Genomic DNA, 112,367 nt, shown 5'->3' with positions numbered 1-112,367 from the left:
TGCAGCACAGCGGAGGCGGTCTCGCGCACGGCGTCCTCGCGCCGCTGCCCTGCACGGCCGGCGAACGCGGTGTGCACGACCACGCCGCTCGGGTCGACGGCCTCGCGGACGCACGGCGATCCCGAGTCGTCGATCGCGGCCTCCACGGAGCCGCCGGCCAGCTCGCGGGCGCGCGCCGGCCAGTCGGGGTCGCGGGAGTCGGCGAGCGGCACGTCCAGGCCGTGTGGGGCGAGCGCCGGCGGGAGGGCGGATCCGGTCCCCACGACGACACGGTCGTCGCGCAGGGCGAGCTGTGCCACGAGCGACCCGACGGCTCCGCTGACACCCTGCACCAGGATGCTGCGGGCCGGCCCCGCGTACCGCAGAGCGACCGCCGCGGTCACGGCGGTCAGCGGAAGAGTCGCCGCGCGCTCCGAGGTCAGGGCGTCGGGAACCGCGACGAGGAACGTGGGTGACAGCACCAGGCGCGTCGCGTGCGCGCCCATCCGCGGCAGCACGCCGGCGACCCGGGCGCCGGCGCGCAGGCCGAGCGCCGCCGACACCGCGGACTCGGTCTCCAACACCCCGACGAAGTCGTAGCCCGGAACGAAACCCGGCACCGGCTGGAGCACGTAGCCGCCTCGCCGGGCCAGCACGTCCGTCGAGCTGAGCGCGGCGTGGGTGATCCGAACGGCCACTTCGTTGCCGCGCGGCGGCCGGAGCGTCTCGTGCGTGATCGCCATGGCGGAGGCGTCACCGAAGCGAACCACCCGCGCGGCGGAACGCTGCACGGATGCGGACCCCCGGCTCGCCATCGGTCAGCCGGCGCGGCGTTGCAGGAGGCCGGCCCGCTCGGGGTGGGCCTCGAACCAGTCGGCGACGTACCAGCACATCGGCACGATCCGGCGGTCGGAGGTGCGTTCGATGTCGTCGACGGCGTAGGCGACCAGGTCGGCGGCGTATCCCTTGCCGCGCTGCGCGGGCACCGTGAACGCCCGGGTCAGCGAGATCGTGCCGCCCAGGATGCTGTAGTCGAGGATGCCGACCAGTTCGCCGCCGATCCGCATCGCGTAGCGGTTCGCGTCGGTCTCGTTGCTGAACTCGGTGGACATGCGCCCATCGTACGACCGTCGCGGGCGGAACGGAGGGGAGGTATCGTGAACGCGTGGGCACCCGACCCGCACCATCCGGGCGCCCGCCCGCATTCCGCGATCGAGCTGCAGCAGGCCAGGCCGCGTGCGTCACCCGTCGCGCGCGCCGCGAGACACGCTGGAGCCTCACCCGTGACGATCGAGAACCCGTCGCCCGCACTGTCCCCCGCCCACCAGGCCCTGCTCGAGCAGGTGCCGATCGGCGAGCACTCCGTGATCGATGCGGAGGTCGTCGACTACGAGCACGAGGGCGTCCCGCTCGAGGGCTACCTCGCCAGGGACGTGCAGGCCGACGACCGGCGTCCGGCCGTGCTGATCCTGCACGACTGGAACGGCGTGGGCGACAACGTTCGGATGCGCGCGCAGATGCTGGCCCGGCGCGGCTACGTCGCGTTCGCGGCCGACCTGTACGGCGCCGGCGTGCGGCCGAGCGGCGAGGAGGCGCCGAAGGTCGCCGGCCGGTACTACCGCGACCTGGACCTGCTGCGCTCGCGCGTCGCCGCCGGCTTCAGCCGGCTGCAGCAGCACCCGGCCGTCGACCCGGCGCGACTGGCCGTGATCGGCTACTGCTTCGGCGGCACCGCGGCGCTCGAGTTCGCCCGCACCGGCGCCCCGGCCCGCGGCGTGGTCTCCTTCCACGGCGGGCTGATCGCCCACGACCCCTCCGATGCGGCCGCGATCGCAGCCTCCCTGCTGGTCCTGACGGGCGGCTCCGACCCCGCCGTGCCCGACGACGCGGTGGCCGCGTTCGAGAACGAGCTGCGCGCGGCACCGCACGTCGACTGGCAGTTGACCACCTACTCGGGAGCCCCGCACGCGTTCACGATCCCGGGAACCGACCGCTACCGCCCCCTCGCCGACGCCCGCAGCTGGCGCGCGCTGGTGTGCTTCCTCGACGAGATCTTCGCCTGATCCCGGAGGAGCCCGACTCAATTGGCGGTCTGCGAAACGGTCATGTAAGCTCTAACAGGCCCGCGCGACGAACGCTGGGGTCATGCGCCACTAGCTCAACGGATAGAGCATCTGACTACGGATCAGAAGGTTGGGGGTTCGAATCCCTCGTGGCGCACAGGATCACCACAGAACTGGTTGAGACAGTACAAGAAGCCCTCGCGTGAGCGGGGGCTTCTTCGTTACTTGGTGGCATTCGGGTCGTGTGTGTGCACCTGCTCGAGGTAGACGGTCTGCTGGTCCACATAGAACCAGATGCGGGGATCGCCCTTCATCGTCGGCTTGTGCTGCCAACGTTGATAGTTCTTTCCCGCTCGAGAAATGGTCCCCAGCTCGCCTCTGCCGATTCGGCCGTGAGCGAGAATACCTGCGCCGCCCGCGGTGCGGGCGATACCTTCCACGCCATGAGGACGAAATGGGCGATGCACAGTGGAAGCGGTTCTTTCGCCATCCGATCCGTCGTCCTGACTGACGGTGGATTCAGGATCGAGGGCGATGCGTGCCCTCATTCTGAGGTCGATCCGCCCGCACGAATTCGGGTCGGAAGCGCGCCAGCCAACGTCAAGCGACTGGAGTGGCAGGCTCCTGGCACCGGTTTCTTGATCGAGATTGAGGGAGAGCTGGTGTACGGAAGTCAGTCGATCGGAATCTGGTTCGGCGACGAGCTCTGGTGCATCTACGACCTGTTCGAAGTCTGACCCCTTTAGCAAGTGAGCGGCGCCGCACAGAAGCATCATCCCTCGACCGAGCTCAGCGCGCCAAGGGAAGAGCTTGCACCGGGTCACCGCCAGGTGACGCACCGCGAGAGCGGCGAACAGGAAACCTGAAGCTACGGACCCGCAGGTCGCTGCAGGATGCTGACCAGAACGCGGTTGGTTCGATTCCACCGCCTCCATGCAATGCACCCCCTCCTCCCCGCCTCCCCCACAATGGACACGTGAGCCAACGCGCAGCAGTGGGAGAACAGGCCCACCCCTCGCTCCTCTCCGGCCCACGGGCCGACCTCTGGCTCGCCGCCGCCGTTCTCCTCGCCAGCGCCGCGCTCGTCCTCTGGGGCGGCGAGTCGACCGCGTCGCTCAGGTCGGTGTGGTGGCTGCCGGTCGCGGTGTTGCAGTGCGCGGCCGTGGCGGTGCGTCGCCTTCTTCCCGCGGTGGCGCTGTTGATCGCCTGGGCCGGCGCGCTGCTGCAGGTGGCGCTCGTGCAGGAGGTCGGGCCGCAGGACGTCGCCATCCTGATCGTGCTCTACTCCGCCGCGGCCCACGGCGGGCGGGTGACGCGGGCGCTCGGGCTGGTCTCTGCCCTCGCCGGGGGAGTCCTCGCCGGTTGGTTCCTCGCGGTCGCCGTGCCACGCGCGGCGGGGACGCAGCCGGGGTCGGTTCCCTTCCTCATCGGACTGTGCACGGCCATCCTGCTGCTGGCGTGGGGAGCCGGTCTGCTGCGCGCGGTGACCCGGCAGGCGATGGCCGATCGGCTGGCGGCGGGGGCGGCGGCCGAGCGGGCGCGGCAGGCGATCGCGGTCGAGGAGGAGCGCGCACGGATCGCGCGCGACATGCACGATGTGGTGGCGCATTCGCTGACCGTGATGATCGCGCAGGCCGAGGGTGCGCGCCTGGTCGCCGAGACCCGGGGCGGGGCGTCGCCGGAGGCGTTGAGCGCGATCGCTGACACCGGGCGGTCCGCCCTCACGGAGGTCCGTGGGGTCCTCGCAGACCTCAGAAGCGGGGACCGCGACAGCGCCCAGCCTTCGCTGGCGCGGCTCGAGGCGCTCGTCGCTCGGCTGCGGGCGAGCGGCGTCGCCGTCGCCGTCTCGTCGTCGGGGGAGGAGCGGCCCCTGCCGGCCGCCGTGGACGTGGCGGGTTTCCGGATCGTCCAGGAGGCTCTGACCAATGCCGTGCGTCACGGCGGAGGGAGCGGCGGCCCCACCCTCCACCTCGAGTGGGCGGACGGGGCGTTGCTCCTGACCGTGCGCAACGCGCTCGTTCCGGGAGGCGAGCCGCCCGGGCACCCTCCCGCGCGCGGCCACGGGCTGATCGGCATGCGCGAGCGGGCGCACGTCGTGGGTGGAACGGTCGTCACCGCCGTGGAGGACGGCGCCTTCGTGGTCACCGCGGTTCTGCCGTACGAGACGGGGGAGCGCGCATGAGCATCCGCGTCGCGGTCGTGGACGATCAGGCGCTGTTCCGTGCCGGGATCGCCCTGATCATCGGTACGCAGCCCGACCTGGAGCTCGTGGCCGAGTGCGCCTCGGGCGAGGACGCCGTCCGACTGGTACAGGAGAGCAGCGGTATCGACGTGATCCTGATGGATGTGCTCATGCCGGGTCTCGGTGGCATCGAAGCGACCTCGGCGATCACTGCGCTCCCCGACGCGCCCCGCGTGCTCATGCTGACCACGTTCGAGGACGACGCCACCGTCGCACAGGCGATCGCGGCCGGAGCGAGCGGCTTCGTCCTCAAGGATGCCAGGGCCGAGCTGCTGCTCTCGGCCGTCCGCTCCGTGGCCGACGGCACCGCTGTCCTCGCCCGCTCGGCGCCGCTCGGGCCGTTCGCGCGGGGCGTCGCGGCGAGCGCACCGGTACCGCCGGAGTTCGAGACGCTCACCGCGAGCGAGCGCACAGTGTTCCGGCACGTCGTGGCCGGGCTGAGCAACCGGGAGATCGCGGACGTCGCGTTCCTCAGCGAAGCGACGGTGAAGTCGTACGTGTCGCGGATCCTCGCCAAGGTGGGCGCGCGCGACAGGGTGCAGCTGGTGCTCTTCGCGGTCAGGCACGGCCTCACCGACTGAGCGGCCCGGAGTCCACGAAAGTCGATCGGATGTCGCAACCTTCGTGGATCAGGTCGACGCTGCAGACGGACGCGCCGGATTGCCCCGCGTTTCTAGCGTGGAATTCCGCCCACGTCATGAAAGCGAGCCCATGTTCCCCTCCCTCTCCGGCGCCGCCAAATCCGGGATCTTCATCGCCGGCGTCCTGCTCATCTCACTCACGACCGCCGGTGTCTTCGGTGGCCTGATCCTGGCCGTCTCGCCCCTGCTGATGACCCTGCTGATGATGTTCGTCGTCACGCGCGACGGGTACTCCCGGGCCGGCTGGCGCACGATCGGAGTCACCCGCCTCGGCCTGAAGTGGTGGCCCGTCACGCTGCTGGCGACCGCGGGCGTCAGCGCCCTGACCTACACAGCCGTCGTCGCGCTCGGCGCGGCCTCGTTCTCGGTGGCGCCCGGCGCAGGCGCCGACCTGCTCAGCCTGTGCATCTCCGGGCCGATCCTGGCGTTCGCCGAGGAGATCGGCTGGCGCGGCTACCTGCAGTCGCACCTCGCTCCGCGCATCGGACACCCGTGGTCATGGATCGTGGTCGGAGCCGTCTGGGTGTGCTGGCACCTGCCGTACATCCTCTTCACGCCGTACTACCACACCGACGGCAACCGGGTCCTGGTGCTGCTGCTCTTCACCGGAAGCGTCTTCGCGTTCTCGATCCTGTTCGGCGTCCTGCGTGAACGTTCGGGGAGCGTGTGGGTGGCCGTGCTCGCCCACTTCGGCCACAACGCCGCGTTCGCGTGGATCGGCTCCGACCTGATCACGACCAACCGCCCCGTCCTGGTCGAGGAGTACCTGGCCGGCGACACCGGCCTGTTCGTCCTCCTCGGCACCGCCCTCAGCGCGGCGCTGCTGCTGGTGCAGCGCGGTCGTGCGGCGCGGCGGCAGCCGGTGGCGGCCGTCACCGGCGGCTAACGGTCGGCCGCCGGTCCGGTCGCCACCGCCGTCCCCTGCCCGCTGGCGACGAGCACCGGCCCGTCGTCGGTCTCGGCGAACACCTCGCAGCGCACCACCGCCTGACGCCGTGTCGTTCCGACGACCGTCGCGATCGCCGTGAGGTCGCCACGGGCGGGACGGAGGTAGGAGACCGTGATGCCGGAGGTCAGGAGCTCGGGCCCGAGGCGCGTGCCGGCGGCGAAGGTCACCGCGTTGTCGACGGCGTAAGCGATCACCCCGCCGTGCACGAACCCGAACTGCTGACGCAGCGCACTGCGGAACGGGACGCGCACCTCCACCACCCCCGGCTCGAACCGCGTCAGTTCGGCGCCGACCAGCACGGTGAAGTCCTGCGCGGCGAACGCCGCGTGCGCGGTCGCCACCGCTTCGTCCCAGCCGGCGTGCTCATCGCTCATGGGGACATCCCACACCATCGGCGGGCTGGGTGGCGAGAGCCGTGGGCGGACGCCCCCGAAACGGGTCGCTGACGCCGGTCGTCCGCGATGTCAGGATGTGATCCGTGATACCGAGTCGATGGCCGCGCGCGCTGTGGTGGCTCCTCCTGATCCCGTTGTTCGCCCTCCCGGTCACCGGGTTGGAGATGCTCGGGCGCGGAGGCGAGCTGGGACTGGGCATCACGACTCTGATCGCCCTCGCCGTGGTCGTGCCCGTGGTGGCCGTCCTGCTCTGTCTGCGGTGGAGGGCCGACGCCCGGTCCGACGCGGTGAAGGCGCTGTGGCCGCACGGCTATATTGTCGAGGGCCTCGCGTGCGACCCGACGACTGCCGGGCTCTTCGCTGTCGGAGGTCGGGAGGCCGCGGACCGCGCCAAGGGCGGTTATGCGGTGGCGTTCGACGCGGAGGGCGCGCGGTTCTACGCCGGGGGACGGAGAACGGTCGAGTTCCTGCGGATCCGCTGGTCGCAGGTCGCGGACCTCGCTGCGACGACCGTGACGGTACCGGGACGCCAGGCCTCGGCACTGACTCTGTCGATACTCCACGACGGGACATCCACGACCCTCCCGCTCGTGATCAAGGCGACCCAGGCATCACGGGGTTCCGCTACAACTCGCCGGTCGAGGTGCGGGACCACCTGAAGGTGGTCGAATCGCTGCGCGGGTCCAGCAGACCCGTCCTGCCTCCCCCCGTCTCGGCGGTGGAGTCAGAAACGCCGGATCGACCGCTCCGTCGCACGCTCGCGCGCGGCATGACCTCCACCACGATGAACCTCGTCGGCCTCTTCGGCGTCACTGCTGGGCGGATGGTGTGGATCTTCGTCCCGGCGCGCGAGCGGGCGGAACTCCGTGCTGGTTACACCTTCTCGAACGACGGCGATCTCTCCGTCGACCAGCTCGATCCCCGCACCGGCTACGTCATCCGCCGGGCCGGCAGTCCGGGCGCTCGATCGACGGACCGCCAAGAGCGAGCGGCTGAGGGTGCGAGAGCTGGCGGCCCGCGACACCTGATCGCTCCCGGTCGTATGGGAGCGGAACCCCACTCCCATACGACATCGGGTAAGACGCCGGTGCGTTCGAGACGCCCCCTAACTGCGTGCGCGCGCACCGGTGACCCTTCCAGAGTAACCGCGGAATAGACCGTACAGTCGACCCTGTTTCGGCGCGGCGTCCCCAGCGGGATTCCGGGCCTGCCCGAAGACGGAGTCCGCTGGTTATGCTGTGCGCCATGAGCACGAAGAGCAGACAGGGGCCACACCAGGAGGAGACGCTGCACCTGGGCGCTCATCGAGGGATGTGGGGGGCGTTCGCCGGGCTGATCACGGCCGTGCTCATCGCCTACCCGCTGTCGGCGAGCATCGCGTTCGCGACGCATCCGGCGACGCAGAAGCTGTTCGGGGAGCGGCTGGCTTCCGCGTCGCAGACCGGCTTCCAGGCGTTCTGGTGGATCATCGCGCTCGGCTGCCTCGCTCTGCCGTTCATCGTCGGCTTCGGCATCGCGAAGATGTCGGCCCGCACCCTCACCATCATCGGCGGTGTCGTCGTGGTCTTCCTGATCCTGGTGATCGTCCTGGGGCAGATGTTCCTGTTCTGAGCCTGCCCGTGCGGACGCCTCAGAGCTCGGCGTCGCCCAGGTCTTCGGCGTTCAGGTCGTCCGGCGAGCCCATCACGGCGGGAACGCACTCGGCGAAGGCGTAGCGCAGGAGGACCGGCCACTCGCTGGAGTCGACCAGATCGAAGACGTCCACGACCGCCGCCCCGCCGATGTGGGAGGGCACGCGCAGCTCGAAGGGCGGTTCGCTCGTCCGCTCGAACTCGATCTCGTACGCGACGTCGCCGCGCTCGAGGACGGCTAGCACGATGTCCATGTCTTCCGTCCTACCCGATCTGCACCGTCCCGAAAACCCCTTCTCCGCCATCGAAGGGCACGTCGTTGTCGCTTTCGGGCGCTGAAAGTGACAACGACGTGCCCCTCGGCGGAGAGGGTGGAGGGTGGAGGGTGGAGCCGAAGGAGGGTGGCTGTGGCTACAGGGTGAGGAGGCCGCGGCGGAAGCCCTCGGCGACGGCGGCTGCCCGATCGCCCACGCCGAGCTTGGCGTAGATGCTGAGCAGGTGCGTCTTGACGGTGGCTTCGCTGAGGTGCAGGTGCTCCCCGGCAACCCGGTTGGTGGCGCCGTCGGCGACGAGGGCCAGCACCTCCAGCTCGCGCGGGGTCAGCAGGCTCGACTCCGGTGTGCGCACACGACCCACCAGCCGGGAGGCGACGGAGGGCGCCAGCACCGCGTCGCCGACCGCCGCCGCGCGGATCGCGCGCAACAGGTCGTCGCGCGGCACGTCCTTGAGCAGGTAGCCCGTGGCACCCGCCTCGATGGCGGGCAGCACGTCCGAGTCGCCGTCGAACGTGGTGAGCACGACGACGCGGCACGGGAGACCGAGCCGGGTGAGCTCGCGGATGGCGGCGACGCCGTCCATGCCGCGCATCCGCAGGTCCATGAGCACGACGTCGGGCGTCAGCACCCGCGCGAGCTGAACGGCCTCCGCGCCGTCCGACGCCTCGCCCACGACCTCCACCCCGGGGTCGGAGGCCACCATGCCGACGATGCCGTCCCGCACGACGGGATGGTCGTCGACCACCAGCAGGCGGATGGGGGCGTCGGCGCTCGCCGCGGTCACGCCGGGACCTCCGCCCGGATCGCGGTGCCGTGGCCGGGACGCGACTCCACGACGAGGCCGCCCGCGACCGACTCGATACGCTCGCGCATCGCGATCAGGCCGTAACCGCCCTGGTCGGACGGTTCCCGCGCGACCGGTCCGGGGCGCGGATCGAACCCGCGGCCGTCGTCGCGCACCTCGAGGCGCGTGCCGGTAGCGTCCGCGCGCAGGGTCAGTCGAACCCGGCGCGCGCCCGCGTGGCGCTCGACGTTCGCGAGGGCTTCCTGCGCGGTCCGCAGGAGGGCGACCTCCACGTCGGTCGGCAGAGCGGTGGCGTCCCCGCTCGCGCTGACGTCGCACGGGATGCCGGTGCGCTCCGTCCAGGTGCGCGCGAGCTGCCCGACCGCCTCCGGCAGCCGCATCGCGTCGAGGGCGGCCGGCCGCAGCGCCTTCACCGAGCGGCGCGCCTCCGCGAGCCCGTCCCTGGCGAGGGCGATGGCCGCCTGGGTGTGCCGCGCGCGGGAGGCGTCGTCCGGCGCCTGCTCCGCCGCCTGCAGCTGCGTGACGATACCGGCGAAGCCCTGCGCCAGCGTGTCGTGGATCTCGCGCGCGAGCCGCGACCGCTCCTGCTCGGTGGCCCGGAGGTTCACCTGGCGTTCCGCCAGGCGCAGCGACCACGACAGGCCGCACATCGCGACGACGTTCAGCAGGAGGATGCCGATGGCGCCGACGATCCCCGCCGTGTCCCAGCCCAGCGGCGACGCCTGGGCGAGCCCGGCGACGACCGCGGTCGCACCGACGGCCAGCAGCTCCCACGGCCACGGGACGATCGAGTAGGCGAACGCGAACACCGCGATGGTGAGGAAGCCGAACCAGCTGTCCCGGAGCACCAGTGCCAGGCTGAGCGCGATGAGCCCGGTCATGAAGACGGCGATCGCGACCGGGTGCTCGCGCAGCCTCTGCGGGAGCCTGTGCCAGACGATGATCCACGCCGTGGTCACCGCGCAGAGGAGCAGGGTGGGCACGAGCTGGGCCCACTCGCCCCACTGCACGCCGAGGGTGAAGGCGACCAGCACCGCCAGCACGACGTACGGTGTGACCGTGAGCACGGTCCTCCAGCGCGGATCGATCACGTTCAGACCCTACGCTTTCGCGGGCACCAGCGCGCGCGTGCGCGGGAGGTTCGCGATGATCGCGACCGGCAGGACGAGGAGGCCGCACACCGCCTGCTCGATGCGCACCCAGCCGGGCAGGAAGCCGGGGATGGCCACGATGACGATGACGGCGGCGACGATGATCGGTGCGACGATCCGCAGCCGCAGCAGGGCGTTGCGCGAGCCGCGGGCCGCACCGATCCCGAAGACCAGGAGCAGGACGGAGCTGGCGAGGACGATCGAGCAGCGGATCCAGATGGCGATGTCCACGCCGACGCCGACGGCGGTCAGCACGGCGAGGAAGGCGACCATGGCTGCGCTGAGCGCGACGAACGACCAGAGCAGGGCGAGAACCGGGCGGAAGGCCGCGCGGCGGGCCGTGGCGTGCACGGCGGCGGTGTTGGGAAAGGGTGTCTCGGTCATGACCCCAGCCTCCCGGGAGGCGCCCGCGCCCGGATCGACCGAACGGTCAGACCCCGTCACCGATCGGTTGACACTGTTGCGGGCCTGCCCGACCGGGTGTAGACGGGGTGGGGAACCGCAACCGACAAGGGAGGTCGCGTCATGTCTTCGATCGTGGTGCAGTCGTTCGTCACCCTGGACGGCGTCGTGCAAGGGCCGGGCGGCCCGGAGGAGGACGTCAGCGGGGGGTTCCCGTACGGCGGCTGGCAGTTCGACTACGACGACGACGGCACCGTCGAGGCCTGGGAGGAGAACACCGAGGCCCTGCTGCTCGGCAGGCGCACCTATGAGCTCTTCGCCGCCTCCTGGGGTGTCTGGAGCGAGGAGGCGGAGGGCTTCCAAGGCGAGCTGACCCGCAGGTACAACCGCATCCCCAAGTACGTCGCGTCGCGCACGCTGGGCGAGGTCGGCTGGAAGAATTCGTATCTGCTCGGACCGGACGTGCCTGCGGCGGTGGATCGTCTCCGCTCGGAGCCGGGAGGCGAGATCCGGGTGTGGGGCAGCACGGAGCTCATCCGCACCCTGGCCGAGCACGACCAGGTCGACGAGTACCGCCTCCTGGTGCACCCGCTCGTGCTGGGCACCGGCAAGAAGCTCTTCGGCGACGGCTTCCCGCACACCCGGCTCGCGCTGGCCGAGTCGCGGTCGACCCCCTCGGGGGTGGTGGTGAACGTGTACAGGCGGGCGGCCGGGTGAGCCCCGGTTCACACCCGCTCCAGCACTCGGCACCGCGCGGTCACACGGTCTCCGGGTCGGTGGGTGCGGGTGCCTCGCCGGCCGGCAGGGCGTCGAGCGTCGCGTGGAGGCGCCGACTCCGTTCGCGCCTGAAGCGTTCGTGCGGCGCCATCCCGTCGCGGAGTTCCCTCCAGGGCTCAGGGGCGAGCGAGTAGCGCACGTTGCGCCCGGCCGTGCGTTCGACGACCAGTCCGGCGTGCGGCAGACAGGCGGTCGGCCGCCGTGTTCTTCGCGCGGACGGGCACGTCAGCCCTGCTGCAGCAGCACGAAGCCGTTGCCGTCGGGGTCGGCGAACTGCGCCTGCACACCCCAGCCGACCTTCTCGGGGCCGGTGACCGGCACGCCCGCGGCACCGAGTGCGGCCACCACACCCTCGATGTCGTCGGTGTGGAGCACGATGCCCTGCTGCCAGCCGGGGGCGGCCTGGCCGGGGAACGGCGGGTGCAGTGTGAAGTCGACGGCACTGCCCTCGGGCGCGACCGACAGCCAGCGCGCGTCTCCGTACGCGGTGTCCGCGCGCACTTCGAATCCGAGCACGTCTCTGTAGAAGGTGAGCGCGCGATCCTGATCGGCGACGGGGATGGTGACGGTCTGGATGCGGACGCGGGGCGTTGCCGTGGTCATGGCAGGAGTATATGCAGGAGAAAACCTACCGACCACGCCGGGGAGGTCGCCCTGCGTCGGGACGTCGCTCGCGGCGGTCGTAGGCTGACCGCATGGCCGGTGGAGCTCAGGACGACCGCAGTGTCGCGGAGCGGGTGTTCGCGATCGCGGACGCCTTCGAACGCGGCGACGAGTTGACGCTCAGCGAGGTCGCCAGGCGGGCCGACCTCCCGGTGTCGACCGCGCACCGGCTGCTCGGCGAGTGGGTCGCCTGGGGTGGACTGCTGCGCGGGGACGACGGCCGTTACCGGGTCGGCATGAAGCTGTGGCGGCTCGGTGTGCGCCAGCCGACGGCGCGCAAGCTGCGGGAGGCTGCGCGCCCGTACCTCGACGACCTCCTGGAGGCGACGGGGGAGCACGTGCACCTCGCCGTGCGCGACGGGCTCGGCGCGGTCTATCTCGAGCGGCTCTCCGGTCCCGGTGCCGTCCGGGTCATCAGCGACGTGGGGACGCGCCTCCCGCTGCACGCCACCGGCGTCGGTCTGGTGCTGCTGGCGTACGCGCCGTCCGGGACGCTCGAGGAGCTGCTCGCGCAGAAACCGCGCAAGTTCCTCCCGAACACGCTGACCAGCGAGAAGGAGCTGCGCGCCCGGCTCGCGAGCATCCGCGCCACGGGGGTGTCGCGGTCGGTCGAGGAGTTGACCCGCGGCGCGTTCTCGGTCGCGGCGCCGGTGCGCGACACCGCCGGGGACATCGTCGCGGCCGTGTCGATCATCGCGCATGCCGAACGGGCCGGCGAGCCGCAGTTCGTGCTCGGCGTGCGGATGGCCGCGCGCGGCATAACCGCGGCGCTCGTCTCGGGTCGCTGAGGCTGGCTGGGCGGTCCGGCTACCGATACCTTCGAGCCATGCTCACGCACAGAACGCTCAGATCAGCTCTCGCGGCGGCCGTCGTGCTCGCCGCCCTGTCCGGATGTGCCGCGTCCGGATCCTCGTCGCCGGCCGGAGACTGGGGAGTCGTCAAGGCGGGCCAGCCGTCGCTCACGGTCGAGTCCAACGGCTCGTGGCACGGCAACGACGGCTGCAACGCCATGAAGGGCGACGGGAAGATCTCCGGGCAGGAGTTCACGTTCGGGCCGTTCGCCTCGACCTTGGTCGCGTGCGAGGGCGTCACGCCGTGGCTCAACCTCGCGGTCACGGCCAAGGTCGACGGCGACTCGCTGGTCGTCTTCCGAGGTGACGGCAGCAAGATCGGCACGTTGTCACGGCGCTGACGGGGTGATCCGCAGGGGGAGTCCATCTCGCTGAGTGGAAGGTCATCCAGGATCGCCGCCGGAGTGGATTTCTTTCCATCCAGTGGAAAGACGCTCCGGTGTCGCGCCGCCGTGTCGAAAACTGGGACGACCTTCCCACAGAAGCGAAAGGCGGAACATGCGAACCCAGGTCGCCATCATCGGGGCCGGGCCCGCAGGACTCCTGCTCGGCCACATCCTGCGACGTGCCGGAGTCGACTTCGTCCTCCTCGAGCAGAAGAGCCGCGAGTACGTACTGGGCCGCGTGCGCGCCGGCGTCCTCGAACAGGGCTCCGTCGACATCCTGCGCGAGCTGGGCCTCGACGCCGACCTCGCCGAGCGCGGGCTGACCCACCACGGCATCCACCTGCAGTTCGCGGGGCAGCGCCACCACCTCGACTTCGTCGATCTCGTCGGCCGCACGGTCACCGTCTACGGCCAGCAGGCGCTCGTCCGACACCTGCTCGCCGAGCACGACCGGGCGGGATCCGACATCCGCTTCGAGACGGCGGGGGTGGACCCGCACGGTCTCGACACCGACACCCCCTTCGTGACGACCGACGCCGGCGAGCGGATCGACTGCGAGATCGTCGTCGGCGCCGACGGCTACCACGGTGTCTGCCGCCCGGCGATCCCAGGCATCCAGGCCCTCGAGCGCAGCTACCCCTACGCCTGGCTCGGCATCATGGCCGAGGTCGCACCCTCCACCGACGACCTCATCTACGCCCTGCACCCCGAGGGCTTCGCCATGCACTCCATGCGCTCCCCGGAGGTGTCGCGGCTCTACCTGCAGGTCGATCCGGACGAGTCGGTCGACGACTGGTCCGACGCCCGCATCTGGGAGGCGCTGCAGACGCGTCTCGGCGTGCCGGGCTGGACACTCCACGAAGGCGAGATCACCGAGAAGTCGATCACGCCGATGCGCAGCTTCGTCGCCTCCACCCTCGAATACGGCCGGCTGTTCCTCGCCGGCGACGCCGGACACATCGTCCCGCCGACGGGAGCGAAGGGCCTCAACTCGGCGATCGCCGACGTCGCGCTGCTCGGTCGGGCTCTGGCCGCGCACTTCGGCGGAGATGATGCGCCGCTGAAGGGCTACAGCAACTCCGCGCTCGCGCGCCAGTGGAAGGTGCAGCAGTTCTCGCAGTGGATGACGGAGATGCTCCACGTGCACAGGGAGGTCTCCGATCCGTCGGCCAGGGCCTTCCGCTACCGCAGCCAGCTCGGACAGCTGGAATACACCACAGGATCGCGCAACGCGCAGGCGGCTCTCGCCGAGCAATACGCGGGCCTTCCCTTCTGAGGCATGCCGATGACCGACAACACAGAGCAGAACCAGATCGACGCCGAGATCGGCCGGGTGCACGCGGCGACGGCCGCGGGCGGACCGCTCCCCGTGCACGCGCTGCGCGACTTCGGCCCGTATCGCAGCTCGGCGCTGCGGCATCCGACGCACGAGCTCGTGCGCGCCGACCCCGAGGAGATCGAGCTCGTGTCACCGGCGTTCGGCCACTCGGACGTCGCGGCCGAGGAGAGCGACCTCACCATCCAGCACGCCGGCGAGCCGCTCGGCGAGCGCATCATCGTGACGGGACGGGTGCTCGACGGCGAGGGACGCCCGGTCCGCAACCAGCTCGTCGAGATCTGGCAGGCGAACTCCGCCGGCCGCTACGTGCACAAGCGCGACCAGCATCCCGCGCCGCTCGACCCGAACTTCACCGGCGTCGGGCGCACGATCACGGGGGACGACGGGTCGTACCGGTTCGTGACCATCAAGCCGGGCCCGTACCCGTGGAAGAACCACCGCAACGCCTGGCGTCCGGCGCACATCCACTTCTCGCTGTTCGGCTCCGCGTTCACGCAGCGGCTGGTGACCCAGATGTACTTCCCGAGCGACCCGCTGTTCGCGCTCGACCCGATCTACCAGTCGATCGTCGACCCCGACGCGCGGCAGAGGCTCATCGCGGCCTACGATCACGACGTCAGCGAGCCGGAGTGGGCCCTGGGCTACCGGTGGGACATCGTGCTCACCGGCAGCAGGGCCACCTGGATGGAGCCGGAGGAGGGCGAGCATGTCTGACCTGGACGAGAGCGGCGCGACGGAGCACGCGCGCCACCTGCAGACGCCGTCGCAGACCGTCGGGCCGTTCTTCGGCTACGCGTTGCCCTACGAGGGCGGACCGGAGGTCGCGGCGCCGTGGAACCCCGAGGCGATCCGATTCCACGGCACCGTCTGCGACGGGGCGGGCGAGCCCGTCCCCGACGCCCTCCTCGAGATCTGGGGAGCCGACGCCCGGGGCCGCCCGATCGGCGAACGCGGGAGCCTGCACCGCGACGGCCACACCGTGACAGGGTTCGGTCGCGCTGCCGTCGACCGTGCGGGCCACTACTCGTTCACGACGGTCCGGCCCGGTGCCCCGGCGCCCGGCCGCGCCCCGTACCTCCTGGTCACCGTCTTCGCGCGCGGGCTGCTGCACCACCTGTTCACGCGCGCCTATTTCGACGACGACCCGTTCCTTGCGACCGTACCCGAAGGCCGGCGTGACACGCTCCGCGCCGTGCGTGACGGCGAGCGCAGCTACCGGTTCGACATCCGCCTCCAGGGCGACGGCGAGACCGTCTTCCTCGACTTCATCGGCGACGGCCGTGGCTGACGCCTTCGACTGGGGTCTGCTCGAGCCGGCCGGCGCACTCGGTGCGTCGGTCGGCGACGATCGTGTCCTGGCGGCCATGGTCGCCGTGGAGGCCGCGCTGGCCGGTGCCTGGAGGGAGATCGAGGGCACGGGCTCCGCGTCGGATGCTCCCGCCTTCGACGTCGATGCGATCGACCGCGGCCGGCTCGTGGACGGTGCGCGCGACGCCGGCGTGCCGATCATCGCGCTGGTCGCGCAGCTGCGCGAGCAGGCGGGCGAAGCGGCCGACGCCGTCCACCGCGGCGCGACCAGCCAGGACATCGTGGACACGGCGCTCGTGCTGGTGTCGCGCGACGGCCTCGCGCGCGCGGCCGAAGCGCTCGCCACCGCGGCCGACGCGCTCGCCGAGCTGGCGGTGCGGTATCGAGCGACGCCGGTCGTGGCGCGCACACTGTCGCAGCCGGCCGAGCCGACCACCGTCGGCGCACAGTTCGCCACCTGGCTCGACGGCGTCTCGTCCGCTCGGGAGGCGCTGGATGCTCTGTCGGCGGCCGGCTTCCCCGTGCAGCTCGGGGGCGCTGTCGGCACCGGAGCCGCCTTCGTGCGGGCATCCGGTCGCGACGACGCGCCCGCCATCCTGCGCGCCGCCGTCGCCCGCCGGCTGGGTCTCTCGGACCCCGGCCGAGCGTGGCACACCGATCGCACCCCGGCGGTCGCCATCGCCGACGCCGCCGCGCGCGTCTGCGTCGCGACCGGCCGCATCGGCCGCGACCTCGCACTGGCCGCGCGCGACGGCGCGTTCCGCCCGGCCGGCGGCGGCGGCTCGTCCGCCATGCCGCACAAGCGGAACCCCGTCGACGCGGTGATCCTCAGCGCGAACGGGCTCCGGGCGCCCGGCCTCCTCGCCACGGTTCACGCGGCGACCCTGAGCTCGGACGCGCGCCCTGCGGGCGAGTGGCACGCCGAATGGCAGGCGTGGCGTGGCCTGTTGCGACTGGCCCTCGAGAGTGCGGAGGTGCTGGCGAACGCCATCGCCGACCTGGTCGTCGAGGCGTCCCCCAACGCCGACGGCGTGGCCGCTGACGACGTGGACCTGGCAGCGGCCGGTGCCGTCGTCGACGCAGCGATCGCCCGGCACGGACGAACGGACCGATCCCGATGACGGGCCCGAGCTCGACGAAAGGCGCCGGCGTGACCCCACCCCGACTGCGTGGTTCGATGACCGCGGCCTCCCCGCGTGCCGTGGCGCCGCGCCTTCTCGTCCTGCTGCCCTCGCTCGGCACGACGACGGAACTGTGGGACGGCGTGGTCGCGCGCCTCGCGACCGCGCCCGACGCGCCCCGCATCCTCCGCGTCGACCTCCCGGGCCACGGCGCGTCGCCCGCCGCGCGCGAGCCGTTCGGCATCGCCGAGCTCGCCGCGTCCGTGCTCGCGCTGGTCGACGAGGTCGGCGGCGGCGCTTTCGACGTCGCCGGCGACTCGCTCGGCGGCGCGATCGCGCTGGAGCTCGCTCTCGCGGCTCCCGAGCGCGTCCGCAGCCTGGCGATGTTCTGCTCGGGCGCGATGATCGGCACGCCGGAGGGCTGGGCCGACCGCGCTGCACAGGTCAGGGCCTCCGGAACCGCCTCGGTCGTCGCGGGCAGCGCTCAACGCTGGTTCGCCCCCGGCTACCTGGACGCGCATCCCGACGGTCCGGGCGGTCACGCGCTGAAGACCCTGATCGACATCGACGACGAGTCGTACGCACTGTGCTGCGAGGCCCTGGCGGGCTTCGACCGACGCGGCTCCGTCGCAGCGGTGCACGAACCCGCCCTGATCGTCGCGGGCACGCACGACCGGGTCACGACCCCCGCCCTGATGGCCGAGCTCGCCGGCGGCCTCCCCGACGCGCGCTTCGTCGAGCTCGCCCACGCAGCCCATCTCGCGCCGCTGGAGGACCCGGCCGAGGTCGCCGCACTCCTGGCGGCCCTGCTCGACCGTGTCGACGGCGCATCGGCCTACGACCGTGGAATGGCGGTACGGCGTGCGGTGCTCGGCGACGCGCATGTCGATCGCGCGACCGCGGCCATCACGCCCGAGACGGCCGATTTCCAGGACTTCATCACCCGCTACGCGTGGGGCGAGGTCTGGTCGCGACCCCAGCTCACCCGCCGGCAGCGGTCGATCGCGACGCTCGCGAGCCTGGTCACCGGCGGCCACGACAGCGAGCTCCGCATGCACGTCCGCGCGGCTCTGCGCAACGGGCTGACCCGCGGCGAGATCGCGGAGGTCATCCAGCACACGGCGATCTACGCAGGGCTGCCCGCCGCGAACGGCGCCCTCGCGATCATGCGCGAGGTCTTCGCCGAGACGGATCAGGCGGAGCAGACGGAGGAGACGAATGGATAAGACGTATGCGTCTGCGGCCGATGCGGTCGCCGACATCCCGCAGGGCGCATCGCTCGCGGTCGGAGGCTTCGGGCTGTCCGGTGTGCCGATCGTGACGATCCGGGCACTGCTGGCGCGCGGGGTCGGCGATCTCGAGGTGGTCTCCAACAACTGCGGCGTGGACGGCTGGGGCCTCGGCGAGCTGCTGGCCGCGGGCCGCATCCGCCGGGTGATCGCCTCCTACATCGGCGAGAACAAGGAGTTCGCGCGCCAGTACCTCGGCGGCGAGGTGGAGGTCGAGCTCACTCCGCAGGGCACCCTCGCCGAGCGCCTGCGCGCCGGCGGCGTCGGCATCCCCGCCTTCTACACGGCGACGGGCGCGGGCACCGCGGTCTCCGACGGGGGCATGCCGATCCGCTACGCGGCCGACGGGTCGGTGGCCGAGGCGAGCGCACCCAAGGAGCTGCGGCCGTTCGACGTGCTCGGCCGAGAGCGCGAGTACGTGCTCGAGACGGCGATCCGCACCGACTTCGGCCTGGTGCGCGCGGCGGTCGGCGACCGGCACGGCAACCTGCGATTCGAGAAGTCGACCCGCAACTTCAACCCCCTCGCGGGCATGGCGGGCCGGGTCACCATCGCAGAGGTCGACGAGCTGGTCGAACCCGGCGTGCTCGGCCCCGACGACATCCACCTGCCTGGCATCTACGTCGACCGCGTGATCGTGCTGACCCCCGAGCAGTCGGGGGATCTGCCGATCGAGAAGGTCACCGTCCGGCCCCGTCCGATCTCCCACACCGAAGGAGCCTGACCATGCCGCGCACCCGCGACGAGCTGGCCGCCCGCGCCGCCCTGGAACTGGAGGACGGCTCGTACGTCAACCTCGGCATCGGCCTGCCCACCCTCATCCCCAACCACCTGCCGGCCGACGTGCACGTGGTGCTGCACTCCGAGAACGGGATCCTCGGCGTCGGCCCGTACCCCTGGGCGGGCGAGGAGGACCCCAAGCTCATCAACGCGGGCAAGGAGACCGTCACCGTGCTGCCCGGCGCGAGCTACTTCGACTCCGCCGCCAGCTTCGGGATGATCCGCGGTGGCCGGATCGCCACCGCGGTCCTCGGCGCCATGCAGGTCTCGGCCTCCGGCGACATCGCGAACTGGGCGGTGCCGGGCAAGATGGTCAAGGGCATGGGCGGCGCGATGGATCTCGTCAACGGCGCCGAGCGCGTCATCGTGGTGATGGAGCATGTCGCCAAGGACGGCTCGGCCAAGCTCGTCGAGCAGTGCACCCTCCCGCTGACCGGGCGCGGCTGCGTCGACCGCATCGTGACCGACCTCGCCGTCGTCGACGTCACCGATGACGGACTGGTGCTGCGCGAACTCGCGCCGGGCGTGTCCGTCGACGACGTCGTCGCCGCGACGGGCGCGCCGCTGACGATCCCCGCCGACGTGACCGTCGGGTCGGGAGGGGCACGTGCCTGAGTTGCGCGAGGTCGTCATCTGCTCGGCGTTGCGCACGCCGGTCGGCCGGCTGGGCGGCGCGCTCGCTCCCGCCTCCGCGCTGAGCCTGGCCGAGACGGTGCTGCGGGCACTCCTCGACCGCACGGGCCTCGACCCGGCCGCGGTGGAGGGCGTGATCGGCTCCCAGGGCTATCCGACGATGGAGGCGCCCGCGTTCGGCCGGGTCGCCGCGCTGAACGCCGGCTTCCCGGTCACGACGACCGGGTACCAGCTCGACCGGCGGTGCGGCTCCGGCCTCCAGGCAGTGATCAATGCGGCGATGGAGGTGCAGACCGGCGCGAGCGACGTGCTCATCGCACTCGGCGCCGAGTCGATGTCCAACGCTCCGCTCTACACCGAGCAGGGCCGCAGGGGACTCCCACCCGGCGGCCTGATGCTGCACGACGCCCTGGCGCGCGGGCGCGAGACGGTCGGCGGACGCGACTTCCCCACCCCGGAGGGCAACGTCGGATCGGCCGAGACGTTGCGCCGCGAGTACGGCATCCCGCGCGAGGCGCAGGACCGCCTCGCCTTGCGGTCGCACCGGCGGGCGGTCGCGGCGCAGGAGTCCGGAGCGTTCGACGCGGAGCTGGTGCCGGTGACCGTCCCCGGCCGCCGCGGCGATGTGGTCGTCGACCGCGACGAGCACCCCAGGGCCGACACGACTCTGGAGGCGCTGGCCGGCCTCCGCGCCATCCTCGGCAGGAGCGATGCCGATGCCACGGTGACGGCGGGCAACTCCAGCGGACAGAACGACGCAGCCGCCGCCGCGATCGTGACGACTCCTGAGCGTGCGGCCGATCTCGGCCTGACCCCGCAGTTGCGGCTGCGGTCGTGGGCGGTCGCCGGCAACGATCCGCGCGTCTTCGGCGTCGCTCCGGTGCCGGCCGCGAATCGCGCCCTCGAACGCGCGGGCGTCGTCTGGAGCGACATCGACGTGATCGAGCTGAACGAGGCGTTCGCGGTCCAGGTGCTCGCCTGCCTCGCCGACTGGGGCATCGACGAGGAGGACCCGCGGCTCAACCCGCGTGGCAGCGGCATCTCGATCGGTCACCCGATCGGCGCGACGGGCCTGCGGATGCTGGCGACCCTCGCGAGCGAGCTGCCCGCCCTCGATGGCACGCTGGCCGTCGAGACGATGTGCATCGGCGGCGGCCAGGGCCTCGCCGCGGTCTTCGAGCGCGTGTGACCCGCACGCCCAAGGGCACCCAAGTGCCCTGACCCGCGCGTTTTGGGGGCGTTTGCGTGCCCTTCGATCGGGGTGGGGCGCGTAGGGTGAGGGAGGCGAAAGGCAGGGGAATCGGTGGTCGGTCAGGATGACGTCGCGGTCGCGGTCCGCGGCCTCCACAAGCGGTTCGGTGAGAAGGCGGCGGTCGACGGCATCGACCTCGACGTGCCCTCCGGGAGTTTCTACGGGCTGGTCGGGCCCAACGGAGCGGGCAAGACGACGACGCTGAGCATGGTCACCGGTCTGCTCCGGCCCGACGCCGGCCAGGTGCTCATCCACGGCGTCGACATGTGGCGTGACCCGCTGGCCGCCAAGGCGCTCGTCGGCGTGCTTTCCGACGGCGCACGTCTGTTCGACCGGCTGACCGGCGAGCAGCTCGTCGAGTACGCCGGCCTCCTGAGCGGGATGGACCGCCCGACCGCGATCGAGCGCACCCACGACCTCCTGAACCTCCTCGATCTGCAGTCGGCGGGCGGAACGCTCGTCGTCGACTACTCGGCCGGCATGACCAAGAAGATCGCGCTGGCGGCCGCGATGGTGCACGCGCCGCGCGTGCTCGTGCTCGACGAGCCGTTCGAGTCGGTCGACCCGGTGTCTGCCGCGAACATCCGCGACATCCTGCACGGGTTCGTGCAGAGCGGCGGCACGGTCATCGTCTCGTCGCACGTCATGGACCTCGTCGAGCGCATGTGCGACCACGTCGCGGTCATCAACGCGGGCCGGGTCATCGCCGCGGGGACCGTCGACGAGGTGCGCGCGGGCTCGACGCTCGAGGACCGTTTCGTCGAGCTCGTCGGCGGACGCCGCGTGGGGGAGGGCCCGGAGTGGTTGCGACACTCGTAAGGCTCCGTCTCCTCGTCCTCCGCAACTCGTTCCGCCGCAGCACCTCCCAACTCGTCGCGGTGATCATCGGCGGCGTCTACGCGCTGATCGCGCTCGTGGTCGTGCTGGGCGGCCTGGTGCTGCTCGGCTTCGCGCCGGTGGAGGTCACCCGCGTGATCACCGTGATCGGCGGCTCCGCAGCTGTGCTGGGCTGGGCGATCTTCCCGCTGCTGCTGTCGGGAATCGAGCAGACCCTCGATCCCGCGCGGCTCGCGGTCTACCCCATCCCGCTGCGTCCGCTGATGCTCGGGATGCTGCTGAGCGCGGTGGTCGGGGTCGCCGGGGCGGCGACGACGCTCGCGTCCCTCGCCACGTCGCTGGCCTGGCTCCGCCTCCCGGGCGTCGCCCTCGTGGCGCTGATCACCGGAGCCCTGGGCGCCGCCACCTGCATCGTGGTCTCCCGCGCTGTCACCTCCGTGTCGAGCGGCCTGTCCGGCGGCCGGCGGTTCCGGGAGGCCAGCGGCCTGCTGGTGCTCATCCCGCTGATCCTGGCCGGCCCGATCGTCATCGGCATCACGCGCGGCCTGCGATCGTCGTCCGACGCCCTGCCGGCCGTCGCCGACGGATTGTCCTGGTCGCCGCTCGGCGCGGCGTGGGCGGTGCCGTCGCAGCTCGCGCTCGGCGACCCCCTGGGCGCTCTGGCGCGGTTCCTGATCGCCGTGGCCACCTTCGCCGTGCTGTGGCTGGTGTGGCGCTGGGGGCTCGCGCGCTCGCTGGTGACACCGGCGCGCGCCTCCTCGCGGGTGCGGGCGCAGGGCAAGCTGGGCTGGTTCGGCATCTTCCCCGGCAACGCGTGGGGAGCGATCGCCGCCCGCTGCCTGACCTACTGGTTCCGCGATCCGCGCTACCTTCGTCAGCTTCTGGTGATCCCGCTCATGCCGGTGCTGTTCTGGTTCTACTCGAGCCTCAACCACTCGAGCGGCCTCCTCGTCATCGGTGCGCCCGTCGTCGCGTTCTCGCTGGGCATCGGGATGATCGCCGACGTCTCGTACGACTCGACCGCCTTCACGCTGCACGTCGCCAAGGCCGTGCCCGGCCGCGCCGACCGCTGGGGCCGGGCCGCCGCGATGCTCTCGTTCGCGGTGCCCGCTGTGGTGCTCATCGCGCTGTTCGCCGCGGCGATCGGCGACGACTGGCACATCCTCCCCGGCCTGCTCGGGCTCTCCCTCGGCATCCTGCTGACCGGCTCGGCCGTGTGCGCCGTGACCTCGGCGCGGCTGGTCTTCCCCGTGCCGGAGCCCGGTGACAACCCGTTCCGTTCGCGGCCGGGAGCCAACATCTCGCTGGTCGGGCCGACCTTCGTCGCATGGGGCGTCATCGCCGTGCTCTGCCTGCCGGAGATCGCGCTCTTCGTCATCGCGCTCGTCACCGGCGACGCCCTCTGGGGCTGGGCGGCGCTTCTCGTCGGTGTCGTGCTGGGCGGCGTGCTCGTCGGCGTCGGCGTGCGCGTCGGCGGCCGCATCCTCGACGCCCGCTCTCCCGAGCTGCTGCTGCAACTGCGCAAGGACGCCTGATCGGCCCTGGACGTTCCAGGCGATCGGTCGCGCGATGAGGCATGGCCGGCCTCACCGGCACCCGCGTCGTCGTCCGTCAGGACGGATTCCCCGACGAGCACGGCTGCCGACCATGTGACCGGGTGGAACGACTGCCTCGACCGGCTGGCGGCGACCGCATAGGCTGACCGCATGGGCAGCATCGCAGTGCACGAGTTCGTCTCCCTCGACGGCGTCTTCGAAGATCCGAGCTGGACGATGGACTACGGGTTCGATCCCGAGATGGGCGAGGACATCGGCCGCATCGCGAACCCGACGGATGCGATCCTGCTCGGCAGGCGAACCTTCGAGATGTTCGCGCCGGTCTGGTCGAAGCGCACGGTGCACGACGACCCGGGCGCGCCGTTCTTCAACGACAGCCAGAAGCTGGTGGTCTCCTCGACACTCGACGACGCGGCGGTGGAGGCGGCCTGGGCGAACTCGCGATCGTTGGGCGGCTACGACGCGGAGCGGATCCGCGAGGTGAAGCAGAGCAGCCGCGGACTGTACATCAGCGGCAGCGGTTCGCTCGTGCGGGCGCTGCTGGCCGACGGACTGGTCGACGCCCTCCATCTCTTCGTCTATCCCGTCGTCCGCGGAACCGGTGCCCGCCTGTTCCCGGAGGGCACCGCGGAGTCCCGGTTGCGGCTGCGTCAGCACGACGCGTACGCGAACGGAGTCCTCCATCTGCTCTACTCGCCGGCCTGATCTCCACAGATCTCGAATTGCGGTCACCCTGTGACCGCTGCCCTGCCTAGCGTTGTCGTATCGGGTGGGAGTCGCCTCGACAGAGGCGAATGTCCGTCGTCCGCGCTACCGTAAGGTGCTGTACGGGGGTTTCGCGCAGCGCCGAGTCGGTCGGGTCGATGACGGCGCGCTCACCCGTCCCACAATTCCACCGGAAACGAACCAGGGATCATCGTGACTCTTCTTCGATTGGCGCTGCGGTACATCCGCCCCTACTGGGGTGGGGTCGCCGCGGTCGTCGTCCTGCAGCTCATCGCCACCATCGCGGCGCTCTACCTGCCGACGCTGAACGCCAGCATCATCGACAAGGGTGTCGTCACGGGCGACACCGACTTCATCTGGCGTACCGGCGGCATGATGCTGATCGTCTGCTTCGTGCAGGTCGTGGCGGCCATCACGGCGACCTACTTCGGCGCGCGCGCCTCCATGTCGCTGGGCCGCGACGTCCGCCGCTCGTTCTACCGCAAGGTCGACTCCCTCCCGGCGCTCGACCTCGCTCGCTGGGGCATGCCGACGCTCATCACGCGCAACACCAACGACGTGCAGCAGGTGCAGATGCTCGTGCTCATGACGCTCAACTTCATGGTGTCGACGCCGATCATGTGCATCGCCGGCATCATCCTGGCGGTTCAGGTCGACGCTGCGCTGTCGTGGCTGATTTGGGTCTCCGTCGCCGTGCTGTTCGTGGTCGTCGGCATCCTGGTCTGGCTGCTGCTGCCCATGTTCCGCGTGATGCAAGACCGCATCGACGGCGTGAACGGCGTCATCCGCGAACAGATCGTCGGCATCCGCGTCATCCGTGCCTTCGTCCGCGAGCGTTTCGAGACGGCGCGCTACGACGATGCGAACGCGGCGCTCACGCGCATCTCGGTCAAGGTCGGCAACGTCTTCGTGCTGATGTTCCCTCTGATCATGCTCATCCTGAACGCCGCCACCGTCGCCGTTCTCTGGTTCGGCGGGCAGCGGGTCGGCGCGGGCGACATCCAGATCGGCGCCCTCACCGCCTTCCTGCAGTACCTGCTGCAGATCCTGGTCGCGGTCATGATGGGCGTCTTCATGGCCATGATGATCCCGCGCGCGATGGTCTGCGCCGAGCGCATCGACGAGGTGCTCAGCGCGACCCCGTCGACGGGTGCCGCCGACGTACCGGGAGCGGTGCCGTCCGACGGGCGCGTCGAGGTCGCGGGTGTGACCTTCGGGTACCCCGGGGCAGAGAAGCCGGTGCTGAACGACGTGAGCTTCACGGCGGAGCCCGGGCGCGTGACCGCGATCGTCGGCTCGACCGGTTCGGGCAAGTCGACGCTCGTCTCGGTCATCGCCGACCTCTTCACCCCGCAGAGCGGGCACGTCCGTGTCGGTGGCGTGCCGGTCGACTCCCTGAGCCGGGAGCAGCTCTCCGGGGTCCTCGGACTGGTGCCGCAGAAGCCCTACCTCTTCTCGGGCACGGTGGCGAGCAACCTCCGGTTCGGCCGGCCGTCGGCCACGGACGAGGAGCTGTGGCACGCCCTGCGCGTGGCGCAGGCGGAAGACTTCGTCCGCGCCAAGGAGCACGGCCTCGACGAGCGCATCGCTCAGGGCGGCACCAACGTCTCCGGAGGCCAACGCCAGCGTCTCTGCATCGCCCGGGCGCTCGTCGCGCAGCCCAAGGTCCTGCTGTTCGACGACTCGTTCTCGGCGCTCGACGTCGCGACCGACGCCCGGCTGCGGGAGGCCCTGGCAGAGTCCACCGGCGACACGACGGTGATCGTGGTGGCGCAGCGCGTGTCGACGATCCGCGAGGCCGACCAGATCATCGTGCTCGATGACGGACGGGTGGTCGGGCGCGGCACCCACGACGAACTGCTGGAGACGAGTGAGACGTATCGCGAGATCGTCGAGTCGCAGCTGAGCCTGGAGGTGGCCTGAGATGGCCCGCGCGAAGAACGACAAGACGGTGAAGAACCGCGCGGCGAAGAACCGCGCGGGCGGCGCGCCCGAAGCACGCGAGGGCGTGCTCACCGAGGCCGGAGTCGAGACCGCGATCGAGGAGCTCGAGCTCGAGTACGAGTACGAGCCCACGGAGTCCGACGGCGACATGTTCGGAGGGACCCCGGCCAAGAAGGCGGAGCACTTCTGGCCGTCCTTCAAGCGTCTCCTCTGCCTCCTGCGGCCCGAGTGGCTGGGCATGACGTTCGTGACCCTGCTCGTGGTCGTCTCGGTGGCGCTCATCGTGATCGCGCCGAAAGTGCTCGGTAGCGCCACGGACGTCATCTTCAAGGGCGCTGTCGGAACGATCACGCCGAACGGGCTGGTTCCCGGCCACGGTATCGACTTCATCGAGCTCGGCCGCCTGCTCACGATCGTGCTCGCGATGTACATCGCGGCCTCGCTGCTCCAGTGGTGGCAGGGCTACATCCTGAACGCGCTCGTGATGCGCGTGGTCTACCGACTGCGCGCCGACGTCGAGACGAAGCTCAACCGGCTGCCGCTCAGCTACTTCGACACCCGCCAGCGCGGTGACCTGATGTCGCGAGTGACCAACGACGTCGACAACATCCAGACGGCGCTGCAGCAGGCCTTCTCGCAGCTCATCCAGTCGGTGCTGACGGTCATCGGCATCGGCATCATGATGTTCATCGTGTCGTGGCAGCTCGCGCTCATCGCGCTGATCTCGATCCCGCTCTCCGGCGTCATCGCCGGCGTGATCGGCACGCGGTCGCAGAAGCTGTTCAAGCAGCAGTGGAGCTCGACGGGTGCGCTCAACGGGCACATCGAGGAGTCGTACTCGGGGCTCGACCTGGTGCGCGCCTTCGGCCGCGACGCCGTCATGCTCGAGGAGTTCGACGCCCGCAACGACAAGCTGTGGAAGTCGACGGTCGGCGCGCAGTTCGTCTCCGGCATGATCATGCCCGCGATGAACTTTGTCTCCTACCTGTCGTACGTCCTGATCGCCGTCGTGGGCGGCCTCCGCGTGGCCTCCGGTCAGATGACGATCGGCGACGCGACGGCGTTCATCCAGTACTCGCGCGAGTTCTCGCAGCCGATCGGCCAGATCGCGGGCATGGCCAACATGCTCCAGTCGGGCGTCGCCTCGGCCGAGCGCACGTTCGAGTTCCTCGACGCCGAGGAGCAGTCTCCCGACGTCGAGACGCAGCACCTGCCCGCGCGGGCCGACGGCCGCGTCGAGCTCGACGGCGTCGACTTCTCGTACGACCCCGAGACGGAACTGATCCGGGACCTCTCGCTCTCGGTCGAGCCCGGTCACACCGTCGCCATCGTCGGGCCGACCGGCGCCGGCAAGACCACGCTGGTGAACCTCATCATGCGGTTCTACGAGCTGAACGGCGGCACGATCCGTCTCGACGGAATCGACACCACCGAGCTGTCGCGCGCGGAGCTCCGCGGTCAGGTGGGGATGGTCCTGCAGGACGCCTGGCTGTTCTCGGGGACCATCCGCGAGAACATCCGCTACGGCCGGCTCGATGCGACCGACGAGGAAGTGATCGAGGCCGCGAAGGCGACCATGGTCGACCGGTTCGTGCGGCAGCTTCCCGACGGCTACGACACCATGATCGATGCCGACGGCGGCAACGTCTCCGCCGGTGAGCGTCAGCTGCTGACGATCGCGCGGGCGTTCATCGCCAACCCGTCGCTGCTCATCCTCGACGAGGCGACGTCGTCGGTCGACACCCGCACTGAGCTGCTGGTGCAGCACGCGATGGCGGCTCTACGCAGCGACCGCACGTCGTTCGTGATCGCGCACCGGTTGTCGACCATCCGTGACGCGCACACCATCCTCGTGATGGAGCACGGCCGCATCGTCGAGCAGGGCGACCACGCGACCCTCCTCGCCAAGAAGGGTGCGTACTACGACCTCTACATGACGCAGTTCCGCGGCGCGGCGGCGGAGGCGGATGAGGCCGAGCACGACGCTGCGGGCGCGGCATCGGCCGCTGAGGATGCCGGGGAGTCCGAGGTCGCGAACGCCTGAGCGACCCGATACACCGTTTGCCTCGATAAGTGAACGAGTTGTGTGGCGCGGGGACCGGTCGTAGAACGTCAGTGTGACGATCGATCCCCGCGCTTCGCTTCCTCCCGCACCCGACTACGAGTACGGCGGCCACGCCGTCCGGATCGTGCCGGAGCCCGGGTCGGAGACGCGCTGGCGCGTGCTGGAAGACGACGGCTACTTCGGGATCGTGGCCGCAGCCGACCCGGTGAAGGGCGAGCCGGAGGTTCACTTCGCCGTGCACTTCGCCGGCGAGGAGGACATCCCGCCCACCAAGGTGGTGCCGCTGTGGACCACCGCCGTCGAGTTCCTGCTGGACGCGGGGAAACCGCAGCGGCCGCCGGTCACCTGAGTCGCCGGCGGTCTCTCGCGTGGAGTGCGGGCGGTCGATCGATTCGGGGTTGAGGACCGCCCGCACGCCACCCATCAGAGCATCGGACGGCGGGCCCGTCGACGCGATTGACAGGGGTGGGTGACGGTGCGGATGGACCGGGTCTTCCACCCTGCGTCGTCCACCGCGAGCGCGAAACGGCCCCGGTGCCGGGGCACCGGGGCCGTGTCGTCTCGTGCGTCGCGTTAGGCGAGCGCGCCGATGGCGAAGCTCACGGCGCCCTGTTCGTCCACCTGGGCGTCGAGCACCTTGTCGTCGAGGGCGACCGCCGCGCCCGGCTCGAGGAACAGCCGCGCCCCACCGGACTCGACCACCTGATCGGCAGGCTCCGGCGTCGGCGCCACGGCCGCCGCGAAAGCGGTGTTCTCCGGGTTGCTGCTGCTGATGCGCAGGCCGGCGTCGTCCTCCGGCGCCTGATCCGTGAGGGTCTTGACGATCGTGCTGGCGTTCTCGGTCAGGGTGAGCACGGGCTCTCCTCTCGTTGTTCCTCCAGGAGCCGCCCACGCTCCCGCGGCCCGCTCGATCCCGCAACCCCGAGCGTCGCCATTGCCAGGAAACGTCCACGAAGCGGTGAGGCGTGTGCCAGGGCCCGGGCTCGCGACGGTCCGTCAGCTCAGCGCGGTGACCACCGCGCGGTTGAACGCGGGCAGGTCGTCCGGTTTGCGCGACGAGATCACCGTGAACGGACCGGGGTCGACCACGACCTCCTGGTCGACCCAGGTCGCGCCCGCGTTGCGATAGTCGGTCTGCAGGCTCGGCCAGCTGGTCAGCGTGCGACCGTCGAGAACGCCGGCTTCGATGAGCACCCAGCCGCCGTGACAGATCACGGCGATCGGTTTGCCGGCGTCGGCGAACCCTTTCACCAGGGCGACCGCGTCCGGGAAGGTTCGCACCTGGTCACCGTTCGCGACGCCGCCGGGAAGGACGAGCAGGTCGTAGTCATCCGCCGACGCGTCGCCGAGCGTGAGGTCGACGGGGAACTCGTCCGCCGGGGTCAGGTGATTGAAGGCACGGACCGTGCCGGCCTCCTTCGAGATCAGCTTCGCAGTGGCTCCGGCCTCCGTCACCGCCTTCCACGGCTCCACCAGCTCGGCCTGCTCGATGCCCTCCGGCCCCACCAGGAATGCGACCCGCTTGTCTTCGTAACTCATGTCGTGTCCTTTCGTCGTCTCCATCCGTACGCCGCAGTCGAGGCAGAATGAACCCATGGCCAACATCCCCCAGATCGCGCTCAACGACGGCTCGGCGATTCCTCAGCTCGGGTTCGGCGTCTACAAGATCCCGGAGGACGAGACGGTCGCTGCCGTGCTCACCGCGCTCGAAGCGGGCTACCGGCACATCGACACCGCGTCGTTCTACGAGAACGAGCGCGGAGTCGGCGAGGCGGTGCGACGCAGCGGCCTCGGCCGCGACGAGGTGTACGTGACGACGAAGGTCTGGTGGACCGAGAACGGGTACGACTCCACTCTGCGCTCGTTCGACGCCAGCCTCGAGCGTCTCGGGTTCGAGTCGGTCGACCTGTTCTTCATCCACTGGCCGGCGCCTGCGCACAACCGGTACGTCGAGTCCTGGCGCGCGCTGGAGCGGTTGCAGGCGGAGGGTCGCGTGCGGTCCATCGGGGTCGCCAACTTCCACATCCACCACCTGCAGCGCCTCTCGACGGAGACGGGCACCATCCCGGCGGTCAATCAGGTGGAGTTGCACCCGTGGTTGCCGCAGGAGGAGGTCCGCACCTACGACGCCGCGCAGGGGATCGTCACGGAGGCGTGGTCGCCGCTCGCGCGTGGCCGCGTGCTCGACGACCCGGTGCTCGCCGGGCTCGCCGCCAAGCACGACGTCACACCCGCGCAGGTGGTCATCCGCTGGCAGCTGCAGCTCGGGAACGTGGTCATCCCCAAGTCGTCCACCCCGGAGCGCATCCGCCAGAACCTGGACGTCTTCGACTTCGAGCTCGACGCCGACGACTTCGCCGCCATCGCCTCTCTCGAGTCGGGCGAGCGCACCGGCAAGGACCCCGACGACCTCGGCTGACCGGCGGCCATCGGAGGACATCCGCTCGCAACCCGGCCTGATCTCCTCCGTTGCCGACCGCTACTCGCCCGTCGGGTGCGCCCCCACGACGTCGAGCAGCCACGCCAGCGCGAAGGCGCGCTCGCGCCAGGCCGCGTAGCGACCGGAGACCCCGCCGTGCCCGGCCGCCATCTCGGTCTTGAGCAGCGCGTCCGCGCCCACCTCGCGCAACTTCGCGACCCACTTGGCCGGCTCCACGTACAGTACGCGCGTGTCGTTGAGGCTGGTCACGGCCAGGATGCGCGGGTATGTGGTGTGGTGGACGTTCTCGACCGGCGCGTACGACTTCATGTAGTAATACACGTCCTCGTCGTGGAGGGGGTCTCCCCACTCGTCCCACTCGATCACCGTCAGCGGAAGCGAAGGATCGAGGATCGTCGTCAGCGGGTCGACGAACGGCACCTCGGCGAGCACGCCGGCGAAGAGCCGCGGTGCCAGGTTGGCGACCGCGCCCATGAGGAGGCCGCCCGCGCTGCCGCCCTGCGCGGCCAGCCGAGACGGCGTCGTCCAACCCTGGTCGACGAGGTGCTCGGCCGCCGCGACGAAGTCGGTGAAGGTGTTCTTCTTGTGCAGCTTCTTGCCGTGCTCGTACCAGAGCCTCCCGAGTTCGCCGCCGCCGCGCACATGTGCGATCGCGAACACCACCCCGCGGTCGAGCAGGCTGAGCCGGGGGATGCCGAACGACGGATCCATGCTCGCCTCGTACGACCCGTAGCCGTACAGCACGAGCGGTGCCGGCTCTCCCGGCGTCACGAGATCGCTGCGGTAGACGAGCGAGATCGGGATGCGGGTGCCGTCGGCGGCGGTCGCCCACTCCCTGCGCTGCTCGAAGAGCTCCGGCTCGAACTCGCCGAGCACGGGCTGCTGCTTGCGGAGGGTGAGCTCGCGGGTGCGGACGTCGTAGTCGTAGACGCTCGACGGTGTGACGAAGCTGCCGTACCCGAGCCGCAGGAACGGCTGGGTCCACTCCGGGTTGCCGCCCGCCCCGACGGTGAAGAGCTCCTCGTCGAAGTGCAGCTCGTGGAGGGTGTCGTCAGGGTCGGCGGCGGTGTCGTCCTGACCCTTCTGGGGCAGGCAGGCGACCGCGAGCCGGGTCATGCCCTCGCGACGGTACTCCAGCGCGACGAAGTCGCGGAACGCGTCGACCCCCTCGATGCGCACGGCCGGGTTGTGGGCGAGCAGGGTGCGCCGGGGACCCTGCGGGTCGTCGGCGGCGACGCTCACGAGCTCGAAGTTGACGGCGTCGTCGTTGTGCACGATGAGCAGCCGGTCGCGGCCTCCCGCGATGGCGTGCTCCACGTCGTACTCGACGCCCTCTTTGCGCGGCCAGACGACCGTGAACTCACCCGTCGGATCGCTCGCGTCGAGCAGCCAGCTCTCGCTGGTGATGTTGGAGCCCACCTCGACGATCAGGAACCGGCGGCTGCGGGTGAGGCCGGCGCCGACCCAGTACCGCTCATCGGGCTCGTGGAAGACCTGCGCGTCGGGCTCGCCCTCCGGACCCTGGCCCACCCGATGACGCCAGACGGTGTCGGGCCGCCAGGCATCGTCGACCGTCGTGTAGAAGATGTACTCGCCGCTCGGGTCGAAGAACGCGCCGGCTCCGGTCCCGGCGATCTCGTCGGGGAAGGAGGCTCCATCGTCGGCGAGCGATCGCACCCGGATCGTGTATCGCTCGTCGCCCTCGGTGTCCACGGCGAACAGCAGGCGGCGGCCGTCGGCGCTGACGTCGAAGCTGCCGAGAGCGTAGAAGTCGTGCCCCTCGGCCTCTGCGTTGTCGTCGAGCAGGATCTGCTCGCCCGGGAGACCGTGCTCTTGGGCCGACTCGTCGAGCGCGGGCGGGTCCCAGTCGTCCGGTCCGTCGATCGGGGCGCGGCAGTGGATGCCGTACTGTCGGCCCTCGACCGTGCGCGTGTAGTACCACCAGTCGCCTTCGCGGGTCGGGACGCTCAGGTCGGTCTCGCGGGTGCGGCTCTTGATCTCGTCGAAGATCTGCTCGCGCAGCACGCCGAGCGCCTCGGTGCGCGCGTTGGTGTACGCGTTCTCCTCGTGGAGATGCGCGATGACGGCCGGATCGTCCTTGTCGCGCAGCCACTCGTAGTCGTCGATGACGACGTCGCCGTGGTGGCGGCGCTCTGTCGGCTTCTTGGCGGTGATCGGCGGCGTGAGCATGCCCTCAGGCTATCGAACGGTGCCGACGCGGGGAGGCCGCGCGGCGCGATACGCGTTCGCCGCGTCGCTCGCCGCTACCGCGCCGCCCCGAACGCGAGGAGGCCGGCCCCCGCACGCCCTGCGTCACCACCGAGTCCGCTGCGGACGATCGCCGGGCGGTCCCGCCACGCGAGCCCGGCGGAGACCGCGCGTTCGAGCGGCCCGAAGAGCGCATCGCCGGCGTGCGAGACACCCCCGCCGAGCACGATGACGCGCGGGTCGAGGAGCAGGGTGAGGGTGGTGAGGCCGTGCGCGAGCACCTCTACCGCCTCGCCCCAGACGCGGTCGGCCAGCGGATCCTCCCCGAGTCGCGCGACGATGCGGCGGGTGCTCAGCGGCTCGCCGCCGGCCTCCCGGTAGCGGCGGGCCACCCCCGCCCCGGACATGTACACCTCGAGACACCCGCGCTGACCGCACGTGCACGGCTCACCTCCGGGGATGACCGGGATGTGGCCGAACTCGCCGGCTGCACCGGTCGCGCCGGTGATGGTGCCGCCCGCCGTCACGAGGGCGGCTGCGACGCCGGTACCGATCGGAACGAGGACGAAATCGTCCGAGCCCCGCGCCGCGCCGAAGGTGCGCTCGGCCAGTCCCGCGGCGCGCACGTCGTGTCCGACGGCGACCGGCAGGCGCAGCTCACCTCGCAGGATGTCGAGAAGAGGCACGTCGCGCCAGTCGAGGTTGGAGGCGTACTGCACGATGCCGCGTTGTTCGTCGAGCATTCCGGGGGTCGCGACTCCGGCGCCGACCACGTCGCGGCCAGACGTGCGCGCGGTCTCGTGCAAGTCGCCGAACAGGGCGACCAACGCACCGAGGATGTCACCGGCCGGTGTCGGCCGGGTCAGCTCCGCGACAACTCCGCCGCCCTCGGAGACGACGGCGCCCTTCATCGCCGTGCCGCCCAGGTCGACGGCGAGGGCGACGGGCCCGTCGGTTGCGGCGGTCGCGACGGGTGCGGCGGTCGGGACGGCGTGGACGACGGGAGCGCCGACAGCGCGCTCGCCGGCGGTCACGCCGCGACCTCGCGAACCGCGGCGACCACCTCGGCCACCAGGGCACCGGAGGTCGTGTCGCGCGATCCGCGATCGTAGGCGCTGGTGGCGAGCGACGCGCTCGGCGTACGGACGGCAGCGCGCAGGTGGACCTCGCGAACACCGGTCTCGCGGACGAGCGCGGCCACGTTGGCGGCGCGGACACCGCCTCCGGCGAGCACCGTGATCCGGCCATCGGCCTGAGCGACCAGCGAGGACAGCGAGGCCGTCCCCTCCACCACGTTCGGCGCTCCCCCCGAGGTCAGCACGCGCGTGACACCGAGCGAGACGAGCGTCTCCAGAGCGGCGGACCGGTCGGGGGTCTGGTCGAACGCCTTGTGGAACGTCACCTGCGCCTCCCCGCACGCTGTCACGAGTGCGCGGGTCGCCGGGGCGTCCACCGTGCCGTCGGGCCGCAGCGCGCCGACCACGAAGGCGAGCGGCACGCCGTGGGGGTTGGGCAGTGCGCGCATCGCATGGATGTCGGCGACCATCGCGGCGAGCTCGTCAGCGTCGAACACGAAGTCTCCGGGTCGCTGGCGCACGAGCACATTGACCCCCAGGCTCCCGGCGAGCCCGAGCGCGGCCGCGACGGTTCCGATGGACGGTGTCAGGCCGCCGTCGCCGAGTGCGGAGCAGAGCTCGATGCGGTCAGCTCCCGCTTCCGCCGCCGTGCGCACGCCTGCGAGGTCGTCGAGGCAGATCTCGACCGTCACGCGACCGGTCACGCGACGCTCTCCAGCGCGGCGGCCAGATCGCCGCCGAGCTCGATGCGCCCGACCGGAACGCCTCCGCCGAGCACCGGGAGGTCGACCAGTGCGGAGGCTCTGGAGATGTCGGTGCCGAGCGCCTCCAGCACGCGCAGCGCGATGAGGGTGGTCGCACGGGGACTGCCGTCGACGATCTTCATGGCGACAGCCGTTCCATCGGCGGCCGCGACGCCGATCACACCTTCGGCGCCGCCCTTCGCGAGCGCGCCGGGCACGGTCTCCATCAGCGTGGAGTTCTGGTGTCCGCTGCCTCCCACATAGAAGGGGTGCTCGCGCATGGCGTCCGCGACGGCGCGCTCCGGCGTGCCGTCTGCGGCGAGCACGAGTCGCGCGAACGCACGGGCGACGCCGCGCACCGTCGTGCCGAACAGAGGAGCGCCGCACCCGTCGACGGCGTCGTGCCCGACGGGCACGCCGGTGAGCGCCGCCATCGTCTCGCGCACGTGCAGCTGCACCGGGTGCTCCGGGTCGAGGTAGCCGTCCGTCGCCCAGCCGTTCGCGGCGGCGGCGAGCAGCATCGCGGCGTGCTTGCCGGAACAGTTCATCCGGATGCGGGCGCGCGGCTCGCCCGCTCGGACCAGGCGTTCGAAGGTGCTCTCGTCCTCCGGGCGGTCGACCGGGCAGCCGAGGGCCGACTCATCGACGCCCGCCGCATCGAGGATCTCGCGCACGACGCGCACGTGCTCGTCCTCACCCGTGTGACTGCCCGCCGCGATCGCGAGCCGGGGGCCGATCAGCTCGGCGCCCAGGGTCAGGCAGGCCAGCGCCTGCAACGGCTTGACCGTGCTGCGCGGCAGCACCACCGCGTCGGGGTCGCCCAGTTCGAGCAGAGTCGCGCCGTCCGGGCCCAGTGCGACGAGGCTGCCGAAGTGGCGGCTCTCGATCAACCCGGAGCGGCGGACGGCGGCGAGCTCCGCGAGGCCGGGAACGGTGACGGAGGCGCTGTCAGACATGGGACTCTTCCTGGTGCGTGGCGGCAGGCAGTGCGGGGAGCACCGGCTGTGCGGAGGCCCGCTTTCGCGGCCCGCGCTGCAGGCGGGAGGCGAACGCGGAGAGGCTGCCGTTGACGACGAGATAGATGACCGTCACGGCGACATAGGTGGGGATGAGGAGGTGGAGGTACGACGCGAGCACCTGGCCGCGGTAGAGCAGTTCGGTGAAGGCGACGATGTAGCCCAGCGAGGTGTCCTTGAGCAGGCTCACGAACTGGGTGACCAGCGACGGCGCCACATTGCGAGCGGCCTGCGGCAGCACGACGAAGCGCATGGCCTGGCCCGGACGCATCCCGAGACTGAGCGCGGCTTCGCGCTGCCCGCGGGGGAGGCTCAGGATTCCGGCGCGGATGATCTCGGCGAACACCGCGGAGTTGGCGATCGTCAGCGGCACGACGAGCTTCCACAGCACCGGCAGGTTGATGCCGAGCTGGGGGAGGCCGAACAGCATGAGGTAGATCACGAGGAGCACAGGAACCGTGCGTGCGATCTCGATGTAGAACCCGCACAGCCAGCGCACGGCGCGCAGCCGGCTGATCCGTCCGAGCGCGAGCAGCACGCCGAGCAGTCCGCCGAGCACGGCGACGATCGCGGCGGCTTCGAGCGTGCCGAGCAGACCGACCAGCAGGTACTGCCAGATCGGCCATTCGGTGAACGGCGCCCAGCGGGCGGGGTCGAGCTGACCGTGGGAGGCGAACTGCCAGAGCCCGTAGCCGATGAGCGCGGCAAAGAGCACGCAGCTGATGATCGAGCCGATCAGGATGTTGCGGCGCCCGCGCGGCCCAGGCACGTCGTACATGAACGAAGCGGCATATGACGTGCGACGACGGCGACGCGTGGGTGCCGGACGGTCGGGGATGAGCTGTTGTGCGGTCATCGGGCGATCGCCACCTTCCGCTCCACCCAGCCGGCCGCGAGGCCGATGGCCAGCGCGACTGCCATGTAGAGCACACCGGCGCTGGAGAAGATCAGGATGGGCTGCGCGGCGACGAGGTTGATCTTGTTGACCTCGGCGGTCAGCTCCACAACGCCCACGGCGGCGGCCAGGGCGGTGTTCATCGCGAGCGCGATCATCACGTTGCCGATCGGCTGGACGACCGCGCGCAGCGCCTGGGGCACGACGACGTACCGCAGCGACTGACCGAGTGTGAAGCCGAGGGCGCGGGAGGCCTCCACCTGGCCGACCGGCACCGTGTTCACGCCGGAACGGACGGCTTCGGCGACGTAGGCGGCCTCGTAGACCGTGAGCACGATGATCGCGGTCGGTGTCAGCGGCAGCAGGAGGCCGGCGTCGGGCAGCGCGAACACGGCGAGGAGCAGCAACGCCAACAGCGGCACGTTGATGAAGAACTGCACGTAGAGGAAGGCCGCGGCGCGCAGCACGGGGATCGGGCTCACGCGCGCGATCGTGACCAGCACGCCGAGCACGATCGAGCCGATGCCGGCCACGACGGCCATGAGCAGGGTCGTGCCGAGGGCCTGCAACAGCGGCCCGAGGTTGTCGATCAGGGGGTTCATCGCTCGCTCACTCGTGAGGAAGGAGGGGCCGGGCGGGGTCGGAGACCGACCCCGCCCGAGGGGTTCCCCGGCGATCGGCGGACGCACGCGCCGCGGATGCCGGGGAACTCGGGAGGGTTCCGGATCAGGAACCCGGGACCGAGCCGATCTCCGGCGGGGTCGGGATGGCCGAGTCGGTCACCGTGCCGAGCGTGGTCTTCCACGCCTGGCCCCACTGACCGCCCTTCTGGATGGTCTTCAGCCAGGTGTTGACGAACGTCTTGAAGTCGCTGTCGCCGTGCTTCAGGCCGATGCCGTACGGCTCCTTGGTGAACGGCTGGCCCACCACCTTGATCTGCTTCTCGCTGGCGGCATCGCTGGCGAGCAGAGTGTAGTCCTGCACGTAGGCGTCACCGCGGCCCTGGATGAGCGCCTGCACGGCGGCCGGGTCGGTGCCGAACGCGGTGACGGTCGCCTTCGGGGCGATCTTGGGCACTTCGGTGACGGCCGGCGTGTTGGCGCCGACGATCACGTTCTTGCCGTCGAGGTCCTTGTAGCTCTTGATGGCCGTGTTGTCGCTCTTGACGGCGACCGACAGACCGGACTCGAAATACGGGCCGGCGAAGTCGACCTGGGTCGCGCGCTGCTCGGTGATCGTGTAGGTGTTGAAGACGACATCCACCGTGCCGTTCTGCAGCATGGCCTCGCGGGTCTCCGACGCCGGCGGGACGATCTCCACGTTCGGCTTGCCGAGGATGTAGATCGCGAGCAGCTTGGCCAGGTCGGCGTCGAAACCGGTGACCTTGCTCGGGTCGGTCGGGTCCTGCTGCGAGAGCAGCGGGGCGTCGAGCGCCTCCGCGACGATGAGCTTGCCGCGCTTCTTGATCTTCTCCATGGTCGATCCGGAGAGGATCAAGTCGGCCTTGGCGACCGGGGCTCCGGAGAAGACCGTGTCGGTGCCGGCGGTCGAGCTGGCGCCGTCGCCGGGGAGGGCGGTGGTGCCGGAGGAACAGGCGGTGACGGCGAGCGTCACGGCCGCGAGCAGGGCGCCGGCGATGGCGGTCCTGCGGCGGTTCGAGCTGCGGGTCATGTGCATCCCTTTCTGATTGCGGACGGGTTCGGTGCTGTGGAACGGGTGGAGCGAGGCCTCCGGTGCCGGTGTCGTCAGTGCGACAGCACGGAGGCCAGGAACGACCGCGCCCGCTCGGTGCGGGGCGAGTCGAAGAATTCGGCGGGCGTCGCCTGCTCGACGATCTGGCCGCGGTCCATGAAGACGACCCGGTCGGCGGCGCGGCGGGCGAAGCCCATCTCGTGGGTGACCACGATCATGGTCATGCCGTCCTTGGCGAGGGAGGTCATGACGTCGAGGACTTCGCCGACCATCTCGGGGTCGAGGGCGCTCGTGGGTTCGTCGAAGAGCATCACCTTCGGCTGCATCGCGAGGGCGCGGGCGATGGCCGCGCGCTGCTGCTGTCCTCCGGAGAGCTGGGCCGGGTGACTTCCCGCCTTGTCGGCGATGCCGACGCGGTCGAGCAGCTCGAGTGCCTGACGCTCGGCGTCCGCCTTCTTGACCTTGCGCACCTTGACCGGGGCGAGCGCCACATTGTCGAGGACCGTGCGGTGGGCGAAGAGGTTGAACGACTGGAAGACCATGCCGACCTCCGCGCGGAGGCGGGCCAGGTCGGCGCCCTCCTGCGGCAGGAGCTCGCCGTCGACGCGGATCTCGCCGCCGTCGATGGTCTCGAGCCGGTTGATCGAGCGGCAGAGTGTCGACTTGCCCGACCCCGACGGTCCGACCACCACGACGACTTCGCGTGCGGCGACCTCCAGGTCGATGGAACGGAGGACGTGCAGGTCGCCGAAGTGCTTGTCGACGCCGCGCAGGCTCACCATGGGCCGGGTGTGCGGTGTTTCCATCGGGTTCCTCGTATCGTCGTCGGTCGGGATGCGATGAGCGTACTAAGTAATGCATGTTCTTGCAATTTCGGATTTGGTTGATCCGAAATCGAAGAAAGTCGCTACAGTATTCTCAACGAAGAACAGCACGCGACGATGGCGTGCCACACGAGGGGATGCGCTGAGAATGAGCGGCACGCACACCGCGGCACCGGGGAGCACCTCGGCGACTCCGGGCGGCATCCTCCACCTGGTCCGCTCCGGGAGGGCGGCCTCGCGGGCCGATATCGCCCGTCAGACCGGGCTGTCGCCGTCCACCGTCACCCAGCGGGTCGACGCGCTGCTCGGCGCCGGCTTCCTCCGCGAGGCGGGGGAGGGAGTGTCGCACGGCGGACGACGCCCGCGCGCTCTCGAGGTCGATCCCAGCTCCGGCGTGGTGGTCGCCGCCGATCTGGGCTCCCACCACGCCACGTTCGGCCTCTTCGACCTCTCCGGTCGTCTGCTCGCGTCGCGCACGGACGCCACGGACATCGGCGCAGGGCCCGCTCGGGTGCTCGCCTGGATCGTCGACACTGCGCGCGACCTTCAGACCGAGCACGCCGCGCCGGGGCAGAGCCTGCGGGGCTTCGGGATCGGTCTCCCCGGCCCCGTGGACTCGGCGACGGGCCGCATGGTGTCGCCGTCACGGATGCCGGGGTGGAACGGGGTGGACGTGGCGGCCGAACTGCACGCCCTCACCGGTCTGACGGTCGCGGTCGACAACGACGCCAATCTCATGGCGCTGGGTGAGTACGATGCCACCGGCTCGACGGGCGGCCAAATGGTCTTCGTCAAAGCCGGGTCGAGCATCGGCTGCGGCATCGTCGCCTTCGGCGGTCTCTACCGCGGGCACCACGGCATGGCCGGCGACATCAGCCACGTCACGGTGCCGGGTGCGCCGGACGTGCTCTGCTCGTGCGGCCGGGTCGGCTGCCTCGACGCGGTCGCAGGAGGCGCGGCGATCGTCCAGGCCCTCCGGCGCGACGGCGTGGACGTCGGCGACACCCGTGACGTCCTGGCTCTCGCACGCGACGCCCACCCGCTCGCCACGCTCATGCTGAGGGAGGCGGGCCTCCGCACCGGCGGCGTGCTGGCGACCATCATGAACTTCTTCAATCCGCAGCGGCTCGTGCTCGGCGGCATCCTGGGCGAAGCGGAGGCCTTCGTCGCCGGCGTGCGCTCCGCCATCTACTCCGACTGCCTCCCGATGATCACCGACCAGCTCGACATCGCGGTGAGCGTCGCCAAACAGGGCGCCGGCATCCGCGGTGCCGGCCGGCTCGTTCTCGACGCCCTCTTCGACCCGGCGCACGTCGACCTCGCAGTGCGATGACCGTGGCAATCCCGCGGCACGCAGCAGTCGTCGTCGGCGCCGGAAAGATGGGACGCGCCCACGCGGCGGCCTGGGTGGAGGCCGGAGTCCCCGTGCGCTGGGCGGTCTCACCGCGACGACGCCCCGACCTGCCGGCAGCGCCGGACGCCCGCTGGGCCACCGGGCTCGCCGAGGCGCTCGCCGATCCCGAGTGCGACATCGTCTCCATCTGCACCCCCACCGAGAGTCACGCCGAACTCGCGACTCAGGCGCTCGACGCGGGGAAGCACGTGCTGCTCGAGAAGCCGATCGCCCTCACCGCGTCGGACGCGGAAGCGCTGGCCGAGCACGCCGCACGCGCCTCCGGGACCCTCATGGTCGCCCACGTCGTCCGCTTCTTCGCCGACTACGCCGCGCTCGCCGAGCGCGTGGCCGCCGGCTCGGTCGGGATCCCGCGAGCGGTGCGCGCATCCCGGATCTCGGCAGCGCCGGACTGGGCGGACTGGCTGGCCGACGAGCAGCGCTCCGGCGGGATGCTCGTCGACTTCGCCATCCATGACGTCGACCAGGCGTGCGCCCACCTCGGCACCCCGATCGCCGTCACCGCGGTCCGCGCCCGGTCGGGCGACTTCGGCGCGCCGGCCGTCGTCACCGTGGAGTTCGCCTCAGGAGGGGTGGCACAGCTCCTCGCCGTGGCCGACCTCCCGGCCGAGACGCCCTTCTCGTCGACGCTGGAGGTCGTGGGCGACCACGGCGTCGATGCGCTCGGCGGCGGCGCGCTCGGCGGCGGTGCGCTCGGCGGCGGTGCGCTCGGCGGTGGTGCGCTCGACGGCGGTGCGGGGGACCCGTTCGCGGCGCAGGCCCGCTATTTCCTCGACTGCGTCGACCGCGGCGAGCAGCCGGCGCGGGCGCCCGTCGCAGCCGCGGTGTCGGCACTGCGCGTGTGTCTGGCGGCGCGCGAGTCCGCCCGCACGGGCGCGCGCGTACTGCTCGGCGGCTGAGGGCGTCGAGGTGTCGGTGCGGTTTCCGGGCGCGAGTAGGGTGGGCGGGTGAGTGAGACGTGGTGGAAGTCCGCAGTCGTGTACCAGATCTACCCGCGGAGCTTCGCGGACAGCGACGGCGACGGCATCGGTGACCTCCGCGGCATCATCGACCACCTCGACCACCTGAAGGAGCTGGGCATCGACGTCGTCTGGCTCTCGCCGATCTACGCATCGCCGCACGACGACAACGGCTACGACATCAGCGACTACCGCGCCATCGACCCTCTGTTCGGCACGTTCGACGACTTCGACGAGCTGCTCGCCGGCCTCCATGCGCGCGGCATCAAGCTCGTGATGGACCTCGTGGTGAACCACACCTCCGACGAGCACCCGTGGTTCGTCGAGTCGGCCTCCTCGCTCGACAACCCCAAGCGCGACTGGTATTGGTGGCGGCCGGCTCGCGACGGCCACCGGCCCGGCGAGCACGGCGCCGAGCCGAACAACTGGGGGTCGTTCTTCTCCGGCCCGGCCTGGCAGCTCGATCCGGCCACCGGCGAGTACTACCTGCACCTCTTCTCGCGCAAGCAGCCCGACCTCAACTGGGAGAACCCGGAGGTCCGCGACGCCGTCTACGACATGATGAACTGGTGGCTCGACCGCGGGGTCGACGGCTTCCGGATGGACGTCATCAACTTCATCTCCAAGGTCGTCGAGCTCCCTGACGGCGAGGTGCCGGCCGGCAAGCTCTTCGGCGAGGGCTACCCGTTCTTCGGCCAGGGTCCGCGCATCCACGAGTTCCTGCACGAGATGCACGAGCGCGTGTTCGCGGGCCGCGCCGACAGCACGCTCACCGTCGGCGAGATGCCCGGCGTCTCCGTGGAGCAGGCGCGGCTGTTCACCGACCCCGCCCGCGGGGAGCTCGACATGGTCTTCCAGTTCGAGCACGTCGACCTCGACCACGGGCCGGGGGGCAAGTGGGATCACCGGCCGGCGAGCGTCCTCGACCTCAAGCGCAACCTGACGATGTGGCAGGAGGGCTTGGCCGACGTCGGCTGGAACAGCCTCTACTGGAACAACCACGACCAGCCCCGCGTCGTCAGCCGGTTCGGCGACGACGGCCCGGAGCACCGCGGCGCCTCCGCCAAGGCGCTCGGGACGGTGCTGCACCTCATGCGCGGCACGCCGTACGTGTACCAGGGCGAGGAGCTCGGGATGGCGAACGTGCCGTTCGATTCGATCGACGACTTCCGCGACATCGAGACGCTCAACCACTACGCGGAGGCCGTCGACATCCAAGGTCTGGACGCCGCGGACGTGCTGGCGGCCCTGCGGCGGACGAGTCGTGACAACGCCCGAACGCCGATGCAGTGGTCGGACGCTCCGGCTGCCGGTTTCACGACGGGCACGCCGTGGATCGACGCCAACCCCGACCACGTGCACGTCAACGCGGCCGCGGAGGTGGCCGACCCGGACTCCGTGTTCGCCCACTATCGCCGCCTGATCGACCTCCGTCATCGCTCGTCGGTGGTGGCCGATGGCGACTTCACGCCGGTGCTGGCGGATCATCCCCAGATCTTCGGCTACCGCCGGGCGCTCGGCGGTCGGCAGCTGCTGGTGCTCGCCAATCTGACGGGGGAGGTCGCGCGCTACGACACCGCCGAGCTCGACACGTGGCGCGACGCCGCTTTCGCACTGGGCAACCTGCCGGATTCGCCCGCACGCGGAGTGAGCGGCGCGCTCGAGCCGTGGGAGGCGCTGGTCTTCGAGCTCGGCTGAGCTCCGGGGTTGCGCTGCCCGCGCCGCCGGGTGTGTGATGGCGGCGAACTGGTGGCGATGACGGACCGGGAGGCGCCATGGGCAACTACGTCGCGAGGGCCGAGGTGGACGTGAGAGCCCCGCGCCGAGCGGTCTGGACCGTGCTCACGTCGAGCGGTGCGAACCCCGAGATCCTCATGGGAGCGGAGGTCGTCTCCGAGTGGAAGCTGGGTTCGCGCATCGTCTGGCGCGGCGAGTGGCAAGGCAGGGCGTTCGAGGATCACGGCCGAGTGATCGAGCTCGACGACCGTGACGAGCCCTGGCGCATCGTGCTCACGCACTTCAGCCCGCTGAGCGGCCAGCCGGACGTTCCGGAGAACTACCACACCCTCCACTTCGAGCTGGAGGAGACGCCTGCGGGAACGCACGTCACCCTGGATCAGGACAACAACCCCACGGTGGAGGCCGCTCAGCACTCCCAGCAGACGTGGGAGACCATGCTGCGCGGGGTCAAAGCGGTCGCGGAGCGCGCGGCGTCGAAGCGATCGTCCGCCTGAGCGGGTCGCCGCCGCGTCGCGTCGATCAGGGCTTCTTGCCCGGCGGGTTCGGGCCCTGGTTGCCTCCGCCCTTGTTTCCGCCCTGACCGGGGCCGGGGGCAGGCTGCCCCGGCACGGCCGGCGTGGTCGGCTTCGGCGCGGGAGCCGAGTACAGGTACTTGGCCGGCGGCGCCGGGAACGCCGATCCTCCGTAGACGGCGTCGAGTGCGGCCTGGATGCGTTTGACGATCGAGAACTTCACGTTTCCGCCGCCGATGCCCTGGAAGGTCTGGCTGCGGAGCGCGACCTCGCCGGCGACGTTGCCCACCCAGGTGGCCTGTGCGACCTTCGTGGTGGAGGTGACCAGCCAGTTCTCCAGCGAGTTGTCTGTCGTTCCCGTCTTGCCGAAGAGCGGCACGCCATCTCCGGGGTTGGCCGAGGCCGCCGTGCCGCCTCCGCGCAGCACCCCCTGCAGGGCGTAGATCGCGGCGGCGGCGACTCCCGGATCGATCGGGGTGGTCGAGCACTGCGTCTTGGGCACCGCGTGCTCGGTGCCGTCGGCGTTCACGATCTTGTCGATCGCCACCGGGCTGCAGGCCTTGCCGTTGTTGGCGATGCCGGCATAGGCCGTCGCCATGGTGATCGGTGCGATGTAGTTGGTGCCGAGAACAGAAGACGGGTTCGCCCGGAACGGGTTCGTCTCCTCGTCCGCGCCGTGCACCAGCAGATCCTGTGCGCGCTCCTTGATGCCGCAGAGGTCGAGCTTGGTCGCCATCATCGCGAAGATCGAGTTGATGGAGGCCGCGGTCGCGTTCATCACGGTGGTCGAGGTGACCGTCTCGCCTTCGTCGTTGGCGACCGGCCAGGGCGCGCCGCCGATGTCGTTGCAGGGGTCGCTCTCGTGGAACGCGCTCTGCGGGAAGAGGTGCTGGGTCCCGTTCACCGATTCGTAGAGCGAATGCCCCTCTTTCAGCCATTCGAGCAGGTCGAAGGCCTTGTAGGAGGATCCGGTCTGGAATCCCTCGGATCCGCCGTCTTTGTAGTCGGTGTTGTAGTTCACGGACGTGCTGCCCGGGGCGGGAGTCGCCGTGTTGTCGTACGGCCTGTTCTGCACCATCGTGACGACGCGCCCGGTGCCGACCTCCACGGACACGTTGGAGGAGCCCAGATCGAGGTTCGGGCTGGTCGGCGGGATGTACGACGACACCGCCAGCTGGGCCTGGTGCTGGAGGTCGAGATTGAGGGTGGTGTAGATCTTCAGGCCGCCGCGGGTCAGGAAGCTCGACCGTTCGTCGTCGGTCTTTCCGAAGGTCGGGTCCTGTTCGATCGTGCGCTCGACGTAATCGCAGAAGAACGCGGCGTTGTACTGCTGAGCTGTCATGCAGCCGTTCTGCATCGCGGTGATCTTGGGCTCCACCTTGGTGGCGACGGCCGCGTCGTGCTCCTCTTTGGTGATCTTGCCGTTGATGAGCATCCGGTCGAGCACGTAGTTGCGGCGCGCCAGCGTCTGGGCGTATCCGTTCGCCGCACCGTTGTCCTTGTTCTCCGGCTTGTCGATCCTGAGGTTGTCGGGGTTGTTGAGGATGGCGACGAGGGTGGCGGCCTGCGGGAGGCTGATGTCTTTCGCCGAGACTCCGAAGTAGTACTCCGCGGCCGATTGCACACCGTAGACCCGGCCGCCGAACAGAGCGATGTTCAGATAGCTCTGCAGGATGTCGTTCTTCGAGTACTCCTTCTCGAGTCCGATGGCGTAGCGCATCTCCTTGAGCTTGCGCACGGGGTCGACCTTGGTGGCGTCGTCGTAGCACGACTGGTACGCCGCGTACTGCTTCTTCTGTACGGCGGCGGACGCGGTCGGGTCGGGCTGCTTGTTCTCGCACCGTTGCACGAGGATGTTCTTGACGTACTGCTGGGTGATGGACGAGCCGCCCTGCACCGACTTGTGCAGCGCGGTCAGCACCGCACCGCGCAGAGTGCCCGTGACGTCGACGCCGCCGTGCTCATAGAAGCGCGGGTCCTCCGTGGCGATCGCGGCGTCTTTGAGGTTCTGGGAGATGGCGTCCCAACCGACCTCCACCCGATTCTGCGAGTAGAACGAGGCGATCGGCACCTGCTGACCGTTGTAGTTCGCGTACATCGTCGACGCCTGGGCCAACGGCTCCACCTTGATGTACTCGGGGAGTCCGTCGAAGACACTGATGGTCGAGTCCGCGGCCGATCCGGTGAGCGCCACGGCGGGTGTGACGGCTGCCGCGGCGAGGACTCCGGCGACCGCGCTCAGGGCCACGAATCCGATCAGCGCAGGCGCCCACTTCCATCTTCTGCGTCGCTCTGCCGTCATGGCCGCAATGATACGCGGCCCCTCTTGCGCCTCCCCGAGGGACCGCTCCGCATGTGGAGAAACCGTTCAGGTTTCCCAGTGTGGAGGAACCGCCCGGGCGGAACGATCCGCTTACTCGCCGCCGCGCAGCTTGTCGCAGAGCACCGCCAGCGTCTCGAGCTCCTGCGGGTCGAGCCGATCGCCCACCCGCTCGGTGATCGAGCGCATGTGGTCGACCGCGACCCGGCGGAACATCTCGAATCCCGTGTCGGTCAACCGGATGACCGTGCCGCGCGCATCGCTGGGCTCCGGGCACTTGGCGACCAGGCCGCGTGCGACGAGCCGGTCGATCAGCCTGCTCACGCTCGGCTGCGTGAGCAGCACCTCCTTGTTGAGGTCGCGCAGTCGCAGCGAGCGATCGGGCTGCCGGGACAGGTTGAAGAGCACGTCGTACTCGTTGAACGAGATGTCGCGGGTGGGGAACTCGGCGGCCAGCGTTCTCATCACGGCGACCTGCGCACGGAACAGGGACTCCCAGGCCGCGACGGCGGTCGTCCTCACCCGCTTGGTCGGCTCCGCCGCTGCTGTGCCGATGCTCATGACGACACCCCTCCGAATGTTCGAGTAGTCAATGCATTCGCATCTTCTCATCATGCGCCGACAGTGCCATCCGTGCCAGCACGGCATTCGGGCTCGAGCGAGAGGGAGGCAGGATGGCGCGGATCAAAAGATTGAGGGCCGGCCGCAGAGGCTAGCGGCCGGCCCTCTCCCTTGCACCAAGAGTGTCCTGCAATCACATTCCGCGATGGCTGCCACAGCAAACAACCATTGCTCTTGAACTATATAACGAAGAGGTAACGGGTGCTAGTTATCAAGTCGTTATTTTTGCTGCGAATTCTCTATGCGCGGCCGAACGGATGTTCAGAGTCGTTCTGCCCCCGGACGGGTGGGGCATCCGTGGCTCAGGAGGCGACGCCGAACAGGTTCCCCGCGAAGCTCCCGGGTGATGCCCGCAGCATTCTTCGCGAGCCATCGGTGTCTGCGGGCCGCGCGCCGTGGGGCATGCTCGTCTCCTTCGCGTTGATGGCTTGGCGGCGTGTTGTTCACGGGGGATCGGCGAACATCGACGAGGCCCACCCGATTCGCGCGGGTGGTGCAGCGGCCCTTGCCCACGCGCCAGTGTCAGACGGTCAGACTGCCGGCGCCCAAGCCGGCCAGTCTGGTCTGCCAAGAGGCAGTCCATGCTCGTAGGAGGCGACGCGGCGGAAGGGGTGCCGGGCGCTGCTGTTGTCGAAGAACTCAGTTCGATCGGCCATCGTGCGCGCCCGGACGACGAGTTCCCAGAGCCTGGCGTACCGGTCGCGAATCTTCTGCTCGGGTACACCGTGTCCGCCGTCGCGGACCCGTTCCGCGACGCGGTTCACGCTCACCTCCACCGGGACCAGGATGACGTGCAGGGGCTGGTCACGGGGGACGCCTCAAGCTCACGTCCGATGCGCGCCCAGTGGCTGAGCTGGGTCGCACTTCGACTGGAGACGGCGCCGACGGCCTTGGCGGCATCGACCAGGTCGCCGTCCATTCGCATCGGCATCGTCTGGCTCATGACTCGAATGTAACAACTTGCTACGGCGGTCGAAGAGGGGCCGCGGAGCGGGCTTCGCGAACCGGTGCCTAGGTTGCCGTTGGATCACCGTTCTTGAGGGGGGCATCAGAGTGGCCCCGGCCGCTTGCGCTAGCCGGAGCCACTATTTCACCCTCAGGCCGAGTGCTCAGTTCCTGCGCTCTGTTTGTCCCCCTTGTTTCGGTCTCGCCGGATCATGAACGTGACCAGCAGCACGATTGCAGTCACTGGTGCGGCGAAAAGTATGATCACGATTGCTGCGATGACTAGGACGTGTACGAGTTCCATTTGCTTCAACCTAGGGGAGTGCAGCAGGTCACGGCGAGGTGTCCCACTTGGTGGTGTCGCGCACGTGGAAGGTCAACCGATAGACGCCGTCATGCCGTCAGGCAAGAAGTCAATCGAGGACAGGATCTGGTTGGTGGCAATGTGGCAGTCCCAGAACGGAAACTCCCCACTCCGGCCCAAAGCGCCCACGGACGCGTCTGCGGGGTGATGAGCGAGCTCGACATCGCCGCGTGTGCGGTTCTCGGTCGGAGGGTGGTGTTCAGCGGAATAGGTGCGCGTTGTCCTCGACCCAGGTGCGGAAAGAGCGAGACGGCTTCCCGGTGATGCGTTCGTACTCGGTCGAGATCGCCGGGGTCGCGCCGACGGCCTCACGCCAGTCCTTCACGATCTGCCGCACCCACACCTCGGGGAGGTACTGCGAGAGCATCGCGGTGGACTCCGCCTCGGTCTGCTCGATCACCGCCACGGGGCGGCCGATCACCGCACCGATCGTGTCGACCTGCTGCGTGAGCGTCAGTCGCTCCGGACCGGTCAGAACCGGCGCCAGCCCGGTCAGGGTGTCACCACTGAGAGCGATCACGGCGACATCGGCGATGTCCTGCTCGTGGATGGGTGCCTGAACCGCTTCCGGGTAGGGCAGCGGCACGGCGCTTTGGCCTTTTACACTCCAACTCCATCGGGCGGCGTTACTGGCGAATCCGCCCGGGCGGAGGAAGGTGTGGGCGATCCTGGACTCTCCGATGGCCCGTTCGGCGCGGAGGAAGCGGGAGCCGTTGAAGTCCTCAGCCGCACCGGGGAACGTCACCGACGACGAGGACAGCAGCACCACCTGCCGCACCCCGGCCGCAACGAACGCAGCAATCAGCGCTTCCGGCTCCGCGAGGTCCGCGTAGAGGAACACCCGGTCCACGGACTCGAGGGCGGCAGCGAACGACGTCGGGTCGTTCAGATCGGCCGCGAACACCTGCACGTGACCGGGCAGCGTCAGCTTTTCCGGCGTGCGGCTCGAGGCGCGCACCTCTTCACCGCGCTCCAGCAGTCCGCTGACCACTGCGCCACCGATCGCACCACTTGCGCCAACAACGAGAACCGACACTGCACACTCCTCTATTCACGAACAACGTTCGCGAACAGTATTCGTTGCGAACACCGTTCGTGTCAAGTGGTAGTGTCGGGGCGTGCATGAACGTCGAGAAGCCGCGGCCGTGCGGCGTGGTCGTGGGGCGAAGTCTCCCCTCACGGCGGAGTCGATCGTGGCGGCAGCGCTGCGCCTCATCCAGCAGCATGGCGTGGATGCGGTGGCGCTTCGGCAGGTTGCTGAGCAGGTGGAAACCGGTCCGGCGTCGTTGTATGCCTACTTCGCAGGCCGAGACGAGCTCCTCGAACACGTGCTGGATGCCGCATACGCGCAGGTGCAGCTCATCGACGCTGACGACGATGCGGATGGCTGGCGGGCGGCCCTCGCTGCCACGATCGTCAATACGATCACGACCTTGGAGCAGTACCCGGGGCTCGGTTCCGTCGCGCTCGGCACGATCCCCGTGCTCCCTGGCGCACTCCGACTCGCCGAGCACGAACTCGCGCTCATGGAAGCAGGCGGTGTCCCGGCCGGCCGTGCCGCGCTTGCTGTGGATCTCATCGCGCAGTTCGCTGCCTCGTCCGCGCTCGAGCGAACAGTCCGCTCGAGCGGCAATCGGGGCGAGGGAGAACGGGCGCACGTGCAAACGGCCTACGAGCATGCCGACCCCGAGCGGTTTCCCCGCATCCGGCAACACGCCGCCCTCTTGACGACCCCGAACGAGCAGGCGCGGCGCGACTTCGCGATCCGTGTGCTCATCGACGGAATCGACGGATCGCCTTCCTGACCGCGGCGAACACCACGTGCATCCGCAGAGCAGGGTGGACAACTTACCCGAAACCGAATACTCTGAACAAAGTATTCGGAGGTGAGCAATGGCGAAGCGTGCGGTGTCGAACCCGCTGGCACTGGCCGTCCTGGCGTGCTTGTGGGAGAAGCCGATGTATCCCTACGAGATGACGACCACGATGCGCGAGCGCGGCAAAGAAGACAGCATCCGACTCAACTTCGGCTCGCTCTACGCCGTCATCAAGTCCCTCGAGAAGCACGGCTTCATCCAGGTCGCGCAGACGGAGCGCGAGGGCAACCGCCCGGAGCGTGTGGTGTATGAGATCACCGAGGCCGGCCGCACCGAAGCCGACGAGTGGATGCGCGAGCTGATCGCGTTCCCCGTCAAGGAGTATCCGGCCATCGAGACCGGGCTCTCGCTCCTGCCCCTGCTCGCTCCGCAGGTCGCCGCCGACCTCCTCGAGCGGCGGCGCGATCTGCTCGACGCCGACCTCGCCGAGCGGCGTCGGTCACACGAGCAGGCGCTCGCCTACCCGCTCCCGGAGCTCTTCATGATCGAGTCCTCGTATCGCGTCGCGATCATGGAGGCCGAGCGGGCGTTCGTCGCCGACCTGGCCGCCCGCATCCGCGACCGCTCGCTCGGCGGCATCGACTGGTGGGAGCGGCTCTGGGAGCTGTTCGGCCAGGGATACGACATGGCCGAGATCCGGGAAGGGATCGCGGCGGGCGACTTCGGGCAGGAGGTGACCGAGCTGCTGGGCACATAGCCCGGCGTCCGAACGAGACACACCCGAACGACATACACAGAACGATGGCCGGAGAGCGGCAACTCTCCGGCCATCCACACCTTCGATCGTTCCTCACGGAACCTGCGTCAACAGTCACCGAGGGCATGTCCATGATATGCCCGCGCGGTGGCTGCCCGAGATGAAAGGAAGCCACCCGTGGCATCACAGAACGGCTCGGCGCTCGTCGCCGAGCACCTCGTCAAGTCCTACAGCGGAGGCCGGGGCAAGCCGGTCATCCGCGCCGTCGACGATCTCGGCTTCGAGGTCGCCTCCGGCACCGTCTTCGGACTGCTCGGCCCCAACGGGGCGGGCAAGTCCACCACGATGAAGATCCTGTCCACGCTGGCGAGAGCCGACTCCGGCACGGCGTTCGTCGCCGGGATCGACGTCACCAGGAACCCGGGCCGGGTGCGCCGAGCCATCGGCTTCGTCGCGCAGAAGCCCGTCTCCGACCCGAACGACACGGGGGCCGAGAACCTCGTGCTCGCCGGGCGGCTCCAGGGGATGAGCGGGCGCGGCGCCCGGGCGCGTGCGGCCGAGCTCCTCGACCGCTTCGGCCTGGCCGAGCACGCCCGGCGCCAGGTCAAGACCTACTCGGGCGGCATGGCCCGCAAGCTCGACGTCGCCATCGGCCTCATGCACCACCCGCAGGTGCTGTTCCTCGACGAGCCGACCACCGGCCTCGACCCCGAGGCGCGCGCCGAACTGTGGGCGGAGCTCGAGCGGATGACCGCCTCCGAGAACCTCACCGTGCTGCTCACCACCCACTACCTGGACGAGGCCGACCGACTGGCCGACCGGCTGGCGATCGTCGACCACGGCCGGATCGTGGTGGGAGGCACACCGGAGGAGCTGAAGAACGGTCTCCGCGGCGACGCCGTGATCGTCGAGCTGGCGCCCGACGCCGATCCGTTCGCAGCGCTCACCGCGCTCGAACGCGTCGACGCCCTCCGCGAGGTCGGCGGCGACGGGCGGACCCTGCGCGCGCGTGCCGACAACGGCGCCGCCACCCTTCCCGCAGCGCTCGCCTCGCTGGAGGCCGCGGCCGTGACCGTCGCCTCCGCGACGGTCGCCCGGCCCAGCCTGGACGACGTCTATCTGCGGCACACCGGCCGCACCTTCACGCGGGCCCAGGAGTCCGCCGAGCACGTTCTGGAGACCGCATCATGACCGCCATCGGCACCGTGACCACAGCGACCCACCGCCGCGTGGGCCCGACGTTCCCGACCCACACCGCCCTGCTCACCGGACGCCAGCTCCGCTGGGCCATCCGGATGCCGGCGTTCCTCGTGATGAACCTGGTGCAGCCGGTGATCTGGCTGCTGCTCTTCGGGCAGCTCTTCAAGTCCGTGACAGAGATCCCCGGCTTCGGGGTCGGGCAGAGCTACCTGGAGTACTTGACGCCGGGCATCGTGATGATGCTCGCGCTGTTCGGCAGCGCGTGGTCGGGAACGGTCTACATCCAGGACATGGATCGCGGGGTGATGGACCGCTTCCTCACCTCGCCCACCAATCGCGGAGCCATGATCGTCTCGACGCTGGTCTACCAGTCGATCCTCGCCGTCGTGCAGTCGCTCATCGTCGTGGGGATCGCGTTCTGGGCGGGAGCGCGGTTCGACGGCGGCCTCGGCGGGATGCTGCTGCTCCTGCTCGGCGTCGTGCTGCTCACCGCGGTGTTCTGCTCGTTCTCGAACGCCGTGGCACTGCTCGCCCGTGATCAGACCGCGCTGATCGGTATCTCGCAGCTCATCACGCTGCCGCTGATGTTCCTCAGCTCGGCGATCATGAACACGAAGCTGTCACCGGAGTGGGTGCGGAACGTCGCAGCGTACAACCCGTTCGAGTGGGCCGTCATCGTCGGCCGGGAGGCGCTCAGCGCGCATCCCGACTGGGCCGCCCTCTGGGGTCACGCCGGTCTCCTCGCCGCCCTCGCGGTGATCATGGCGGCCCTCGCGACCAGCGCCTTCCGCGTGTACCAGCGCTCAGCGTGACGGGGCAGGGGTCGTGGCGGCGGGAGTGAGGTCCGCCGCCGCGTCCCCTCCTCTCGGGGCTCGTGCACGCACCAGACCGATGGCGAAGAATCCGACCAGCACCCACCCTGCGAGGTAGATCGCCCAGTAGTACATGAAGAAGTTCGCGGGGGCGGTCGCGAAGGTGATCCCGGCCTGCGCGATCAGCAGCCCGAAGACCGTCGCGAACATCCAGCGCCGCCGGATCAACGCCACGACGAACGAGAGGATCACCAGGAGCACCGCAGGGATGACGTTCCAGACGACCGGCGTGAGCGACGTGAACTCCGCATCGTCCGAAACCGTGAGCAGCGCGCGGACCGTGGCCAGCCGGACGTCGTCCGAGATCGGGACGGCCAGAGGGTTCCGCGCCTCGAACTCGTCGATGTATCCCTGGGCCATACCGCTGATGAGGAAGTCCCCGCCCAGAGTCCGCTCCACGGGCACACGGCCGATGGCGTTCGTCGCCAGGAACGTCTGCATCCTCGCGTGCAGGAACGCTCCGGGGTTCTCTGCGACGAGGGAGGCGTAGGCGAGCTCGAACTCGGTGAGGTGGGCTCGATAGTCGGCCCGGAGCACCTTCTTGGTGAAGAAGGTCGGGATGTTGTAGATGTTCGGGTCGCGTTTCACGATGTCGAGGTCGACGACCCGGTCGATCGCCGCCAGGTTGCGCTCGAGGTTCGGTCCGCCGAGATCGCCCTGCAGCATCACCGCGAGCGGGTTGTACACGGCCGTGACCGCGTACCGCGGGCTCGTGGTGGCGGCGCTGACACCGGCGAGCCCGGTGAACACGAGCCCGGTCGCGATGAGGGCGGCGACCGCTTTGCGTGCCGGGACGCCGACTTTCCGTGGCCGGAAGACCCGGAGCGAGATCGCCAGAACGGGGATCAGTACGAGCAGGAACGCCGCCTCCGACCGCCAGAACGCCGCCACGGTGATCGCCGTCGTGAGGAAGAAGAACTCGCGGTAGCGGTCGGTCACCAGGTCGCGACGCAGATGGATGACCAGTACCCGGAAGAGGACGGCGAGTTCGATGTAGGCCATCATCGTGACCCGGATCGGGTACTGGTTGAACAGGAGGACGGGGAAGAACAGGAACGGGATGACGAGGAGATAGGCGAGCCGTGCCCGCGGCACGAGCGACCACGACCGCGCCACGACGTACCCCGCGACGAAGGACCCGAACACGAACTGGACGATGACGATTCCGACCGGGGTCGGGATGAGGTTGAGGGCGACCGCGAAATAGACGCTCGTGAAGATGTGCTGCCACGTGCCCAGCCAGTTCTCCTGGACGTCGGTGAGCACGTAGAACTCGTCGTAGACCCAGAACCCCGGCCACATCAGCAGCAGCACGATCGCGTTGACGCCGACGAGCACCAGGGCGACCACGAGCCAGCGGCGGTAGACCGGGTCGCCGCTGCGAACCTTCGCGAAGAAGGGTCGTGCGAAGTAGATCGCCACCGCGAGGAGCAGGAGGAAGAGCCCGCGGATGCCGAACCAGATGACGACCCTGGCGATCCTGATGAATTCGGGAGAAGGCGAGAAGTCCTGACTGCCGAGGTCTGTCGGCAAGGCGGCCGCGAACGGCGGATCGAATGCGACGATCGACGCCAGCACGATGAGTGGCACGCCGATCACGAGGGCGAGGACCCCTGACGAGAGTACGGGGCGCGTCAGAATTCGCATTGCGGTATTGTACATGGATCATGCTGATCTCAGATTTCACATCGCGCATGGGTCCGCTGCTCCGACAGCTCGTGCGCTTCCTGTCGACCACGGTCGTCGGCGTGGTGATCGATGTGGGCGGGTTCGTGCTCCTGGTGATGGCCGGCGTCCCGGCCGGTGTCGCGAATCTGATGAGCGCCGGCGTCTCGGTGCTCGCCGTCTACGCCCTCAGTCGGGGGATGGTCTTCCCCGGTCGGCACACCGTCGGCGGATTGCTCGCGTTCTTCGGTTGGTATGCGGTGTCCATCCTGCTCTTCTCCTGGCTCATCCAGTGGGGCGTCGACGCGCTGGCGCTTCCGGAGCTTCTGGCGAAGCTGATCTCGTTGCCACTGTCCTTCACCCTCAACTTCGTCGCCGTTCGCACCATCTTCGCCGTCGTCGATCGCGCGACGCATCGGGGTGACGGATGACGGGTGAAAAGCGTGATGCTTTAGACCTGAATACGTGGCAATCAGCTATTTGAGTACTTTACGCTCGTATTTCATGACGAGTTTCGACACCGGGCAGCAAGCGGTCCGCGCGGTCTTCACCGACCTCGACGGAACCCTCGTCTCGACCAAGCGCGCGAACTACGGCGCGTACCGCGACGCCCTCGCGTCGGTGGGCGTCGACTTCTCCTGGCAGACGTTCCTGTCGACGTGGGGAGCCGACTCCCGTGACTTCCTGCCGCTGGTCGCGCCCGAACTCAGCCGGGCGCAGATCGACGAGGTGCGAGCGGAGAAGGCGCGTCGGTATCCCGGTTATCTGCGGACGACCGAGCTGAACGAGCCGCTGGTCCGGCTCCTGCGCACCTGGGCATCGAGCGTCCCCGTCGCCCTCGTCACCACCGCGAAGCGCGACGGCGTCGACGCGGTCATCGCCCACCACGGGCTCGAGCGACTGTTCTCGTTCATCGTGTGCGGCGACGACATCGAGCGTTCGAAGCCCGAACCGGAGGCCTACAGCCTCGCGGTCGAAGCGGTCGGCCTGCGCCCCGCGGAATGCGTCACCTTCGAGGACTCCGATGTCGGCATCGAGGCGGCAGAGCGCGCGGGCGTGGCCGTCATCCGCGTCAACTGGTCCGGCGATGAGAAGAACTAAGGGCTCCCGCCTCCGCCTCGGCCTCCTCGTCACGGCGGTGGTCGGGATCGTCGTGTTCGGCCTGGCGAACACCGGGCACATCATCGACGTCCTCGCCGCGTGGCCTCCACAGCTCGACCTGTTCTGGATCGGCGTGGCGATGATCCTCGTCCTCCTCGGCAACGTGGCACGGGCGGTCCGTACGAAGACCGTCCTGGACCAGGCGCGCCCCGGCAAGCTCCGGTACCATCTGGACGCCCTCGCGGTCGGCGTGCTGTTCAACATCCTGTTGCCGTTCCGTGCGGGCGAGATCGCCAGGGCGGGAGTGCTCAGCCGCCGCCTGAGGATCAGCCTGCTCTACACCGCGACCGCCATCGCCATCGAGCGCCTGCTCGACGTCGCGGTCGTGGCGGGCGCCCTTCTCGTGTTCGGCACCGTCTCGGGACTGTCGTTCGACGTGCTCGGCGCCGCCGTGCCGATGCTCGTGCTCGTGATCGCGGTCATCGTGGCGTTCGTCCTCTTCGTCCGCGAGAACCGCGTGCTCATGCGACTGGTCTTCGCCCTCACCGGCCTGCTCGCCGACGGACCCCGTGCTCGCCTCCGGATGTCGTCGTGGTCGCTCATCCATGGCTACCAGGCGCTGCTCCGGTCGCCGTCCCAGGTGATCCGGTACATCGTCGCGTTCGTCCTGTCGTGGAGCGGGTACCTCCTGGCGGTCTACATCATCCTGGAGCGCGTGTTCACGACAGCCGCGGTCCGCCCGGTCGGCGCCGGGGTGTTCGCCCCGTTCGTCTTCCCCGAGACGCTCTTCGGTCTGCCGTTCCTCTCCGACTACACCGTGGAGCTCGGACTGCATCTCACCGCGGTCGGCGCGCTCACCGACCCGATCTGGGTCCTCTCGCTCGCGTTCGTGATCTGGACCGTGCTGAATCTGCCCACCGCGATCTACGGCGTGGTCCGGCTCTTCAGCAGGTCGTTCTTCGGGCGCGTCGACGATGACGCCTCGGCGGGGACCATCGCCCGACTCGACAGGAGCCAGCGCAAAGACCACGAGCTCTCCAGCTTCGTCGACTCGTTCCTGCGCAGAGACGACCTCGCCATGGTCATGCACAAGCTGGAGATGACCAGCGACCTCGAGGTGCTGCGCTTCTTCAAGGGCGGGTCGGATGCGGTCACCGCACTCGTCCGCGACGACGGCGAGACCCGGGTGCGCAAGGTCGTCCCCGAGCGCTATCGGGAGAAGCTGGCCCAGCAGTACCGCTGGCTGCAGAAGCACAGCGAGACGCCGTCGATGGTGCGCGCGCTGAGCGAGGCCGACGGTCCCGGGTACTACTTCTTCGACATCGAGTTCGATCCGCGCATGGCGACCATGTTCCGGTATGTGCACACGGCGCCGGCCGACGCCTCGCGGCGTGCGCTGCTCCACGTGTGGAACGTGATGTTCGATCACGTCTACGACCTCCGTCCGGAGGAGCGGCATCCGGAGGCCCTGGCCACATACGTCCGTGATCGCCTGACGGATCGGCTCGGTCAAGCCGCAGCCCGGCACGAACAGCTCGCCGCCGTCCTCGACTGCGACACCGTCGTGATCCGGGGCCGGGAGTACCCGAATCTGCATCGTCTGCTCGCCGACATCACCGCGGACGAGAGGGCGTGGTCCGATCTGGAGACGTACCGCGAGTCGACCGCGATCCACGGCGACCTCACGATCGACAACCTGCTCATCGACCAGGAGAGCGGCCGGGTTCTCATCATCGACCCGTCCGACGACAATCAGGTCCGCGGCCCGGTGCTCGACTTCGCCCGGCATTTCCAGTCGCTCTGGGGAGGCTACGAGTTCCTCAACGAGAGCGACCAGCGGCCCGAGGTGCGCATCGACCGCGCTGCGGGACGCGCCGAGATCGACTTCGAGTCGTACCGTTCCGCGGGCTACCAGGAGCTGTCCGAATGGACCGAGGCGCTGGCCGCGGAACGCCTGACGCCCAGCGAGCTGCGCAGCCTCCCCTTCCACGTCGGTCTGCTCTACGGCCGCATGCTCAGCCACCGCGTCGTCATCGACCCCGACACGGCGCTCGTGTACTTCGCGCGCTCCGTCCAGTTCCTCGACCAGTTCCACGCGCAGTACGACGCCGCGGCGCTGGCTGCCGACTCCCGACCAGCGGAGAAGCCGTGAAGACCATCATCGCCATCCCTGCCTACAACTGCGCCCCGCAGCTCCCGCGCGTACTCGCCGGGCTCGATCCCGAGCGTGCCAGCGGTGTGCACGAAGTCTGGGTCGTCGACAACGGCAGCACCGACGGCACAGCCGAAGTCGCTGTTCAGCAGGCTGCGGGCTGGAGCAATCTGCGCGTGTTCCGCAATCGCCGCAACGTGAACCTCGGCGGCACGCACAAGACGGTCTTCCTCAAGGCGCGGGAGGCCGGCGCGACCCACGTCGTCATCCTGCACGGCGACGACCAGGCGAGGGCCCAGGAGGCGTACGAGCTCATCGCTCTGGCCTCGGTGGGCGGCCCGCAGACGATCCTCGGATCACGGTTCGCGCGCGGCGCCCGCCTGCACGGCTACGACGCCAAGCGGATCCTCGGCAACCGGGTGCTCAACGGGATCTACTCGATCGGCACCCTGCGTGCGCTGACCGATCTCGGTTCCGGCCTCAATCTCTTCGCCCTCGCCGACCTCGACCCGCGCACGTACCTGCGCTTCGGCGACAAGCTGAGCTTCAACTACGAGCTCATCCTCGATCTGATCGGGCGCGGGGTGGACTTCCGCTACCACCCGATCACCTGGCGCGAGGAAGACCAGGTCTCCAACGCGCGCAACGTCCGGGTCTTCACAGACGGGCTGTCGATCCTGGCGCGCTGGCGCTTCCGGCGCGACCCCTGGGGACCTGCCGCCCCCGCCACCGACTACGAATGGGACCGACTCGCATGACCGATGGACTACAGATCGTCCTCCCGATGGCCGGGCTCGGCCAGCGCTTCCGGGCGGTGGGGGAGTTGCTCCCGAAGCCGCTCATCGACGTCGACGGCCAGCCGATGTTCCGCAAGGCCCTCTCGTCGCTGGCACGCGCCGGCGTCACGGGCGAGGTCACAGCGGTGATCCGCGCTGAGCTCCAGCGTGACCACGGCCTCGGAACGGCACTCGTGGAGGCCCTTCCCGGGCTGACCGTGGTGGAGCTGCCGGCTCCGACCGGCGGCGCTGCGGAGACCGTCCTCGCCGCGCACCTCGACCCGGAGCGTCCGCTGCTCGTGATGGACTGCGACATCGCCTTCGAGAGCGACGGCTACGCGTCCGCCATCGCGCATGCGGCGGCCGGTGCCGCCGACGGCGTCCTGCTCTCGTTCCGGTCGACGGATCCTCGGTACAGCTTCGCGGAGACCGATCGAGAAGGCCGCGTCGTCCGCACCGCCGAGAAGGTCGCCATCTCGGAGAACGCGCTGATGGGCGTCTACTTCTTCAGTCGCGCCGGCGATTTCGTGTCGGCCGCCGAAGACGTGGTGGCCTCCGCACAGGCGTCCGAGACGCCCGAGTCGTACCTCTCGCTGGTCTACAACCGGCTGCTCGAGCGCGGCGCGACCATCGCGCTCGCCACGGGCACCTTCTATTGCTTCGGAACGCCCGAGGAGCTCGCGGCCTACCGCGAGACGCACCTTCCGGTCGGCTGAGGCGGCGGTCCGCCCTCAGAGCGGGCGGCTCTCCTCAGAGCGGGCGGCTCTCCTCAGAACAGGTCGGGGGAGGGCGCGCTCGCGTGGCGGATCGAGACGTCCGCGTGGCGGTCGAACCGGTAGCCGACGCCGCGCACCGTGCGCACGATGTCCTCGTAGCGCGCGAGCTTGGCGCGCAGCCGCCGCACGTGGACGTCGATGGTGCGCTCGTTCGGGATCTCGTCCTCGTCGGCGTTCGACCACAGCGACGAGATCAGCTCGGCGCGCTCGATGGTGCGGCCCTCGCGCAGCACGAGGTACTGCAGCAGCTCGAACTCCTTGTAGGTGAGCGAGACGGTCTGGTTGTCGAGGATGAGGCGCTTGCGCGAGATGTCCACGACCACGCCGGAGGCGGCACGATCCTCGTCCTCGTCGGGAACGACGGTGTGGCGGTGCTTGGCGATCGCGGCCGGGTCCTGCAGGGCGAGGCGCACGACGTCGACGTCGCGGCCACCGGCGCCGGCCGGGGCGAGAGCGACGGCGGCGTAGGTCTCGGCGGCGGGCGCGAGCTCGGCGGTCAGCTGCTTGAGCGCCTCCACGATGCGGCCGAGGTCCGTGCCGGCGGCGGCGGCCTTCAGCTCGTCGATGCCGACGTAGAGGACGAACCCGCGGGCCTCGGTCCCCTCGGGGACGGCGCGGAGGCGCGGGGCGGGAGCGGAGACCTGCTCGGCGAGAGCGGCGGAGGGACGGATGGAGTCGACAGTGGCGAGAGACATGAGAGGAAAGTCCTTCAGTGATGATGATGCGTCCGGACCCCGGTGCGGCTGCAGCTCTGTCGAGGTGCGCCGGAGGTCAGGGTTTCCGGTGTGACGTTGTCCCGATTCAGATACGGGACCGATGCACGGGTGCGTTCGTGTGGCGCGCCCGGGGAGCTGTGCCCGGCGTCGACGCTCGTCTGCGTCGGAGGGCGACCGCTCGGCGAAAGGGTCGTCAGATTAGCGACACATTCGGCAACACATGACCGAGTCGCGGCCGGGCATCATCATGCCGGCATCCCCGAGGGCCTCGAAGGAGGTCAGGGTACGCGAGTTGTCAGTCATGTCGAGTAGTAAACCGTCTCATGACTCGCGGTGTCAAATCGTTACGGAATATTGCGGGTCTTCTGGATGGCCCTACACCGTGCCGTACAAACGGTCTCCGGCGTCGCCGAGACCCGGCACAATGTATCCGTTCTCGTTCAGGCGCTCGTCGAGGGCGCCCAGAACGATGGTCACATCGCGGCCCTGCGTCGCCTTCTCGAGAGCCTCCAGGCCCTCCGGAGCCGCCAGGATGCAGATGGCTGTCACGTCGACGGCGTTGCGCTTGAACAGGAAGTCGATCGCGGCGCCCAGCGAGCCTCCGGTCGCCAGCATCGGGTCGAGCACGAAGCACTGCCGGTCGGACAGGTCCATCGGGAGCCGCTCGGCGTAGGTGGTCGGCTCGAGCGTCTCCTCGTTGCGCGCCATCCCGAGGAAGCCGACCTCGGCGGTCGGCATCAGCCGGACCATTCCCTCCAGCATCCCGAGCCCCGCGCGCAGGATCGGCACGACCAGCGGTCGCGGCTGGCTCAGGGTGACGCCGGTCGTCGTCGTCACGGGCGTCTCGATCTGCACCGGCTCGACCCGCACCGCCCTCGTCGCCTCGTAGGCGAGCAGCGTGACCAGCTCCTCGGTCAGCGCCCGGAACACCGGCGACGGGGTGTCCTTGTTGCGGAGCACGGAGAGCTTGTGGGTGATGAGGGGGTGGTCAGCTACGTGCACTCGCATAGGCTCAAGGCTAGCCGAACCCGCCATCGCACGGACCCGTCAGAGGAGGACCCGTGAGCCTGCCCGTCCCCGTCGACTTCGAGGAGTGGATGCGCCGTGCGATCGCCGACGCGCGCCTCGCCTTCGACACCGGGGACGTGCCGGTGGCGGCGCTCGTGATCGACGAGCACGGGCAGGTCATCGGCACCGGACGCAACGAGCGCGAGCTGCACCGCGATCCGACCGCGCACGCCGAGATCCTCGCGCTGCGCGCCGCGGCGGCCTCCCGCGACGACTGGCACCTGGAGGGCTGCACCCTGGTCGTGACGCTGGAGCCGTGCGTGATGTGCGCGGGTGCGGTGCTGGCCGCCCGGGTGCCGACGGTCGTGTTCGGGGCCTGGGATGAGAAGGCGGGCGCAGGCGGGTCGGTCTACGACGTTCTGCGCGACCGCCGGCTCAACCATCAGGTCGCGGTGTACCCCGGCGTGCTCGCCGAAGACTGCGCCGACCTCCTGCTCGACTTCTTCCGCGCCAAGCGCTGACCCCAGCCATCGCTTCCTCACTTTCTCCCGCCCGCTCCCGGTGTGTCGCGGGAAGAAGTGAGGAAGCGATGGATGGGGTCAGGCGGGAAGGGACTCCAGCCACTCGGAGAAGGCGGCTCGGGAGGCCTCCTGCATCCGGGCGGAGTAGAGCTCGCGGTCTTCGCGCAGCGCCTCCGGGTCGATCGCGTGCTCGTCGAGTTCGCCAGTTCCCTGAAGATTCGTGCCGTCGGCGACCCACTGCTCGTGCATCTCGTCGGTGACCTCGGGATGGAACTGCACCGCCAGCGCGAAGCCGCCGATCGCGAACGCCTCGTTGGAGTAGTCGCTCGACGACGCCAGCCGAGTGGCCCGCTCGGGCAGCTCGAAGGTGTCGCCGTGCCACTCGACCACGGGCACGCCCTCGAAGTGGCGGATGGGGGAGGCCGCACCGGCCTCCGTCGGCTCCACGCGTCGGAAACCGATCTGGGTGGTGTCGCCCTTGTAGACGCGCTCGCCGAGGGCGCCCGCCATCAGCTGTGCGCCGAGGCAGACGCCGAGCGTCGGCAGCTCGGCGTCGAGCCGCGAGCGCAGCAGCGCCTGCTCCGCGGCGAGGAACGGGAACTGCTCGGTCTGATACGCGCCCATCTCGCCGCCGAGCACGACGACGAGGTCGGCCTCCGTCGGGTCGATCGTGGCGACGTCCTCGGCCGTGACGTCCACGATGCGGAGCTCGTACCCGTGCTCGGTGAGGACGGGCCCGATGTTGCCGAGGTGGATGGAGGGGTCGTGCTGCAGGATCAGTGCGGTGCGGGTCACTCGAGTCCTTTGATGACGATGGTGTCGGTGGCGGGATGCTGCTCGTTCGGGTCGACCCAGACGTCCGGCTCGATGTAGATGACGCGCGCGACCGGCACGGCTTCGCGGATGCGGCTCTCGATGCTGTCGATCGAGGCCGCGACCTCCGCGAGCGGGAGGCTGCCGGCGAGCGCGAGCTTGGCGCCGACGAGCAACTCGTCGGGCCCGAGGTACAGCGTGCGCATGTGGATGATGCGCTCGGCCTCGTCGCCGGCGAGGATGGCGCGCTCGATGGCCGCGACGTCGGTGTCGGACGCTCCCTCGCCGACCAGGAGGCTCTTGGTCTCGATGCCGAGGATGATCGCGACGGCGACCAGCAGCAGGCCGATGAGGACCGTGCCGATGCCGTCCCAGACGCCGTTGCCGGTGACGATGGTGAGCCCGACGCCGAGGAGGGCGAACACGAGGCCGGTGAGAGCGGCGACGTCCTCCAGCAGCACCACCGGCAACTCCGGTGCCTTGGCTCGGCGGATGAACTGCGGCCACGACATCCCCCTGCGGAGCGGGTTGGACTCATGGACGGCGGTGCGGAGCGAGAACGACTCCAGGCCGATCGCGATGAACAGCACCAGCAGCGGCAGCCACCAGTTCTCCAGAGGATGCGGGTGCGTGAGTTTCTCCACACCCTCGTACAGCGAGAACACCCCGCCGACGGAGAACAGGATGATCGAGACGACGAAGGCGTAGACGTAGCGCTCGCGGCCATAGCCGAACGGGTGCTCCTTGTCGGCCTTCTTCTTGGCCTGGCGGCCGCCGAGCAGGAGGAGCAGCTGATTGCCGGAATCGGCGACCGAGTGCACGCCCTCCGCGAGCATCGAGGAGGAGCCGGAGAACGCCCAGGCGATGAACTTCGTGAGGGCGATGCCCAGGTTGGCGGCGAAGGCCGCGACGATCGCCCTGGTGCCGCCTTCTGCGCTCATGCCCTCATCCTAGGATGGCCGCATGACCGACACGCAGAACGTCACGCTGCCCACCATCGCCATGCTCGGCGCCGGCTCGATGGGCCGCGCGATCCTCTCCGGGCTGACCGCGCCCGGAGTGGAGGTGGCAGGTGGGATCAGGGTGACCAACCGCTCGGCCGCGCGGGCCGCCGAGCTCTCCGGGATCCCCGGCGTCACCGCCTTCGCCACCGAGAAGGACGGTGCGGCGAACCGCCTCGCCGTCGACGGCGCCGCCATCGTCATCGTGGCGGTCAAGCCGGCGATGGTGCCCGACCTGCTGCGTGAGATCTCGTCGTCGCTGAACCCGGGGACCATCGTGGTCAGCGTGGCCGCCGGCGTCACGGTCGCGACGTTCGAGTCGCTGCTGCCGGAGAACATCGTCGTCGTGAGGTCGATGCCGAACACCCCTGCGGTGGTCGGCAAGGCCGTCACCGGGATCAGCCCGGGGACACGCACCGAGCCCGACGACCTCGAACTGGTCCGGTCGCTCTTCGAGACCGTGGGGGAGGTCGTGGAGGTGCCGGAGTCGCAGCTCGACGCGCTCAGCACGATCTCCGGCTCCGGCCCGGCGTACGTGTTCCTCCTGGTGGAGGCGCTCACCGCAGCCGCCGTCGAGAAGGGTTTCACCGCGGAGCAGGCGCGCATCCTCGTGAACGGCACCTTCCTCGGCGCTTCGGAGCTGCTGGTCGCCTCCGGAGAAGACCCGGCCGAGCTGCGCCGCCGCGTCACGAGCCCCAAGGGCACCACCGAGCGCGCCATCGAGGTCCTCGCCTCCGCCGACCTCCCCACCCTCTTCACCCGGGCCACCGACGCCGCCCTGGCCCGCGCCCGCGAACTCGCCGCCCCCACCACCCCCTAACCCCCGCCCCCAGCAATCGCTTCCTCACTTTCTCCCGCAAAACGCCGGTGGGAGGCGGTAGAAAGTGAGGAAGGGATGGCTACGGGCGGCGGGACGCTCGGGCGTAGGCGCGGCGGACGATGAGGGGAGCCCGCGGAGTGGGGCCGGCGAGGTCGTCGACCGTGAGGAAGACGACATCCCAGCCCGCGGCGGCCTGGCGTTCGCGGCGATAGATGTCCTCGCGGTAGGTGTCCGCGTCCGTCCGGTGATGATCGCCCAGGTATTCGATCGCGAGCCGGTGATCCGGATAGGCGAGATCGACCATGGCGATGCGTCGCTCCCGATCGTGAACGTCGTGATTCAGAGAAGGCTCCGGCAGGCCTGCGCGCACCAGTTCCAGGCGCAGTCGCGACTCCTGCGGTGAGAGCGGGCCGTATCTCACGAGCTCGAAAGCCTCCCTGAGGCGACGGACGCCGGGCCGACGCCCGTGGTGTCGGATCGCTGACTCCAATTGGTCGCGCGTGTGAGACGGGGCCGTGCCGGAGTACGGCTCGTCTCCGGTGATCAGCCAATCCCCGATGGCGACGAGGTCGTCGATCGGAAGGACCCCCGACAACTGAGCCCAAGCGTCCTCGGCCGCGACCACCTGCATGTCGTCGAGCGTCACGATGCGGTGGCCGGCACCACGCAACTCGTGCCCGACCACGCCATCCATTCGCGGCGGCTTGAGGGGAGCGAACACGGCGACGTGCACGTCGCGCGATTGCACGGCCCACCGCAGCGGGAACCCGTGGAGGGCCGCAGCCGAGTGATGACTGAAGATGTGGCCGGGTCGACGCAGAGCCGCATACGCACGGCAGCGCACCCGGTGATCCTCGATGTCGACATCGATGGTGCGTACCCCGCGAAAGCTCCGTTGCACGCCTGGCCCGTACAGCTGCCGACGGGACAGGCCCGCATCCCGTCCCTCGGCCACCGTGAATCCACGTCGTTCAACCAGTCCACTCACCCGACAATCCTGAACGCCGCGCCCCTCCCCTTCACGGTTATCCACAGAGCAGCCATCCGTTCCTCACTTTCTCCTGCAACACGCCGCGCTGGGGCGAGAGAAAGTGAGGAATCGATGGCTGCGGACGGGGCGCGGCGCGGCGCGAAGTCGCGGGTCAGGCGTCGAGGGCGGCGAAGCGTTCGATGTCGGCGGAGGCGCCCGAGACGATGATGAGGTCGTGGTTGGAGACGACGGTGTCGGGGGTCGCGTAGGTGAACGGCTTGCCGGGGCTCTTCACGCCGACGACGGTGATGTTGTACCGGCTCCGCACGCCCGACTCCGACAGGTTGACGCCGCGGATCGGCTTCGGCGGGAACATCTTCACCAACGCGAAGTCGTCGTCGAACTCGATGAAGTCGAGCATCCTCCCCGACACCAGGTGCGCCACGCGCTCGCCGGCCTCGGCCTCCGGATAGATGACATGGTTCGCGCCGATGCGCTCCAGGATCTTGCCGTGCGACTGCGAGATCGCCTTCGCCCAGATCTGCGGCACGTGGAGGTCGACCAGGTTGGCGGTGATGAGCACGCTGGCCTCGATCGACGACCCGACGGCGACGACCGCGATCGAGAAGTCCTCGGCGCCGATCTGCCGCAACGTCTCGATCGAGCGCGCGTCCGCCTGCACGGTGTGCGTCACCCGGTCGGCCCACTTCTGCACGAGCCCGGCGTCCGTGTCGATCGCGAGGACCTCCCGGCCCAGCCGATCGAGCTGTCCCGCCGTCGCCGCACCGAAGCGGCCGAGGCCGATCACGAGCACGGGGGCGTTGTGCTTGATCCGGTCAACCAACGAGCGGCCTCTCCTCGGGGTTCTGGTAGAGCTGCTTGCGCTGGCTCTGCGCGAGCGCCGCAGCGAGTGTCACTGTACCAACGCGGCCGCAGAACATCGTGGCGGCCATCACGTAGACGCCGGCGTCGGGCAGTTTCTCGGTCAGGCCGGTGGAGAGGCCGCAGGTGGCGAACGCGGAGATCACGTCGAACAGCACGTGGTCCAGCGGCGCCTTGGTGATCTGCAGGATGAGGATGCTCGCGACCGCCACGATCGTCGCGCCCCAGAGCGCCACCGCGACCGACAGCCGCAGCACGTCGATCGGGATGCGGCGCTTGAACGCGTCCATCGACTCCACGCCGCGCGCCTCGGCGAACGCCGCGAGGAACAGCACGGCGAGCGTCGTCACCTTGATGCCGCCTGCGGTGGAGGCCGACCCGCCGCCGATGAACATCAGCATGTCGGTGACGAGCAGACTCGAGCCGTGCAGGTCCTGGATGGGGATGGTCGAGAAGCCTCCCGAACGCGACATCGTCGACAGGAACAACGACTGGAAGACCGTGTGCCCGGCGTCCAGCCGGCCGAACGTCTTGGGGTTGTCGTATTCGAGCACGATGTAGAGCACCGTCCCCGCCGCCAGCAGGATGACCGAGGTCAGCAGGGTGAGCTTGACGTGGATGGACCAGCGCCTGCGTCGTTTGCGCAGATTGGAGGCGATGGCCAGGATGACCGGGAACCCGATCGCGCCGAGGAACACCCCGATCATGAGCGCGCCGAGGAACCAGTAGTCGTTCACGAACGGCGTGAGGCCTTCGGTGTTCGGCGCGAAACCGGTGTTGGTGAAGGCCATCGCCGAGTAGTAGAGGCTCTCCCACAGCGAGCTGCCGACGTCCATCCCGGCGATGAGCATGCGGGGGAACAGCAGCAGTGCGATGCCGCCCTCGATGACGACCATGCTGATCGCGACGGTGCGCAGCAGCTTGCCGACGTCGCCGAGGAGCACCGCCTGGCCCTCCGCCACCGGGCCGGCGTGGATGCGCTGCGGGTTGCTGTCGCTCGCCGCGATGAGCTTGGCGCGCAGCCCGAGGCGGCGCGAGATCACGAGGCCGAGGATGCTCGCCATCGTCAGCACGCCGACAGCGCCGACCTGCACGCCGATGTACACGAGCAGGTGCCCGAACACCGACCAGTGGGTCGCCATGTCGACGGTGGAGAGGCCGGTCACGCAGATGACGGACACCGCGGTGAAGAGCGAGTCGGCCAGGCCCGTCCAGGTGCCGGAGGCGGAGGCGAACGGCAGCGAGAAGAGCAGCGTGAAGACCAGGATCAGCAGCGCGAAGACGAGGATCGCGAACCGCGAAGGGCTCCGCTGCGCGAAGGCGTTGACTGCCGCGCGAGCGCGTCCCCCCGCGGCCGCGGACCCCCGCCGGGCCGCCTGCGTCGTGCGCATCGTCCGTTCCTCCCACCGACAGCTTCGGACATGGTACTCCGCCACCCGTACGACTAGCCTGGTGCAATGGCCGACATCTTCGACGTGATCGCCGACCCGACTCGTCGCGACATCCTCAGAGTGCTGCTCGACCGCAACTCGGATGACTCGCGTCCCGCCGGTGAGATATCGGTCTCGGAGATCGTGGCGACCCTCGAGCTCAGCCAGCCGACCGTCTCCAAGCATCTGAAGGTGCTGCGCGAGGCCTCCCTGGTCTCCGTGCGCGAAGAGGGCCAGCACCGCTACTACCGGCTCGACCCCGCCCCGCTGGAGGCCGTGGAGGACTGGGTGATCCCGTTCACCGCCTCCGACGTGGACCTGACCGCGTACTCGGTCGAGCTGGCCGACGAGACCCGCGAGTTCGCCAGCACGGTCGGCAAGGTGCTCGCCGACACCCGCCGCCGGGTCGAGCGGGTCACGCCGAAGAAGTGGCGTAGAGACTGAACGGTCGAAGCGACTAGAGTTCCCTAGTTCGCCGTCGTCGCCACCCGAGTACGATGACGGGCAGGAGAGGGACACCGCATGGTTCACGAAGGGGGCTCGAACGCCCTACGGGATGTGCGCTTCCTGACGGTCGCCGAAGTGGCCGACATGATGCGCGTCTCCCGCATGACCGTCTACCGGCTCGTCCATGCCGGTGAGCTCCCGGCCATCCGTTTCGGCCGGTCCTTCCGCGTTCCGGAGTCCGCCGTCGCGCAGGCGCTGAAGACCGTCGCACCCCAGCTCGACGGCGGCGTCGCGGACTCGGCCTGAAGTCGGGTAGACTGGCTGCTTGTGTCGCCGCGTTTCCCGCGGCAAACCACCAACTTTGTGAGGTCTACGTGGGTTCCGTTATCAAGAAGCGTCGCAAGCGTATGGCGAAGAAGAAGCACCGCAAGCTTCTTCGCAAGACGCGCCACCAGCGTCGCAACAAGAAGTAGACCTCAGCGTCTGCTGCTCGAGCGCCGGTCCGAGAGGGTCGGCGCTTTTTGCCGTTAAGCTTGTCGACGTGTCATCCGTCACCGTCACGCTCATCGGCAAGCCCGGCTGTCATCTGTGCGACGACGCGCGTGAGGTGATCCGCACGGTGATCGCCGCCCTGCCGGCCGATGCTCCCGGAGTGGAGGTCGAAGAGCGCAGCATCCTCGATGATCCGGAACTCCACGAGCGTTACGTGGAGGACATCCCCGTCGTGCTGATCGACGGGCGGCAGCACACCTACTGGCGCGTCGATCCGACCCGCCTGCGCATCGCCCTGCTGGAGGAGGAACGTTGACCCTGCGTCACGTGGTCATGTGGAAGCTCGCGTCGACGGACGAGACCGAGCGCGCCGAACAGGCGGCGCGGATCGCGGCCGGTCTGGAGGCCCTCCCCGCCGTCATCCCCGAGATCCTGCGTTTCGAGGTGGGCATCAACTCCCTCCCAGTCAACGAGTTCGACGTGGTGCTGGTCAGCGACTTCGCGGACGAGGCGGCGCTGCAGCGTTACGTCGTGCACCCCGAGCACGAGAAGGTGGCCTCGTACATCCGCTCGGTCGTCTCTGGCCGCGCAGCGGTCGACGCCGAGGGCTGAACGCACACGTGCCCGGCGCCTGACGGCACCGGGCACGGTTCGTCAGGGCTGACGGTCAGACGACCGGGCTCTCGTCGATCTCGTCGTCACCGCGGCGGTAGTCCGCGAGGAACTGCGTGAGCGAGGACGCGTACAGGTCTCGCACCAGGTCGCCCGCCTTCGCGCCGTCGTGCGCCTTGGCGGCCTCGAGGATCTCGGCGACGCGGCCGGGGAGGTCGTCGGTGGCGAACGGCTGCTTCCACACCGCGATGTAGCGCAGGACCTGCGGGCTCAGCCCTTCGCTGATCGCGAGGAGCACGGCGTTGTCGCTGTTGCGCTCGAACTCGAGGAAGAAGTCGTTGAGCGCGCGGCCGAGGGCCGGGAGGCTGTTCGACTTCGCGGCCTTGCGGACCTCTTTGAGGGCCTTGTCCTGGCGGCCGAGGGCTGCGCTGTCGAGCGTGGGCACGGAGGTCCGCGCGGCGTACTCGTGCAGGAGACCGGTCGTGTAGATCGCCTCGTCGATGGCGCGCAGATCGATCGGCGCGACGCGGGTGTAGCGGTTGGGCGCCATCTCGACCAGCCCGATGTCGGCGAGCTTCATCAGCGCCTCGCGGATGGGCGTGCGGGAGACGCCCAGCCAGGCCGTGAGCTTCTCGTCGAGGAGGGTCTCGCCCGGCTCGAGGGTGCCGTCGAGGATGCCTTCGTAGAGGCGGTTGTAGACGACGTCGCGCAGCAGCTGACGCTCGACCGGAGCGGAGTCTTTCACGGGAAGCGGCATCAGCGTCCCTCCTTCCCAGTGGGTACGGCCTTCGTGGCGAACTCGTCGACGACGGTGACGAGGCCCTTTGTCCAGAATTCGGCGACGGCCTTCGAGGCCTTGGCGCCGTTGCCCGCGATGGCGGCGTCGACCGCCGCCTTCGCGTGGGGCGCACCCGCGATGAAGGCGTTGGAGGTCGGGGCCGCGATCAGCGCCCTGCGCACCTCGGGGAGGTGGCGCGTGAAGAGCTTGGCGATGGTCCGGTTGTCGAGGCGGCGGAGGAAGACGTTGATGAAGCCGTCGCTGAGAACGCGCTCGCGCACCAGGTCGGCCATCTCGGAGCCGTCGCCGATCCGGTCCTTGAACGCGCGGAGCGCATCCTTGTCCTCATCGGTGAGAAGCGGCGTCGCGTCGCGCACGACGCCGGTCATGAGGCTGCCGACGGTGTCGATGAGCGCGCGCAGCCGTACCGGGTCGATCGGGGTGACCCTGGTGCGCTTCTGGGGCATGATCTCGACGAGGCCCATGGCGGCCAGCTGGTTGAGCGCCTCGCGGACCGGGGTGCGCGAGACCCCGACCCACTTCTCGATCTCAGCGTCGTAGAGCTGTTCGCCGGGGGTGAGGTCCCCGTCGACGATGGCGTCGAGCAGACGAATGAAGACTTCGTCGCGGATGAGCCGCCGGGGACTGACGGCTTCTGCAATGGGTACAGGCATACATGAATATTACATCCGCCCGCGTCGGATTCAAGTCCATCGTGTCACGAGTTTCTTGTGGCGTGTCGCGCGTCACGTGCCGCGGTCGAGAATTAGAAGCGGTTTCCCAGTGCCTTGGCCTTCAGCGCGTCGAACTCGTTCGCGTTGATGATGCCTTTGTCGAGCAGCTCCTGCGCCTGCTGAATGTCGGCGGCAGGCGTCGCGGACGGGGTGGGGTGCGTGTAGTAGTCCGTGTCCTCCGGAACGGTCTCGCGCGAACGGGAGTTGCGCTCGGCCATGCCGCGACCACGGGCGATCAGGTACACCAGCGCGGTGAGCCACGGGACGAAGATCAGGAAGATCACCCAGACGGCCTTCCACCATCCGTTGAGCTTCTCGTCGCGGAACAGGTCGACCAGGATCGTGAAGAGGACCATCAGGTAGGCGACGAAGGCGAAAGCCCAGAAGATCAGCCAGAAGAAGTTCCAGAATCCGTTCACAACGAGCTCCTCTCGATTGCGCACAACGTAGCGGGGTGGGGTGGCGCCTGGCTAGTCGGCAGTGCGGCGAGCGCGGGTGCCGGTCGCTGTGGATGAGTTCGTGGGTGAGGTGCCTGCGTGTCTTCGCCGGCGGGATCGCGGGCATGCCGGTTCGTAGCCGGACCGGCGTTGCGACTCGCCCCGGATCGAACCAATCAGATGGATATCATCCAGCCAGTACGGTCAGACACTGTGTTTCGGATACCTGACGGTGGTGGCAACAATGGATTCCAATTCGTATGCCGACGACTTCGAGCCGGCGGACTTCTCTCTCAGCAACCCACGGATCATCCCCGACCCCTACCCCGCTTACGAGATCCTTCGGCAACGGGATCCCATCCACAACTCCCGGATGTACGGAGGGTCCTGGGTCTTCTTCGCCTATGAGGACGTCGTCACGATGCTGACCGACGACCGGCTGACCAACAACCGGTCGAACCTTCCGTTGCTGGCTCTCGCCCCCGAGCAGCGCGAGGAGTTCGCCGACCTGGTGCCGGTGCTCTCCAACTGGGTGGCGTTCTTCGACGGGGATGCGCATCTCCTGCGCAGGCAGCACATGAATCGCATCTGCAACCTGTTCTCGAAGGAGAGCCTCACGCCGATCATCGACCGCGCTGTGGACGAACTCCTCTCGACGTGGGGCGAGCGCGCCGACCTGATCGCCGACTTCTCGCGCCCCTTGCCGGCCATGGTCATCACTCAGCTCCTGGGTGCGCCGGTGACGGACCACGAGCTGCTCGCACGCTGGTCCGATGACATCGCCTACCTCTTCGGGGCCAGCGCGCTGACGGTGGACGACCTCCGGCGAGGTCGGAGCGCGGTCCAGCAGTTCGCGGGGTACCTCGGCGAGCTGGTCTCCCACTCGGTGCGTTTCGGCCACGACACGATGCTCGCGAAACTCGCTGTCGAAGAGTCGGGCGGATTTCATTTCGACGAGGCGGCAGCGTGCGCCCAAGGGATGCTGCTGATGTTCGCGGGATTGGAGCCCACCCGATACCTGATCGGCAATGCGGTGTGGGCGCTTCAGCACCATCCCCGGCAGCGGCAGAGACTGCAGAGCGATCCTGCCCTGTTGTCGAGCGCCGTCGAGGAGTTCCTCCGCTACGACACCCCGGTTCAATTCGTCGGACGGGCCGCGGCCCGTTCCTTCACCTATCGAGGCAATCGGATCGAGGCAGGGCAAGCCGTGCTGCTGCATGTCGGGTCGGCCAACCGCGATCGGGCGGTCTTCCCCGACCCCGATGAGCTCGACCTCGCCCGGTCCTCCAATCGGCACGTGTCCTTCGGTCGCGGGCCGCATGTCTGCATCGGGGCTCTCCTGGTGCGCCTGCAGGCCAAGGCCGCGCTGCGGGCGCTGCTGGAGAGATTCCCCGGGCTGCGCGTCGCCGACGATGTCGAGCCGGTGTGGAACAGCAACCTCGGATTCCATGGATTCACCTCATTGACCGTGACGACAGGCCGCTAGGAAAGGAATCTCATGAACGCTTCACGGAGCAGGACGGCCGGGTTCGGCGGTACGGAGCTGGCCGTCGTCGACTACGGAGGCGAAGGTCCCGGCATCCTTCTGCTGCATGGAATGATGGGCCGGACCTCGACGTGGGGTTCCACGGCGGAATGGCTCACCGAGTACGGGCACGTGGTCGGCTTCGACGCCCGCGGGCACGGATTGAGCGAGGCGCCGGCCGGGCCCTACGACCGCGCAGCTCACGTCGGTGACGCCGCAGCGGTGATCGAGTCGTTCGGTCTGTCGCCGGCCGTCGTGATCGGTCATTCGATGGGGGCGCTGACGGCGTGGCAGCTCGCCGGCACGCATCCCGAGCTGGTGCGCGGCGTGGTGATCGGCGACATGGCCGCAGTGGTGCCCGACGTGCAGGATCGCTGGGCTGCGTGGCTCGCGCACTGGCCAGTGCCGTTCGACAGCATCGCCGACGTGCGGGAGTATTTCGCGGGCGGGCACCTCGGAGAGTTCTTCATCGGCGATCACTCCGACCGGGTGCACCCGTCCGAGGGGGACTACTTCGTCGAGGTGGTCTACGAGGACGCCGAGGGCTACTGGCCGCTGGCGCGAACCGAGAACGTACTCGCCTGCCGCCAGCACTGGAACGATCGCGATCATTCCGCCGAGCTGGAAGCGGTTCAGTGTCCGGCTCTCGTGGTCGCAGGCGAACTCAGCTACTTTCCCGTCGACGGCTCGCGGCGAATGGCGGATCGGCTGCCCCGCGGAGCGTTCGTGGAGATACCGGGAGCGGGCCACGTCCTCCACTTCGACGCTCCTGCCGCTTGGCGCGCCGCGGTGGAGCCGTTCGTGAAGCGGGTCCTGTCCTCATGAGCTCCCCGTGGGAGGAGGAAACGATGGTGCAGCTGCGCGCGGCGGTGCAGAGGCTCCTCCGCGGCGACGGGAGCGCGTATCGCGAACTGTGGTCGCACGCCGAGGACGCGACGATGATGGGCGCCTACGGCGGTCTGGCGGCCGGGTGGTCGCAGATCGGTGCTGCGATCGATCGTGCCGCGCAGAAGTACGCGGGGTGGCAGCCGGAGTACAGCGAGCAGCTCATCGCAGCTCAGGCAGTCGGCGACATGGGCTATGTGATCCTCAGAGAACGGGTGGGCAACGGGGCCGGTTCGGATGCCGTCCGCTCCCGACGGGTCACGGTGCTCTACCGGAGGGAGGGAGACCGCTGGAGGATCTTCCACCATCACTCTGATCCGCTCCACGATCACGAACCACCGGAGCGGACCGGCACGGCATGAGCAGCTCCTCCCGTGTGCACCCCGGCGACGACGGGTGTCGCGGTTAGGCTGACCGCATGCTCAGCCAGCTGCCCCCTCGCCTCTGGCGGGGACGGACGGCCGCAGGCTGGACGGCGCTCGTGGCCGGGCTCGTCGTTGGCCTCCCTCTCGCCCTCGTGGCCGGCGTCGTGCTGCTGGCGGCGGGTGCCGCTGCGGCCGTCGTCGTCGCGGTCGTGAGCCTCCTCGTGTTCGCCGCCGAGTGGGCATGGTACGCGCTGCAGCGCACGCGGGAGCAGCCGTATCCCTTCCCCGCACCCGCGCCACGCCGGCGCCGGTCGCGCCGGACGACGCTGAGCGGCCTGTACCTGTCTGCGGCCCCGCGGCTCACCGGCGGGTTCGCGCGGATCGCGGGATGGCTGCTGGCGCCGCTCGCGCTCCTGATCGGCGTGGTGGGCATCGTGCTGCCGCGCTGGCGGGCGCGACCGTATCTCGCGGTGTTCACGCTTCCCGCTCTGCTGCGCAAGACGGTGGCGCTGGGCCGCAGGCGCGGGCTGCTGCGCGACGGGCACGACGCCGTGCTGCTCGGCTACGACGACCTCCTGCAGCAGCGGTTCCCGCTCCTGCACGACTTCCTGCGCTGGTGGGACGACCGCGGCGCCGGCGACGAGTACACGCCGTCGCCCGGCCTGGTCGACGTGCCGGCGGGTCTGCTCGGGCTCGAGCTCGGGCCGCGCCCCGACCCGCTCGGCATCCCGGGGCTCGCCGCCGGTGCGATGCGACGCCGGTCGGTGCACACGCTCCGCGACCTCCTGCTCAGCCAGCGCGAGATCGACGACCTCTGCGACCCCGACCTCGACGAGCGGATCGACACCGCGGTGATCCGCCTCGTCGAACGGGAGCACGAGGGAGTCCGGCACTGGATCGTGCAGTTCCCGAGCACGAAGTCGTGGCATCCGCGGCCCGGCGTCGCGCCGAACGACCTGACGGCCGACCTCGTGATCGGCGCGGAGCACGAAGCGACCATCACCCGTGCCGCCCTCGCGGCCATGCGCGAGGCGGGCATAGCGCCGGGGGAGCCCGTCGTGCTCGCGGGCTTCAGTCTCGGCGGCATGGTCGCCGCCCAGGTGGCCGCACGCGCGCACGCCGCCGGCTTCACCGTGACGCATCTCGTCGTCGCGGGCTCGCCGCTGGGGCGCCTGCCGATCCCCGCCGGCGTCCGCACGCTCGCGATCGAGCACGTCCTCGACCTCGTTCCGCGCATCGACGGCAGGGAGAACCCGGTTCGGCTCGACCTCGACGGCTCAGAGGTCCTCGTCACCGTCAAGGCGGGGCCCGCACTGTCCCCGGGGTTCCGGCTGGGAGCGCTGCACCAGGCGATCGCCTACGCCGACACCGCGGGCGCGATCGAGAACGAGCCGCCCGCCGGCGCGGTGGCCTCCCTGCTCGTGGAGCTCCGGCCGTTCTTCGGCGACGGGCAGACGGTGTACGACCGCTCGGCGTTGCGCGCCGGCGGCCTCCCCGCCCGTTCGGCGGTGCCGTTCTACCTTCACAGCACGGTGGAGGACGGGATCACGAAGGAAGCCCTGCGCCAGACACTGCGCCGCCTGGCCGGCGTCTACGCCGTCGATGTGTACCAGTCGCGGGGCGGCCTGGCCACGACGATCCTGTGGAGCGCCGACGCGCTGGTGCGGACGCTCGATCCGTGGCTGGCCGCCACTCGCCGGGTGGCGGTCTACCGCGGGCTGCTGTCGCTGCTCGGACGGCGCAGGGCCGTCGGCATCCACCTGCGTCTCCAGGCGCGCATGACGCCGGGCCTGGTCTGGGAGGCGACACTGCAGCGGATGCCCGACGGGCGCTGGCGCGAGACGATCGATGTGACGGTGGACGACCGTGCGAGCGCGGCCGACCTGGCACGGCTGTTCCCGGACGGTGTGAAGACGCGGGTGGTGCTGCACAGACCGGACGCGTTCGAGCCGGTGCTCGATGTCGCCGGTGTCTGAACCGGAGGCCGTACGATGGTGCGACCCGAGCGAGGAGGCCACGTGGGACGCGAGACGTACTGGGCAGAGGATCCCGATCCGCTGATGCGCGTGGGGGAGGGGTTCCGTCTCGCCGAGCAGGACACCGGCTCGACACCGGGCTTCTCTGCCGACAAGAAGGACGCGGAGCAGGCTCTCGACGACGGGGCCGCGATCCTGGCTGAGCTGCAGGCGCGGCTGTTCGCGGCGGGGATGCTGGGCGAGAAGCGCAGTGTGCTGCTCGTGCTGCAGGCGATGGACACGGCGGGCAAGGGCGGGATCGTCACTCACGTCGTGGGGCAGATGAACCTCGGCGGCGTGCGGTACGCGGGGTTCAAGAAGCCGACGCACGAGGAGCTCGCCCACGACTTCCTCTGGCGGATCTGGAAGCACGTCCCCGGTGCGGGCGAGGTCGGCGTCTTCGACCGCTCGCACTACGAGGACGTGCTGATCGGCCGGGTGCGGAGCCTCGCCGCGGACGAGGAGATCGAGCGGCGCTACGACGCGATCAACGCGTTCGAGCGCGAGCTCGCCGAGTCGGGCACGACGATCGTGAAGGTGATGCTGCACCTGAGCAAGGACGAGCAGAGGGCGCGGCTCGCCTCACGCCTCGACCGGCCGGAGAAGTACTGGAAGTACACCCCGAACGACGTCGATGAACGGCTTCTGTGGGACGACTACCAGGACGCCTACCAGATCGTGTTCGACCGCACCTCGACGTCGTACGCGCCCTGGTACGTCGTTCCGGCCGACCGCAAGTGGTACGCGCGTCTCGCCGTGCAGCACCTGCTCATCCACGCACTGGAGGAGCTGGGGCTGGACTGGCCGGAGCCCGACTACGACCTGGAGGTGGAGCGGGCGCGGCTCGCGGCCTCCTGAGCCCGGAGCGGCCCGCGTTTCAGCCGAACGCCTCGACGATCGGTCGGAACTTCATGGTGGTCTCGGCGTACTCCGCCGCGGGGTCGGAGTCGGACACGATGCCCGCTCCCGCGTACGCGGTCAGGTTGCCGGTCTCGTCGAGCTGCGCACAGCGCAACGCGATCGCCCACTCGCCGTCTCCGTCGCCGCCGACCCAGCCCACCGGGCCGGCGTAGCGCCCGCGGTCGAAGGGCTCCAGCTCCCGGATCAGCGCCACGGCCTCCCTGGTCGGGGTTCCGGCGACCGCGGCCGTCGGGTGGAGGGCGTCCGCCAGGTCGAGCGAGCTCGCCCCGTCGCTCAGGGTGCCGGCGATGTCCGTGGCGAGGTGCCAGAGGTTCGGCAGCTTCAGGGTGAACGGCAGGTCGCTCGCCGCGAGGTCGGCACTGTGCGGGCGGAGCGCGTCGAGCACGCTCGCCACGGCGAACCGGTGCTCGTCCTGGTCTTTGACGGATGCGGCGAGGGCGGCGGCCGATTCGTGGTCGCTCGCGGCGTCGCGGCCGCGCGACCGCGTGCCGGCCAGGACCCGCGCGGTCACCGTGCCGTGGTGCACTCGCACCAGCGTCTCCGGCGAGGAGCCGACGAGGCCGTCGACGGCGAACGTCCAGCAGTCCGGGTACCCGAGCGCGAGCTCCACGAGCGCACGGCGCACGTCGGACTCGAGCGGCAGATGGGCGGAGAGCTCGCGCGCCAGGACGACTTTCGACAGGTCGTGCTCGCGGATCTTGGAGACGGCCGTCGCGACCGCCGACCGGTAACCCTCCTCGTCCAGTCCGGCCGGAAGCAGGCTCAGGCGGTACTCGTCGCCGAACGCGATCGGCCGGGGCAGGTCGTCGGTCGCGATGATCGGGTGGCCCCCGCGCTGCGATGCGGACCCCGCACCGACGCCATCGCCATCCTCTGGTGCGTCGTCGACATCGTCCAGCCGCCGGATCCGCGTGATCCAGCTGCGACCGCCACGGCGTCCGAGGACGAGATCCGGAACGATCAGGACACTGGTGGCCGAGCTCTCGTCGTCGAACGCGAACGTGCCGAACGCGACCAGGCCCGTTCCGGGCGTGCGCACGCCGTCGCTGACCGTCGCCGCTTGAACGGTCTGCCGCCACGCTTCCGAGGCCCGCCGGATGCGGTCCGGCCCGCGGAACTCTAGCCGCAACGCCTCGCCGATGCCGGCGATCCCCTCGCCCTTGCGGATCCACACGAGCGGTCGGCGGGAGTCGAGGAAGGGGACGAGATGCCGGACGTCGTCGAGGGGGGTCGTCTCGACCGAGAGCGCCGTCACGCCCGTCACCCGGCGGGTGGTCGAGGGTGCAGTCACCGGACCAGCCTACGCCCGGCGCGCTGGGCGCCGGATGCGCGTGGGCTGGACATCCACTCCGCATACGGTGTAGCGCGCGCAGGCGTGGAATGCAGCGCATCACGCCGCAGCCTAAGCTGGTGGGGTGAGTAAGGCCGACCTCAGCAAGCAGCCCGCCCAGGTCGCCGCCATGTTCGATGAGGTGTCGACCCACTACGACCGGACCAACACCGTCCTCTCGATGGGCAATGCGACGCTCTGGCGTGTGGCGACGACGCGAGCCGTCGCGCCGCGCGCCGGCGAGACGATCCTCGACGTCGCGGCGGGAACCGGCACGTCGAGTGCATCGCTCGCGCGCAACGGAGCGAGCGTGGTGGCCGCGGACTTCTCGCAGGGGATGATCGAGGTCGGCAGGCAGCGCCAGGCGGCCAACCCGTTCATCAGCTTCGTGCAGGCCGACGCGACCGCGCTGCCGTTCGACGATGACACGTTCGACGCGGTGACGATCTCGTTCGGCCTCCGCAACATCGTCGACCCACGTGCGGCGCTCGCCGAGTTCTACCGGGTCACCAAGCCGGGCGGCCGCGTCGTCGTCTGCGAGTTCTCGCGCCCGCCGCTGGCGCCGGTGCGCGCCGGATACGCCGCCTACCTGCGCTACGGGATGCCGGTGCTCGCCCGGGTGGCGAGCTCCAACCCCGCCGCGTACGAATACCTCATGGAGTCGATCGAGGCCTGGCCGAGCCAGCCGGCACTCGCCGCGTGGATGCGGGAGGCCGGCCTCGAGCGGGTGGCCTGGCGCAACCTGACCGCGGGGATCGTCGCGCTGCACCGCGGCTGGAAGCCGCTGACCTCTCACGCGCCGACCCCGGCCACCACTCCCGAGACGGTGACCGCCTCTGAAACCGTGACCGCCCCCGAGGCGACGTCGGCCCCCGCTCCGAAGGCGTCGGCGACGAAGCCGTCTGCGACGAAGCGCAACGCGTCGAACGCCTCCGGGTCGTCGGCACGTCCGTCGAAGCCGGCAGCCGCGAAGCCCGCCGCTTCGAAGTCGACCGAGGGAAAGCCTGCGTCGAAGTCGGCCGCGAAGCCCGCCGCCGACCGGAAACCCGCCACCCCGAATCCCGCCACCCCGAAGCCTGCCGCTTCCGGGAAGCCTGCGGCCGCCGGGAATCCCGCGGCTGCCGCCAAGCCTGCCGCATCCGCCGGCAAGCCATCCGCCGGCAAGCCCGCCGCTGCGAAGCCGCGGCCCCGGCCCGCGGGCGATAAGCCTGCCGCCACGAAGTCGACGGACGGAAAGCCCGCCGATGGACGATCCGCTCGCGGCACCGGCTCCGAAGACTCATCGTCCGCCATCCCATCCGAGGGGGAGTAGTGCCACGAAGCGTTCCGGCTGTGCGGCGTCCCGCGTCGCTGACCAGCCAGCTCGGTCTCACCGAACGGATCTTCATCCGCGGTGAGGACCGCCAGGTCGCCACGGCAGTGGACGACGGTCTCGCGCTGGTCGAGGAGGCGCTTCACCGCGAGATGCGGTTCGCGGACAACCTGGCAGACGTCACCACCCGCTACCTGCTCGAGGCTGGCGGCAAGCGCGTCCGCCCGATGCTGACCCTCCTGACGGCGCAACTCGGCGACGGGAACACGCCGGGGGTGCTTCAGGCGGCGCAGGCCGTCGAGATCACCCACCTCGCGTCGCTCTACCACGACGATGTCATGGACGACTCGCAGATGCGTCGCGGCGTTCCGACCGCCCAGTTCGTCTGGGGCAACTCCGTCGCCGTCCTGACCGGAGACCTGCTGTTCGCGCGCGCGAGCAAGCTGGTCTCCGCGCTCGGCGAGCGCGCCATCCAGCTGCAGGCCGATACCTTCGAGCGGCTGTGCCTCGGCCAGCTCCACGAGACCATCGGCCCGCAGGACGGTGAAGACCCTGTGGCCCACTACATCCGGGTGCTCCAGGACAAGACCGGATCGCTGATCGCCGTCGCGGGTCAGATGGGCGTGGTCTTCTCGAACGCGGACCCCGCCTACGAGAAGCCCGTCGTCACCTTCGGCGAGAAGATCGGCGTGGCGTTCCAGCTGATCGACGACGTCATCGACCTGTCGTCGACGGGTGTCGCCGAGACCGGCAAGACTCCCGGCAACGACCTCCGGGCCGGCGTGGCCACCCTGCCCGTGCTCCGACTGCGCGAGCGGGCAGACACGGAGCCGGACGCGCGCGCCCTGCTCGAACGGCTGGAGCGCGACGTCATCGGCACCGCGGAGGAGGGCGAGGTGAGCCCTGAGGCCAGCGCCGCGATCGCGGCCCTGCGCGAGCACGAGGTGACCGCGCAGACTCTGGAGGAGGCGCACCGCTGGGCCAGGGAGGCCGTCGAGGCGCTCGCCCCGCTGCCCGACGGCGCAGTCAAGAAGGCGCTCGTGCGGTTCGCCGACACCATCGTCGAACGTTCGAGCTGACCCAGAAGGAAACAACGCATGACCAAACTGCGACTCGCGATCGTCGGCGCCGGCCCGGCCGGGATCTACGCTGCCGACATCCTGCTGAAGGCCGAGCGCGGCTTCGATGTCTCGATCGACCTGTTCGAGTCGCTGCCGGCGCCCTACGGGCTCGTCCGCTACGGCGTCGCGCCCGACCACCCACGCATCAAGGGCATCATCACCGCCCTGCGCGAGGTTCTCGACCGCGGCGACATCCGTATCTTCGGCAACGTGACCTACGGGGTCGACATCACACTCGACGACCTCAAGCGGCACTACAACGCGGTCATCTTCGCCACGGGAGCCGTTCACGACGCGGGGTTGGAGATCCCCGGCATCGAGCTCGACGGTTCCTACGGTGCCGCCGACTTCGTCAGCTGGTTCGACGGCCATCCGGACGTGCCCCGCACCTGGCCGCTCGAAGCGAAGTCGGTCGCAGTGATCGGCAACGGAAACGTCGCCCTCGACGTCTCGCGCATCCTGGCCAAGCACGCCGCCGACCTGCTGCCGACGGAGATCCCCGACAACGTCTACGAGATCCTCGAGAACTCGCCCGTCACCGACGTGCACGTGTTCGGTCGCCGAGGCCCGGCCCAGGTGAAATTCACCCCGCTGGAGCTGCGGGAGCTCGGCGAACTGCGGGACGTCGACATGATCCTCGCCGACGAGGACTTCGACTACGACGAGCACACGAAGGCGGCGATCGCCAGCAACAAGCAGGTCATGGTGATCGACCGGGTGCTGCAGCAGTGGCGCCAGCGCGAGGTCGGGTCGGCCTCCCGTCGCCTGCACCTGCACTTCTACGCCAAGCCGCTGGAGCTGCTGTCGGACGAGAACGGCCACGTGCGGGCGATCCGGTACGAGCGCACCGAGTCGGACGGCGAAGGCGGGGTACGCGGTACCGGGGAGATCCGCGAGCTCGAGATCCAGGCGGTCTACCGGGCCGTCGGCTACTTCGGCTCGCCATTGCCCGGGATCCCGTTCGACAAGAAGCACGGCATCATCCCGAACCACGAGGGACAAGTGCTGCGCACGGGGGACAACGAGCGGATGTACGGCGTGTATGCGACGGGGTGGATCAAGCGTGGGCCGGTCGGGCTCATCGGTCACACCAAGTCGGATGCGATGGAGACGATCAAACATGTGATCAACGATCAGGGCAACTGGTGGTCTCCCGCTGACCCATCCGAGGAATCTGTGGAGAAACTCCTCCGCGACCGGGGTGTGGAGTACACGAATCTCGACGGCTGGCACAACCTCGACGAGCACGAGCAGGCCCTCGGCGCGGAACGCGGCCGCGCCCGCGTCAAGGTCGTCCCCCGTGACGAGATGATCCGGGTGTCGAACGGCACTGCGGTGGAGGTCGGCGCGGCCGAGTAGGCCTCCCGCCGAGCGGTGCCTTCTGGCACGCTGGAGCCATGAGCACTCCGGTGGAATGGCGCCCCGACGTTCTCGGCGCCGGTTTCCAGCAGGCGACGCTCGCGCTCGCGCCCGACGCGGAGGGCGACGTCGTCGCCACACTCGTGCGCTACGAGCCGTGGCCGCGCCTCGCCGACCTGCGGCCCGGCCATCCGGCGGAAGACACCGACGTGCTGTACGTGCACGGCTGGTCCGACTACTTCTTCCAGACCGAGCTGGCGCGGTTCTGGCACGAGCAGGGTGCGCGGTTCTTCGCACTCGACCTGCGCAAGTACGGTCGGAGTCTGCGCCCCGGCCAGACCCCGGGCTTCGTGGACTCGCTGGACACCTACGACGAGGACATCGAGGCGGCGCTGGAGGCGATGGGCCACGGAGAGCACGAGCACCCGCGCCGGCCGCCCCATCGCAGACTGATCCTGATGGGCCACTCCACGGGCGGCCTGACGTTGAGCCTGTGGGCCGACCGCCATCCGGGACGCGCCGCTGCCGTCGTCCTCAACAGCCCGTGGCTGGAGTTCCAGGCGCACTCGACGGGCCGCGCGATGATCAGCCCGTTCGTCGATCTGCACGCTCGGCTCGACCCGAAGGCGCCGCTGCCGAACGTCGACTTCGGCTTCTACACCCGCTCAGTGTCACGCACGCTCGACGGCGAATGGGACTACGACCTGACCTGGCGGCCGGTCAGAGGCTTCCCCGTGCCGGCCGCATGGCTGACCGCCGTGCTCGCCGGCCACGCGCGGGTGGCGACCGGGCTCGCGATCGACGCCCCCGTGCTCACCCTGGTGTCGGCACGCTCGACACTGCTGCCGTACTGGACAGACGACATGCTCGACTCGGACATCGTGCTCCAGGTGCAGGACATCGCCGTGCGCGCGCTGAACCTCGCGCCGACGGTCACCGTCGCACGCCTGGACGGTGCGCTGCACGACGTCTTCCTCTCGCGACCCGCGGTGCGCGAGGCCGCCTACCGCGAGGTCGCGCGCTGGTTGCGCGGCGCGCTCAGCGCGAGCCGTCCGCTGCCAGCAGGCCCTCCCGGCCCACGCGGCCCGCTCGCCGCGAGAGGCCCGCTCAGCGGAAGTTCACGAACTGGAGGGCCACCTCCAGGTCGGCGCCCTTCAGGAGGGCCATCGTCGCCTGGAGGTCGTCCCGGCTCTTCGAGCTGACGCGCAGCTCGTCGCCCTGGATCTGCGATTTGACGCTCTTCGGCGCTTCGTCGCGGATCAGCTTGTTGATCTTCTTGGCCGCATCCTGCTCGATGCCGTTCTTGAGGCCGACCTCGATCCGGAACTCCTTGCCCGACGGATAGGGCTTGCCGGTGTCGAGCGACTTGAGGGTGATGCCGCGCTTGATGAACTTGGACTCGACGACCTCGAGAACGGCTTTGACCCGCTCCTCGGTGTTGGCCTTGAGCAGCACCTTCTCGCCGCTCCACTCCACAGAGGCGCCCACGTTCTTGAAGTCGTAGCGCTGCTCGACCTCCTTGCGGGCCTGGTTGACGGCGTTGTCCGCCTCCATCTTGTCGACCTTGCTGACGACGTCGAACGAGGAGTCTGCCACGATAACCGCCTTACTCTCGGTGAAATCCTCTGGTCCCTCGATTCTAGGGCGACGTGTTCATCCGCGGTGCGGAGTCCCTCGCCGCTGCCAGGGTCAGGCCGACGGCGACGAGGGAGGCGATCAGGGCCGTGCCTCCCGCCGAGATGAACGGCAGCGGGACGCCGAGCACCGGGATGAGGCCCAGCACCACGCCGATGTTCACGAACGCCTGACCGATGAGCCAGACCAGGATCGTGCCCGTCACGATGCGGGCCGTCGGGTCGGTGGTCGTCACGAGGACGCGCAGCAGCAGCCAGGTGAGGAGTCCGAAGAGGCAGAGGACGAGGAGCCCGCCGATGAGGCCCAGCTCTTCGCCGATGACCGCGAAGATGAAGTCGGTGTCGGCCGAGGGCAGCCAGGACCATTTGGAGCGCGAGTTGCCGAGTCCGACTCCCCAGAGTCCGCCGGTCGCCAGGGCGTAGTGCGCGTTGTCGAGCTGCCAGTTGACGTCGGGGTTGACCGCGCTCGTCCCGCCGAAGAAGGCCGAGATCCGCCCGCGCCGCGTCGCACTCGACAGCGCGACAGCGACCGCCGCGATCGCGCCGACCACGACGATCACCGCGAGATGGCGCAGCCGCGCGCCGGCGAAGAACAGGGCGCCGAGGGTGAACGCCGACATGATCACGGTCGTGCCGAGGTCACCGCCGAGGAGCACGACCAGGATGGCGCCTCCGGCCACGGGAAGGACCAGCTTCACGAGGTTCTGCCAGTCCTGCAACAGGTGCTCCCGCGATCCGAGGGCGAACCCGAGCCAGAGGACGAGCCCGATCTTGATCCCCTCGGACGGCTGGCCGGTGAAGGGGCCGATCCGCAGCCAGTTCGTGTTGTCGCCGATCTTCACGCCGAGCGGCGTGAGCACGGCGATGAGCTGCAGCAGGCAGCAGACGGCCAGCAGCACGAACGACGCCCGTCGCCAGAGGCGCAGCGGGAGTCGCGCGACGAGGAGCATCACGGCGACGCCGATGACCGCGAAGGTCAGCTGCGAGCCGAAGCGGGCGAAGAAGCTGTCCGAATCGAGGTGGGACTCGATCGACGACGACGAGAGCACCATGAGCACGCCGAACGCGGTCAGGAAGAGCGTCGTGGCGAGCAGCAGCACGCTCGTGGCGCGCGGCGATCGCAGGGCGGGGGCGAGCTGCAGCCGGACCGAGCCGGCGCTCAGTTCACGCACGGGATGGCGCCGGACTGCAGCGGCGTCGCGCTGTCGGTGTACGTGTTCGCCGGCAGCTCCGGGGTGGCCGGGTCGGTCGGTGTCGGCGCTGCTGTCGGGCCGGCGGTCGCGGGGGCCTCCGGCTTGGTGGTCGGCGGGTTCAGCACGGCGTCCACGATCGCCCGGATCTTCGCGAGGTCGACGATGTTCACCGACTTCCCGTCGATGCTTTCGTAGCGCTCCACCGGAAGCGTCTGGAAGTCGATGTTCCCTCCGGAGAGCCGCTGGGCCTGCGAGGCGAAGCTGAGCAGGTCGAGGCCGTCGTCGACGGCGATGTAGGTCTTCGCCGTGTCGATGAGGGACTGCAGGGTGCCGAAGTCGGTGAACGTCTTCGCCTGCCGGAGCTGGACGGCCAACGAGACGATGAACGCCTGCTGCCGCCTGGTCCTGTCGAGGTCGGTCAGCTCGAGATCGGTCGGGCCCGTGTCGCGGCGCTGACGCACGAAGCTCATCGCCTGGGAGGCGTCGATCTGCTGGACGCCCGCCTGGAAGTCGGCGCCGGAGAATCTGTCCTGCGTGGCGTGGTTCAGGCACACGGTGATCGGCTGGACCGCCTTCGCGATCTCGTAGAACGCGCCCATCGTGATCTCGACGAAGTGGTCGATGCGCACGCCGCCGAGGAAGTCGGAGACCGTCTGGATCTGGGTCTGCCGCGCCGCCGTGCGCGCCTGCTGGTACGCGTCCGCCTCGGCGACGCCCTGCTTGCGGAGCTCGCGGAGCTTCTCGTCCAGGGCGAGCCCGTACGCCTCCTTGATCTTCGATCGAGCGACGCCGTCCGGGGACCCGGAGAGGGACGCGTAGTCGTCGCGCGGGATCGAGATCCCGGAGGCCTTGCCGCCGTTCGCGGGGATGTGGATGAACATGAGGACGTTGGCGTTGTAGCCGCCGTCGGACTGGTCACCGGCCCGGATCGCGTCGTAGATCTCCTGCGGGAGCGGCTTGCCGTTCTGATCCACCCGGCTGTCCAGGCCCATGATCAGGATGTTCGACTCGCCGGTGTTCTGAGCCACACCAGGATTCGCCGAGCCCGTGGGCATCGTGACCGCTGATCGGCGGATCCCGTTGGAGAGGTCCACGTACTTCCACACGGCGACTCCGGCCGCTGCCACGAGGACGACGGCGACTCCTCCGGCGATGATCGTCGCGATGCGGCGCCGTCGGGGACTCGTACCAGGCCTCGCGTGGCGGGGTTCGGCACTCGGTTCGGTCACGGGCGCTCCATTCACTCGTTCCGGATCGACACCCGAGTCTCATCAGAGCAGCCTGGGATTCTCCGCAGGGCAGGCTGGGCCACGCGTCGTCGCAGAGTGCGGCAAACCGCTGGGCCACCCACGAATGGGGGTCAGCGCCGGCGGGCGGCGCGAACTCGTCCATGGCCAGGCAGGACGAGGGGAGCGCGGCGGTTCGAGGGGGCCGCAGCGGACCGATCGACCGTTCATGAGAGTTCTCTCAGGAAAGCGCTCAGGACGGTTGCGAGCGGTTCAGGCGGTCTTCTCCAGCTCGACGAAGTACGTGACGTGGCAGCCGTCGCCGAAGCACTCCGCGCAGAGGTCGATCTCTTCGCCGTGCTGGACGGGGTCGGCCCCTGTGCCATCGCACCGTTCGCAAATCTCCAATGTCCTCATGCCGACGATTGTGCGCTCACCCACCGACATCGACGGAAGGAGGAGGGGTGTGTCGCCGAAGTGGTACGGCGGTCCGATGGCAGGGCGGATCCGCTGCCGTAGCGTCGAGGGCATGCGGCTGGTCTACGATCCGGAACTGGACGTGGCGCTTCTCGTGGTCGACGAGGGCGGCGCGGCCGGGGCGCGCCACGCGGCGGTCGGCGGAGTTCCGGCCGGCTCGTACGTCGACGCGGAGTACGACGAGGGAGGCCGCCTCGTCGCCTTCGAGGTGATCGGGGCGAGGAAAGTCCTGCCGCCGGAGGTGCTCGCCCGCGCGGAACGCGAGTAGCGTCCGTCGCGTTCTGCTGTGGGCGGAATCGCGAAACCGGCAGGGTGCGGACGGCGGGGGTCGGCTTAGGCTTCAGGCATGTTGATGCGGCACGCGATCGGCTCGGTGCTCCGCCGGCTGCGGACCGAGCGCGGTGCGACCCTGCGCGAGCTCTCGGAGAGCTCGCGGATCAGCGTGCCCTACCTCTCCGAGATCGAGCGCGGCCGCAAGGAGGCGTCGTCGGAGATCCTGGCGGCGCTCTGCCGCGTGCTCGATGTGACGGAGCGCGAGCTGCTCTCGCAGGTGGTCGCGGAGTTCGCCAGGGTCGAGGTGCTGAGCCTCCTCCCGGAGCGGTCGCCCGCGACGGCGGAGTTCGCGGAGGAGCAGCTGGCGTCCGGTGTGCCGCACGCTGTGCTGCTGGCGGCCTGACCCCCGGCAGCCGCCCCACGCCCCCGCAGCCACCTGACGCTCCCGGTCGTCGCCGAGGGCGGTCAGCCGGCGAGCGCCCGCGTCGAGCCGATGACCTCGTCGACGAACCCGTACTCCCGCGCCTCGTCGGCCGTGAACCACCGGTCGCGGTCGCCGTCTTCGATGATCTGCTCGACCGTCTTGCCGGTCTGCTCGCTGGTCAGCTCCGCCATCCTGCGCTTGAAGTGCAGGATCTGCTTGGCCTGGGTCTGGATGTCGGCGCTCGTGCCGCCGAAGCCGCCGTGGGGCTGGTGCATCACGATCGACGAGTTCGGCAGCGCGTACCGCTTGCCCGGAGCGCCGGAGGACAGCAGGAACTGGCCCATCGAGGCCGCGAAGCCCAGCGCGACGGTCGCCACGTCGGAGCGGACGAAGTTCATCGTGTCGTAGACGGCGAAGCCCGAGGTGATCGAGCCGCCTGGCGAGTTGATGTAGAGGAAGATGTCGCGGTCGGAGGCGATCGAGTCGAGCAGCAGGAGCTGCGCGCAGACCTCGCCGGCCGACTCGTCGTTCACTTCGGTGCCGAGGAACACGATCCGCTCCTCGAGCAGGCGTTGCACGGGGGAGATGGTCTCAGGAGTGGTCATGGCGCCATCCTGCTGCCGCGCCCGTCCGGTTGTCGCGTTGTTCTGCCGTGTGCGAATTCGCGGGCGGCAGAAGGAGGGCCCGGGCCGGGTCCCGTCGATTTCGTGAGACGGCGCGCGCCGAGTATCCTTACATGGCGCCTTCGGACAGCAGCGGACTGCTGGTCGTGAGCGCGAACGGCGAGTTACCCAAGCGGCCAAAGGGATCTGACTGTAAATCAGCCGGCGTAGCCTTCGGGGGTTCGAATCCCTCACTCGCCACACTCGTAAAGGGGCCCGGTGCATCCGGGTCCCTTTCTTCGTGGGGGAGCTCCCCTCTGGTGTGCCAGGCTGGTCGCATGCCCTCCACGACCGAGCTGCTCGAGATCGCCGCCACCGTCGCCCGCCGTGCCGGTGCGCTTGCTCTGCAGAGGCGCCGCGACGGGGTCGAGGTCGCAGCCTCCAAGTCGACGATCACCGACATCGTGACGCGGGCCGATCGCGAGTCGGAGGACCTGATCCGGAGCGCGCTCGCCGCCGCCCGGCCGCGCGACGGGTTCCTGGGCGAGGAGTCGGACGCAGAGCCGGGGACCAGCGGGCTGACCTGGGTGGTCGACCCCATCGACGGCACGGTCAACTACTTCTACGACATCCCGGCCTGGGCCGTCAGCGTCGCGGTGGTGGAGGGCGAACCCGATCCCGCGACCTGGCGCACGCTCGCCGGGGCGGTCGTGAATCCGTCCACCGGCGAGGTGTTCACCGCTGCGGCCGGGGCCGGAGCGCGGTTGAACGGAACGCCCATCCAGGTGAACACCGGGGTGGACCTCCCGCTCGCCCTCGTCGGGACCGGGTTCGGCTACGACCCGGAGAAGCGCAGGAAGCAGGCGGCGTTCGTCACCGAACTGATCCCGCGGGTGCGGGACATCCGGCGCATCGGCGCCGCCTCCCTCGACCTCTGCTCGGTCGCCTGCGGTCGGCTCGACGCGTACTACGAGCGCGGGCTCAACCCCTGGGATCACGCGGCAGGAGCGCTCATCGCTCAGGAGGCCGGCGCGCGACTCGGCGGGCTCGGCGGCTCTCCCGCCGGCGCGGACCTCCTGATCGCGGCGGCCCCCGACCTGTTCGAGCAGCTCGACCCGCTGGTGCAGGGGTACTACTCGCACTGGGAGTGAGGCGGCCGCCTCGATTGGTGAGGCGGTTACCGTTTCGTTATATTGGGTCGGTGCGCCGCGAAACCAGACCTCGGAACGGTATCCGCGCACCCCACGGCGCCGACGCCCCGCTGACGCGCCGGGAGGCCCGCCGGCGTGAGGAGCTCGAACAGCGCGAGCGGGAGGCCAGGTCGCAGTCTCCGCGATTCAGCCGGGGAGTGAGCCTGCTCGCCATGCTGTCGGTGCTGGGGATCGCGGTCGCGACGACCGTGCCGGCGATGGCCCTGCTCAGTCACGACGACGTGCGAGCCAGGAATGTCACGGCCCACTTCAGCAGTGCTCCCGCGACCGAAGGCGAGATCCAGGCGCTCGACAGCGTCACCTCCGCCGAGAACGAGGCGATCATCCGCGACAGCGGCGCAGCCACATCGGGCGAGCAGCTCGCCGCGCTGCGCTCCATGCGGATCGCCGACACCTTCCGCAACAACCCGGCGGGGGCCGTCCAGTGGCCCTTCCCGGTCGGCGTGCCGATCAGCGACGGCTTCGGGTACCGCGTCGCACCCACGGCGGGCGCCTCCACCGACCACCTCGGCGTCGACTTCACGCCGGGCGCCGGGGTCCCCATCCAGATCATCGCCGACGGGGTGGTCCGGGAGGTCGTGGCCAGGGACGACGGCGGCTGCGGCGTGAACGTCACCATCGATCACATGATCGGCGGGCAGCTGATCAGCAGCAAGTACTGCCACATGCAGACCGGATCCGTGCGGGTGTCCGCGGGCCAGCGGGTCGCCGTCGCCGACATCGTCGGGCGTGTGGGCAACACGGGAATCTCGACAGGGACGCACCTGCACTTCGAGATCCGGCTGAACGGCACGGAGCCGGTCGACCCGGTCGCGTGGCTGAAGGCCAACGCGAGCTGACCGGATGAGTCGGCGGAGGAGATCCCCTGCCACGGGCTCAGGATCCCCTCCGCCGACCGACCCGAGATCGCGATCGGGCCGGACGGTCCTCCGGTGACTGCGCGCGCCGTGTCGCCTTCAGGGTCGCGGAGGACACCTGGTCAGACGCACGCGCGCCGAAACGATAACGGAGGGGATCCATCCCGGGATGGATCCCCTCCGCCGGTGACGCGAGACGTCTGTGCTCGAGGGCGGCCGGGTCAGACCAGCCACACGGTGGTGTCGCGCGGGAGCATCCCGTCGTCGAGAGGACCGCTCGCGAGGACGACCGTGCCCTCAGGCAGCGGCAGCGGAGCTGCGCCGAAGTTCACGGCGACCGTGACCCCAGCGGTGCGGAAGACCAGGGCGCCCTCTCCCGCGTTCGACCACTCGAGCTCGCCGAACGCGAGGTCGTGCTCGCGCCGCGCGGCCAGCGCCTCCTGGTACATCGTCAGGGTCGACCCGGGCACGCCCTGCTGCGACGACCGGGTGTAGGTCGCCCACGACGCCGGCTGCGGCAGCCAGCTCTTCGGGCCGGGGCCGAAGCCGTACGACGGGTCCGTGCCCTCCCACGGGATGGGGACGCGGCAGCCGTCGCGGCCGTAGCGCTCGCCGTTCGTGCGGAACCAGGTCGGATCCTGGCGGGCGTCGTCCGGCAGGTCGATGGCCTCGGGGAGGCCGAGCTCCTCTCCCTGGTACAGGTAGGCGGAGCCGGGAAGCGCGAGCATGAGCGCGGTGGCCGCACGCGCGCGGCGCAGGGCGAAGGCGGTGTCCGGGATGCCGGTCGACTTCGGGCCGATGCCGTGGCCCTGCAGGTTCTCGCCCTCCAGGGCGAGACGGGTCGCGTGCCGGACCACGTCGTGGTTCGACAGCACCCACGTGCTCGGGGCGCCGACGCTGCCGAACACGGCGATGGAACGGTCGATCACCGCGCGGAGGGCCGCGGCGTTCCACGGCGTCTCCAGGTAGCCGAAGTTGAAGGTCTGCTGCATCTCGTCGGCGCGCACCCAGTTGGCGAGCTTCTCCATCGGCTCGACCCAGGCCTCGCCGCACAGCACGCGATCGCCCTCGTATTCGTCGAGGACCGTGTGCCAGTCGCGGTAGATCGCGTGCACGCCGTCCTGACCGAAGTACGGCGGCGTCACCGGCTCCTGCTCGGCGTGGGCGCTGATCTCCGGCTCGAGGACGATGCCGCCCGTGGTGGTCGCGACCGGTCCACCGCCCATGCTGCCGACGTTCGCCGGCGGCGTGTAGTCGGGGAGGCCGGTCTCCTTGACCATGCCGTGTGCGACATCGACGCGGAAACCGTCGACGCCCCGGTCGAGCCAGAAGCGCAGGATGTCACGGAACTGCTCCCAGACCCACGGGTTCTCCCAGTCGAAGTCGGGCTGCGACTTGTCGAACAGGTGGAGGTACCACTGGCCGGGGGTGCCGTCGGCCTCCGTGATCCGGGTCCACGCGGGGCCGCCGAAGATCGACTCCCAGTTGTTGGGCGCCTCGTCGCCGTTCGGGCCCTTGCCATCGCGGAACAGGTAGCGCGCGCGCTCCGGACTGCCCGGTGCAGCGGCCAGCGCCTCCTGGAACCAGACGTGCTCGCTCGAGGAGTGGTTCGGGACGATGTCGATGATGACCCGCAGGCCGAGGCCGTGCGCCGTCTCGAGCAGCGCGTCGAAGTCGGCCAGCGTGCCGAAGCTCGGGTCGACGTCGCGGTAGTCGGCCACGTCGTAGCCGGCGTCGTTCTGCGGAGACGTGTAGAACGGGGACAGCCACACAGCGTCGACGCCGAGCTCGCGCAGAGCGGGGAGGCGGCGGGTGATGCCCGGCAGATCGCCCATGCCGTCGCCGTCGGCGTCGGCGAACGAGCGCGGATACACCTGGTAGATGACGGCGGAGCGCCACCACTCGCGGCCGGGAGTGCTCGGCGTCAGCGTGCGGGGGGATTCGGAGGTCTGAATACGGATCACCTGTCTTGGGGACGGACGGGAGCACCGGAGCGGACGCATTGCGTGAGGAGACGGCGGCGCCGGCCTGCCTCGCACGCCGCCGCTGCGGCACCGGGATCGGCACGCCGTCGTCGGCGCATGCGAGCCATGCTAGCCCTATCGACTGGGCGGCGGGTGTCCGCGGGGTTCTCGGGCGACGTGCCCCGCGGCGTCAGGTCCAGTGGGAGGGCCGGCGGAGCGCGGCGGGGAGGCGGGTGCGGGGGTCGCCCTGGGCGGCATCCACCTGCGGCTGCGTGAGGTAGATCGCGCCCTCGAGGTTCGCGCCGTGAAGCCGTGCGTCGCGGAGGTCGGCGCCGATCAGTTCCGCGCCGGCGAGGTCGGCGTCGCGGAGGTCGGCGGCGATCAGGAGGGCGCCGCGCAGCTCCGCGCCGCGCAGGTCGGCGCCGCGCAGGTCGGCGCCGAGGAGGTCGGCCCCTGGCGTCAGACGTGAGCGCGGGACGCGGAGGCGGGCGCGGCGGTCGGCCTGCCGGCCGGATTCCCGGGTGAGGCGTGCTGCCTCGCGCAGGAGCACCGCGGCGGGGTCGCGGAGCGCGTCGACATCGAGCTGGAGGATGGCGTCCGGCGCCGCGTCGGCGGCGGCCGTGACCTCGTTCCAGGAACTGCGGAGAGCCGGGTGGAGGGGCGCGGCGGCCGGCATCCCGAGTGCCTCGCGCAGGTACCAGAGCAGCTCGTGCAGCTGGCGGACGATCGGGAAGACCGCGAACATCCCCGCGCGCACCGGATCGCCGTCGCGCCAGTCGGAACCGTCGAAGGTGTGCTGCGTGACGTGCTGACCGGCCCCGAAGCAGTCGAAGACCGTGCACCCCTTGAATCCGCGCTCGCGCAGTCGCGGGTGGATGCGGCAGCGGAAGTCGTCGGCGAGGTTGACGCACTCCTCGCCCGCCGCCTTGTCGAAGGCGAAGTCGGAGGAGCGCGCGAACGCGAGCGCGACGCAGCAGAGTCCGGTGCAGGCGGCGCAGTCGGCGGAGAGCACGCGCTCGGGCGATGGCGTCGTGAGGGATCCGGACATTCCTCCACAGTAGAGCCCAGCCTTCACCTCTCCACATCTTCGGTCACAAACGGAATAGCGCCAGGGCCGCCGCGTTAGCGTGAGGAGACAGCCACGAAAGGATCACGGAATGACTTCTCCGCGCCGCGCCATCGGAACCTCCGACCTCCACGTCTTCCCACTCTCGCTGGGTGGGAACGTGTTCGGCTGGACGGCCGACCGCGACACCTCCTTCGCCGTGCTCGACGCCTACACGGCGGCCGGGGGCAACTTCGTCGACACGGCGGACGGCTACTCGGCGTGGGTGCCCGGCAACACCGGCGGCGACTCGGAGCGCATCCTCGGCGAGTGGTTCGAGGCTCGCGGCAACCGCGACGACGTGGTGCTCGCGACAAAGGTCAGTCAGCACCCCGACTTCAAGGGCCTCGCCGCCGACAACATCCGCCGCGCCGCGGACGCTTCTCTGGAGCGCCTGAAGAGCGACCGCATCGACCTCTACTACGCGCACTTCGACGACGAGAGTGTTCCGCTGGAGGAGACTGTCGGCGCCCTGTCGGGTCTGGTCGACGCCGGCAAGGTGCGCGCCATCGGCATCTCCAACTACTCGCCGGAGCGTATCGAGGAGTGGTTCGCGATCACCGAGCGCGAGGGCCTCCACCGGGCCGTCGCCCTGCAGCCGCACTACAACCTGGTCGAGCGCTCGTACGAAGAGAAGTACCGTGCGCTCGCCGAGCGCGAGAACCTGGGCGTCATGCCGTACTTCGCGCTCGCCGCGGGGTTCCTGACCGGCAAGTACCGCGACGGTGTGACCGTCGAGAGCGCCCGCGCGGCCGGAGCAGCGAAGTACCTCGACCAGACCGGCCACAGCGTGCTCGCCGCCCTCGACGACGTCGCGGCGGCCCACGGCGCCTCCGTGGCGACCATCGCCCTCGCCTGGCTCGCCGCCCAGCCGACGGTCACCGCACCGATCGCGAGCGCCCGCACGCTGGAGCAGCTTCCCGACCTCCTCGCCTCGGTCACCGTCGAGCTCACCCCTGACGAGCTGGCCGCGCTGGACGGCGCCTCGGAAACCGCCAAGGCCGCGTAGCCGACGCCCGACGCGGCGGCGCCCCGAGTGCCGCGCGCGCTCCGCGCCGACGGGTTTTCGGGGGGTCCGGGTGGTACGAAGCACCCTCGCGAGGATGGTATCCTCGTACGGTTGCCGAAAACGGCCCGGACTTCTCCGGATGCCCCGGCTTCGCCCCCTTAGCTCATTGGTAGAGCACTTCCTTGGTAAGGAAGAGGTAGTGGGTCCGATTCCCACAGGGGGCTCCGTCTCCCGGTCGCGACGACGGGAGGCCCCGGCGGGGTAGCTCAGGTGGTTAGAGCACACGGCTCATAATCGTGGTGTCGCGGGTTCGAGTCCCGCCCTCGCTACATAGCTCGAAAACACTGGAAACGGCGGCTGATGATCAGCCGCCGTTTCGTGGTTCATCGGCCTATTTCACAGTTACGTCGAGTCGGGCATCTGGCTGCACGCGTCGGGCCCGTCACGTGATGAGTTGTTCCTGCCGAGCTCCGCGGCGGAGCGGCTAGCATCGGCTGAGAACCCGGAAGGAGGTCGCGGCGCATGGCGGTCGACTCCTCACCGATGCGTCGTCCCGGCGGGCGCAACCGCGATGTCACCGAGCGGTTGCTGGCGGCGGCGCTCGAGATCCTCGCCGACAAGGGGATCGATGGGCTGCAGTACGAGGAGCTGGCCTCTCGTGCTCAGGTCGGTCGGGCCACGGTGTACCGCCGATGGCCCAAGCGGGATGACCTGGTCCGCGAGGTGCTCGGGCGGTTCGCCGAGCTCTCGGTGCCGATCGACGACACCGGGGAGATCGTGCGCGATCTGACCGCCTTCCTGCTCGCGTTCGCCGAGGCCGCTGCGTCCGCCAGCGGTCGTGCGATGCTGCAGCTGCTGCTCGGTCGCGCGGACGACTCCGACGAGGTGCACCGCCTCGGCCGGGAGCTTCTGGACCGCCGCACCGACGACCTCCAGCGCCGCCTCGATCGCGCCACCGAGGCGGGGCAGCTCCCGCCCACCGATGCGCCATTCGTCAACATGATGCTCGCGGGCCCCGTGCAGTGGTTCGTCCTGCGTCGCGCTCGCCCGTTCACCCGGGATGACGCGCACGAGATCGTCGAGCTCGTGGTGACCGGTTTGTGGCGGCAGGGCGCCGATTAGAGGCGGGAAACTTCGGGTGTTGCCCGCAGAGTGCGCGTTCCCTGCGGGATCCGCCCCGCACGGGCCTTCACCCGCTTATCGAGATAAAGTGTCTCGTTAACGGGCGGGAACGGCCGCCCCGACGAAGGGACTTTTCATGGTGGACACATCGAGCTTCGGATGGGACGGTCACGTCGCACCCACCCCGCTGGAGGAGTACTCGAAGCGCTACGCCGACTTCTTCGAGATGCGACGGGAGGGCGGCATCCTCGAGCTGCGCCTGCACACCGATGGCGGATCGTACGTGCACAACTGGGCCGCGCACAACGCCTGGAGCCGGGTCTGGCAGGACGTCGGGAACGACCCCGAGAACCAGGTGCTGATCATCACGGGGACGGGCGACGCGTGGTTCCAGGGCGACCCGCGTCAGACCTGGCCGAAGCCGCTGGTCGACGAGACCCCGGACTACATCTTCCAGCAGACGATCGACGCCTGGAAACTGATCGAGAACTTCGTGAACAACATCGACATCCCCACCATCGCCGCGGTGAACGGCCCCGGGATCCACACCGAGTTCGCCCTGATGTGCGACGTGACGCTCGCGGCCGAGGACGCCGACTTCATGGACCCCCACTTCATGGTCGGCACGGCCCCCGGCGACGGGCTCTCGCTCGCGCTGCAGCACCTGATGGGAACCAAGCGGGCTGCCTACGCCATCTACGGCGGCACCGGGATCCCCGCCCGCAAGGCGCTCGAGTACGGGCTGGTCAGCGACGTGCTCCCGCGCGAGGAGCTCGTGCCGAAGGCGTGGGCACTCGCCCGCGACATCATGAAGCGCCCGCGGTTCGCGCGCTGGGCGACGCACAACATTCTCAACCGCCCGTGGCGCAAGCTGGTGACCGAGGACTTCGGCTTCCACTTCTCGCAGCAGTCGCTGGCGACCGTCGCCTCCAAGGCGCTCATCCCCGATCCCGACCTGGTCGCCGACGCGCGCAAGCGAAAGATCTGGTGACGCAGCAGACGGCAGGCACGGCGTCGCTCGTCCGCACCGGCGCGGGGCTCACCTCGTTCCGGCTCGACGGCGCCGGGCCTCCCCTCATCCTCGTCCACGGACTGCAGATCGGGCAGGAGCTCTTCGACGAGCTGCGCGGCCACCTGGTGCCCCGGTTCACGGTGATCACGTACGATCAGCGGGACCGCGGGGCGACAACGTTCGGACCGTCGACGTACACGACCGACGATCTCGCCGACGACCTCGCCGCGCTGATCCGGGCGCTCGGCTTCGCCAGGACCCATGTGCTCGGAACCTCGTTCGGCGGGATGGTGGCGCAGGCGTTCGCGCTGCGGCATCCGGAGCTGCTGCACGGCCTCGTGCTCGGCGCCACATCGCAGTCCCCGTTCCGCGCGGAACGGGTCGCGGCTCCTGTGGCGGAACTCCTCGGTGCGCTCGAACGCGGCGACGAGAAGCGCGCCAGAGCTCTCCTCGCACGAATGGCTCCTGCCGTAGCGCCTGCGGACGCAGAGGGGGCCGCGGGGGCGAGGTCGGACGAAGGCGACAGGCTCGTGCGCCGGTTTGCCGCCGCACGCTCGTTCGACACCCGCGGGCGCCTCGGGGCGATCGCCGCAGAGACGCTCGTGCTGCACGGCAGGGACGACACGGTGGTCCCGCTGAGGGACGCGCTGTCGCTGGCCGGCGAGCTCCCGCGTGCCGACGTGCTCGTGCTCGCGGGCAGCGGTCACGCCTGGGAGAACGAGCAGCCCGCTCGCGCGGCCGCCGCGATCGGCGCCTTCCTCACCGCACCCGCCGCCCGTCGATGACGACGTGCCGGATCCGCTCGCGCAGGCCTCCGAGATCGGCGAGCCGGCCGTCCAGCACGACAAGATCGGCGAGCGCGCCGGGCGCGATGGCGCCGAGGTCGTGCTGCCGGAGAAGGGCGGCCGCGCTCGCGGTGGTGGCTCTCCAGGCGTCTGCGGGGGTCATCGACGAGGCCCGGACCATCAGCTGCAGCTCGTCCAGGTTGCTCGCGGAGGGATGCCCGTACGGCGGGGAGTCGGTGCCCATCGCGACCTTCACGCCGGCGTCGACCGCTCGGGCGAAGCTGGCCCGGTGCGCGTCGAGAGCCTCCCGGGCGAGCGCGAGGCTCTCGGGCGCGATCGGCACGCCTCGATCGCCCGCGTCCACGATCGCCTGGGTCGCCGACAGGGTGGGCACGAGCCAGGCCCCCGTGCTCAACATGAGGTCGATGGCCTCATCGTCGAGGTGGTAGCCGTGCTCGATCGAGCGCGCCCCGTGGCGCAGCGCCGCCTTGATCCCCTCGGCGCCCTGGGCGTGGGCGAAGAAGTAGCTCCCGGCCGCGGCCGCCTCGGCAGCGATCACCTCCAGCTCGTCGTCGCGGAAATGCGCGTGGCGCGGGTCGTCGCCGACAGACATGACTCCTCCCGTGGTCGCGACCTTGATCGCGTCCGCGCCGGCGCGCAGGATCTCCCGCACTCCCCGCCGCACGTCGTCGACGCCGTCGCGCACCGCGCGGGGCCGCCCGGGGTTCGGCATCATCATCGCCATCGACCGGCTGCCGCCCGAGGGGAGGTGCAGGTCGCTGTGGCCGCCCGTCTGGGAGAGCATGACGAGGGCGAGCTGCAGGCGCGGGCCTTCGATGAGCCCCTTCTCGATGGCCCGCCGGACGCCCGCGTCGGCTCCGGCCGCATCGCGCGCCGACGTGATGCCCTGATCGAGCAGCAGGGACAGGTTCCGCACCGCCTCGTAGTACGGGAGCGAGTAGGGCTCCTGCTCGCTGCGTGCCACGTCGAGGTCGCGGATCAAGACGTGGACATGACAGTCGAAAAGGCCGGGCACGATCGACATCCCCGCGCAGTCGACGGCGTCGTCGCCGTCCAACCCGACGCCGACGTCGACGATGCGCCGCCCCTCCACGACGACGTCGGCGAGCGACGTCGATGTGCCGTCGAAGACCTGTCCTCCGGTGAAAACGGTGCGTTTCACGATGTCGCCTCCTCTGGCGTCAGCACTCGACCACGTTGACGGCGAGTCCTCCGAGCGCCGTCTCCTTGTATTTGTCACTCATGTCGGCACCGGTCTCGCGCATGGTCGCGATGACCTGATCGAGGGAGACGCGGTGATCCCCGTCGCCCCAGAGCGCCATGCGTGCGGCGTTGATGGCCTTCGACGCCGCGATGGCGTTGCGTTCGATGCACGGGATCTGGACCAGGCCGCCGATCGGGTCGCAGGTGAGGCCGAGGTTGTGCTCCATCGCGATCTCGGCGGCGTTCTCGACCTGACGCGGGCTGCCTCCGAGGACCTCCGCGAGTCCCGCGGCGGCCATGGACGAGGCGGAGCCGACCTCGCCCTGGCACCCCACCTCCGCGCCCGAGATCGAGGCGTTGGCCTTGTACAGCGTGCCGATCGCCCCGGCGGCGAGGAGGAACCTCTCGATGATGTCTCCGCGAGCGACGTCACCGCCCGTCTGCGCGGCGGGCGTGTAGTGCAGCGCGTAGTACAGCACGGCCGGGACGATGCCGGCCGCGCCGTTCGTCGGGGCGGTCACCACACGTCCGCCGCTCGCGTTCTCCTCGTTGACGGCGAGCGCGATCAGATTGACCCGCTGTTGCCAGTACCCGCTGTCGACGTTCGGGTCCTCCACGTCCAACCGCGCCGCCCAGGCGCGGGCGCGGCGTCGAACGCCGAGGCCGCCCGGCAGCGTCCCGGATCGACCCAGCGACGAGCGCACGCTCGCCTCCATCACGTCCCAGATATGCCGCAGGCTCGCCCGGACCTCACTGTCCGAGCGGAGGGCGCGCTCGTTCTCGCGCATCACGTCGCTCACGCTGAGCCCGGTCCGGTCGCAGATCGCGAGAAGCTCCGCCCCGGAGCGGAAGGGGAGGGGCACGGTCGGCGATTCCTTGGGGGAGGGGAGCGCCTCCTCCCCCTCGCGCACGATGAAGCCGCCACCGACGGAGAAGTAGGTGTGGCTCGACAACGGCTCGCCGTCGCCCCCGACGGCGGTGAGCGAGAGCGCATTCGGGTGTCGGGGGTGCACCGTCAACGGCCGGAGGACGAAGTCCTCGATCCGGCACGGGACCGGGTGCCGTCCGCCGAGCTCGACCATTCCGGTGCGGGTGATCTCGTCGAGCTGTGTTGTGAACTCGTCGGGCGTGATCTCATCCGAGCGCGCTCCCGCTAAGCCGAGCAGCACCGCGGTGAACGTGCCGTGTCCCGCTCCCGTCGCGGCCAGCGAGCCGAACACCTCGACACGCAGGCCGGCGACGCGGTCGATCAGGCCGTCGCCCTCGAGCGAGTCCGCGAAGGCGGCGGCGGCCTTCATCGGTCCGACGGTGTGCGAGCTCGATGGCCCGATCCCGACCGTGAACAGATCGAACACCCCGACGGTCTGCTGCGCGTACGTCATGGACCGCCACGGTAGGCGATCGGGTCGCCATGACGCTCGATTCGCAGGTTCTCGGCTCGAAAACGTCAGTCAGTGCAGGATCGACGTCGGCAGTGGCACGACTTCGTCGGTTGCAGCTCCTCCGTCCTGCAGGTAGCGCCCCTCCTTCTTCAGACTGCGCAGCACCACCGAGCGGTCCGCGATCGAGACGCCGGGGACGCTCTCCTCGATCGCGGCCTCCAGCCGCTGAACATCGCCGAGGGTCCTCATCCAGACGGACAGCACGAGGTTGTACGGGCCGAGCGTGGAGGCGGCCATCCGCACCTCGTTGATGCGCGTCAGGGCGGTGCCCACCCGCGCGGCCATCGCCGCCGGCACCCGCACGAAGTACCAGGCGTGCACCGGCCACCCCGAATGGGCGCGCGCCACCTCGGTACGCACGACCAGGCGCCCCTGGGCGGTGAGCGTCGCGAGCGCCTCCCGGATCCTCCGCTGTCCGACGCCGAGCTCCCGGGCCAGCGCCGTCACGGTGGCGCGCCCGTCGTGGCCGAGCAGCCGCAGCAGGTCGCGCTCCAGATGCGGGTCGACCTCAGGACGACCGCCCCCGCGTCCACCCGCCTGCGGAGGAATGGTCCGCTCGACCGCAGCCACCTCGTCGGCCGACAGCGAGCGCAGCCGCCACTGGCCGGAGTCCGTGAACGGAGAGGACAGGATCAGGGTGCGTGTCGCCCGCACGCCGTCGAGCCGCCGCATCCTGCTGATGATGTAGTCGCTCAGCGCATCCAGGTCGGACGCGCCGGCGATCACGAGCAGGTCGCGCCCTCCCGCGGTGTGGTCGATCGTGAAGGCCTCCGGGTCCGCCGCGAGCGCGCGGGCGATCTCCATCGTGGCGCCGGGCTCGGCCTCGATCTCGAGGATCGCCGACGGTCCGCGCGCCTGCGCGCCGGGGTGGCCGGCCACCCACGCCAGGCCGTGCTCCGAGAGCCGTTCCCAGCGGCGGGCGAGCGTGACGGCATCGACGCCGACGATCGGCGCGATGGAGGCCCACCGGGCGCGGGGATTGATCTGCAGCGCTTGGATCAATCGCCTGTCGATCTCTTCGAGGCCCATAACCTGCGGCAAGGCAGCATTTCTGATCACAAAACTGCATTCTATGCGCCGATGCCGCCACGCACGGTGACGATGATCCATCACCGTCGATCCGAATTGAGGAGCACTCCATGCAGCGAAGACTCTCCCCGGCCCGATCCGCCTTCGGCGTCGTCGGCTTCCTGGTGGTGATGGAGTTCGGCAGCGGCGCGCTGCAGGGGTGGTTCTCGCCGCTGCTCGCGGCGATCGGGCGCCAGTTCGACGTCGGAGCAGGTGCGCTCAACTGGGTGAACGCGATGTACATGCTCGTGACCGTCGCCTGCGTGCCCATCCTCGCCAAACTCGGCGACATGTTCGGCCACAAGCGCCTCCTCGTCGTTGCCTCGGCGCTGGTCGCCGTCGGCTCCCTGGTCGTCGCCTTCGCGCCGAGCTTCGAGATCTTCCTCGTCGGCCGTGCGTTGCAGGCGCCGCTGGCCGCCTTCCTCCCCCTGGAGTTCGCGATCGTCCGTGCCAGGGACGAGCGCTCGGCCAGCCGCAGCATCGGCGTGCTGGTCGGCGCCCTCACCCTTGGCGCCGCCGTCGGTTCGCTGGCGTCCGGGCTGCTCTTCGGCGCGATCGGCGACCTCACCGTCGTGCTGCTGGTGCCGGCGGTCTTCGTCGCGCTGTGCGTACCTGTCGTCATCCTCCTCGTGCCGGAGACCGTGGTGCGCAAGCGGGGCCGGGTGGATGTGATCGGTGCGATCCTGCTGACCGCGGGCCTGCTCGCGGTGCTGACGGGCATCTCGAATGCCGGCGTCTGGGGCTGGGGCGATGTCCGCACCATCGTCCTGCTCGTCGGTGGCGCCGCACTTCTCCTGTCGTGGGTCGTCGTCGAGCGCAGGATCGCGGACCCGCTCGTCGACCTGACGATGCTCACCAGGGGAGGGATCGGGCTGCCGATCGTCGCCTCGCTCCTGTTCGGCGCGCAGACCTATGGCGGCCAGACGGCGAGCTTCCTCTGGCTGCTCGGCGAGCCTGCTCGCGACGGCTACGGTCTCGGTATCCCGCCGGCAGCGGCCGGGGCGATCATCGTGCTCTATGCGCTCGCCGCGTTCGTCGGCACGCTCCTGGGCGACCGGCTCGCGCGACGGATCTCCGCGGCGCGCGCGATCGCGCTCGCGGGAGCGGTGGCCGCGGCGAGCTTCGCACTCATGATCGGCCTTGCGCAGGCGGCCGCCCTGTTCATCGCCGCCATGGCTGTCGGCGGCGTGTCCGCCGGCGTGCTGCTCGCCGTCCTCCCGGCGGTCGTCGTCCGGAACGCCCCGGCGGATTCGGTCGGCATCGCCTCCGCGCTCTTCAACACGGCGCGCACGGCGGCGGGTGCGGCGGCCGGCGCGGTGTTCGCCCTCGTCATGTCGCTGTTCGTCGTCGCGCCGGCCGGCGGTGGCGCGGCAGGCGATCACTCCGCACCCTCATCGTTCTTCGCGGTGTGGGCGATCTGCCTGGTGATCGCCCTCGTCCTCGCCGTCGTCGGGATGCGTATCCGGGTGGGCCCGCCGGCCCAGGAGCCGCACGACTCCGGCCGTGCCGTCACCGAGCCGGTCGAGGAACGATGACCATCGCAGAACCGCGACTCGCGTACCGCGCCGACGACGCGATCCGCGACGCCCTGCTGGACTCGCGTGCGGCCTGGGCGGAGCGGGTGGTCACGCTGAGTGGAGAGATCCACGGGCATCCCGAGCTGGCGTTCGCGGAGCACCGCGCGGCGGCCGGCATCGCCGACGCGTTGCGCGCAGAGGGGTTCACGGTCCAGGTCGGGGCGTTCGAGCTCGACACGGCTGTCGACGCCGCCTACGGCGATGGCGACCTCACGGTCGCGATCTGCGCGGAGTACGACGCGCTTCCGGGGATCGGCCACGCCTGCGGACACAATGTCATCGCCGCAGCCGGCGTGGGCGCGGCGATCGCGCTGGCCGGCGTCGCCGACGCTCTCGGCCTCCGAGTGAGGCTGCTGGGAACACCGGCGGAGGAGCATGGCGGCGGGAAGATCCGCATGCTCGACGCAGGGGCGTGGGACGGTGTCGACTTCTCCCTCATGGTCCACGCCGGCCCCGGGCGCGATCTGCGCTGCGCCGACGTGCGCACGCAGGCTGTCGCCCGCTTCGACGTGTCCTTCCGGGGGCTCCCCGGCCATGCCGGCGCCCCCAGCCCGGAGGGTGTCAACGCGGCGAACGCCGCGACGATCGGCCTCGTCGCCCTCGGGCTCCTGCGCCAGCACCTCCCGGACGGCGTGCGCACCAATGCGTTCGTCGCCGACGGCGGGGAGGCGACCAACATCATTCCGTCGTCGACCCTGGTGCGCGCCGAGGTGCGCGCCGACACGCTCGAGGCGGTGGAGGGCGTGCGGCGGCGGGTCCTCGCCTGCTTCGAAGGCGGCGCGACGGCCACCGGGTGCTCGATGAGCTGGCAGGACGCGGAACCCACCTATGCCGACGTGGTCCAGAACCCGGTGCTGGCCCGCGCGTGGGACAGCAACCTCGCCGCGCTCGGCCGCTCGCCACAGCCGTACTCGGGGTCGCCGGGCGGCTCCACCGATATGGGGAACGTCTCGCGGGTCGTTCCGTCGATCCATCCGCTGATCGCCATCCAGGAGTGCTCCTCCGCTCCGCACACGCCCGCGTTCGCCGACGATGCCATCGGCCCGGCGGCCGAGCGCGCCGCGGTCGACGGCGCGCTGGCACTGGCGCTCACGGCGGCCGACGCCGCGGCGTTCCTGCGCGCGGGCCGGTCGCTCAGGGGGTGAGCGGATGAGCCTGCCTCCTCTGGGAAGGAGGTGACGTAACCTGAGCGCGTACGGACGGACGACGGACATTCGGAATACGATGTCCGACGCTGGACGTAGACGTGAGGGAAGGCGGATCGGTGGCTGATCAGCGGGTGACGATCGTCGATGTCGCCAACAAGGCCGGCGTCGCGATCAGCTCGGTCTCGAGCGCGCTCAACGGTCGGCCCGGAGTTTCGGACGTCACGCGTGAGCGCATCATCCAGGTGGCGACGGACCTCGGTTTCGTGCCTTCGCTTCGCGGCAAGAGCCTCTCGGGGCGACGCGCGTTCACGGTCGGGCTGGTGCTGCACCGCGATCCGGACGTGCTGGAGCTCGACCCGTTCTTCGGCGGTTTCATCGGTGGCATCGAGGACGCGATCGACCCGCGCGGGTACGCGTTGGTGCTGCAGATCAGCGCGGAGTCGGACAAGGTGCTGCAGCGTTACGAGAAGTTCGCGGCGGACCGTCGTGTCGACGGTGTGCTGGTCAACGACTTGGAGGTGGACGACCCGCGCATTCCCCTGATCCGAAGGCTGGGCCTGCCGGCGGTCGCGATCAACCCGGGTGCCGATTTCCCGATCCCCGCCGTGCGCCAGGACCCCGATGCGGGGATCCGGGCGACGCTGCGGCACCTGGTGGAGCTGGGGCACCGCCGCATAGCGTACGTCAGCGGCCGCCCTCACATGACCCACTCGGTGGAGCGCGAGAACGCCTGGCGAGCAGCATCCCTCGAGCTCGGGCTCACGCCCGGGCAGGTGATACCCGGCGATTTCACCTACCTCGGCGGCGCCTCCGCAGGCTCCGCCCTGCTCGCGCTGGCCGAACCTCCCACGGCGGTGATGTGCGCGAACGACCTCTCGGCGATCGGCCTGATCGCTCAGGCTCAGCACCTCGGCGTGGACGTGCCGGGGGAGCTGTCGGTGGCGGGCTTCGACGACATCCGGCTCGGCACGTACGTGCGTCCGTCGTTGACGACGGTGCACACCAGCCCGCGGGAGCTGGGGCGGGAAGCGGGCCGGCTCCTCGTCGACCTGATCGAGAACGGCGCCGTCGCCGACGTCCGGGTCTCGGACGCGCACCTGATCGTCCGCGAATCGACCGGCCCGGCGCCCGCCGCGCGCTGAGCACCGGCGAGGATCGCAGTTGCGCTCCTCCCTCCCGCCATGCCACTATGAGCACAACCGAAACGTTTCGGTAAAACGAAACGTTTCGTCACCTGCATCACCGAACCCGTTCCCACGCACTCTGGCAACTCGACGAGGAGACATCACATGGCAACGAAGAGGTTGCGAGGCACGATCCTGAACCGGCGGTTGTTCGCCGGGATCGTCGCCGTGACCACGATCGGCGCGCTGGCCGCCTGCTCCGGCGGCGGCGGGTCGTCGAACAGCGCCGAACCGAGCGGGAAGCTGCAGCTCCTCGTCTCGAGCAGCGACGCGACCGACGCCGGGTTCCGGGCGATCAACGACGCATTCGAGAAGCAGTACCCGAAGGTCGACGTGGTCTTCTCGACTGTGTCGAACGACAACTACCCGGCGACGAAGTCGTCGCGGCTCACGGCGGGCAACCTCGACCTGTTCGTCGTGAAGGGCCTGACGGAGACGCCCTCGTACGCGAAGGACGCGGCCACCGACGACGCCCGGCTGGCGAAGGCGGGCGGACTGGTCGACCTCAGCGGCGAGTCGTTCCTCAAGCAGTACACGCCCAGCCTCCTCGACTCCCAGGCCATCGACGGCAAGCAGTACGCCGTGCCGACCGGCGTCAGCTACTACACCGGCGTCTTCTACAACAAGAAGATCTTCGCCGACAACGGCCTGAAGGTGCCCACCAGGTGGAGCGAGTTCACCGCCGTGGTCGACGCCCTCAAGGCGAAGAGCATCACGCCGTTCGGCATGGGCGGTAAAGACAGCTGGCCCGCCGGCCTGCCGATGCTCGCCTCCGTCGCCTCGCTCTACCCCGCGACCTCCGACAAGCAGCAGCTGGCGAAGGAGCTGTGGACGAACAAGGCCAAGCTCACCGACCCCACCGAGGTCAAGGTGCTCGAACAGACCGAGTACGTGCTGAAGAACTTGCAGCAGGGTGCTGCGGGCGCCGACTACACATCGATCCCGTCGGGCTTCGCAGCAGGCGACTTCGCGATGACGGTCGACGGCACCTGGGACCAGCCGACGATCGACGCCGCTGTCGCGGGCTCGTTCGACTACGGCTACTTCCCGTTCCCCGGCTCGGACGACGCAACGGACAACGCCCTCCTCAACGGCAAGACGGAGCTCCAGCTGGCCGTTCCCGCCTCGGCCAAGAACAAGACGGCCGCGCTCGCCTGGCTGAAGTTCTTCTCCGACAAGAAGAACTACGAGCTCTTCCTGAAGAAGTCGGGCTTCTCCTCGGCCCAGCCCGGGATCTCGACCAGCGCGTTCCTCCAGTCGATCGCCGGCTACACCAAGTCGTACGAGCCGGCCTGGGACCAGATCTGGTTCGCCAACAACAAGGCCGGGCAGGACGCGGTCTTCCCGTTCAACTACCCGGCACTGACCCCGCTCGGTTCCGACACGCCCGAACAGGCCGCGCAGGCGGCTCAGAAGGCGTGGTCGGCGGCGGGCTGACCCTTTCGAGACGGGCGGTCCGCGTATCCACCGCGGACCGCCCCCTCGTGAGTCGAGAGACACATGACAGAATCGTTCCCCTTCCCACGCCGAACACCGGTGCGCATCACCTTCGGGCTCGGGATGCTCCTGCTGGGCGTATTCGGCTTCGTCCCGGCGGTCGGCGTACTGATCGCCTCGTTCACCGACCTGCGCGGGCTCCCGGGCCTGCCCATCAATTTCGTCGGCATCCAGAACTACGTCGACTTCTTCTCACCCGCCAAGTGGGCCGACAGCGCCAACGCGCTGCGGAACACGGTGATCTTCGCCGTGGTGAGCACCGTCCTCCAGATCGTGGTCGCCCTGGCCGTCGCCGTGCTGCTGAACCGCCGCCTCAAGGGTCGCGACTTCTACCGCGCCGTCGTCTTCATGCCCACGATCCTGGGCGTGACGGTGACCGGCCTGGTGTGGTCGCTGATCTTCAACGTCAGCGGCGGCCCTGCCGCCTCGGTGCTCGACCTCTTCGGAGGGCACTCGGCGTTCTTCGGCGACCCCCACCTCGCGCTGACGCTGGTGATCGTGGTGCAGGTGTGGATGGTGCTGGGCGTCTCCGTGATCATCTTCCTCTCGGGTCTTCAGGCGATTCCCGAAGAGCTCTACGAGGCTGCCGAGATCGACGGCGCCAGCGGCTGGCAGCGCTTCCGCAGCGTCACCGTGCCCCTGCTCGCACCGTCCATCACGGCGAACGTGCTGCTCGGCATCGTGAACGCCCTCCAGAGCTACCAGCTCATCTACGTGCTCAGCGGGCCCAACAACCGCTCGACCCAGGTACTCTCCCTGCTCGTCTATGTGCAGGGCTTCGGCGGGGCGTCGGGAACCACCCTCTCGCAGTCGCAGGGCTACGCGGCCGCCGTCTCGATGGTCCAGTTCGTGCTCGTCGCGATCGTCTCGATCATCGCCCTGGCCATCCTCCGCCGACGGGAGGCGAAGCTGTGACGACCACCACCTCCGAGACCCTGACCGTCGCGACGACCGGCTCGCGGGAGGTCGTCCGCGGGCGTCGACGCCGGCGTATGCCGATCGGCGCATACATCTGCGCGCTCATCCTGATGATCGTGTTCCTGTTCCCGCTGCTCTACCTGCTCAACACCGCGCTCAAGTCGCAGGCCGAGTTCGCGGCGAACCCGGTCGGGATCGTGTCGGATCCCCAGTGGGGCAACTTCGCCACCGCGTGGGAGAAGGGCGACTTCGGCGCGTACATCCTGAACAGCGTGCTCTACACCGCCGCGGGATCCGCGATCGGCACGCTGCTGACGCTGGTGCTGTCCTTCCCGGTCGCCCGCGGCTACATCCGAGGCGCCAAGTACTGGACGGTCGTGTTCGTGCTCGTGCTGTTCCTCCCCAACGCGCTCATCACCCAGTTCCAGCTGCTCCTGCGCCTGGGGCTGTACGACACCCAGCTCGGCTACATCCTGCTGATCGGCGTCGGCGTGGGCGTCGGGCCGCTGCTGCTCAGCGGCTTCGTGAGGTCCATCCCCCGTGAGCTCGACGAGGCGGCAGCGATGGACGGCGTGGGCTACTGGCGCTACCTCTTCACGTTCATCCTGCCGCTGGCGCGGCCGGCGCTCGTGACCGTGTTCATCCTGCAGGCGGTCTGGATCTGGAACGAGATCATCCTCGCCACCGTCCTCCTCGCCGATCCCACCAAGTTCCCCGTGACGGTGGGCCTCTACGCCTTCAAGGGGACCTACGGCAACCAGTGGCCGCTGCTCGCGGCCGCGACCTTCATCGTCGCGGCGCCCCTCATCATCGGCTACATCTTCATCCAGCGCTACCTGGTCAACGGCGTCGTCGGCGCCGTCAAGGGCTGACCATCCGCTCCGTCCGTTCCGTCCGCTCCATCAGCTCCATCCGCTCCACTCGCAACGACATCCGCAAGAGAGGTTCCGTGTCCACCACCATCGCCGCCACCGCCACCATCCCGTACGCGCTGGAGCGCGTGGGCACTGTCATGGAGCCGGATCCGGCCGATCCGCATCAGGCCGAGGGAGTGCTCAACCCCGCGACGGTGCAGGACGCCGACGGGACGGTGCACCTCTTCCCGCGGCTGGTCGCCGAGCAGAACGTCTCCCGGATCGGGCGGGCCAGGGTCGTGGTGACCGACGGGGTGCCGTCCGGCGTCGGCGAGCTGGAGATCGCGCTGGAGGCCGAGCGCGGCTGGGAGCACGGCACCGACCACGGCGGCGTCGAGGACCCGCGCATCACCCACCTGAAGGACCTCGGCGTCCACGTGATGAGCTACGTCGCGTTCGGCCCCCTCGGGCCGAAGCCCGCGCTGGCGGTCTCGGCCGACGGCCGCACGTGGCGACGGCTCGGCCCGATCCAGTTCGAGTACGACGACACGCTCGACACCGACCTGAATCTCTTCCCGAACAAGGACGTCGTGTTCTTCCCCGAGATCGTGCCCGATCCCGAGGGCCGGCCGAGCCTCGCGCTGCTGCACCGCCCGATGTGGGACTTCGGATTCGTCCGGCCGTCGGAGCGTCCGCCACTGCCCGCCGGCGTCACGGACGAGCGGGCGAGCATCTGGATCTCCTATGTCCCCGTCGACGCCGCCGTGCAGGACCTGGCGGCGCTCACCCGTCCGGGCGCGCACCGTTTCGTCGCGGGCCCCGCGTTCGAGTGGGAAGCGCTGAAGATCGGCGCAGGTCCCGCTCCGCTGCGGGTGCCGGAGGGCTGGCTCGTCCTCCATCACGGCGTCACCGGATCGCTGCCCGGCGGCTCGTTCGTGCCGCAGGCGTTCAGCGTGCGGTACGTCGTCGGCGCGATGCTGCTCGATGCCGACGACCCCTCGCGCGTGCTCGCCCGCACGAGCGAACCCCTGCTGGCACCCGAGACCGCAGACGAGACCGCGGGAACCGTGGCCAACGTCGTGTTCCCCACCGCGATCGAGCGGATCGGGGACGAGTACTTCGTCTTCTACGGAGCGGCGGACACCCGGATCTCGGTGGCCCGCCTGGTCCGCACCCTCTGACCCCCGCACCCTCCCCGCGAACAAGGAGTCCACGCAATGACGCGTCACCCGGAATCACCGAACGCCCCACGCTCCTCGCTCCTGCGTCGCGGCCGCCTCTCGGCTGTCGCGGCGTTCCTCCTCGCCGCTGTCCTGAGCGCAGCCGGCCTCGCGGTCCCCGCTCAGGCGGCGGATCTCCAGACCGACGTCTCCACGATCGTCTCGCGGCTGCAGGACTACTACCTGAGCCAGGGCGACGAGGTGCAGATCGCGAACGGCATCTACCTGGCACAGACGTCGAACGCGCAGGACTACGTCGCGTCGCAGAACGCCGACGGCTCGTGGTCGGACGTGAACTACCAGGACACGACGAGCTCGGCGAACGGTAAGACGTGGGACGCCTACAAGGCGCTCTACCGGATGGTCGCGATCGCGCAGGCCTACCAGGACAAGACGCAGAAGGGCTACCACGACGCCTCCCTGATCGGGGCGGAGGAGCGCGCGCTGGCGTACTGGGACCAGGTGAACCCCGGCAACACGAACTGGTGGGAGACCGAGATCGGCGAGTCCATCGCCATGGGCCGCATCTCGATCTTCGTGGGCGACGCGCTCAGCCCGGATGCCGCCGCCCTGGCCATCAAGCACAACCAGGGCAAGCTCGACCCCGCCGGCGCGAATGGCGCCTGGCGCACGTCCGACTACCTCTACAAGGCCCTCGCCACCCGCGATGCCGCGGCGATCAGCGCCGGGTTCGCAACGATGGTGCAGACCGTCGCTGTGGACGACTCCGGCACCGTGCAGGAGGCCGTGCAGCCGGACGCGACGTTCTGGGCGCACGGAGCGCAGCTCTACAGCGAGGGCTACGGCATGGCTCTGTTCACCATGGTGGCGATGTGGGCGGACTCCGCCCGCGGCACGAGCCTCGCGTTCACCCGCGACCAGCTCGACACGATCGCGTTCTACATCATCGACGGCACCCGCTGGCTCATCCGCGGCGAGCTCCAGATGCTCTACCTCCTGTACCGCCCGGCGACCACCGTCGACGGGGTCACCAGCTACGCTGCGGTGTTCCTCGACCCGCTGGACCGGATGGCGCGCACCGACCCGCTCTACGCGACCGACTACCGCGAGCTGGCGGACAACATCCGCGGCAAGACGGCCGGCAATGGGGCGATCGGCGACACGTACTTCTGGCGGTCGGAGTTCTCCTCGCACCAGCGGGCGGACTACGGAATCGTGACCGGGCTGAACTCCAACCGCACCGTCGGCAGCGAGTACCGCTCGACCATCCGCAAGGACGTCGGCAACGAGGTCGTCTGGAACCGCACCGGCACCACGGCGATCCAGGTGACGAACAAGGAGTACACGGACCTGGGACCGGCGTTCGACTGGTTCCACTACCCGGGCACGACCGTCCCGTACGTGAAGGAGACCACTCTCGGCCCGAACGGTCGCTCGGCCAACGGCGGCGCGTTCACGGGCGGCGTCTCGGACGGCAGCTACGGGGCGACCGTGGAGAGCTTGGACCGCGTCGGGACGCAAGCACAGAAGAGCTACTACTACTTCGACGACGAGATGGTGGCACTCGGGTCGGGCATCCAGTCGACCTCGACGGCGCCCATCCACACGACCGTCAACCAGGTCTCGGCCAAGAGCAACGCGACCGTCGACGGCCAGAAGGTCGCCGCCGGAACCGACGGGCAGGTCGTGCAGAACCCGTCCTGGGCCTACAACGACAAGGTCGGCTACGTCTTCCCGTCCGGCCAGCCCGTGACGGTCTCCGACAAGACCCAGACCGGCAGCTACTACGGTGACCAGCCGGAGAGCCACGACGCGTTCACGCTGTACTTCGATCACGGCACGGCGCCGAAGAACGCCGGCTACGAGTACATCGTGCTCCCGGCCAAGACGGCCGCGCAGACTCAGGCCTACGCGGCGAGCCCGGCGGTGAAGATCCTGCGGAACGACACGTCGGTGCAGGCCGTGCAGCACGCGGGGCTGAAGCGCACGATGGCCACCTTCTACCAGGCGGGCTCCCTCGACCTCGGCGACGGCCGCACCCTGACGGTGAGCCGGCCGAGCATCGTGATGCTCGACGAGTCCTCCGGGACCCCGGTGGTCAGCCTGTCCAACCCGAGCCAGCCGGGCCTCCTGGTGGATGTGACGCTGAGCGGGGGTGCGGGGACGTCGCACGGCACCTTCGTGCTCGGCAGCGGCGCGAACCTCGGCAAGACCGTGACAGAGCCCCTGGCGGCGGACGACCCGAACGGGTCGCCCTTCGTCGTGCGGCTCGCGGCCGGCTCGTACGCCATGGGCGCCGACGTCGATTGGGGCACCGATTACGCGAGCCGGTACCTGGTGCAGACCTCGACGGACGGCGCGAACTGGACCGACCAGAAGATGGTCCAGAACCCCTCCGGCGGACACCAGCACGTCGACTTCCCGGCGACGGCGGCCAACTTCGTCCGCGTCCTGCCGCTGGACGGGCCGCGCGCCGGCTCGTTCTCGATCGCGAAGCTCACGCCGGTCTCGTCCGTGAACCTGGCACTCGGGGCCCCGACGACCGCCTCCGACGGCACTGGCCCGGGCAGCGCGACCGACGCGAACCTGACCACCCGGTGGATCGCCGACCGCACGGGTTCGCCCGACACCTCCTGGCTGCAGGTCGACCTCGGCACGGTGCAGAAGATCGGCGCGGTGCGGTTGTACTGGGAGGCGTCCTACGCCAGCCAGTACAAGATCCAGGTGTCGGACGACGGTACGACCTGGCGCGACGCCTACGCGACACCGGCCGCAGGCAGCGATGGCGGCACCGACCTCGTGGCGCTGAACGCGACAGGGCGCTACGTGCGGATGCAGACGGTCAAGCGAGCGCTGACCACCTACGGGGTCTCGGTGTGGGAGTTCGAGGTGTTCGGCGACAGCGCCATCACGACGGCGCCGACCACGACGGGCAGGGTGAACCTCGCGCAGGGCAAGCCGACGACCGCGGATAGCGTGTACAACAACCTGGCGAACGTGCAGCCGACGGCGGCGACCGACGGCTCGAAGACCACGAAATGGTCCTCGGCCCGGCCGACCGGAGCCGCGCCCTACACGAACCGGAACTGGCTGCAGGTCGACCTCGGCAGTGTGCAGCCGGTGTCGCAGGCCGTCGTCGAATGGGAGACAGGGAACTCCACCGACTATCAGCTCGAAGGGTCGGTGAACGGCACCGACTGGACGCCGCTCGCACACGTGCAGAACTCGGGCACGGCCGACCACCGGCGGGACACGACCGACTTCGCGGTGGCGGAGGTGCGGTACGTCCGCGTGATCGGGTCGCCGTCGACCAAGTACGGGCTCAACATCTGGGAGTTCGAGGTCTATGGCGGCTACAGCCTGTCGTGCACCGCACCGGTGAAGGCCGACCGTGACGGCGTCGCGACGGCGACGGCGACCATCACCCCGGTGATGAGCGGGGACGCGATCGCCGCGTACTCGCTCGACCCCGGCGTCGCGGCCGTGGCGGCCACGCCGCAGGCGACCGCCGACGGAAGGATCACCGTCGACCTGAAGACGGGTGCACCGGGAAACACCTCCCTCCTGATCGCGCACGCCGCCGGCGACGAATTCGTGTGGTGCCCGGTCAGCGTCGCGGTGGACACGACCGTGCTGCAGGCACTGGTCGAGCGGGCCGACGGCCTGGACAGCACGGTGTACTCGGCCACGAGCTGGTCTCCCCTGATCCCGGCTCTGGAGGCCGCGAAGGTGACGCTGAAGGCCACCGGCGCCACTCAGGCCGTGATCGACGCCCGCGCGTCGGCGCTGAAGGCCGCCCTCGACGGGCTCAAGGCGACAGCCACCGTCGGCGCGGCGGACGTCACGGCGAAGTGGGGAACCGCCGCGAAGGTCACCGTGACCGTGACGTCGGCGCTGCCGGTGAACGGCCAGGTCGCCCTGACCGAAGGGGACACGGACCG

At 69.8% G+C, this 112,367-nt stretch carries 115 protein-coding genes and 4 tRNA genes (2 of these 119 running past the window's edge); 73 read left to right on the top strand and 46 right to left on the bottom strand.

The genetic code is table 11. The annotated features are described in order from the left end of the window. Together KNO15_RS14490 and KNO15_RS14485 are read right to left on the bottom strand one after the other, a co-directional pair. Positions 1-722 carry the 5' portion of an alcohol dehydrogenase catalytic domain-containing protein gene (locus KNO15_RS14490; protein WP_241704478.1) on the bottom strand. Its footprint begins 223 nt before the window's first position, so the window shows 722 of its 945 coding nt (coding positions 1-722); the start codon lies at positions 720-722; the stop codon falls past the left edge of the window. A 75-nt stretch (positions 723-797) separates the two neighbouring features. Then, positions 798-1,091, bottom strand: a complete 294-nt coding sequence (locus KNO15_RS14485) for a GNAT family N-acetyltransferase (protein ID WP_241704477.1) — start codon at positions 1,089-1,091, stop codon at positions 798-800. A gap of 171 nt (positions 1,092-1,262) precedes the next feature. Here KNO15_RS14485 and KNO15_RS14480 point away from each other — a divergent pair, with 171 nt between their 5' ends. Beyond that, positions 1,263-2,042, top strand: a complete 780-nt coding sequence (locus KNO15_RS14480) for a dienelactone hydrolase family protein (RefSeq protein ID WP_241704476.1) — start codon at positions 1,263-1,265, stop codon at positions 2,040-2,042. A gap of 84 nt (positions 2,043-2,126) precedes the next feature. Then, positions 2,127-2,199, top strand: a tRNA-Arg gene (locus KNO15_RS14475). Positions 2,200-2,263: 64 nt separating this feature from the next. Here KNO15_RS14475 and KNO15_RS14470 read toward each other — a convergent pair. Then, complete coding sequence (locus KNO15_RS14470; RefSeq protein WP_241704475.1) at positions 2,264-2,977, bottom strand: hypothetical protein; 714 nt, start codon at positions 2,975-2,977, stop codon at positions 2,264-2,266. Positions 2,978-3,018: 41 nt separating this feature from the next. Here KNO15_RS14470 and KNO15_RS23360 point away from each other — a divergent pair, with 41 nt between their 5' ends. The 3 genes from KNO15_RS23360 (at position 3,019) to KNO15_RS14455 (ending at position 5,811) form a co-directional block, all read left to right on the top strand. Further along, a complete protein-coding gene (locus KNO15_RS23360; protein WP_241704474.1) occupies positions 3,019-4,224 on the top strand; it encodes a sensor histidine kinase in 1,206 nt (401 codons plus the stop codon). Further along, positions 4,221-4,865, top strand: a complete 645-nt coding sequence (locus KNO15_RS14460) for a response regulator transcription factor (RefSeq protein ID WP_241704473.1) — start codon at positions 4,221-4,223, stop codon at positions 4,863-4,865. Before KNO15_RS23360 ends, KNO15_RS14460 begins: the two co-directional genes overlap by 4 nt. Positions 4,866-4,995: 130 nt before the next feature. After that, positions 4,996-5,811 (top strand): CPBP family intramembrane glutamic endopeptidase, encoded by an 816-nt coding sequence (locus KNO15_RS14455; RefSeq protein ID WP_241704472.1) that lies wholly within the window; start codon positions 4,996-4,998, stop codon positions 5,809-5,811. Here KNO15_RS14455 and KNO15_RS14450 read toward each other — a convergent pair. Further along, positions 5,808-6,248, bottom strand: a complete 441-nt coding sequence (locus KNO15_RS14450) for a PaaI family thioesterase (protein ID WP_241704471.1) — start codon at positions 6,246-6,248, stop codon at positions 5,808-5,810. The two genes, KNO15_RS14455 and KNO15_RS14450, sit on opposite strands and share 4 nt — an antisense overlap. A 104-nt stretch (positions 6,249-6,352) precedes the next feature. On the opposite strand from KNO15_RS14450, the gene KNO15_RS14445 reads away from it, so the two are divergent. After that, positions 6,353-6,928: a hypothetical protein gene (locus tag KNO15_RS14445; protein WP_241704470.1), complete on the top strand. Its 576-nt coding sequence runs from the start codon at positions 6,353-6,355 to the stop codon at positions 6,926-6,928. A gap of 586 nt (positions 6,929-7,514) precedes the next feature. Continuing rightward, positions 7,515-7,880: a hypothetical protein gene (locus tag KNO15_RS14440; RefSeq protein WP_241704469.1), complete on the top strand. Its 366-nt coding sequence runs from the start codon at positions 7,515-7,517 to the stop codon at positions 7,878-7,880. A gap of 19 nt (positions 7,881-7,899) precedes the next feature. On the opposite strand, the gene KNO15_RS14435 is transcribed toward KNO15_RS14440, so the two are convergent. From KNO15_RS14435 to KNO15_RS14420, 4 genes are all read right to left on the bottom strand, one after another. Then, entirely contained in the window at positions 7,900-8,154 is a 255-nt protein-coding gene (locus tag KNO15_RS14435) for a hypothetical protein (protein WP_241704468.1), read from the bottom strand. A 157-nt stretch (positions 8,155-8,311) separates the two neighbouring features. Then, positions 8,312-8,959, bottom strand: a complete 648-nt coding sequence (locus KNO15_RS14430; protein ID WP_308220443.1) for a response regulator transcription factor — start codon at positions 8,957-8,959, stop codon at positions 8,312-8,314. Next, positions 8,956-10,071: a sensor histidine kinase gene (locus KNO15_RS23355; protein WP_241704467.1), complete on the bottom strand. Its 1,116-nt coding sequence runs from the start codon at positions 10,069-10,071 to the stop codon at positions 8,956-8,958. The genes KNO15_RS14430 and KNO15_RS23355 overlap by 4 nt, the downstream gene beginning before the upstream one ends. A 9-nt stretch (positions 10,072-10,080) precedes the next feature. Next, positions 10,081-10,515 carry a hypothetical protein gene (locus KNO15_RS14420; protein WP_241704466.1) on the bottom strand — a complete coding sequence of 145 codons (435 nt, stop codon included), beginning with the start codon at positions 10,513-10,515 and terminating at the stop codon, positions 10,081-10,083. 141 nt (positions 10,516-10,656) lie between these two features. On the opposite strand from KNO15_RS14420, the gene KNO15_RS14415 reads away from it, so the two are divergent. Then, the gene (locus KNO15_RS14415) at positions 10,657-11,250 is read left to right on the top strand and encodes a dihydrofolate reductase family protein (protein WP_241704464.1); all 594 of its coding nucleotides are present in this window, start codon (positions 10,657-10,659) and stop codon (positions 11,248-11,250) included. Between the two features lie 285 nt (positions 11,251-11,535). Here KNO15_RS14415 and KNO15_RS14410 read toward each other — a convergent pair whose 3' ends face one another. Continuing rightward, on the bottom strand, positions 11,536-11,913 hold the full coding sequence (locus KNO15_RS14410) for a VOC family protein (RefSeq protein ID WP_241704463.1): 378 nt from the start codon (positions 11,911-11,913) through the stop codon (positions 11,536-11,538). A 92-nt stretch (positions 11,914-12,005) separates the two neighbouring features. On the opposite strand from KNO15_RS14410, the gene KNO15_RS14405 reads away from it, so the two are divergent. The 16 genes from KNO15_RS14405 to KNO15_RS14330 all read left to right on the top strand — a co-directional run bounded on the left by KNO15_RS14405 (position 12,006) and on the right by KNO15_RS14330 (position 28,409). After that, the gene (locus KNO15_RS14405) at positions 12,006-12,761 is read left to right on the top strand and encodes an IclR family transcriptional regulator (protein WP_241704462.1); all 756 of its coding nucleotides are present in this window, start codon (positions 12,006-12,008) and stop codon (positions 12,759-12,761) included. Between the two features lie 38 nt (positions 12,762-12,799). Next, positions 12,800-13,165: an META domain-containing protein gene (locus KNO15_RS14400; RefSeq protein WP_241704460.1), complete on the top strand. Its 366-nt coding sequence runs from the start codon at positions 12,800-12,802 to the stop codon at positions 13,163-13,165. Between the two features lie 157 nt (positions 13,166-13,322). Continuing rightward, on the top strand, positions 13,323-14,486 hold the full coding sequence (locus KNO15_RS14395) for a 4-hydroxybenzoate 3-monooxygenase (RefSeq protein WP_241704459.1): 1,164 nt from the start codon (positions 13,323-13,325) through the stop codon (positions 14,484-14,486). A 9-nt stretch (positions 14,487-14,495) separates the two neighbouring features. Beyond that, positions 14,496-15,263, top strand: coding sequence for a protocatechuate 3,4-dioxygenase subunit beta (pcaH, locus tag KNO15_RS14390; protein WP_241704458.1), 768 nt, complete (start codon positions 14,496-14,498; stop codon positions 15,261-15,263). Further along, complete coding sequence (pcaG, locus tag KNO15_RS14385; protein ID WP_241704456.1) at positions 15,256-15,837, top strand: protocatechuate 3,4-dioxygenase subunit alpha; 582 nt, start codon at positions 15,256-15,258, stop codon at positions 15,835-15,837. Before pcaH ends, pcaG begins: the two co-directional genes overlap by 8 nt. Next, positions 15,830-16,978: a lyase family protein gene (locus KNO15_RS14380; protein WP_241704455.1), complete on the top strand. Its 1,149-nt coding sequence runs from the start codon at positions 15,830-15,832 to the stop codon at positions 16,976-16,978. Before pcaG ends, KNO15_RS14380 begins: the two co-directional genes overlap by 8 nt. A gap of 29 nt (positions 16,979-17,007) precedes the next feature. Continuing rightward, on the top strand, positions 17,008-18,204 hold the full coding sequence (gene pcaDC / locus KNO15_RS14375) for a bifunctional 3-oxoadipate enol-lactonase/4-carboxymuconolactone decarboxylase PcaDC (RefSeq protein ID WP_241704454.1): 1,197 nt from the start codon (positions 17,008-17,010) through the stop codon (positions 18,202-18,204). Then, positions 18,197-18,991: a CoA transferase subunit A gene (locus KNO15_RS14370; protein ID WP_241704453.1), complete on the top strand. Its 795-nt coding sequence runs from the start codon at positions 18,197-18,199 to the stop codon at positions 18,989-18,991. The genes pcaDC and KNO15_RS14370 overlap by 8 nt, the downstream gene beginning before the upstream one ends. A gap of 2 nt (positions 18,992-18,993) precedes the next feature. Then, entirely contained in the window at positions 18,994-19,662 is a 669-nt protein-coding gene (locus tag KNO15_RS14365; RefSeq protein WP_241704451.1) for a CoA transferase subunit B, read from the top strand. Then, positions 19,655-20,869, top strand: a complete 1,215-nt coding sequence (locus KNO15_RS14360) for an acetyl-CoA C-acetyltransferase (protein WP_241704450.1) — start codon at positions 19,655-19,657, stop codon at positions 20,867-20,869. Before KNO15_RS14365 ends, KNO15_RS14360 begins: the two co-directional genes overlap by 8 nt. 114 nt (positions 20,870-20,983) lie before the next feature. After that, complete coding sequence (locus tag KNO15_RS14355; protein WP_241704449.1) at positions 20,984-21,751, top strand: ABC transporter ATP-binding protein; 768 nt, start codon at positions 20,984-20,986, stop codon at positions 21,749-21,751. After that, a complete protein-coding gene (locus tag KNO15_RS14350; protein WP_241704448.1) occupies positions 21,733-23,304 on the top strand; it encodes a transporter in 1,572 nt (523 codons plus the stop codon). The genes KNO15_RS14355 and KNO15_RS14350 overlap by 19 nt, the downstream gene beginning before the upstream one ends. Positions 23,305-23,475: 171 nt before the next feature. Next, entirely contained in the window at positions 23,476-24,030 is a 555-nt protein-coding gene (locus KNO15_RS14345) for a dihydrofolate reductase family protein (protein ID WP_241704447.1), read from the top strand. A 213-nt stretch (positions 24,031-24,243) separates the two neighbouring features. Continuing rightward, entirely contained in the window at positions 24,244-25,974 is a 1,731-nt protein-coding gene (locus tag KNO15_RS14340; RefSeq protein WP_241704446.1) for an ABC transporter ATP-binding protein, read from the top strand. A 1-nt stretch (position 25,975) separates the two neighbouring features. Then, positions 25,976-28,039 carry an ABC transporter ATP-binding protein gene (locus KNO15_RS14335; RefSeq protein ID WP_374113172.1) on the top strand — a complete coding sequence of 688 codons (2,064 nt, stop codon included), beginning with the start codon at positions 25,976-25,978 and terminating at the stop codon, positions 28,037-28,039. Positions 28,040-28,112: 73 nt separating this feature from the next. Then, positions 28,113-28,409 carry a hypothetical protein gene (locus KNO15_RS14330; RefSeq protein WP_241704445.1) on the top strand — a complete coding sequence of 99 codons (297 nt, stop codon included), beginning with the start codon at positions 28,113-28,115 and terminating at the stop codon, positions 28,407-28,409. Positions 28,410-28,633: 224 nt separating this feature from the next. Here the strand turns inward: KNO15_RS14330 and KNO15_RS14325 are convergent, their stop codons facing one another. Together KNO15_RS14325 and KNO15_RS14320 are read right to left on the bottom strand one after the other, a co-directional pair. Next, positions 28,634-28,915, bottom strand: a complete 282-nt coding sequence (locus KNO15_RS14325; RefSeq protein ID WP_208040660.1) for a Fe-S cluster assembly protein HesB — start codon at positions 28,913-28,915, stop codon at positions 28,634-28,636. Positions 28,916-29,056: 141 nt separating this feature from the next. Further along, positions 29,057-29,599 carry a type 1 glutamine amidotransferase domain-containing protein gene (locus KNO15_RS14320; RefSeq protein ID WP_241704444.1) on the bottom strand — a complete coding sequence of 181 codons (543 nt, stop codon included), beginning with the start codon at positions 29,597-29,599 and terminating at the stop codon, positions 29,057-29,059. Positions 29,600-29,654: 55 nt separating this feature from the next. On the opposite strand from KNO15_RS14320, the gene KNO15_RS14315 reads away from it, so the two are divergent. Further along, complete coding sequence (locus KNO15_RS14315) at positions 29,655-30,479, top strand: aldo/keto reductase (protein WP_241704443.1); 825 nt, start codon at positions 29,655-29,657, stop codon at positions 30,477-30,479. Between the two features lie 60 nt (positions 30,480-30,539). Here KNO15_RS14315 and KNO15_RS14310 read toward each other — a convergent pair whose 3' ends face one another. The 8 genes from KNO15_RS14310 to KNO15_RS14275 form a co-directional block, all read right to left on the bottom strand. Then, positions 30,540-32,690, bottom strand: a complete 2,151-nt coding sequence (locus tag KNO15_RS14310; protein ID WP_241704441.1) for a S9 family peptidase — start codon at positions 32,688-32,690, stop codon at positions 30,540-30,542. Between the two features lie 74 nt (positions 32,691-32,764). Continuing rightward, the gene (locus KNO15_RS14305) at positions 32,765-33,742 is read right to left on the bottom strand and encodes an ROK family protein (RefSeq protein ID WP_241704439.1); all 978 of its coding nucleotides are present in this window, start codon (positions 33,740-33,742) and stop codon (positions 32,765-32,767) included. Next, positions 33,739-34,488, bottom strand: a complete 750-nt coding sequence (locus tag KNO15_RS14300) for a copper homeostasis protein CutC (RefSeq protein ID WP_241704438.1) — start codon at positions 34,486-34,488, stop codon at positions 33,739-33,741. Before KNO15_RS14300 ends, KNO15_RS14305 begins: the two co-directional genes overlap by 4 nt. Continuing rightward, positions 34,485-35,483: an asparaginase gene (locus KNO15_RS14295; RefSeq protein ID WP_241704437.1), complete on the bottom strand. Its 999-nt coding sequence runs from the start codon at positions 35,481-35,483 to the stop codon at positions 34,485-34,487. Before KNO15_RS14295 ends, KNO15_RS14300 begins: the two co-directional genes overlap by 4 nt. Then, the gene (locus KNO15_RS14290; protein ID WP_241704435.1) at positions 35,476-36,399 is read right to left on the bottom strand and encodes an amino acid ABC transporter permease; all 924 of its coding nucleotides are present in this window, start codon (positions 36,397-36,399) and stop codon (positions 35,476-35,478) included. Before KNO15_RS14290 ends, KNO15_RS14295 begins: the two co-directional genes overlap by 8 nt. Next, entirely contained in the window at positions 36,396-37,040 is a 645-nt protein-coding gene (locus KNO15_RS14285; protein ID WP_241704433.1) for an amino acid ABC transporter permease, read from the bottom strand. Before KNO15_RS14285 ends, KNO15_RS14290 begins: the two co-directional genes overlap by 4 nt. A 124-nt stretch (positions 37,041-37,164) precedes the next feature. Continuing rightward, a complete protein-coding gene (locus KNO15_RS14280) occupies positions 37,165-38,109 on the bottom strand; it encodes a glutamate ABC transporter substrate-binding protein (protein ID WP_241704431.1) in 945 nt (314 codons plus the stop codon). Positions 38,110-38,183: 74 nt separating this feature from the next. After that, complete coding sequence (locus KNO15_RS14275) at positions 38,184-38,936, bottom strand: amino acid ABC transporter ATP-binding protein (RefSeq protein ID WP_278046539.1); 753 nt, start codon at positions 38,934-38,936, stop codon at positions 38,184-38,186. Between the two features lie 166 nt (positions 38,937-39,102). Between KNO15_RS14275 and KNO15_RS14270 the strand changes: the two genes are divergently transcribed. From KNO15_RS14270 to KNO15_RS14255, 4 genes are all read left to right on the top strand, one after another. Further along, on the top strand, positions 39,103-40,287 hold the full coding sequence (locus tag KNO15_RS14270; protein WP_241704429.1) for an ROK family transcriptional regulator: 1,185 nt from the start codon (positions 39,103-39,105) through the stop codon (positions 40,285-40,287). Continuing rightward, complete coding sequence (locus KNO15_RS14265; protein WP_241704428.1) at positions 40,284-41,267, top strand: Gfo/Idh/MocA family protein; 984 nt, start codon at positions 40,284-40,286, stop codon at positions 41,265-41,267. The genes KNO15_RS14270 and KNO15_RS14265 overlap by 4 nt, the downstream gene beginning before the upstream one ends. Positions 41,268-41,315: 48 nt before the next feature. Next, the gene (locus KNO15_RS14260; protein ID WP_241704426.1) at positions 41,316-43,025 is read left to right on the top strand and encodes an alpha-glucosidase; all 1,710 of its coding nucleotides are present in this window, start codon (positions 41,316-41,318) and stop codon (positions 43,023-43,025) included. 77 nt (positions 43,026-43,102) lie between these two features. Continuing rightward, a complete protein-coding gene (locus tag KNO15_RS14255) occupies positions 43,103-43,561 on the top strand; it encodes an SRPBCC family protein (RefSeq protein WP_241704424.1) in 459 nt (152 codons plus the stop codon). 25 nt (positions 43,562-43,586) lie between these two features. Here the strand turns inward: KNO15_RS14255 and KNO15_RS14250 are convergent, their stop codons facing one another. The 5 genes from KNO15_RS14250 to KNO15_RS14230 form a co-directional block, all read right to left on the bottom strand. Next, positions 43,587-45,881, bottom strand: coding sequence for a transglycosylase domain-containing protein (locus KNO15_RS14250; RefSeq protein WP_241704423.1), 2,295 nt, complete (start codon positions 45,879-45,881; stop codon positions 43,587-43,589). 111 nt (positions 45,882-45,992) lie between these two features. Continuing rightward, a complete protein-coding gene (locus tag KNO15_RS14245; protein ID WP_241704422.1) occupies positions 45,993-46,460 on the bottom strand; it encodes a MarR family winged helix-turn-helix transcriptional regulator in 468 nt (155 codons plus the stop codon). A 590-nt stretch (positions 46,461-47,050) separates the two neighbouring features. Then, complete coding sequence (locus tag KNO15_RS14240; protein WP_241704420.1) at positions 47,051-47,284, bottom strand: hypothetical protein; 234 nt, start codon at positions 47,282-47,284, stop codon at positions 47,051-47,053. A gap of 2 nt (positions 47,285-47,286) precedes the next feature. After that, on the bottom strand, positions 47,287-47,463 hold the full coding sequence (locus KNO15_RS14235) for a ParD-like family protein (RefSeq protein ID WP_241704419.1): 177 nt from the start codon (positions 47,461-47,463) through the stop codon (positions 47,287-47,289). A 565-nt stretch (positions 47,464-48,028) separates the two neighbouring features. After that, entirely contained in the window at positions 48,029-48,865 is an 837-nt protein-coding gene (locus KNO15_RS14230) for an SDR family oxidoreductase (protein WP_241704417.1), read from the bottom strand. A 157-nt stretch (positions 48,866-49,022) separates the two neighbouring features. Between KNO15_RS14230 and KNO15_RS14225 the strand changes: the two genes are divergently transcribed. The 4 genes from KNO15_RS14225 to KNO15_RS14210 all read left to right on the top strand — a co-directional run bounded on the left by KNO15_RS14225 (position 49,023) and on the right by KNO15_RS14210 (position 52,415). After that, a complete protein-coding gene (locus tag KNO15_RS14225) occupies positions 49,023-49,634 on the top strand; it encodes a TetR/AcrR family transcriptional regulator (protein ID WP_241704415.1) in 612 nt (203 codons plus the stop codon). 88 nt (positions 49,635-49,722) lie between these two features. Further along, entirely contained in the window at positions 49,723-50,403 is a 681-nt protein-coding gene (locus tag KNO15_RS14220) for a PadR family transcriptional regulator (RefSeq protein WP_241704413.1), read from the top strand. Between the two features lie 177 nt (positions 50,404-50,580). Then, a complete protein-coding gene (locus KNO15_RS14215) occupies positions 50,581-51,594 on the top strand; it encodes an ABC transporter ATP-binding protein (protein ID WP_241704411.1) in 1,014 nt (337 codons plus the stop codon). After that, complete coding sequence (locus KNO15_RS14210; protein ID WP_241704409.1) at positions 51,591-52,415, top strand: ABC transporter permease; 825 nt, start codon at positions 51,591-51,593, stop codon at positions 52,413-52,415. Before KNO15_RS14215 ends, KNO15_RS14210 begins: the two co-directional genes overlap by 4 nt. Here the strand turns inward: KNO15_RS14210 and KNO15_RS14205 are convergent. Then, positions 52,407-54,122 (bottom strand): hypothetical protein, encoded by a 1,716-nt coding sequence (locus KNO15_RS14205; protein WP_241704408.1) that lies wholly within the window; start codon positions 54,120-54,122, stop codon positions 52,407-52,409. The two genes, KNO15_RS14210 and KNO15_RS14205, sit on opposite strands and share 9 nt — an antisense overlap. A gap of 20 nt (positions 54,123-54,142) precedes the next feature. Between KNO15_RS14205 and KNO15_RS14200 the strand changes: the two genes are divergently transcribed. The 5 genes from KNO15_RS14200 to KNO15_RS14180 all read left to right on the top strand — a co-directional run bounded on the left by KNO15_RS14200 (position 54,143) and on the right by KNO15_RS14180 (position 58,885). Then, the gene (locus KNO15_RS14200) at positions 54,143-54,571 is read left to right on the top strand and encodes a GtrA family protein (RefSeq protein ID WP_241704406.1); all 429 of its coding nucleotides are present in this window, start codon (positions 54,143-54,145) and stop codon (positions 54,569-54,571) included. Between the two features lie 73 nt (positions 54,572-54,644). After that, positions 54,645-55,241, top strand: coding sequence for an HAD family hydrolase (locus KNO15_RS14195; RefSeq protein ID WP_241704404.1), 597 nt, complete (start codon positions 54,645-54,647; stop codon positions 55,239-55,241). Continuing rightward, a complete protein-coding gene (locus tag KNO15_RS14190) occupies positions 55,228-57,393 on the top strand; it encodes a lysylphosphatidylglycerol synthase transmembrane domain-containing protein (protein ID WP_241704402.1) in 2,166 nt (721 codons plus the stop codon). The genes KNO15_RS14195 and KNO15_RS14190 overlap by 14 nt, the downstream gene beginning before the upstream one ends. Next, positions 57,390-58,151: a glycosyltransferase family 2 protein gene (locus tag KNO15_RS14185; protein WP_241704401.1), complete on the top strand. Its 762-nt coding sequence runs from the start codon at positions 57,390-57,392 to the stop codon at positions 58,149-58,151. Before KNO15_RS14190 ends, KNO15_RS14185 begins: the two co-directional genes overlap by 4 nt. After that, the gene (locus KNO15_RS14180; protein WP_241704400.1) at positions 58,148-58,885 is read left to right on the top strand and encodes a glycosyltransferase family 2 protein; all 738 of its coding nucleotides are present in this window, start codon (positions 58,148-58,150) and stop codon (positions 58,883-58,885) included. The genes KNO15_RS14185 and KNO15_RS14180 overlap by 4 nt, the downstream gene beginning before the upstream one ends. A gap of 53 nt (positions 58,886-58,938) precedes the next feature. Here KNO15_RS14180 and KNO15_RS14175 read toward each other — a convergent pair whose 3' ends face one another. Together KNO15_RS14175 and upp are read right to left on the bottom strand one after the other, a co-directional pair. Next, the gene (locus KNO15_RS14175) at positions 58,939-59,640 is read right to left on the bottom strand and encodes a winged helix-turn-helix domain-containing protein (protein ID WP_241704398.1); all 702 of its coding nucleotides are present in this window, start codon (positions 59,638-59,640) and stop codon (positions 58,939-58,941) included. Between the two features lie 396 nt (positions 59,641-60,036). Further along, positions 60,037-60,669 (bottom strand): uracil phosphoribosyltransferase, encoded by a 633-nt coding sequence (gene upp, locus KNO15_RS14170; RefSeq protein WP_241704397.1) that lies wholly within the window; start codon positions 60,667-60,669, stop codon positions 60,037-60,039. Between the two features lie 53 nt (positions 60,670-60,722). On the opposite strand from upp, the gene tadA reads away from it, so the two are divergent. Further along, positions 60,723-61,190, top strand: a complete 468-nt coding sequence (gene tadA / locus KNO15_RS14165; protein WP_241704395.1) for a tRNA adenosine(34) deaminase TadA — start codon at positions 60,723-60,725, stop codon at positions 61,188-61,190. Positions 61,191-61,268: 78 nt separating this feature from the next. On the opposite strand, the gene KNO15_RS14160 is transcribed toward tadA, so the two are convergent. Continuing rightward, the gene (locus KNO15_RS14160) at positions 61,269-61,985 is read right to left on the bottom strand and encodes a glutamine amidotransferase-related protein (RefSeq protein ID WP_241704394.1); all 717 of its coding nucleotides are present in this window, start codon (positions 61,983-61,985) and stop codon (positions 61,269-61,271) included. Further along, the gene (locus KNO15_RS14155; protein WP_241704393.1) at positions 61,982-62,944 is read right to left on the bottom strand and encodes a cation diffusion facilitator family transporter; all 963 of its coding nucleotides are present in this window, start codon (positions 62,942-62,944) and stop codon (positions 61,982-61,984) included. The genes KNO15_RS14160 and KNO15_RS14155 overlap by 4 nt, the downstream gene beginning before the upstream one ends. A 22-nt stretch (positions 62,945-62,966) precedes the next feature. Between KNO15_RS14155 and proC the strand changes: the two genes are divergently transcribed. Further along, complete coding sequence (proC, locus tag KNO15_RS14150; protein WP_241704391.1) at positions 62,967-63,824, top strand: pyrroline-5-carboxylate reductase; 858 nt, start codon at positions 62,967-62,969, stop codon at positions 63,822-63,824. 79 nt (positions 63,825-63,903) lie between these two features. Here the strand turns inward: proC and KNO15_RS14145 are convergent, their stop codons facing one another. The 3 genes from KNO15_RS14145 to KNO15_RS14135 form a co-directional block, all read right to left on the bottom strand. Further along, on the bottom strand, positions 63,904-64,812 hold the full coding sequence (locus KNO15_RS14145) for a hypothetical protein (protein ID WP_241704390.1): 909 nt from the start codon (positions 64,810-64,812) through the stop codon (positions 63,904-63,906). 154 nt (positions 64,813-64,966) lie between these two features. After that, entirely contained in the window at positions 64,967-65,638 is a 672-nt protein-coding gene (locus tag KNO15_RS14140) for a potassium channel family protein (RefSeq protein WP_241704389.1), read from the bottom strand. Next, complete coding sequence (locus tag KNO15_RS14135; protein ID WP_241704388.1) at positions 65,631-67,067, bottom strand: TrkH family potassium uptake protein; 1,437 nt, start codon at positions 67,065-67,067, stop codon at positions 65,631-65,633. The genes KNO15_RS14140 and KNO15_RS14135 overlap by 8 nt, the downstream gene beginning before the upstream one ends. Before the next feature lie 66 nt (positions 67,068-67,133). Between KNO15_RS14135 and KNO15_RS14130 the strand changes: the two genes are divergently transcribed. From KNO15_RS14130 to KNO15_RS14110, 5 genes are all read left to right on the top strand, one after another. Continuing rightward, positions 67,134-67,550 (top strand): ArsR/SmtB family transcription factor, encoded by a 417-nt coding sequence (locus KNO15_RS14130; protein ID WP_241704387.1) that lies wholly within the window; start codon positions 67,134-67,136, stop codon positions 67,548-67,550. Positions 67,551-67,628: 78 nt separating this feature from the next. Beyond that, complete coding sequence (locus tag KNO15_RS14125; protein WP_208040688.1) at positions 67,629-67,859, top strand: helix-turn-helix domain-containing protein; 231 nt, start codon at positions 67,629-67,631, stop codon at positions 67,857-67,859. Between the two features lie 68 nt (positions 67,860-67,927). Then, positions 67,928-68,026 (top strand): 30S ribosomal protein bS22, encoded by a 99-nt coding sequence (locus tag KNO15_RS14120; protein ID WP_003792170.1) that lies wholly within the window; start codon positions 67,928-67,930, stop codon positions 68,024-68,026. Between the two features lie 68 nt (positions 68,027-68,094). Then, positions 68,095-68,361, top strand: a complete 267-nt coding sequence (locus tag KNO15_RS14115; protein WP_241704386.1) for a glutaredoxin family protein — start codon at positions 68,095-68,097, stop codon at positions 68,359-68,361. Further along, positions 68,358-68,657 (top strand): Dabb family protein, encoded by a 300-nt coding sequence (locus tag KNO15_RS14110; RefSeq protein WP_241704385.1) that lies wholly within the window; start codon positions 68,358-68,360, stop codon positions 68,655-68,657. Before KNO15_RS14115 ends, KNO15_RS14110 begins: the two co-directional genes overlap by 4 nt. A 55-nt stretch (positions 68,658-68,712) precedes the next feature. On the opposite strand, the gene KNO15_RS14105 is transcribed toward KNO15_RS14110, so the two are convergent. From KNO15_RS14105 to KNO15_RS14095, 3 genes are all read right to left on the bottom strand, one after another. After that, complete coding sequence (locus KNO15_RS14105; RefSeq protein WP_241704384.1) at positions 68,713-69,414, bottom strand: GntR family transcriptional regulator; 702 nt, start codon at positions 69,412-69,414, stop codon at positions 68,713-68,715. After that, a complete protein-coding gene (locus KNO15_RS14100) occupies positions 69,414-70,109 on the bottom strand; it encodes a GntR family transcriptional regulator (RefSeq protein ID WP_241704383.1) in 696 nt (231 codons plus the stop codon). Before KNO15_RS14100 ends, KNO15_RS14105 begins: the two co-directional genes overlap by 1 nt. Positions 70,110-70,201: 92 nt before the next feature. Continuing rightward, positions 70,202-70,588 carry an SHOCT domain-containing protein gene (locus tag KNO15_RS14095; RefSeq protein WP_241704382.1) on the bottom strand — a complete coding sequence of 129 codons (387 nt, stop codon included), beginning with the start codon at positions 70,586-70,588 and terminating at the stop codon, positions 70,202-70,204. A 262-nt stretch (positions 70,589-70,850) separates the two neighbouring features. Here KNO15_RS14095 and KNO15_RS14090 point away from each other — a divergent pair, with 262 nt between their 5' ends. The 5 genes from KNO15_RS14090 (at position 70,851) to KNO15_RS14070 (ending at position 76,254) form a co-directional block, all read left to right on the top strand. Then, positions 70,851-72,092, top strand: a complete 1,242-nt coding sequence (locus KNO15_RS14090; RefSeq protein WP_241704381.1) for a cytochrome P450 — start codon at positions 70,851-70,853, stop codon at positions 72,090-72,092. A gap of 12 nt (positions 72,093-72,104) precedes the next feature. Further along, positions 72,105-72,956: an alpha/beta fold hydrolase gene (locus tag KNO15_RS14085; RefSeq protein WP_241704380.1), complete on the top strand. Its 852-nt coding sequence runs from the start codon at positions 72,105-72,107 to the stop codon at positions 72,954-72,956. A 23-nt stretch (positions 72,957-72,979) separates the two neighbouring features. Beyond that, positions 72,980-73,378, top strand: a complete 399-nt coding sequence (locus KNO15_RS14080) for a YybH family protein (protein WP_241704379.1) — start codon at positions 72,980-72,982, stop codon at positions 73,376-73,378. 56 nt (positions 73,379-73,434) lie between these two features. Continuing rightward, positions 73,435-75,357 carry a thioesterase domain-containing protein gene (locus KNO15_RS14075; RefSeq protein ID WP_241704377.1) on the top strand — a complete coding sequence of 641 codons (1,923 nt, stop codon included), beginning with the start codon at positions 73,435-73,437 and terminating at the stop codon, positions 75,355-75,357. 84 nt (positions 75,358-75,441) lie between these two features. Further along, positions 75,442-76,254, top strand: a complete 813-nt coding sequence (locus tag KNO15_RS14070) for a PPK2 family polyphosphate kinase (protein ID WP_241704684.1) — start codon at positions 75,442-75,444, stop codon at positions 76,252-76,254. Positions 76,255-76,273: 19 nt separating this feature from the next. Here KNO15_RS14070 and KNO15_RS14065 read toward each other — a convergent pair whose 3' ends face one another. Further along, entirely contained in the window at positions 76,274-77,608 is a 1,335-nt protein-coding gene (locus KNO15_RS14065) for an isochorismate synthase (RefSeq protein WP_241704376.1), read from the bottom strand. A gap of 124 nt (positions 77,609-77,732) precedes the next feature. On the opposite strand from KNO15_RS14065, the gene KNO15_RS14060 reads away from it, so the two are divergent. From KNO15_RS14060 to KNO15_RS14045, 4 genes are read left to right on the top strand one after another with little or no spacing between them, the layout of a single operon-like run. Continuing rightward, positions 77,733-78,959 (top strand): demethylmenaquinone methyltransferase, encoded by a 1,227-nt coding sequence (locus KNO15_RS14060; protein ID WP_241704375.1) that lies wholly within the window; start codon positions 77,733-77,735, stop codon positions 78,957-78,959. 20 nt (positions 78,960-78,979) lie between these two features. Then, positions 78,980-80,038 carry a polyprenyl synthetase family protein gene (locus KNO15_RS14055; RefSeq protein WP_241704683.1) on the top strand — a complete coding sequence of 353 codons (1,059 nt, stop codon included), beginning with the start codon at positions 78,980-78,982 and terminating at the stop codon, positions 80,036-80,038. A gap of 18 nt (positions 80,039-80,056) precedes the next feature. Next, the gene (locus KNO15_RS14050) at positions 80,057-81,439 is read left to right on the top strand and encodes an FAD-dependent oxidoreductase (protein WP_241704374.1); all 1,383 of its coding nucleotides are present in this window, start codon (positions 80,057-80,059) and stop codon (positions 81,437-81,439) included. 38 nt (positions 81,440-81,477) lie between these two features. Beyond that, positions 81,478-82,641: an alpha/beta hydrolase gene (locus KNO15_RS14045; RefSeq protein ID WP_241704373.1), complete on the top strand. Its 1,164-nt coding sequence runs from the start codon at positions 81,478-81,480 to the stop codon at positions 82,639-82,641. Here the strand turns inward: KNO15_RS14045 and KNO15_RS14040 are convergent. The 4 genes from KNO15_RS14040 to KNO15_RS14025 form a co-directional block, all read right to left on the bottom strand. Then, positions 82,547-82,993, bottom strand: a complete 447-nt coding sequence (locus KNO15_RS14040; RefSeq protein ID WP_241704682.1) for a YajQ family cyclic di-GMP-binding protein — start codon at positions 82,991-82,993, stop codon at positions 82,547-82,549. The two genes, KNO15_RS14045 and KNO15_RS14040, sit on opposite strands and share 95 nt — an antisense overlap. An 85-nt stretch (positions 82,994-83,078) precedes the next feature. Then, complete coding sequence (locus KNO15_RS14035) at positions 83,079-84,245, bottom strand: FtsW/RodA/SpoVE family cell cycle protein (RefSeq protein WP_241704371.1); 1,167 nt, start codon at positions 84,243-84,245, stop codon at positions 83,079-83,081. Then, positions 84,233-85,495, bottom strand: coding sequence for an LCP family protein (locus KNO15_RS14030; RefSeq protein ID WP_241704370.1), 1,263 nt, complete (start codon positions 85,493-85,495; stop codon positions 84,233-84,235). Before KNO15_RS14030 ends, KNO15_RS14035 begins: the two co-directional genes overlap by 13 nt. Before the next feature lie 270 nt (positions 85,496-85,765). Continuing rightward, on the bottom strand, positions 85,766-85,909 hold the full coding sequence (locus KNO15_RS14025; protein ID WP_241704368.1) for a hypothetical protein: 144 nt from the start codon (positions 85,907-85,909) through the stop codon (positions 85,766-85,768). A gap of 112 nt (positions 85,910-86,021) precedes the next feature. Between KNO15_RS14025 and KNO15_RS14020 the strand changes: the two genes are divergently transcribed. Beyond that, entirely contained in the window at positions 86,022-86,237 is a 216-nt protein-coding gene (locus KNO15_RS14020; protein ID WP_241704366.1) for a hypothetical protein, read from the top strand. A 78-nt stretch (positions 86,238-86,315) separates the two neighbouring features. After that, entirely contained in the window at positions 86,316-86,645 is a 330-nt protein-coding gene (locus KNO15_RS23145) for a helix-turn-helix domain-containing protein (RefSeq protein WP_278046538.1), read from the top strand. Positions 86,646-86,707: 62 nt separating this feature from the next. On the opposite strand, the gene KNO15_RS14010 is transcribed toward KNO15_RS23145, so the two are convergent. Further along, positions 86,708-87,328: an ATP-dependent Clp protease proteolytic subunit gene (locus KNO15_RS14010; protein WP_308220446.1), complete on the bottom strand. Its 621-nt coding sequence runs from the start codon at positions 87,326-87,328 to the stop codon at positions 86,708-86,710. A 119-nt stretch (positions 87,329-87,447) separates the two neighbouring features. Between KNO15_RS14010 and KNO15_RS14005 the strand changes: the two genes are divergently transcribed. The 3 genes from KNO15_RS14005 to KNO15_RS23350 all read left to right on the top strand — a co-directional run bounded on the left by KNO15_RS14005 (position 87,448) and on the right by KNO15_RS23350 (position 89,318). Next, positions 87,448-87,529, top strand: a tRNA-Tyr gene (locus KNO15_RS14005). Between the two features lie 77 nt (positions 87,530-87,606). After that, positions 87,607-88,419: an inositol monophosphatase family protein gene (locus KNO15_RS14000; RefSeq protein ID WP_241704363.1), complete on the top strand. Its 813-nt coding sequence runs from the start codon at positions 87,607-87,609 to the stop codon at positions 88,417-88,419. Between the two features lie 50 nt (positions 88,420-88,469). Further along, on the top strand, positions 88,470-89,318 hold the full coding sequence (locus KNO15_RS23350; protein WP_241704361.1) for a M23 family metallopeptidase: 849 nt from the start codon (positions 88,470-88,472) through the stop codon (positions 89,316-89,318). 239 nt (positions 89,319-89,557) lie between these two features. On the opposite strand, the gene KNO15_RS13990 is transcribed toward KNO15_RS23350, so the two are convergent. Then, a complete protein-coding gene (locus KNO15_RS13990; protein ID WP_374113171.1) occupies positions 89,558-91,339 on the bottom strand; it encodes a glycoside hydrolase family 13 protein in 1,782 nt (593 codons plus the stop codon). 151 nt (positions 91,340-91,490) lie between these two features. Then, positions 91,491-92,348 (bottom strand): pentapeptide repeat-containing protein, encoded by an 858-nt coding sequence (locus tag KNO15_RS13985; RefSeq protein ID WP_241704358.1) that lies wholly within the window; start codon positions 92,346-92,348, stop codon positions 91,491-91,493. 109 nt (positions 92,349-92,457) lie between these two features. Between KNO15_RS13985 and KNO15_RS13980 the strand changes: the two genes are divergently transcribed. The 6 genes from KNO15_RS13980 (at position 92,458) to KNO15_RS13955 (ending at position 96,333) form a co-directional block, all read left to right on the top strand. Next, positions 92,458-93,414 (top strand): aldo/keto reductase, encoded by a 957-nt coding sequence (locus tag KNO15_RS13980; protein ID WP_241704356.1) that lies wholly within the window; start codon positions 92,458-92,460, stop codon positions 93,412-93,414. A 152-nt stretch (positions 93,415-93,566) separates the two neighbouring features. After that, a tRNA-Thr gene (locus KNO15_RS13975) sits at positions 93,567-93,638 on the top strand. Between the two features lie 31 nt (positions 93,639-93,669). Continuing rightward, a tRNA-Met gene (locus tag KNO15_RS13970) sits at positions 93,670-93,743 on the top strand. Between the two features lie 193 nt (positions 93,744-93,936). Continuing rightward, a complete protein-coding gene (locus KNO15_RS13965; RefSeq protein ID WP_241704355.1) occupies positions 93,937-94,536 on the top strand; it encodes a TetR/AcrR family transcriptional regulator in 600 nt (199 codons plus the stop codon). Between the two features lie 136 nt (positions 94,537-94,672). Then, on the top strand, positions 94,673-95,527 hold the full coding sequence (locus tag KNO15_RS13960) for an enoyl-CoA hydratase/isomerase family protein (protein ID WP_241704354.1): 855 nt from the start codon (positions 94,673-94,675) through the stop codon (positions 95,525-95,527). After that, positions 95,524-96,333 carry an alpha/beta fold hydrolase gene (locus KNO15_RS13955; RefSeq protein WP_241704353.1) on the top strand — a complete coding sequence of 270 codons (810 nt, stop codon included), beginning with the start codon at positions 95,524-95,526 and terminating at the stop codon, positions 96,331-96,333. Before KNO15_RS13960 ends, KNO15_RS13955 begins: the two co-directional genes overlap by 4 nt. On the opposite strand, the gene KNO15_RS13950 is transcribed toward KNO15_RS13955, so the two are convergent. The 3 genes from KNO15_RS13950 to KNO15_RS13940 form a co-directional block, all read right to left on the bottom strand. Then, on the bottom strand, positions 96,308-97,516 hold the full coding sequence (locus KNO15_RS13950) for a metal-dependent hydrolase family protein (protein ID WP_241704352.1): 1,209 nt from the start codon (positions 97,514-97,516) through the stop codon (positions 96,308-96,310). The two genes, KNO15_RS13955 and KNO15_RS13950, sit on opposite strands and share 26 nt — an antisense overlap. A gap of 19 nt (positions 97,517-97,535) precedes the next feature. After that, positions 97,536-98,939, bottom strand: a complete 1,404-nt coding sequence (locus tag KNO15_RS13945) for an L-serine ammonia-lyase (RefSeq protein ID WP_241704351.1) — start codon at positions 98,937-98,939, stop codon at positions 97,536-97,538. 69 nt (positions 98,940-99,008) lie between these two features. Further along, entirely contained in the window at positions 99,009-100,040 is a 1,032-nt protein-coding gene (locus KNO15_RS13940; RefSeq protein ID WP_241704349.1) for an Lrp/AsnC family transcriptional regulator, read from the bottom strand. Between the two features lie 98 nt (positions 100,041-100,138). On the opposite strand from KNO15_RS13940, the gene KNO15_RS13935 reads away from it, so the two are divergent. From KNO15_RS13935 to KNO15_RS13900, 8 genes are all read left to right on the top strand, one after another. Further along, the gene (locus tag KNO15_RS13935; RefSeq protein ID WP_241704348.1) at positions 100,139-101,602 is read left to right on the top strand and encodes an MFS transporter; all 1,464 of its coding nucleotides are present in this window, start codon (positions 100,139-100,141) and stop codon (positions 101,600-101,602) included. Further along, complete coding sequence (locus KNO15_RS13930; protein ID WP_241704347.1) at positions 101,599-102,789, top strand: amidohydrolase; 1,191 nt, start codon at positions 101,599-101,601, stop codon at positions 102,787-102,789. The genes KNO15_RS13935 and KNO15_RS13930 overlap by 4 nt, the downstream gene beginning before the upstream one ends. A 119-nt stretch (positions 102,790-102,908) precedes the next feature. Next, positions 102,909-103,934 (top strand): LacI family DNA-binding transcriptional regulator, encoded by a 1,026-nt coding sequence (locus tag KNO15_RS13925; RefSeq protein WP_241704345.1) that lies wholly within the window; start codon positions 102,909-102,911, stop codon positions 103,932-103,934. Between the two features lie 147 nt (positions 103,935-104,081). After that, the gene (locus tag KNO15_RS13920) at positions 104,082-105,413 is read left to right on the top strand and encodes an ABC transporter substrate-binding protein (protein WP_241704343.1); all 1,332 of its coding nucleotides are present in this window, start codon (positions 104,082-104,084) and stop codon (positions 105,411-105,413) included. A 63-nt stretch (positions 105,414-105,476) separates the two neighbouring features. Further along, positions 105,477-106,388, top strand: a complete 912-nt coding sequence (locus KNO15_RS13915) for a carbohydrate ABC transporter permease (protein ID WP_241704342.1) — start codon at positions 105,477-105,479, stop codon at positions 106,386-106,388. Further along, complete coding sequence (locus KNO15_RS13910; RefSeq protein ID WP_241704341.1) at positions 106,385-107,263, top strand: carbohydrate ABC transporter permease; 879 nt, start codon at positions 106,385-106,387, stop codon at positions 107,261-107,263. The genes KNO15_RS13915 and KNO15_RS13910 overlap by 4 nt, the downstream gene beginning before the upstream one ends. A 77-nt stretch (positions 107,264-107,340) precedes the next feature. Then, the gene (locus KNO15_RS13905; RefSeq protein ID WP_374113170.1) at positions 107,341-108,426 is read left to right on the top strand and encodes a glycoside hydrolase family 130 protein; all 1,086 of its coding nucleotides are present in this window, start codon (positions 107,341-107,343) and stop codon (positions 108,424-108,426) included. Positions 108,427-108,462: 36 nt separating this feature from the next. Next, a protein-coding gene (locus KNO15_RS13900; protein ID WP_241704339.1) for a polysaccharide lyase family 8 super-sandwich domain-containing protein crosses the window boundary here: on the top strand, positions 108,463-112,367 show its 5' portion. It continues 586 nt past the right edge of the window; 3,905 of the gene's 4,491 nt are visible here — the first part of the coding sequence; it begins with the start codon at positions 108,463-108,465; the stop codon falls past the right edge of the window.

The organism is Leifsonia shinshuensis (genome assembly GCF_022606355.1).
Lineage (GTDB): Bacteria > Actinomycetota > Actinomycetes > Actinomycetales > Microbacteriaceae > Leifsonia > Leifsonia shinshuensis_B.
The sequence above is the reverse complement of the archived record's forward strand: the minus strand, read 5'-3'. Positions and strand labels throughout refer to the sequence as shown.

Excerpts from the sequence above, each read along its gene's own strand:
- KNO15_RS14485 (WP_241704477.1), bottom strand. The coding sequence starts at position 1,091 with ATGTCCACCGAGTTCAGCAACGAGACCGACGCGAACCGCTACGCGATG.
- KNO15_RS14470 (WP_241704475.1), bottom strand. The coding sequence starts at position 2,977 with ATGGAGGCGGTGGAATCGAACCAACCGCGTTCTGGTCAGCATCCTGCA.
- KNO15_RS14460 (WP_241704473.1), top strand. The coding sequence starts at position 4,221 with ATGAGCATCCGCGTCGCGGTCGTGGACGATCAGGCGCTGTTCCGTGCC.
- KNO15_RS14455 (WP_241704472.1), top strand. The coding sequence starts at position 4,996 with ATGTTCCCCTCCCTCTCCGGCGCCGCCAAATCCGGGATCTTCATCGCC.
- KNO15_RS14450 (WP_241704471.1), bottom strand. The coding sequence starts at position 6,248 with ATGAGCGATGAGCACGCCGGCTGGGACGAAGCGGTGGCGACCGCGCAC.
- KNO15_RS14440 (WP_241704469.1), top strand. The coding sequence starts at position 7,515 with ATGAGCACGAAGAGCAGACAGGGGCCACACCAGGAGGAGACGCTGCAC.
- KNO15_RS14435 (WP_241704468.1), bottom strand. The coding sequence starts at position 8,154 with ATGGACATCGTGCTAGCCGTCCTCGAGCGCGGCGACGTCGCGTACGAG.
- KNO15_RS14420 (WP_241704466.1), bottom strand. The coding sequence starts at position 10,515 with ATGACCGAGACACCCTTTCCCAACACCGCCGCCGTGCACGCCACGGCC.
- KNO15_RS14415 (WP_241704464.1), top strand. The coding sequence starts at position 10,657 with ATGTCTTCGATCGTGGTGCAGTCGTTCGTCACCCTGGACGGCGTCGTG.
- KNO15_RS14410 (WP_241704463.1), bottom strand. The coding sequence starts at position 11,913 with ATGACCACGGCAACGCCCCGCGTCCGCATCCAGACCGTCACCATCCCC.
- KNO15_RS14405 (WP_241704462.1), top strand. The coding sequence starts at position 12,006 with ATGGCCGGTGGAGCTCAGGACGACCGCAGTGTCGCGGAGCGGGTGTTC.
- KNO15_RS14400 (WP_241704460.1), top strand. The coding sequence starts at position 12,800 with ATGCTCACGCACAGAACGCTCAGATCAGCTCTCGCGGCGGCCGTCGTG.
- KNO15_RS14395 (WP_241704459.1), top strand. The coding sequence starts at position 13,323 with ATGCGAACCCAGGTCGCCATCATCGGGGCCGGGCCCGCAGGACTCCTG.
- pcaH (WP_241704458.1), top strand. The coding sequence starts at position 14,496 with ATGACCGACAACACAGAGCAGAACCAGATCGACGCCGAGATCGGCCGG.
- pcaG (WP_241704456.1), top strand. The coding sequence starts at position 15,256 with ATGTCTGACCTGGACGAGAGCGGCGCGACGGAGCACGCGCGCCACCTG.
- KNO15_RS14370 (WP_241704453.1), top strand. The coding sequence starts at position 18,197 with ATGGATAAGACGTATGCGTCTGCGGCCGATGCGGTCGCCGACATCCCG.
- KNO15_RS14365 (WP_241704451.1), top strand. The coding sequence starts at position 18,994 with ATGCCGCGCACCCGCGACGAGCTGGCCGCCCGCGCCGCCCTGGAACTG.
- KNO15_RS14345 (WP_241704447.1), top strand. The coding sequence starts at position 23,476 with ATGGGCAGCATCGCAGTGCACGAGTTCGTCTCCCTCGACGGCGTCTTC.
- KNO15_RS14335 (WP_374113172.1), top strand. The coding sequence starts at position 25,976 with ATGGCCCGCGCGAAGAACGACAAGACGGTGAAGAACCGCGCGGCGAAG.
- KNO15_RS14320 (WP_241704444.1), bottom strand. The coding sequence starts at position 29,599 with ATGAGTTACGAAGACAAGCGGGTCGCATTCCTGGTGGGGCCGGAGGGC.
- KNO15_RS14315 (WP_241704443.1), top strand. The coding sequence starts at position 29,655 with ATGGCCAACATCCCCCAGATCGCGCTCAACGACGGCTCGGCGATTCCT.
- KNO15_RS14310 (WP_241704441.1), bottom strand. The coding sequence starts at position 32,690 with ATGCTCACGCCGCCGATCACCGCCAAGAAGCCGACAGAGCGCCGCCAC.
- KNO15_RS14295 (WP_241704437.1), bottom strand. The coding sequence starts at position 35,483 with ATGTCTGACAGCGCCTCCGTCACCGTTCCCGGCCTCGCGGAGCTCGCC.
- KNO15_RS14290 (WP_241704435.1), bottom strand. The coding sequence starts at position 36,399 with ATGACCGCACAACAGCTCATCCCCGACCGTCCGGCACCCACGCGTCGC.
- KNO15_RS14285 (WP_241704433.1), bottom strand. The coding sequence starts at position 37,040 with ATGAACCCCCTGATCGACAACCTCGGGCCGCTGTTGCAGGCCCTCGGC.
- KNO15_RS14280 (WP_241704431.1), bottom strand. The coding sequence starts at position 38,109 with ATGACCCGCAGCTCGAACCGCCGCAGGACCGCCATCGCCGGCGCCCTG.
- KNO15_RS14275 (WP_278046539.1), bottom strand. The coding sequence starts at position 38,936 with ATGGAAACACCGCACACCCGGCCCATGGTGAGCCTGCGCGGCGTCGAC.
- KNO15_RS14270 (WP_241704429.1), top strand. The coding sequence starts at position 39,103 with ATGAGCGGCACGCACACCGCGGCACCGGGGAGCACCTCGGCGACTCCG.
- KNO15_RS14265 (WP_241704428.1), top strand. The coding sequence starts at position 40,284 with ATGACCGTGGCAATCCCGCGGCACGCAGCAGTCGTCGTCGGCGCCGGA.
- KNO15_RS14255 (WP_241704424.1), top strand. The coding sequence starts at position 43,103 with ATGGGCAACTACGTCGCGAGGGCCGAGGTGGACGTGAGAGCCCCGCGC.
- KNO15_RS14250 (WP_241704423.1), bottom strand. The coding sequence starts at position 45,881 with ATGACGGCAGAGCGACGCAGAAGATGGAAGTGGGCGCCTGCGCTGATC.
- KNO15_RS14245 (WP_241704422.1), bottom strand. The coding sequence starts at position 46,460 with ATGAGCATCGGCACAGCAGCGGCGGAGCCGACCAAGCGGGTGAGGACG.
- KNO15_RS14235 (WP_241704419.1), bottom strand. The coding sequence starts at position 47,463 with ATGAGCCAGACGATGCCGATGCGAATGGACGGCGACCTGGTCGATGCC.
- KNO15_RS14220 (WP_241704413.1), top strand. The coding sequence starts at position 49,723 with ATGGCGAAGCGTGCGGTGTCGAACCCGCTGGCACTGGCCGTCCTGGCG.
- KNO15_RS14210 (WP_241704409.1), top strand. The coding sequence starts at position 51,591 with ATGACCGCCATCGGCACCGTGACCACAGCGACCCACCGCCGCGTGGGC.
- KNO15_RS14205 (WP_241704408.1), bottom strand. The coding sequence starts at position 54,122 with ATGCGAATTCTGACGCGCCCCGTACTCTCGTCAGGGGTCCTCGCCCTC.
- KNO15_RS14200 (WP_241704406.1), top strand. The coding sequence starts at position 54,143 with ATGCTGATCTCAGATTTCACATCGCGCATGGGTCCGCTGCTCCGACAG.
- KNO15_RS14195 (WP_241704404.1), top strand. The coding sequence starts at position 54,645 with ATGACGAGTTTCGACACCGGGCAGCAAGCGGTCCGCGCGGTCTTCACC.
- KNO15_RS14190 (WP_241704402.1), top strand. The coding sequence starts at position 55,228 with ATGAGAAGAACTAAGGGCTCCCGCCTCCGCCTCGGCCTCCTCGTCACG.
- KNO15_RS14180 (WP_241704400.1), top strand. The coding sequence starts at position 58,148 with ATGACCGATGGACTACAGATCGTCCTCCCGATGGCCGGGCTCGGCCAG.
- KNO15_RS14175 (WP_241704398.1), bottom strand. The coding sequence starts at position 59,640 with ATGTCTCTCGCCACTGTCGACTCCATCCGTCCCTCCGCCGCTCTCGCC.
- upp (WP_241704397.1), bottom strand. The coding sequence starts at position 60,669 with ATGCGAGTGCACGTAGCTGACCACCCCCTCATCACCCACAAGCTCTCC.
- KNO15_RS14155 (WP_241704393.1), bottom strand. The coding sequence starts at position 62,944 with ATGAGCGCAGAAGGCGGCACCAGGGCGATCGTCGCGGCCTTCGCCGCC.
- proC (WP_241704391.1), top strand. The coding sequence starts at position 62,967 with ATGACCGACACGCAGAACGTCACGCTGCCCACCATCGCCATGCTCGGC.
- KNO15_RS14135 (WP_241704388.1), bottom strand. The coding sequence starts at position 67,067 with ATGCGCACGACGCAGGCGGCCCGGCGGGGGTCCGCGGCCGCGGGGGGA.
- KNO15_RS14130 (WP_241704387.1), top strand. The coding sequence starts at position 67,134 with ATGGCCGACATCTTCGACGTGATCGCCGACCCGACTCGTCGCGACATC.
- KNO15_RS14125 (WP_208040688.1), top strand. The coding sequence starts at position 67,629 with ATGGTTCACGAAGGGGGCTCGAACGCCCTACGGGATGTGCGCTTCCTG.
- KNO15_RS14105 (WP_241704384.1), bottom strand. The coding sequence starts at position 69,414 with ATGCCGCTTCCCGTGAAAGACTCCGCTCCGGTCGAGCGTCAGCTGCTG.
- KNO15_RS14100 (WP_241704383.1), bottom strand. The coding sequence starts at position 70,109 with ATGCCTGTACCCATTGCAGAAGCCGTCAGTCCCCGGCGGCTCATCCGC.
- KNO15_RS14090 (WP_241704381.1), top strand. The coding sequence starts at position 70,851 with ATGGATTCCAATTCGTATGCCGACGACTTCGAGCCGGCGGACTTCTCT.
- KNO15_RS14085 (WP_241704380.1), top strand. The coding sequence starts at position 72,105 with ATGAACGCTTCACGGAGCAGGACGGCCGGGTTCGGCGGTACGGAGCTG.
- KNO15_RS14080 (WP_241704379.1), top strand. The coding sequence starts at position 72,980 with ATGGTGCAGCTGCGCGCGGCGGTGCAGAGGCTCCTCCGCGGCGACGGG.
- KNO15_RS14075 (WP_241704377.1), top strand. The coding sequence starts at position 73,435 with ATGCTCAGCCAGCTGCCCCCTCGCCTCTGGCGGGGACGGACGGCCGCA.
- KNO15_RS14070 (WP_241704684.1), top strand. The coding sequence starts at position 75,442 with ATGCGCGTGGGGGAGGGGTTCCGTCTCGCCGAGCAGGACACCGGCTCG.
- KNO15_RS14050 (WP_241704374.1), top strand. The coding sequence starts at position 80,057 with ATGACCAAACTGCGACTCGCGATCGTCGGCGCCGGCCCGGCCGGGATC.
- KNO15_RS14045 (WP_241704373.1), top strand. The coding sequence starts at position 81,478 with ATGAGCACTCCGGTGGAATGGCGCCCCGACGTTCTCGGCGCCGGTTTC.
- KNO15_RS14040 (WP_241704682.1), bottom strand. The coding sequence starts at position 82,993 with ATGGAGGCGGACAACGCCGTCAACCAGGCCCGCAAGGAGGTCGAGCAG.
- KNO15_RS14025 (WP_241704368.1), bottom strand. The coding sequence starts at position 85,909 with ATGAGGACATTGGAGATTTGCGAACGGTGCGATGGCACAGGGGCCGAC.
- KNO15_RS14020 (WP_241704366.1), top strand. The coding sequence starts at position 86,022 with ATGCGGCTGGTCTACGATCCGGAACTGGACGTGGCGCTTCTCGTGGTC.
- KNO15_RS23145 (WP_278046538.1), top strand. The coding sequence starts at position 86,316 with ATGTTGATGCGGCACGCGATCGGCTCGGTGCTCCGCCGGCTGCGGACC.
- KNO15_RS14000 (WP_241704363.1), top strand. The coding sequence starts at position 87,607 with ATGCCCTCCACGACCGAGCTGCTCGAGATCGCCGCCACCGTCGCCCGC.
- KNO15_RS13990 (WP_374113171.1), bottom strand. The coding sequence starts at position 91,339 with ATGCGTCCGCTCCGGTGCTCCCGTCCGTCCCCAAGACAGGTGATCCGT.
- KNO15_RS13985 (WP_241704358.1), bottom strand. The coding sequence starts at position 92,348 with ATGTCCGGATCCCTCACGACGCCATCGCCCGAGCGCGTGCTCTCCGCC.
- KNO15_RS13980 (WP_241704356.1), top strand. The coding sequence starts at position 92,458 with ATGACTTCTCCGCGCCGCGCCATCGGAACCTCCGACCTCCACGTCTTC.
- KNO15_RS13965 (WP_241704355.1), top strand. The coding sequence starts at position 93,937 with ATGGCGGTCGACTCCTCACCGATGCGTCGTCCCGGCGGGCGCAACCGC.
- KNO15_RS13960 (WP_241704354.1), top strand. The coding sequence starts at position 94,673 with ATGGTGGACACATCGAGCTTCGGATGGGACGGTCACGTCGCACCCACC.
- KNO15_RS13945 (WP_241704351.1), bottom strand. The coding sequence starts at position 98,939 with ATGACGTACGCGCAGCAGACCGTCGGGGTGTTCGATCTGTTCACGGTC.
- KNO15_RS13935 (WP_241704348.1), top strand. The coding sequence starts at position 100,139 with ATGCAGCGAAGACTCTCCCCGGCCCGATCCGCCTTCGGCGTCGTCGGC.
- KNO15_RS13930 (WP_241704347.1), top strand. The coding sequence starts at position 101,599 with ATGACCATCGCAGAACCGCGACTCGCGTACCGCGCCGACGACGCGATC.
- KNO15_RS13920 (WP_241704343.1), top strand. The coding sequence starts at position 104,082 with ATGGCAACGAAGAGGTTGCGAGGCACGATCCTGAACCGGCGGTTGTTC.
- KNO15_RS13915 (WP_241704342.1), top strand. The coding sequence starts at position 105,477 with ATGACAGAATCGTTCCCCTTCCCACGCCGAACACCGGTGCGCATCACC.